This is a genomic window from Riemerella anatipestifer, assembly GCF_009663465.1.
GTDB lineage: Bacteria > Bacteroidota > Bacteroidia > Flavobacteriales > Weeksellaceae > Riemerella > Riemerella anatipestifer_C.
The window spans coordinates 211,690-300,197 of the sequence record NZ_QXHU01000001.1 but is presented as its reverse complement, the minus strand read 5'-3'; the positions used below and the strand labels follow the sequence as shown (position 1 = coordinate 300,197).

The window sequence follows — 88,508 nt, the reverse complement described above, 5'->3', positions numbered from 1 at the left end:
TGTGTGTGTGTGTGTGTGTGTGTGTGTGTGTGTGTGTGTTTACACAATTATTTGGAAGTACCAAATTTTTGTGTAAGTTTTTTTCACTTTTTTGTATGTAGCTGGTATTGCGTGTCATAAAACTGGGGCAAACATATCACCTTTTGCGGAAGTATGCAAGTTTTGGTATAATATTTTACTCGTTTTTATAAAAATACGGCTGAATCAAGAAGATTCAGCCGCTCTTTTTTAACCTTTATTTCTGCATAAAATACTTATACCTATTATTGGAAAAGAGATTCTTTACTCCCTAGTATTTTTTTAACTTTGCAGAAAAATAGATTTATGCTTATACTTTCTTCTCCAGCTAAGTTAATGAATATCTCATTAAAATCAGATATGCTAAAACCTACCGAACCTCAATTTATAGAAGATTCGGCGTTTATACAATCGTTTTTGAAAGAGAAAACACCACAATACCTTTCTGATTTAATGGAAATTTCTTCCAAATTGGCAGATGAAAACTGGGAAAGAAACCAAAATTGGAGTACCTCGCCTTCGGAAGAGGAGTCTAATGCAGCCCTCTATACTTTTACAGGTGAGGTTTATCGTGGGTTAGACGCTCCTACTCTAGATAAAAAAGCGGTAGATTACCTCCAAAAACATTACAGAATACTCTCGGGATTGTATGGACTGCTAAAACCTTCGGATAGGATTATGCTGTATCGTTTAGAAATGGGTCGTCCGTTCCAGTTTGATAAGTATAAAAATTTATATTCTTTTTGGAAGTCCAAAATTACAGCGGCTCTTAACGAAGAGTTAAAGGACGATGATATTCTCCTAAATCTTGCCAGTACAGAATACTTTAAATCAGTAGATACCAAAAAGCTAAAAGCGAAGGTTATAGATGTTAAATTCTACGAATACAAGAACGGCAAACTAAAAACTATCGTGGTTTATACCAAACACGCCAGAGGGCTTCTCATCCGTTTTTGTGCTGAAACCAATGCCAAAACTTTAGATGATATTAAAACCTTTAATTACGAAGGTTATCTTATAGACGAAGAACGCTCCAAAGATAACCAACTGGTATTTGTGAGGTAATGAAGTTGCTAGAATTACATTCTATTTTTAAGCAAGAGCTTTCGGAGCTTTATAATAGTTCCGAGATTTCTTGTTTGTGGGAAATTTTTGGAGAGCATTATCTAGGTTTAGACAAAATAGGACTGCGACAATCCGAAAACACCCAACTTCCCTCTCAACCGATAGTACAATATACCGAAGCCATCAGCCAACTAAAAAGCGGAAAGCCTTACCAACAAATTTTAGGCGAAGCCGAGTTTTTTGGTATGAAGTTCTGCGTGAACCAACACGTGCTTATTCCTCGCCCAGAAACAGAGGAACTGCTAGACTACGCCATCAAAACCATTTCAAAAGAGTTTTCCAAAACAGAAATTAAAATTTTAGATATAGGTACTGGCTCGGGAGTGATACCTATTGTGCTGAAAAAACATTTTCCGAATGCGAGAATAGCCTCCATAGATTTCTCTAAAGAAGCTCTAACCATCGCCAAAAAAAATGCAGAAAGACACCACACCGAGATTGAGTTTATACTCGATGATTACCTCAATTATACATTGCCAACTTACTATGATGTAATTATTTCTAATCCGCCATACATAGATATAGAAGAAGTTTCCGAAATTTCGGATACTGTAAAGAATTTTGAACCTCATTTGGCTCTTTTCTCTCCTTGTGCGGACCCTTTAGTATTTTACCGAAAAATAGCAACAGACGCCAAACAATATCTTAACAACGGAGGATTTTTATTTTTAGAAATAAACCAAAAACTAGGAGCAGAAACTTTAGCTTTGTATAAAGATTTCAGTGATGCTCAACTCATCAAAGATTTATCTAATAATGACAGAATGATTATAGCAAAAAAATGAAGCCAGAACTAACCAACAACCTAGAAGATTTAGAAAAGACATTTCAATATTTAGCTCAATTCTTGACTGAAGAACGCCTGCAAAAAATCAACCATTATGCGGAGGAAAGCTCGGATTTCATTTTACCTGTGATGGAAGATGTTTATCAATATCGCAATGCTGCTGCAATCGTAAGAAGTGTGGAAGCGTGTGCCTTCCATAAGGTAGTAGCTTTAGAAAAAGATAATATTTTTGACCCAAACCTCAGCGTTACCAAAGGAGCAGATACTTGGGTAGAAGTGGAAAAAATGCCTAGAAATAAGGCTTCCCTAGAGAAGATAAAAGAGCGAGGTTATAAAATAGTGGCTGTTTCGCCCGAAAATAATGCTACGATGCTCCCAGATTATAAGGTAGAAACGCCTATTGCTCTAGTTTTTGGCACCGAATGGGAAGGCGTTTCTGATGAATTACTAGACTTTGCAGACGAAACTTTAGCAATACCAATGTATGGTTTTACTAAGAGTTTTAATGTTTCTGTGGCTGCAGCAATATGTATGTACGAACTCAAACAAAAACTTCTTAATTCTACCATAGACTACAAACTTAGCCCCGATAAAAAATGGCATACCAAAATAAGATGGGCGGTAAATTCTATAAGAAGCGGAGAAGAAATTTACCACAAATTTTTACGAGAAAACTTTAACAATCCATAAGGCCAAAGCACTTATTCGGAAGAATGCTAAATTTTCCTTATTTTTGCCACTCAAAATAAAGCGATTATGTTCAATAGTTTACAAGATAAATTAGATAAGGCTCTTCATAATCTTTCGGGAAGAGGTAAAATTACGGAAATAAATGTAGCTGAAACGGTTAAAGAAATCCGCCGTGCTTTAGTAGATGCCGATGTAAATTATAAGGTAGCTAAAGACCTTACCAAACGAGTACAAGAGAAAGCCTTAGGACAAAATGTACTTACCAGCCTAACCCCAGGGCAACTAATGACCAAAATAGTACACGATGAGTTGGTGGAACTTATGGGTGGTTCTCAAGAAGGCATCAACCTTTCGGGGAAACCTACGGTTATTCTAATTGCAGGGCTTCAAGGGTCTGGTAAAACTACTTTCTCTGGGAAATTAGCTAACTATCTAAAGAAAAAAAGAGCTAAAAATCCGCTTTTGGTAGCGTGTGATGTTTATCGTCCTGCTGCGATAGACCAGTTAAAAGTACTAGGAAGTCAAACAGGAATTCCAGTATATACCGAAGAGGAAAATAAAAACCCTTCTACGATAGCAGAAAATGCCGTTAATTTTGCCAAAGCTAACAAGCACGATGTGGTTATTGTGGATACTGCAGGTCGTCTAGCGATAGATGAACAAATGATGAACGAAATAAAATCGGTACATTATTTCATCAAGCCTACGGAAACTTTGTTCGTTGTGGACTCTATGACGGGGCAAGATGCTGTAAATACAGCTAAAGCCTTTAATGATGCTTTAGACTTTGACGGTGTTGTCCTTACAAAATTAGATGGGGATACCCGAGGTGGTGCGGCTCTTACTATTCGTTCGGTGGTTAATAAGCCCATTAAGTTTATTTCCACAGGAGAAAAGATGGAGGCTTTAGACCTTTTCTATCCTGAAAGAATGGCAGACCGTATCTTAGGTATGGGTGATGTAGTGTCTTTAGTAGAAAGAGCTCAAGAACAATTTGATGAAGAGGAAGCTAAAAAACTACAAAAGAAAATCGCTAAAAACGAATTTGGTTTTGATGATTTCTTAAAGCAAATTCAGCAGATTAAAAAAATGGGTAATATGAAAGACCTTCTTGGTATGTTACCAGGGGTAGGCAAAGCCATTAAAGATGTGGATATAGACGACAACTCATTTAAACACATAGAGGCTATTATCCATTCTATGACACCAGAAGAAAGAAGAAGACCTAGCATTATAGATGTTAATAGAAAGAAGAGAATAGCCAAAGGAAGTGGTAGAAAGCTAGAAGAAGTCAACCAACTTATGAAGCAGTTTGACCAAATGGGTAAAATGATGAAAATGATGCAAGGACCTCAAGGCAAACAGCTTATGGCAATGATGGGCAAAATGGGAGGCGGTATGCCTGGTATGGGAGGTCTATTTGGAAGATAGCGGAACAAAATTGAAAATATAAGCCGAGAGAAATTTTCTCTCGGTTTTTTTATATGAAAATTGAATATCGTCTGTTTATTTAATATTCTGAAATACATACAACACTTCCGTGGCTATTTGTAAACTTCTTTCGGCGTAAACAAAAGTCTGTTTAGGCGTATTATCAAAAACTTTAGGGTCTTCATAAGTTATGGAAAATCGTTTTTCTGCACCTAGGACGGAAGGACAATTGTTATCCGCTTGAGAACAAGTCATAACAGCAGCAAAATTTACCTTGGGATTAAAAAGATGGTCTAATGTTTTAGAAAATCCAATAATAGGCATTTCGTTATCCGAGTATTTTATCGCATAGATAGGGTTGTTTTCCTCTTTTGATAATACCTTTATAGAGAATCCTACATTATGAAGAGTTTCCGCTATTTTAGGAAATAGAGCCGTAGATTCTGTTCCTGCGGAGTAACATTCTACATTATAAATTCCAAAGTAATAAGCCATAGTCTTTGCCCATATTTGACAAAGATGACTCCTGCGAGAGTTATGTGTGCAAATAAAATTAAGCCTAATAAATTCTCCCTTCCTTTGCTTTTCTGTAATGAAGTCTATGAGAGGTTGTAATATTTTTTTCCTCTCTTCCGAAATAGAATTGACTTCTAACTTCTCTATGAAATTCTGAATTTTAGATAATAAAGGCATAGTGTTCTATTTTTTTAAATTAACAACAGCCAGAGTTGGGGTCGCAACAATTAGTTTTATTCTGAAGTTCTGAAAGTTTTAATTTAGGTTTTTCGGTCGGGATTCCGCATTTATCAGGAGCTAGACAATCCGTCTGTTTAGTTGTAAGAACAAAGTGATTACCTTGGAAATCTAATCCAAATTTCTGAATGCTCTCCTCCTGATATTCTACTTCTATTTCTTCATCGGTAAGTTGTAATTGTTTTTCGGAAAGAGCAATAATATCCAATAGTTTTTCAGGTGTTAGTCTGTGGTCATAATCTGTTGCTGTCCATAGCTGAAAGTTTACCCACTTTTCTTTTCTTACTATTCCACCACAATCTATAAAATCTTTGGTAATTTGTCCTACCTCTGTAATATGAAAATGAGGTGGAATAAAATCGCCATTAGGTGTTTGAAAATCAATACGGCTTAATGTAGCTAGTACTTTTTTAAATTCTGATAATTTCATAATAATTTAATTTTAGTTAATCGTAAATAAACGATAGGTGTTTTATATTTTTTTATCAATCGCAACAAGAGGATTGAGTTTTTTTATCAAAAAAATTGAAAAATAAAGATTTGGCAAGATTCCATTTTTCTTCATCTATACAATATTTTATTTTTGGAGGATTAAGCTCTCCTTTTATAAGTCCTACCCTTTTCAATTCTTTAAGATGCTGAGAAATGGTAGATTGTGCCAAAGGAAATATATCCACCAAATCTCCTGTAAAACAAGAATTTTGTTGTTCTAGATAAGATAGGATAGCAATGCGAGTAGGATGCGCCAAGGCTTTTGCAAAGTCGGCTAGTAATTCTACATTTCTCGTATAATCAATAGATTCTAAATTTCTTTTCATAAGTTCATCGTAAATATACGATTAGTTTTCAAATAAACAAATATAAAATTATTCCTAGTTTTTCGTCAATTTCTTCTTTCTTATTCTCCTCTATGTAATATTTAATTACATCTATCCAATATACTTTATTACTTTTAGTTGTTATCATTTTTTGTACTAAAAAGAAAGGAATACCATAGAATACCAACTAGCACTCCTTTCTCAAGATTTTATTATAATTATTTATTGCTTCTGATACCAAGTTGAAAATACAGCATACCAATTACCACTAAAATTAGTAAAGGTTGCTTTATTACCTTCAATTGCGATATTACCAGTAAATGCATCGGGCTGTAATGCACTACTACCAGAACCAGAGCGATTTATAACAACGGCATTTATTGTATTTCCAGACAAAGTAAAAGTTCCTGTAATTCTAACTGTTCCTGATTCTAATTTCCAATTTTGTTTTTCAAATGTAAGTCTTGACCCACTTGGTATATTTTGCAATTTCCATACGCCCTCTAATGGAGTAGAATTTTGGTTTACAAATTCAATATCATCATCGTTATTTTTGCAGGAAAATAATGTTGTTAAACAAAGTAGTGATAGACCTAATACTAAATATTTCATAGATTTTGCTTTAAATAAAAATTACTGTATTTTGGTTAAGTAATAAGAATCATCATTGCCTGCGGGATTATTTACCCATTCTATTTTTGTAGAAGAAACTCTTCTAAACTGATATTCTCCTTCGGATACAGGTCCACTTCCTCCAGGATTTCCAATCTTTATTGTAAAATCATAATGACTATTAGAAATATCTTCATCTACTACTGCTGTTCCTCCAGCACTACGGGTTGATTCCAATAGCCCTTTATGACTTATTGAACTTGTAAAGAAATCATCATTAGTAAACTTGAATACTACTACATTACCATGTCCCCATTTTCCACGTATCCAACTTGGTGGATTGAAAAACTGCGATTTTTTTATTGGATTAGAAGTTTCGTTCTCTCTATCTCTGCTACAATTTTGTAACAAGGCTATTGCAACAAATAAAAATAGTATCTTTCTCATAGTTCTATTATTTTAATTGATATGAAATTCCTAATTGAAAAGTTCTATTCTTAAATTCATTGGATTTATCTAGATTTAGTAATCCTAAATTATATCTTGCTTCCGCACTGAACTTATCGTTAATAGCATAAGATGCTCCTGCAATTAGCCCCAAATCAAAAGTATTATTCTCTAGTGTTACTCCATTGGCATCAGAAGATAGTGTTAGTCCTAAATATCCTCCTCCGTGAACTGCAAACCTCTCGTTGGTCTTATACTTGTAATAAACTGGGATATTGAGTTGAGTGAAATTTACATTCGTTACCACAGTTTTATCATAGTTAGAACTTCCATATCCATAACTAGGTACAGAAATTTTTTGTGTTAGTGATAATCTCGCACCTTGAAAAGACAAAAGAGCTTCTGCATTTAAAGAGCTTTTTTCAGTATATTTCCTCTCAATATAAGCGCCTAAATAAACTCCTACCTTACTTCTACTATCAAGTTCTAATGAATAATATGAATTATACTCATTTCCGACATTTGTACTTAGCGATGATATGTTCAATCCCGCTTTCAATCCATAGCTATCCGTCTGTGCAGAATAAAAATTTGCCGTGATAGCTGCTGCTAACAATAATACTTTTTTCATAATTCCTATATTTTACACATTAAAAAACAAGCGGTTAATCTACAATACACCGCTTGTTAAATGGATTTGTCTATTTTTTTCTCTTATTCAAGTTGTTAATAGTTTCATCAGCTTTAGATGATTCCATAAATACAGATCCTATTTGTTTATAGACCATTCTTTTACCACATACATCCAGAGCATATGTCGCATTTCCAGTTGTTACAACCTTGTCTAAAACTTTGATGTTTTCTGTTGAGCACCCTTGTTCTACAGATACAGTTTGTATAAGTTTTTTCTCAGTTACTCCAAACATTGCTCTGTTCATTTCGCCACAACTCACTAACATTGTTGCTACATAAGCAACTAACACTAAATTTTTCATAAGATGAATTTTTAAATCCACCCAACCCTAGCAGAAGTTTAATAATGATTTTTAAATTAAGAAAGTGTGGGTTGATAGTCTTAGTTTACTGCCCTGTGGCTCTGGAATGCCAATACAACATAAACGAGACAAACCCACACCATATAGAGGTGTAAGGTCAGTCTGTTTATTTTGCGTTGTATTGTGAAATTTTCCAGATTTCAGGACAACAAAATAAAAGCTAACGCTTTCTTTTCCGATAATTAACTCCTGCAAAGATATAAAATTTGTGATTTATTTTTATACTTTTGTGGTAAATAAATTCACAAATAAATGGGAAAGTGAATGTTTCTACAATTACGAACTTATTAAGACAGATGATTGATTTTCAATTAAAACTTTACAAATTTGCTCAAAACTAATAGCTACATCTTTTGTGTTAACAATGTATTTGCTACTAAACTCATCACATCGTCGTGAAATTCTGTTAATGTTATATTTTCCATTTTATATGTTTTTATTTTGTTATCTCTTAAATTTACATTTTGGTGTAAAGATTTATATAGTTGCCAAACGGAAAAATATTTTAATCATTTAGAACTGACGAAAACTTCATTATAGAATTATAAATCGTGGTTAAATATAGACGAGGTAAACTTATTTAATATGCATTTTTTTCATTATCTTTGGGGAGTTATAACCCAATGTATATGCAAGAGACTTCTAGACAGTACGACGAGATTATAAACCTTTGTAAAGATTTATTTGAAAAGAAACTCCAAGACTACGGTGCAGCGTGGCGAGTGCTACGCCCAAGCTCTATCACTGACCAAATTTTTATTAAAATCAATAGAATAAGAACGCTTCAAATGACCGAAAAAAGAATGGTGGAAGAATCAGAGGAAGCAGAGTTTATAGCGATAGTTAATTACGCTGTTATAGGTCTTATTCAGTTAGAAAAAGGGTTATCAGAAAATTTAGATAGTGACACTGAAGAAATTTTAAACTTGTATCAACATTACACCAACGAAGCAAAAGCCTTAATGCAAAGGAAAAATCATGACTATGGCGAAGCGTGGAGAAGTATGAGGATTTCCTCTATTACAGATTTAATCTATCAAAAGGTGCTTCGTACCAAACAAATAGAAGATAATAATGGACACACCTTAGTGTCGGAAGGGCTAGATGCTAACTATTTTGATATGCTTAATTACGCTGTGTTTTGTCTCATAAAAATGAACGAAAAAAATGTTTAAACGCTTACTAAGAATTGTTGTTGCCCTTATTTTTATTGTCTCTGGTTTTGTTAAAGCGGTAGATGTTAAAGGCTTTTCATTTAAGCTAGAAGAGTATTTTTCGCCTCAAGTCTTTAATATTGAGATACTAGAGAGTTGGGCTCTTCCAATCGCTTTTTTTGTAGTGATTTTGGAACTTATTTTAGGAATTTTATTACTATTAAAAATTTCAGTAAGAAAAGTTCTATCAGCGTTGATTGGACTGTGTGTATTCTTTGCTTTTCTCACTTTCTATTCAGCTTATTTTAATGTAGTTACAGATTGTGGTTGCTTCGGAGATGCGGTTAAATTTACACCTTGGCAAAGCTTCTGGAAAGACATTTTACTACTAGTACTGCTCCTTCTACTCTACTTTGCATATAGAGATAAGACTTCTATTTCTTTCATGAGAACAAGAAGTTCTGTGTTGTTTTTAGGAACAATAGTTTCTCTATGGATAATGCTTCACGGGATTAAACATGAGCCTATTATTGATTTCAGAGATTATAAAATAGGAACAGATTTAAAGTCCGAAAAGAAAAAGATTGAAGAAAATCCGTCTGAGTACAAAACATTTTACACCCTTGAACATAAAAAAACTAAAGAGATTATAAAAGTTAATCAAGATGATTACATCAACCAAAACTATTGGCAAAATCCTGATTGGGTAATCCAAGAAGACAAAACCACTTCCGAGGTAGTTAAAGAAGGCTATGCGTCTGAAATTGTAAAATTTAAAATAGAAGACCTGCACGGTAATGATATTACAGATAGCCTTATACAAGCTCCAAAAACGGTTTTGGTATTTAGCTATAAGCCCGCCGAGGTAGATGCTAATCTCTTAGAAGCGGTAGAAAATAAAGTATCCAAACATCGCAAAACGGTAGTTTATGGAGTTTCTACGGCACAAAATACATTTAAAACACTACCAAATGCAATGATGGACGGCACAGCCATCAAGACCATAGCTAGGAGCAATCCTTTCGTACTCGTTTTAGAAAATGGGAAAATTACTGATAAAAAAAGTGCAAAAGATTATATCAACTAAACATTAAATTAACTATTCAATAAAAATAAAATGCAAAAATCAAACAAATCTATAGCAGGTTATCATTTGTTAATGATTCTTTCTGCAGTGGACTACGAAGTACAACCAGAAGAAGGTATCGTTATCCAAAAGTATCTTGCTGATGAGTTTCCGTTCAGAATCAATTTAGATAACGAGTTGGAAGTCATTGCAACACTACAACCAGAAGCGTGGAAAGACCATTTTGAGTTTCATGCTCGTTGTTTCTTAGATGATTCTACCGAAGCCGAAAGAAAGAATTTCGCAAAGTTTGCAAAAACACTCATTAAAGCAGATAATGAAGTTACAGAAAGAGAACACCAGTTCTACAAACTGATGAAAACTATTTGGAAATTAGACTAATCTTAAAGCATTGATATTATGAGAAAAAACATTGTAGCAGGAAACTGGAAAATGAATAAGAATTTTTCAGAAGCTAAAGAGCTTATGCAACAGCTATCCGATTATACTAGTACGCATACGCCTAACTGTAAGGTCATGATAGCTCCACCAGCTCTTTACCTTACCACAGCTAAAGATATTTTTAAAAATAAAGAGGTAGAAGTATATGCTCAGGATATTTCCGAACACGAATCTGGAGCTTACACAGGAGAAATCTCGGCTGCTATGATAGCTTCTGCAAATTTAGATGGGAGCATTATTGCTCACTCTGAACGCAGACAATACCACGGAGAAACTGATAGCCACGCTAATAGAAAAGTAAAAACTTTATTAGATAAAGGGCTTACACCTATCTATTGTAATGGCGAAAATTTGGCAGAAAGAAAGTCTAGTAAGTATTTAGAAGTAATTAAGAATCAAACACAAACGGCTTTGTTTACTCTAAGTGCCGAGGAAATAAAGAAAGTGGTTATAGCTTACGAGCCTGTATGGGCCATAGGTACTGGAGAAACTGCCACCGCAGAACAAGCGCAAGAGGTGCACGCTTTTATTAGAAATATGATAGCAGAAAAATATGGCAAGGAAGTGGCAGATGAAGTATCTATCCTTTATGGAGGTTCTGTAAAGCCAAGTAATGCTAAAGAAATTTTCTCTCAGCCTGACGTAGACGGTGGTCTTATAGGTGGTGCAGCTTTGAATATAGAAGACTTCTCAAAAATAATAGAGGCTTTCTAAAAGAAGCTAATATTTTTTGACTTAAAAAAAATAGAATACTGAGAGTTTTTATGGCTCTCAGTTTTTTTATAAATTTCCTTGTTAAAATAAAGAAAGAGAAAAATGATGAAATAGTTTCCAATTCTGAAATTTTGTTTAACTTAGTAGAATAAGAAGAATTTAATTATTGTCTCACTAAAATTGAATAAAAAATTATGAAAGTTTTTAAAAGCTCTAATTCTACCGAAGTAAATATCATAACAGGATTAACCTTAATTATTTTAAGTTTACTTATAGTTACCTTATTTTACAATAATATAAGTGAAGAAGTTAATATTTATTTTAAGTTCGGAATTTTGTTGATAACTTCATTAGTGGCTATGTACTTTTATGCAAATTCATTGAAGAAAGTTAAAATTACAGACAAGTACCTTATTTTACAAAAAAATATAGGTTATCAGATGATACCTCTTAATAGTATAAAGTCTGTTAATACAGCTGAATTCTCAAATCTTACAGCTACATTCAGTTCAAAAGGTTTTTTTGGTTTTAATGGAACCTTAATGGATGACACCGTAACTTTTGTTAATGATAGAAAGAATATGGTAAAAATTTCTACATCTGAGAAAAAATATTTACTGAGTGTAAATAGTCCCAATGAGTTTATAAGGGATATTATAAATAGAAATAATGATTAGGTTGTAGATTGCTATCCTAGCTCTATTAAGCTTAGTTTGGGAAACAATTCAAAAAACACCATCTTCCTTATGAGTAAAGGAACGGAAAAGGGAATGCCATAATAAAAATATAAAAGAGAGAAAATGTACATTATTGGTGCGATGTCTGGTACTTCATTAGACGGAATTGATTTTTGCTATTTTAAAATAGATGAAAGTACTTATGATTTTGAAATTATAAAGGCTCAAACCTATCCGTATCCTAAGGAATGGCAGATGAGGCTAAAGTTTGCTGCTCAACAAACAAAGCCAGAAGTAGCGTTACTAAATGTAGAATACTCAAACTATCTTAATCAAGAAATATTGAGGTTTATTAAAACTGAAAATATTGAAAATTTGGATTTAATTGCCAGCCACGGACATACGGTGTGGCACAATCCTAAAGATGATTTTACTTTGCAAATAGGCAATTTATCAGCTGTTTCAAAAGAGATAAATGTTCCGATAGTAGGCGATTTTAGAGTGCAAGATGTCCGTTTAGGTGGGCAAGGAGCACCGCTGGTACCTATGGGTGATGAGCTACTGTTTTCGGACTACGATTTCTGTCTTAATCTAGGAGGGTTTTCTAATATTTCGTACAAAAGGAATGGGGAAAGATTGGCTTTTGATATTTGCCCCGTGAATACCTTATTGAATTATTATTCCGAAAAATATTTTTCTCTTCATTATGATAAAAACGGAGAAATTGCTAGAAGTGGTAAGATATACCAAACTCTTGTTGATGAACTTAATGCCCTACCCTTTTATAAACAATCACATCCTAAATCTTTAGGAATTGAACAAGTGAATGAATGGTTTATCCCAATTATAGAAACATTTTCTTTAGAGCCTAAAGATTTATTAGCTAGTCTAGTAGAACATATAGCGATACAGATAGCCAATGTTTTGGATACGGATATCGGCAAAAGACTTTTGGTTACAGGAGGCGGAGCTTACAATCAATTTCTCATTGAAAGGTTAAGTTTTTTAGCTCCTCATATAGAAATAATTGTTCCGCCTTCAGAAGTTGTGGAATACAAAGAAGCTCTTATTTTTGGTTTGTTAGGGCTTTTGAAGTGGCAAGGTAAAACCAATGTTTTGGCATCTGTAACAGGGGCAAAACACAACCACAGCTCTGGAGTGTTGTTTCTAAATGGAGTGTTATTATAAACTTTAAAACCCTTGTTCTTCGGTTTCTTCCATCAGTTTGGTGTAGGTAGCGTAACGGCTTTCAAGAACATCACCGCTTTCTATAGCAGAAAGCACGGCACATTTTGGTTCGTTAAGGTGCAAACAGTTATGAAACTTACAGTCTTCTCTCGTTCTAAATATTTCAGGAAAATAATGTTGTATTTCTTCCTTTTCAACATCTATCATTGCAAACTCCCGAACGCCTGGCGTATCTATAACACTACCACCGAAGTCCCAAAAATGCATTTGAGCAAAAGTCGTGGTATGTTTACCCTTGAGGTGAACTTCTGACACTTCGCCAGTCCTTAAATTAAGCCCTGGTTGTAGAGCATTTACAAGTGTAGATTTGCCACTACCCGAATGCCCAAAGAATACTGAAATTTTATCTTTAAGAATAGCTTTAAGTTCCTCTAAATTCTGTTGAGTACGAGACGAAATCAAAAGACTATCGTAACCAATATGATGATAGATAGTCCTAAGAGCTTCTACATATTCTATATCGTCTTCATTCAGCATATCTGCCTTATTGAACAATATAAGTGGACGAATATTATAAGCCTCACAACAAGCCAAAAAACGGTCTAGAAAACCTAACGAAGTTTCGGGACTATTTAAAGTGTAAAGAAAACAAGCGACATCTATATTAGACGCTATAATATGAGCTTCTTTGGATAAATTAACCGATTTTCTGATGAGATAGTTTTTTCTTGACTCTATTTTAGTAATCCAAGCAACGCCATCGGTTTCTAGCTGAAATTCTACCCAATCTCCCACAGCGAGAGGATTGGTAAGCCTTGTCTTTTGGAGTTTAAATTTACCTCTCATTCTTGCCTCGTAAAACTGTTGGGTTTTCTGTTCTAAAACCTGATACCAGCTTCCTGTAGATTTAGTAATCAGTCCTTTAAATATTATAGTTTCATTACCGCTCATAAGAGGTATATTCTGTTATTTTTTATTAGTATTAGCACTATCTACTACTAATATGAAAATCTCTTCATTAGATTTTTTCATAAAATAGTTCTCTCTAGCAAACTTTTCTTTCTCTCCCCTATTAAACATTAGTTTTTTGTAGAAAGCATCATTCTTCTCATACTCTGTTTTGTAGTAATCTAGCTGTTCCTCGTACTTTTTAATTTCTGAATTCAAATCCCTTATCACCAGGAAAGAAGTATTATCAAAGAAAATCATCCAAACAAAAAAAGCCACAATAGTAATAACATACTTATTGAGGATATACTTCCTAAAAAAAAACATTTTAGGAGAAGTTTCTTTAGGCTCTTCTGTTGGGTTTATATCTTTAATGAGCTTTTTCATTCAGATTGTTTTTTTAGAGAATTGCTAATGACTGTGGTTAAAAAATCTATCGCTACAGGATTTTGTTTCATATTGGGAATAATGATATCCGCTTCGTTTTTAGATGGCTCTATAAACTCTTGGTGCATTGGTTTCAAAGTTGTCTGGTAGCGGTAAAGCACCTCTTCTAAATCCCTGCCTCTCTCTTGAGTATCTCTTTTAATACGGCGAATTAGGCGCTCGTCCGAATCGGCGTGTACAAAAATCTTTACATCAAATTCTTTAAGCAACTCTTTATCGGTAAGTACCAAGATACCTTCAACAAGCAAAACCTTTCTTGGCTCTACAGTGACATAATCTCCCGTGCGAGAATGGGTAACGAATGAATAAATAGGCTGCTTTATAGGCTCATTATTCTTAAGTGCCCTTACGTGCTCGCGTAGAAGTTCAAAATCTATCGACTTTGGGTGGTCATAATTAAGCCCTTCTCGTTCCGCCATACTAAGATTTTGGTTGTCGTGATAATAGTTATCTTGAGAAAGAACATTTACCCCTTCTACATTTAGTTTTTTCAAAATCTTATTAACCACCGTAGTCTTTCCCGAACCAGTACCCCCTGCTATTCCTATTACTAACATCTTATTTCAATCTATTTTTATTTCCGCAAAGATACATAATATAACAAAAAATAATGTAAGCTATTATCAAATTAGCTAGTGATAAAATTCACATTGCAGATTTTGGTTGAATTTGCTAACTTCACGTTATAAAAAATATAATCTAATGGAAAATCACATTTTAATCAACGAATTCCCTGAATTTTCAGAAAAAATTTCAGATTTAAAACAAACCGACAATCATTTCAAAAAACTTTTCAACGACTATGACGAGGTTAATGGTAAAATTAAACACTATGAAGCAGGAGAGCAAAACCATACTACAGATGAATTTTTAACGGAACTTAGAAAAATAAGACTACATCTAAAAGATGAAATCTATGAGTATCTAAAAACGCAACCGTAAAAGGATAGAATGAACCTACAAAAGGGAAAAACCTAATTGTAATTGGTAGAAATACAATTGCAGGAGGGGAAAATGCAAATGTAAAGGGTAAAAATAGAATTGCAGAAAGGAAATCCCTTATTGTAATTAGTAGAAATACAATTGCAGGAGGGGAAAATGTAAATGTAAAGGGTAAAAATAGAATTGCAGGAAGGAAATCCCTAATTGTAATTAGTAGAAATACAATCGCAAGAGGGGAAAATTCAAATGTAAAGGGTGAAAATAGAATTGCAGAAAGGAAATCTCTAATTGTAATTGGTAGAAATACAATCGCAGGAAGAAAAAGTCAATAAATTGAATTATTTATTTAGAGTAACGCAATGGAGTAAAGACATTGCGTTACATTATTATCTGCTAGAGACCTTCTAAAGTCCATTTTTTTTCCTATTTTTGCCGCGTAATTTTTTCTTTATGCAAAATATTAGAAACATCGCGATTATCGCCCATGTTGACCATGGAAAAACAACTTTAGTGGACAAAATTATCCACGCAACTAACATCTTTAGAGAAAACCAAGAAAGTGGTGAGCTTATTATGGATAATAATGACCTCGAGAGAGAACGAGGTATTACCATTCTTTCTAAAAATATCTCGGTAACCTATAAGGATACCAAAATAAATGTAATAGACACACCTGGACACGCCGATTTTGGTGGAGAGGTAGAGCGTGTGCTTAAAATGGCAGACGGCGTATTGTTACTTGTAGATGCCTTTGAAGGACCTATGCCACAGACTCGTTTCGTTTTGCATAAAGCATTAGAATTAGGATTGAAGCCTATTGTGGTTATCAATAAAGTGGACAAACCTAACTGTCGTCCAGATGAAGTTCACGACCAAGTTTTTGATTTGTTCTTTAACCTAGACGCTACCGAAGAACAGCTAGACTTCCCTACTTTCTATGGTTCGTCTAAAGAAGGTTGGTTTAATTCAAGCCTAGAAAAATCAGAAAATATTTTACCCCTCCTAGACGGTATCCTACAATATGTACCAGAACCAAAGGTAGAAGAAGGTAATCTACAAATGCAGGTAACCTCTTTAGACTACTCTTCTTTTTTAGGAAGAATTGCCGTAGGGAAAATCATCAGAGGTTCGGTTAAAGAATCTCAATGGATTGGCTTAGCTCAAGAAGACGGTAAAATCGTTAAAGGTAAAGTAAAGGAACTTTATATTTTTGAAGGATTAGGTAAGAAAAAAGTAAGCGAAGTATTTGCAGGAGATATTTGTGCTATCGTAGGTTTTGACAATTTCCAAATAGGAGATACTTTCGTAGATTTAGAAAATCCAGAACCTCTCCCAAGATTGTCTATAGATGAGCCTACTCTTAATATGACTTTCTCTATCAACAACTCTCCGTTCTTTGGTAAAGATGGTAAATATGTTACCTCTAACCATTTAAAGGAAAGATTAGAAAAAGAACTTGAAAAAAACTTAGCCTTAAGAGTACAACAAACAGAAGATGCAAACACTTTCTTAGTATTTGGTAGAGGGATATTGCACTTATCTGTACTTATAGAAACTATGCGTAGAGAAGGTTACGAGATGACTATCGGTCAGCCTCAAGTAATTCTTAAAGAAATAGATGGCGAACAGTGCGAACCTTATGAGTCTCTAGTGGTAGATGTTCCTGAAGAATATGCTTCTAGAGTGATAGACTTAGCTACTCAAAGAAAAGGAGATTTACACATTATGGAGACCAAAGGAGAAATGCAACACTTAGAGTTTGAAATTCCTTCCAGAGGACTTATCGGACTTCGTTCTCAAATGCTTACTGCAACAGCTGGGGAAGCAATTATGGCACATAGATTTGTAGATTATAAACCATTCAAAGGTCAGATACCAGGTAGAAGTAACGGCGTATTGATTTCCAAAAATCAAGGGTCATCTACCGCCTACTCTATCGAAAAGCTACAAGACAGAGGGCGTTTCTTTGTAGACCCAGGCGAAGAAATTTATGTAGGTATGATTGTAGGAGAACAGAACAAGCCTGGAGATTTGGTAGTGAATATTGTAGAAGGTAAGCAACTTAATAATATGCGTGCTGCGGGTAAAGATAAAGATGGTAGCATCGCACCTAAAGTTCTTATGACTTTAGAGGAGTGTATGGAATATATACAACAAGACGAATGTATAGAAGTAACGCCTAATTTTATCCGAATGAGAAAGAAGATTCTTTCTGAAGAGGATAGAAAAAGAGCCGAAAGAATGGCAAAAGCCTAAAATATCAAAATCCCACTATAAAATTATAGTGGGATTTTTTGTATCCTGCAATTTATGCTAATTTAGCTGTATTGATGAAATATAATAAGATGAAAGTAGTTGACTACACCAAACTTTTTGCAAAAAATTCATCTAAAAAAATCACAAATGAGGGAAGATTTAAATACAATTGTATTAACATTAAAAATTTAGATAAAAAAATTGGAGAATATCAATATTCATTAAGTAAAATTAAAGATTCAAAGTATGGAAAAAACCATAAGGATACCTTCGAAAAATTTGACGATAAATAGTGTTGTGGTTGTTATCTGTTTTTTTTATAATTTTTTATATGCACAAGAAAAAATAGTTGATTATTTTGATTCCGATAAAATTAAAGACACTCTTTACTATAAATGTATTTCGAGTACAGTTGAACCTAATTGTAATATTAGAATTGAAACTGGAAAAACACAAAAAAAACACGAATTTGATATTCCTTTTGTGGGCAATGTAATTATAACAAATTGTGGACAAGGTTGTATTTCTTTTTATGATGATGCAAAAGATACGGAATATACACAAGAATATAGATATTACCCCAAATATAACAATTGGATTTTGACATTGGATGAAACAATGTATAATTATGAAAACGGTAGAATTGAAAGTAATCTTCAAAAAAAATATTTAATAGGAATTGATGGAAAAAAAATAAAAATTAAATAGAAAAAGGCTTTGTACAACATTATTACAATAACAAGAGGACGCACACAAGAAAACATTATTACGGAAAAACACCTATGCAGACCTTTTTAGACAGCAAGCCTGGAATACGTAAATTCTAATAAAGAAAGATTACTGTCTAATGCACTACTTAATCTGACAGTTAGGAATTAAAAATAACATTACTACTTTGTTCTTCCTAAAAGCAAAATATCATTGGCTATAATTTCTGTAACATAGCGTTTTTTACCTTCTTTATCATCATAACTTCGATGGGTTAGCTTACCTTCAATAGCTACTTCTTTACCTTTGATAACATATTTTTCTATAATTTCCGCTAATCTTCCCCAAGCCACCACTTTATGCCACTCTGTTTGCTCTACCCTTTCTCCTTGTGCATTTTTATAAATTTCGTTCGTAGCTATTGAAAGATGAGCTACTTTAGTATTATTAATCTCTTTAATCTCTGGCGTGTTACCCACGTTACCAATAAGTTGGACTTTGTTTTTCATAATAGATTTATTTTTAAATTATATTTCAGTTTTTATGATTAAAAATCTTTTACATTCACAAAACAAAGATGAGCTATCGTCAGAATAATATTCGGTATAAAATTATTTACTTTCGACTAAAATCATTTATAATTGTTTGTAATCGGATAATAAGTTTTTGTTTATACATTATTTTATTTAAATTTCCACTCAAAATTAATGAGTCTAAATGAAGTAGTTGGCGGTAATTTTACAGACCAACCGCTGACGGGCAAAATATTGACAACTGATGCAAAAAATACTGACACTTATTTTATTGTCTTTTATGTTCATAAACTGTAATGGGCAAGTGGAACTGAATGGTAAAACTTATGCTGCAAAAATTGGAGAAACTTGTAAAGATGGAATTGGAATGATATATACTTCCAGAATTTTAAAATTTGACAAAAGCACCGTAACAAGCTCATATAAAGTTATTGCATCTGTTTCCCCCGAAAGTAAATATGGCTACGAACATATGTATGACAACTTGACCAAAACTTATAAATGGAGAATTGACAAAGGCAATTTAATAATTGAAAATGGTAAAGAGTTGGAAAAATTTAAAACACAAAACTAATTGGTCATGACAATAATTGGAATAAACAAATCGAATTTACAGAACAAACTAAATAGAACATTTGTATTGAAATTTATATTCACAATTTTCAGTACATTGACACATATTTTCTATTAAATTAAAAATAACACCTGTGACTTTTATTTTGAAAACTCAAAAAATAATTGGAATGAAAAGAGTATGATTTAGAAAAAAATGGAAACCTTGCTACTTTAAGAATAAGGTATTGGAGGGGCGACTGTTGCAGAGGTGTTCCAATGACTGAGCAAATTACAGCTAAAATTACTAACAATACTGTTTCTTACAACTTGAACATTAAACGAGAACCTAATTGTAGAACTGAAATTGGTCTTTGTGGAAACGCGGTTGATTTTGTTATTAACACAAAACAGTATCCGAATTATCAAAAATTGGTTTTTAAAGAAATTGGTAACAAAACAACAAAATAAAAAACTACCGCCAACAAGGGTTTTGCGTCAGGCGGGCTGAAGTGCAAAATTCAGGTTTTGTACTTCTATTAAAATTTGTATATTAGCTTGAACGTTTCGGCTTCGAAAGCCCGCCCGAAGAACGCAAAGCCCCTGACCGTAGGATGAATATAAAATTAGCAAGACTACTTTTATTTCTATAAATTTACTTAACTTAGGTTCTTAAAAGTATTTGTTTATAACTAAGATTCTCCTTTGCAAACAATCAGCACTATGAAACAATGTCTTGAATGTAACGAAACAATAGTAGGTAGAGAAGATAAAAAATTTTGCTCAGATAGTTGCCGAAATTCCTACAACAACCGTATGAATAAGGACTATACTAACCTTATGAGAAATACAAACAATCAACTAAGGAAAAATTACAGGATATTATCTGAACTAAATATAGAGGAAAAAACTAAAGTTCCTAAAATAAAACTCTATAACAAAGGATTTAATTTTGATTTAATCACCTCCATCATCAATACTCAAAACGGCAAAACCTACTTTTTTGTTTATGACCAAGGCTACCTGCCATTAGATGAAGAATGGCTTCTTTTGGTAAAAAAGAAACAATAATCATTACTTTAAACTATCCAATGGGCTTTTTATTGTCCGCTGATGTTCAGAAGTAACCTGCGTATAGATTTGAGTAGTCTTGATATTATTATGTCCCAAAAACTCTTGTATATATCTTATATCTGTCCCCATTTCCAAAAGATGAGTAGCATAGCTATGCCTTAAACCGTGTATGCCTACTGTCTTATTTATACCTGCCTTTCTCATCGCAGTCTTAAAAACTGACTGAACCGACCTTACCGAATACATACCACCATATTGTCCTTCAAATAGATACTTTTTAGGTTTATATTCCCGATAGTAGGCTCTAAGTTCAGGCAAAATACTTTCAGGTAAAGGCACCATACGGTCTTTTTTACCTTTAGCATTCTCAATCCGCACACGCATAGTTTCGCTACATATATCCTCTAGTTTTAAATTAACAATCTCACTCACTCTCAAACCCATACCATAACAAAGCTGTAACATACATCTATGTTTGAGGTTGGTGGTTACTTCAAATATTTTTAAAATTTGTTTTTTATTTAAACTCTTTGGTAGTTGTTTTTTTGTTTTAGGACGAGGAATATCAAAAAACATTTTTTTGCGATGTAAGACTTGCTCAAAGTAAAATTTAATCGCATTGATACGGCTGTTTATTTCCGCCTCCGAAAGTTTTAAATTCTCAAAACAATAGAGAAAATAAGACCTTAAGCGTTCTTCGGACAATTCATCTACTGGAAAATCTTTTAGAACATAAAGCAGTTGGGCAAACTCTACGGCATAAGTTCTAAGCGTATTTCGACTGTATCCTTTTAGTTTTAAATGCTCCTGAAAACGCTCAAAAGCAGGGCGATTAACCGCTTTTATTTTTGAAAATACCATCTTGCCAACCAATGGCTCTTCTGTAATACTAAAAAGGGTTCTATAATGTCTATTGTTAGGTACATACCAACTTTTTTGACTAGCCGACCAACGGGCAGTGGTATGTTCTTTAAGAAGGTCAATAAGCTCCTTCTGATACGGAAAAGAAATCCATATCACATTTTTCTCACGGTGTTCTCCAACTTTCGTTTGATATAAAGAGCTATTCCACTGCATATCTGATTTTATTTAGTTCAAATACAATGTTTTAAAATTTTTATTTTAGACGACCTTCCCTCCAAAAATAATACTGAAATTTAGAGTTTATATTGACTTTATTCCTTTTATTTATCCAAGTATATTTTAGAAAAACTTTAGTCGTAAGAAATTCGCTTAATTGCTTAGAGGCAATTTCAGAGTATTCATCATCAATACAATTCCAACAATCTGTTTCAACATTTTTAGCCAATTGTTTATAGTATTCAATCTCTTTTTTTGTCAAATTAGGAAATCTAGATTGTAGTCTTTCTGAAATATCTCCACCCCAATTTTCACCAAACTCCAATGTCAAACTTAGAGCGTAATTCTCAATCTTATTTTTACTTCTATAAAACCAATCAATCATATCTAATTACTTCCAATAAAACATATCACTCCAAAACTAATTAATTTGATTTTCAATCAACCAGCTCTTAACCTTATTCTTCTACCCTATCCAAAATTTCTCTTGCTCGGTCAGCCATACTTTCATCTACTACAAGGATATAGTTTTGGTTTACAGGCATTACAGCTACATTATTAACATACTCATTTTTGATATAGCTTTCTATACCTTCAGACGAAAGTTTAGACTTCATAATCTCTACTTCGTATAGAAACCCTGATTCAAATATTTTTACCATAACCAAATTTATTTTATTCAAATATAATAATTTTAACTATATTAGTAGCGTTTAAATCAACCTTATCACATTAGTATGAGTTATTATCCACTTAGTAGTATCCCAGACTATTATATGCTAGATAGCCTTCTTACCGAAGAGCATAAATTGGTTAGAGATTCTGTGAGACAATGGGTGCAAAGTTCTGTAATTCCTCAGATAGATAACGCCGTACAAACACACAAAGAAATCCCTAATCTAATGCAACAATTGGGCAATATAGGAGCACTAGGAGCCTATATTCCAAAGGAATATGGCGGTGCTGGGTTAGACCAAATTTCCTACGGAATCATTATGCAAGAGTTAGAAAGAGGAGATTCTGCGGTGCGTTCTGCGGCTTCGGTGCAATCATCATTGGTAATGTATCCTATTTTTGAATTCGGGACAGAAGAACAAAAAAGAAAATTCCTACCTTTACTCGGAGCGGGTGAAATTACAGGAGCTTTCGGACTTACCGAACCCAACCACGGCTCTAATCCGTCTGATATGGAAACTCACATTAAAGATATGGGCGATTATTTTCTGCTTAATGGAGCTAAAATGTGGATTACCAATGCTCCTACTTGCGACATCGCTATTGTTTGGGCTAAAGATGAAACCAATACTATTAGAGGGTTAATCGTAGAAAGAGGAATGGAAGGTTTCACTACTCCAGAAACACTCAATAAATGGAGTCTAAGAGCTTCTAGAACGGGAGAATTGGTGTTCCAAAATGTAAAAATCCCTAAAGAAAATCTCCTACCGAATGTAAAAGGAATTAAAGGTCCATTGTCCTGTCTTAACTCTGCTAGATATGGGATTTCTTGGGGCGTTATAGGTGCTGCTATAGATTGCTATTGCACCGCAGTACAATACGCCAAAGAGCGTACACAATTTGGAAAACCTATTGGTAGCTTCCAGCTTCAACAAAAGAAATTAGCCAAATTTCTTACAGAAATTACTAAAGCTCAACTTCTTTCATGGCGTTTAGGTTTGCTTAAAAATGAAAACAAAGCTACTCCAGCACAAATCTCTATGGCTAAAAGAAATAATGTAAAAATAGCATTAGACATTGCTAGAGAAAGTAGACAAATACTAGGTGCTATGGGGATTATGGGAGACTTCCCTATGATGCGACACGCCGCCAATCTAGAATCTGTAATTACTTACGAAGGCACTCACGATATTCATCTTTTAATAACAGGTATGGATATCACAGGCATTAGTGCTTTCTCATAAAAGAAACTATAAAAAACGAAATTTAAACAATGAACGAAAAAGACAAACGATTTATCGCTTTATGGCAAAACTTACGACAAAATAGGCTTAAGTTTTCAGTAAGACAAGGTGTAGTAATCGCCTTTATGTTTATACTTATCGCTGCTCCTATCAATTACTTCATTACTAAACCTGATGATTTCAAAGCCTTTTTAGGAAAAAATGGGATTATTTGGTTGGCAGCTTCGGCTATTCTTAGCCTGTACTACTACTTTGTGGGCTTTAATAAGTATGAAAAAAGATATAAAAGTTTAATTAACCAATAGAATTAAATCTGAACAATGATAAATAAAACAGTTAAAAATGTGCAGGAAGCCTGCGAAGGCATCAAAGACGGAATGACCATTATGCTTGGTGGATTTGGGCTATGTGGAATCCCAGAGAATAGCATTGCCGAGCTGGTAAGAAAAAATGTGAAAAACCTTACTTGTATTTCTAATAATGCAGGTGTGGATGATTTTGGACTAGGACTTTTACTTCAAAAGAAGCAAATTAAAAAAATGATTTCTTCCTATGTGGGAGAAAACGCCGAATTTGAAAGACAATTACTAAGCGGAGAGTTAGAAGTAGAGCTTATCCCACAAGGGACTTTGGCCACTAGATGCTTGGCTGCGGGGTATGGTATGCCTGCTTTTTTCACACCTGCTGGTATAGGGACAGAAGTCGCTGAGGGTAAGGAAGTCAGAAACTTTAATGGTAAAGATTATCTTTTAGAATATGCTTTTGATGCTGATTTTGCCATCGTTAAAGCTTGGAAAGGCGACACAGCAGGAAATTTAATCTATCGTTCTACCGCTAGAAATTTTAATCCACCAATGGCAATGGCTGGTAAAATTACGATTGCAGAGGTAGAAGAGCTCGTTCCTGCAGGAACATTAGACCCTGACCAAATACATACTCCTGGGATTTATGTGCACCGTATCTTCCAAGGAGAAAACTACGAAAAGAGAATAGAGCAAAGAACCGTAAGAAAAAATAATCAAGACTAAATTCAATTATGGCTTTAACAAAAGAACAAATAGCACAAAGAATTGCTAAAGAAATAAAAAACAACTCCTATGTTAATCTAGGTATAGGTATCCCTACCCTAGTTGCTAACTATATTCCAGAGGGCATAAATGTGGTACTACAATCCGAGAATGGATTATTAGGAATGGGACCCTTTCCAGAGGAAGGCAAAGAGGATGCAGATTTAATAAACGCAGGTAAGCAAACCATTACTACTTTACCAGGTTCAGTAGTTTTTGATTCAGCAATGAGTTTTGGTATGATTAGAGCTCAAAAAGTAGATTTAACTATACTAGGAGCAATGGAAGTTTCTGAAAATGGAGATATTGCCAACTGGAAAATCCCTGGTAAAATGGTAAAAGGAATGGGAGGTGCGATGGATTTAGTCGCTTCTGCAAAAAATATTATTGTAGCGATGCAACAAGTTAATAAACACGGAGAGTCTAAACTTCTCCAAAAATGTAGCTTGCCTCTTACTGGGGTTAAATGTATCAAAAAAGTGGTTACAGAGCTTGGTGTCTATGAAATAGTACCTGAAGGAGGCTTTAAATTATTAGAGAAAGCTCCCAATGTAAGTCTAGATGACATTAAAAAAGCAACGGCAGGAAAACTCATTATAGAAGGAGAAATCCCAGAAATAATTCTAAATTGAGATACCTTTTAGAATATCCTTTCTTATTAAAAAACAAAGCTACCTCAATTTTGAGATAGCTTTTTTAGTATTTAACCTTAGAAAAAGTTTTAAATTAAATTTCTGTATCTAAATCCCAATTCTCTAGATAATCGTGAACCGCTTTTAAGAACATTCCACCTAGAGAACCATCTACCACACGGTGATCATAAGAGTGGCTCATAAACATTTTTTGTCTAATCGCAATTACATCACCCTCTGGTGTTTCCAGTACCGCAGGTTTTTTAACAATAGCTCCTACTGCTAAAATAGCCACTTGAGGCAGAGGAATAATTGGCGTACCCATTAAATTACCAAAAGAACCAATATTAGAAATAGTATAAGTAGCACCTTGAGTATCTTCTGGTTTTAGTTTTTTGTTTCTCGCACGATGAGCCAAATCATTGATAGCTTTAGCTAAGCCACTTAACGATAATTGGTCTGCATTTTTAATTACAGGTACAATAAGATTTCCGTCTGGTAAAGCCGTTGCCATACCTATATTGATATTTTTCTTCTTAATGATTTTGTCCCCATCTACCGAAACATTAATCATTGGATAATCTTGAATAGCCTTCACTACCGCTCTTACAAAAATAGGCATAAAAGTCAGCTTTTCGCCTTCTCTTTGTTGGAAAACATTTTTATACTTATTTCTCCATTTTACAACATTAGTAACATCACTCTCAATAAACGAACTTACGTGAGGAGCCGTGTGTTTACTACGCACCATAGAATCAGCAATAATTTTTCTAACTCTATCCATTGGTATCACTTCGTCTCCTTCAGAAGTACCTACGGGTACAGAAGGTATCGCAGACGCACTACTAGGTACTACCACCTGAGGCACTTCCTGCTTCATAACAGATGACGAAGATTGACCTCTATTCTCCACATATTTTAATATGTCTTCTTTAGTAATTCTACCTTCTAGACCTGTTCCTTTTATGGTTTTTAATTCAGCTTCCGAAATATTTTCTTCCTGAGCAATAGATTTCACTAAAGGCGACAAATATAAATCTCCTGAAAACTCTACCTTCGACTCATTTAGAGGTGCTTCTATTGTTTTTATAACATCAGCACTAGGAACTTCTTCTACAGTTTCAACGACTTTTGGCGCTTCTTGTGTAGCATCTGATACTGCGCTTCCACCTTCTGTTTCTAATATCGCAATAGCCTCTCCTACTTGTGCTACTTCGTCTTTTTGTTTTAAAATTTTAACAATCTTCCCCGAAACAGGAGTAGGTACATCTGAATCTACTTTGTCTGTTGCTATTTCCACTACACTATCATCCTCGTTTACGAAGTCACCCTCGTCAAATAGCCAAGAAATAATAGTTGCTTCCATAACACCTTCTCCCATTGAAGGAAGTAATAATTTATATTCTGCCATTGTTTTATTGGTTTTTAGCAAAGATAATATTTTTTTAAACTCTCACACGAATTTCGTCATTCAATTTTTCAATGATAATATATTTAAACACAATCTGTATCTCCTAACATTGGAACAAACTTATACACTCCAAAAGTTTCCTTTTCTATTTCTGTTTCAGAAATTTTGGTAAATCTATAAAGTATCTGCTCTTCTAAAGCCCCTAGCGGAATGACCATTTTGCCACCTACTTTAAGCTGCTTTAATAATTCCACAGGCAAAGTTTCAGCTCCGCAGGTTACAATAATTTTATCAAACGGGGCAAAAGTAGGCAATCCTAAAAAACCATCTCCAAAACTTTGAAAATGTGGACGAAGCCCCAAAATTTTAAACATCTTTTTAGAAAAATCAAATAGTTTTTTCTGTCTTTCAATAGTGTAGACTTTCGCTCCCATCACCATAAGAACGGCCGCTTGATAGCCACTACCTGTACCTATTTCTAATATTTTTTCACTTTTTTCTACCTGTAATAATTCTGTTTGCTCAGCCACAGTAGAAGGGTGGGAAATCGTTTGATGTGCAGCAATAGGAAATGCTCTATCTTCGTAGGCATAATCCTCAAAAACACTTTCCAAAAAAAAATGACGAGGCAATGCTCCTATCGCAGATAGCACATTTTCATCACAAATACCTAATTTCTCTCTAAGGTATTCTACCAATATTTTTCGTTTTCCTTTATGTACAAATGTATCTTTCATTTTTACTGATAATACCTCTAAAAATTGGAAAATTATTCTATTTTAAAATCAACAACAGCATCTAATTTAGGATATTTTTTATCACTCACAAAGCGTTTACCTGCACAATCTATTTCCTTCCAACCTTTCTTTCTACTACAATCGCCCACCTCTACCACATAAGGCACAAAGCTAATTTCCTCATCTCCTTCATTATAAACTTCCTTATATTGTACTGCCACATCTAACACACAAGGGAAATTAGTATTTAGTTTTACATTCCTATAAATAATGTCATAATGAGTTTCTCTATTTTCTGGAATCTCAAAATACTTCTCGTATTCACTAGTTCTCCCTTTTAAATCAGCCATTGCCGTCAAAGCATAGTAAAGAGCTTTAGTGTAGTATTGTCTCGTATTTGCACGAGTATAATCATCAAAGAAATGCCCACCTTCAAACAAAACAGTAGGAATTCCTGCCTTCATAAAATTATCTCCCGTAGAAGTTGGGTAAAACTCATCTGAATAACGCCCTATTTGATTTGGAATTTCCAATGATAATTTGTTAAAAATTTTAGCAATTACTGCCATACTTCTCTTTCTATTCTCCGTAATCTCTCGCTCTACATTTTCAGATGGTGCTAAAAAAGATAAAGTCGCAGGATGAACCGCATCCGTTGTAAAAATAGTCCTTTGGTCGTGCAAATTAAGAGCATAGTGATAATCACCTCTCAAAACTATTTCTTTTAGAAGGCTCATTTCTAAAGAAGACTCTTTAATAAAATCTCTGTTAATATCTATATCTAAAGCGTTTCTTCTTGTCCAAACCGCTGAACCATCAGGATTAAGCATCCAAATAAAGTCTAATTTTATCTCTTGCCAAAGTTCTTCAGATAAAGATGGATTATATTCTAAAGATTCTAATAAATCCAACATAGCTAAAGTTGCAGTAGATTCATTACCGTGCATCTGACTCCAAGCGACTATATTGGTTCTCCCTTTTCCTATACTCATCATATAAATGGGTCTTCCCATAGGAGAAGTTCCTATTTGTTCTAAAACACTCCCATACTTCTCTTTTAGAAAAACAAACAATTTTTCGGGCGAAATATATCTATTTTTAAAGTTTACATCTTTAACATACGAAAACACATTTGTCATAACAAATATTTTTACTTCCACAAAGATAATACTAAAAAAGCAAAAACAATATTTTACTTTTGTAAATTATTTAAACACTCCTATATGACTAAATGTCTGTTGATAAAATTGTGGATTAAATACAATTCAATTAAAAATCATTAAACATTTAAAATCAGTGTTTTATAAATTTTATATAAAGTGGTTTTTTAAATTAACTTTAATTATAGATACGGCCATTTATCTTCATTTGTAGAAACTAACATTAAACGCTTACAAAAGTATATTTTACCGAAAACATACTTTTGTTTACATTTATAAATAGCTGGGATTTTTTATTTTCATATCTTTGCTTTATGACAAACGAAACTATATTTCTATTAGGATTTTTAATATTTATTGGAATTGTTATGGCTCTAGATCTAGGAGTTCTTAGCAAATCAAAAAATAAAAAAACGGAAGGTATTTCCTTTAAGAAAGCCTTACTGATGAGTATTTTTGTGGTCTGTCTATCTATGGTCTTCTACTCTATTCTGTTAGGATTTGGGCATCAATTACACGGCATTGATAGTGTTGAAAAACTAGAAACTATAGTTCAGAAGCATAGACATCCTATAAAAATAATCCCAAATGATTTAGAAACGAGTATCCAGATTTATAACCAAAATTTAGGACTAGAATATCTTACAGGTTATGTTGTGGAATATGCTCTATCAGTAGATAATATATTTGTAATTGTACTAATATTCACAGCTTTTGGTGTTGAGAAAAGAAACTATCATAGAGTGCTATTTTGGGGAATTCTAGGAGCTGTTGTTATGAGGTTTATGTTTATTTTCATAGGAGCGGCACTTATAGAAAGATTTGCATGGATAATGTATGTTTTTGGAGCGTTTCTAGTGTTTACAGGTATTAAAATGTTCCTTTCAAAAGAGGAAGAAGAAAGTATAGATACCGAGAAGCATCCTGTAGTAAAGTTTGCTAATAAATACTTTAAAGTTCATAATCAGTTTGTAGGAAATAAATTCTTTGTAAATATAGATGGGGGGAAAAAAATGACACCTCTATTTCTGGTACTCATCATTATAGAATTTACCGACTTAATCTTTGCCGTAGATAGTATTCCTGCTATCTTCTCTGTTACTAAAGACCCTTACATAGTGTTCTTTTCCAATATTTTTGCAATTATAGGTCTTAGGTCTATGTTCTTCCTATTGGCTGGAATTATAGATAAATTTAGATTCTTAAAAATAGGTCTAGCGGTATTGCTTACCTTCATAGGAGTGAAAATGCTTCTGCATCATCAGCTAGATGAGCTTGGCTTTACCACTACACACTCACTTATTATAATTGTGAGTATCTTAGCTGTAAGCATTCTTGCTTCTTTAATTCCGGCTAGAAAAACAGATTAAATTTTACGAATATTTACATATTTAAAATTAAATAAAGTGCTTATAATAAATTATTTATAAGCATTTTTTATTTTTGTAAATTTTAGATTTTATCTTTACTTTACAAATGTTTATTGTTAACTCATTTTTTTGCTTTACTTTTGTAAAGTTTAGTGATTAACAATTGTAATCTTTATTTTATGAGTTTAAATGAAAGGATATCCAAAGTTATAGCTTATTCGGAACTTACCGCCTCTGATTTTGCTGACGAAATAGAAGTACAGCGTTCTAGTATTTCTCATATCACATCAGGGAGAAACAAACCCTCTCTTGACTTTGTTATAAAAATAAAAGACCGATTTCCAGAAATTGAATGGGATTGGCTCATCAATGGAGAAGGCGAAATGCTAAAAACCGATAAGCCCTCCGAAAGTGATAATAAAGAACAGCCCGCTTCTCCCCTCCCCGATTTATTTAGTTTTGAGGATAATTTTATCAGTGAGGAAAAAAAACAAGTTTTCCCTAATCCACGAGAATCTCATAAAATGAAGTTAGATACAGAAGCGGAATCTATACAAGAATCTCAGCCATTAGAGAGAAAAGTAGAAAATTCAGACACCAAAAAGATTATTAACATTGAAAAAGAACCCAGCTCTCCAAAAGTTAAAAGAGTGGTTTTATTTTTTGATAATGGAAAGTTTGAGAGTTACGAGATGTAATACTAGTACTAGAAAAATAATCTCATTATAGTTTATTGATTTGAAATCAATTCCAATTACTATAAAAAGGATAAAAAAACTTTACGAAAGTGAGAATTTCATTCATCCTATATAAGCTTTATTATTCTATTTAAGCCCAAGTTTATCAATTCGGTTTCCTATTGTTATTTCTTTCATTTCTTCTTCTAAGCGTTTAAACTCTGACTTTTGGATTGTTTTAATCTGTTCTCCTTTTCTCAAAAGATGAATTTCGTCACAAGTATCGCTTAGAGTAGAAAAAATATGAGATGAAATAAGCACTACTTTATTAAGTTCTTTAAGTTTTAAAATTATCTCTGTCAAAATAATATTACTCTGGATATCTACACCATTAAAAGGTTCATCAAGAATAAAATATTCATTTTCTTGAAGGAGAATCGCAGTAATCGCTAATTTTTTCTTCATACCCGTTGAATAAGTTGAAGCGTACTGATTAAGAGGTAAATCAAATATATTCTTACTATCTAACTCTAAATTAGTCTTACCACGTGCATTACAAAGTAGCTTAATGTATTCTTTTCCTGTCATTTTTGAGAAAAAGAAAGAGTTTGCTAAAAGTAACCCCAAATGATTTTTTAAAGGTGTACTATCGGAAATTATTTCACCTTTGTAACTTTCTAAACCTGCAATACATCTAAATAATGTTGTTTTCCCTGCTCCATTTTCACCAACAATTCCATAAACTTTCCCTCTTGAAAACTCCATCGAAATATTTTTTAAAATTTCGTTTTTACCGTAATTTTTACTTAATTCACTAACTCTAATCATCTTAATAAATATCTTAGTTTCTTAACAGACTTTAAATAAAAAAAAGGAATGATAGCCAATAACAAAAAAGGAAAGTAAACACAGGTTGCGATTATAACTCCTTCGGATATGCTCATCTCATTTGGATACACTGAATATTTAGCTAAGATTACAGCATAAAGAAACAAAAGTCCAACCATGAAAAAGAGTAAAATTAATTCAAATTCGCTTGGATAAAATACCAAAAGAATAATTATGATTGGAGCTCCTATAAGAATAACATTTTTAGATGCATTAAAAATTTTATTTTTTAAAAAATATTGGGGTGTTTCAGCATGAACCCAAACATAATATTTTTGTTCGGGTTTATTATAATAACTTAAGGAGGTTAATAAAACTAATAAAAATGCAAAAATCCCCAAGTTTAGATTATTAACATATATAGCAATAATAGTCAAAGAATAAGCAATTATAAATATCAAAAAGGTTTTTCTAAAACCTGTTGAAAACTCAAAGGGTCTTTTAGAAAATGGCGTTGGGATTGTAAGATTAATATTGGTATGAAAAGAGACTAATGCGAGAATAATGGAACATAAAAATAAAATACCAGCTTCAAAGAAGAAACTTTTGTATAATAGAATAGCAACAAAAGGCACACAGAGGATAGAGTTCTCTAAAACCCTTATTGTCTTTTTTGCTTTATTCCCAAAGTTTGATAATAAAAAATCTGTTCTATTTCTTTCAGAAAGTTTAAATTGTAAACTAAGACAAGTTAATATAGCTAAGTATTTGGCAAAATCTGTCTTATAAAAGATGTATTCTGAAAGCAAAAAAAAGGCAGTTAAACCTAAAACATACCCTAAAAAAGGATTAAGTCCCGTTTCCTTAATTCTTCGGTTTATCATTATATATTGTAATTCAAAATAATCTTTCATCTTACTTTTATAATGGCTTATAGCAATTTAATATTCCTCAAGAGGAATCATTTTGGTTTCATCTACAATTTCGTATTTTAAGGCTTTAGCAAGGACAAATATTTCGTTAAGATTGGTCATAAGTTGCTTTTCTCCCTGTTTCTTTAAATCTTCTTGATTAACTCTTTTGTACGCCTCATCTTTAGCATTTTGAGTTATTTTTTTAATGTCCTTCTCATCAAAACGGTCAAAGAAAGAGTCATCTAGAGATTGTATTTCTACACTTGGTATAATCTTAACTTGTGGCTGTGGTAACTCTTTTATAATTAGTTTCTTATGAGTGCTATCTACCTCTATCTTCATTTTGGCTAAATCATAGGACACCTGTGCCATAGTCTTGGTAAAAGTGATAATTTTCTTCTCCGTAGATGGCAAGAGACTACTTCCTAAAAGCTCAGATTTAATAGTAGTTTTCTGCATACTAGAAAAGTTTTGCTCCATAACCACCATTTTATTCATTTTAGAAATTTGGTTGTTAATAAGGTAATAATCACTTACGATTTCATCTCCTTTTTTGGTTGTAAAACCTTTCCATGCAAAGAAAATAAGGAGCATTACTAAAACGCCCCCTACAAATCCTATAATAACTTTAATATTTTTCAATTTAGGCTATTTTTTCTTTACCAAATTATACAAATCTTGTTCCAAAAAGCCTGTAGATGGTGTTTCTACAATACGCCCAACCTCTCTCCCATAGCGTTCTACAACAATAGTTGGTACTTTCTTTACATGATAGGTTAATTCTTCGCTTTCTGGTGATTCCATACGTCTAGAAAGAGCTATTATTTTCATTTTAGACAACGGATAATCTACCTCTTTTAATATTTTAATTAGCCTAGGGAACTCTCTATGGCTATCCCCACACCAAGTGCCCACAAAAACGGTAAGACCGTATTTATTAAGTTCTTTGCTTTTTTTAAGTAGTGCTATAGTATTTTTATCTGTTTCGTAGTTTGCATATTCCTCATCATACCAAGTTTTAAACGGCTCCTGTTGAAACTGGCTCAATGTCTGCTTCCCTAATAAGACTTTTCCATACTGTTCAGAGTCTACTTGACGATTAACAACTGTTTTCTCAACCACTCCACAAGAAGCTATCCCCAATAACAATACGGTACTTAGAGCAATTTTTTTTATCATGATATTATTTTTTATTTTTCTATTATTGATTTTAAATCTGCTGGAGAATAATATTTATTTTTCAGTACTTTATCATCAGAAACTCTGTGTACGTTGTATTTTCCTCCCGACTTTTCATAATAAGCCTCTTCTCCTTTTGTTTCCTTATAGAAAATTACAGTTTCCTCGGCTTGTTGTTCGTTTTCACAAGCTTTAGACATATTAGACCTTTGCACTTCGTTAAATAATTCCACAAATTTTTCGCCTAACCCAAACTCTAATACAGCTCCACTCAACACATACTGCAAATCGCATAAGGCATCTGCTATTTCTACTATATTTTGGTCTTCTATCGCTTGTTTTAGTTCATTTAATTCTTCCTGTAAAAGGCTCACTCTTAACTCACACCTTTCCTTAGACGGAATTTGAGGTTGGTCTAATATAGGAGCATTAAAAGTTCTATGAAATTCTGCTACTTGATTAAGACTATCTATTTTTTCCATATTTAATTATCTTATAATTCTATTATTTCCTTTTGACTATAAAAATGATTTATCAAAAGAAAACGGCAATAAGTCTCTTATACACTTTGTTTTATAAATTTCGCCAGAAACAGAAGCAAAATAAATTTCTATCGGTTCTTCTTGGAGAGCCTCATACTCTAAAATACTCTGTCTGCAAGCCCCACACGGAGGAATTGCTACCGATGAAAAACTATCTTTAGGTGCTCCTATTACGAAGAGCTTCTTCATTTTAATACTAGGATAATTAGCCGATGCCCAATAGATAGTGGTTCGCTCCGCACACAATCCTGATGGATAAGCCGCATTTTCTTGGTTACTTCCCGTTACAATTTCCCCATTTTCTAAAAGGATAGCACAGCCCACTAAAAAATTAGAATAAGGAGCATAAGCCTTTTCTCTAACTGCCTTAGCTGCTTCGTATAGTTTTTTTTCTGTATCATTTAAAGACTCTATACTTTCAAAGACTTCAAATGAAATATGAAGTGATTTTTCCATTTTCATTAGGTAAAATAATGAGGGTAAAAGTACAAATTTTTATCAAAAAAAACAATTAAAGCCTTTATTCCTCCATATACCAAATCATTTTTTCTAAATACTCTGGTTTAGGTTTGATAAATTTTATGATTTTTTTATCATTGGGTGTGGTAAGTCTGTAAAAAATAATTTTATCTGCGTGATATTTAAAATAAGGATGTTTCTTAAGCCACTCTTCGGGAGCGTTAGATAAACTATATTTCTTTACTTTAGAAGCATCTAAATATGCCGTTTCTATCAACTTTTGAGTTAAATCAGGGTCTATATAGTAGGCTTCTAGAATTTGTTTTTTGTTAGCAAACCCACCGAGTAGCCCTCTAAACGAAATATAACTTTTAGCTGCCTTAGGTGTAAAACCAAATTCCACTAACTGCTCATAAGAAATCTCATTAAGGTCTACCGAAGCAAAATTAGTCTTTATCTGAGGTTTTATAGTTTCTACTACCGAAGGTTCCTCATTTTTAATTCTAATATAAGGGTTTAATGCTTGGAATTTCTCATCAGAAATCACAAAACATTTCTTAACATCGTCTGCTGTTTTAAATTTCCCTTTGAGTATCTTTTGCTTATAGTTTACAATAACAGCGGCTTGTTTCTCCGAGAAACCTAATTTTTGCCAACCTTCTAAATCCAAGTCATTAGGGTCAAAAGGTTGATATACAACACTTTCTTTCTTTTCTCTAATCTCATTGATTGTATTAGAGTTTACTTTATTTGGAAGGAGAACATACGGTGCTATAATAGCATAATTTTCAGGACTTAAGGTATAGCACTCCCTCAATTTTTCTTTACTGATGAAACTTCCGCCCAAATAATTTTTATATTTGATAAAAGATTGAGCCTGCTTTTCTGAAAAGCCGAGCTTCACCCAATCCGAAACGGAGTATAAGTCTGGATTAAAAGGCTTATTTACCGTAATTTTAGACTTATAAAACGATTGACGAGATGAACTATCATAAGACTTAGCCACTTTATCAGGAAGCATTATAAATTCTGACAATTCGCTAAATTTTTCTGCCGAGATTACATAGCATTTAGACAATTCTTCTTTAGACGAAAAAGAGCCTCCCAACAAATCTTTATACTTTAGTATTGTTTCGGATTGTCGTTCAGAAAACCCTAAATTTTGCCAATCTTGCAAACTTAGCTCGTTAGGATTAAATGGGGTAAGATTTAATTCTTCTCTATTTTGGTGTTCTACCGAGGTGGTAAAAGTTAGCTCAGGTAATGGCTGCTCTTCTTTTTGTTTTTTATAAAAGTAAAAAAATATCTGAATTCCCAAAAGCAACACCGCTATAACCGACCACCCTAGCACTTGCTTTTTTATCATACTGAACTCCAGTTTAGAGAATGGCTTTTTCATAGCATTTACTTTTAGTTAGATACCACCAAATTAAATAAAATTATGGAATTGAAAAATGGTTTCTAAATAAAATATTTGGCATTGTTAAATTATTACATTCAATTCATTATTTAGCAATTTTAAAGAATTTTCCAACATCGTTTTTGATTCAGAGTAACATTTCCTTTTTCTTTTAAATCTCTATAAAAATAGTACATTTTCAATTTAAAGCCTCTTTTATAGGTATAAAAATGTGGAATTTCTTTTTTTTATTGTATCTTTGTGATGTAGTTTGTATTCCGTGTCACAGGGGTCTAAATTTTTGTTTACTTTAAAAAGTTTAGGTAATTGTTACGAAAGAACTAAAATGGAAGTGACTTATACGCTTAACAGGATTGAATCTAAATTATATAAATAAAATGAAAAGTAATGAAGATGGAGTTTATAATATGGACTTTGCTATAAGTCAGAAACTTAGTTTGGAGAGGAAAGATTTTTATGTTTCTGTCTGATGTATAAACTAATAATATTTTAATTAGTTTATCTCTTCCATAGAATACTATTAACAATAAAGACAAATGCACTAAAAAATAAATAATAAAAGTAATAATGAACAAAACTGCTTTATTTAACAAACATGTTTCGCTAGGAGCAAAAATGGTTCCTTTCGCTGGGTTTGAAATGCCTGTACAATATTCTGGAGTAACAGAAGAACACTTTGCCGTAAGAGAAAAAGTAGGAATTTTTGATGTTTCTCATATGGGGCAATTCTTCATAGAAGGTGCTGGTGCTAAAGAACTTCTACAATATGTTACCTCTAATAATGTAGAGGCTTTAGAGAATGGCAAGGCACAATACTCTTGTCTTCCTAACGGAAAAGGTGGAATTGTAGACGACTTAATTGTTTACAAAATGGAAAACCAAAAGTATTTTGTAGTAGTAAATGCGTCTAACATAGATAAAGATTGGCAACATATCTCTAAGTACAACGAGAAATTTGGAGCTAAAATGACTAATGCTTCAGATGAAATTTCTCTTATTGCAATACAAGGTCCTAAAGCATTAGATACTTTACAGAAACTAACAAATACTCAACTTGCGGATATTCCTTACTATCATTTTACCGTAGGAAGTGTAGATGGTGTGGCTGATGTTATTATTTCTAATACAGGCTATACCGGAAGTGGTGGCTTTGAAATTTATTTCAAAAATGAGTACGCTGAGCAAATTTGGGACGCTCTGACTAAGGCAGGAGAAGAGTTTGGACTTATTCCTTGTGGGTTGGCGGCTAGAGATACCCTTCGTTTAGAAAAAGGATTCTGTCTATATGGAAACGATATAGATGATACTACTTCTCCGTTAGAAGCAGGACTAGGTTGGATTACTAAGCTGGACACGGAGTTTGTAGATAGAAATTTTCTTGCTCAACAAAAAGAACAAGGGGTTACGAGAAAATTAGTAGGTTTTGAGATGCAAGAGAAAGCCATTCCAAGACACGACTATCCTGTTGTAGATTCAGAAGGGAATATAATTGGTAAAGTAACATCGGGAACAATGAGTCCTATGAAAAAAATCGGTTTAGGATTGGCTTATGTTGACCAGCCTCATTTTAAATTAAATAGTGAGATTTTTATTCAGATTAGAAATAAAAATGTACCTGCAAAAGTGGTTAAAATACCTTTTGTTTAATTAGTATTTACCCTAAATAAAACTTCGCCTTGAATGAAATTTGAGGCGATTTTTTTTAGCTTTGATTTATCATCATCATTTATTAATACTTATAATTAAATATTTTAACCTAAAAAATGCTAACTTTTAAATTAAAAATCTATGATAAAACTGTACCATAATAACAGATGTTCTAAGTCGAGAGGAGCATTGGAACTGCTAAACTCCACTAATGAGAATGTAAAAATATTTGACCTCCTTAAAGATTCTTTAACTAAAGAACATTTAGAGGAAATACTTTCATTTTTAGAAATGAAGCCGTCTGAACTTATCCGAAAGAAAGACACATTCTTTAAAGAAAATTATGGAGATAAAAGCTATACAGAGGAAGAATACTTAGAAATAATGCTGAATAATCCTCGTCTGATAGAACGACCAATAGTGGTTAAGGATAAAAAAGCCATTATAGGCAGACCAACAGAACTCATCACTGATTTTTTGAAAAAATAAATAATTGAGGTTATCCCTAAAAAAGATAACCTCAGTTTGTTTTTAGAGGTTTTTAGGCTTCCACTCGTTGAAGAATGCCTTCACTTTATTTAGGCTGTAGCCTTTGTTTTCTTCTAATACGGCACTGTCTTGTATATGGATTACCTTGCCTGTTTGGTCTAAAACAATAAATACAGGATAACCATATTTCTCACCAGGATTGCCATATTTTTCAAATAGAGCTTTGTTCTCGTTTTCTTTTGAATAATTCAAATGATAGTAGAGGTAGTTTTGGTCTATAATTTCCTTTATTTCAGGCGTTTTGTTGATGTAATCATTAAATCTAAGACACCAAATGCACCAGTTACCACCTGCTTGCAGAATAATATTTTTATTCTCTTTTTGAGCTTGGGAAATTAAGGCTGCAATCTTCTCCTCAGCGTTATCTTCTGGGTGGTAGGGTTTTTCCAGCTTTTCCTTTTCTCGCTCGGCTAGTTTTTGTTTAATTTCTGTACTATCATTGGTATTGCTAGTTGAGTTCTCTGCATTTTTGTTACAAGATGAAATAGCGAGTGTGGCACTCATCAATCCTATAGTTAAATAACGGTATTTCATAATTTTTTGATTTTAATTTTAAATCCCAAAAATAAAGAATAATTCTGACATCTCATCTGTTTTGTAATTTGTAAATTTGCAGTCGTTAAGAAAAGTCAATGCTAAATAATATCCTTTTTAGAACCGTTTATATCATCTCTAAACTGCCTTTAAGGGTGCTTTATATTTTCTCTGATTTTATTTTTGTATTAAGCTATTATATATTAAGCTACCGAAAAAAAGTGGTCTTGGAGAATTTAAGAAAATCTTTTCCTGAGAAGTCCGAAACGGAAATCAATACAATTTGTAAAAAATTTTACCAAAACTTTGCAGACTATATTGTAGAAACATTAAAAACCTTTACTGTATCTAATGATGAGTTAAGGGTAAGGGTTCAGCATATCAATCAACATTTGTTTTCAGAGGCGTTAGAAGAACAGAAAAATATTATAATGCTTTCTGGACACATTTTTAATTGGGAATGGTTTAATGCTCTTGCCGAAGTAGTTCCACAAAAATACTGTTTTCCTGTATATAGAAAAATGCAAAATACTTTTTGGGAAGAGAAGATTAAACTCATTAGAGGGCGTTTTGGTAATACAGCACTAGAAGCTAAGCAAGTAGTGAGGCATATATTGAAGCGGCCTAACGATGGTAATTCGGTGTATATGTTTGTAGCAGACCAGTCGCCCTATGTGTTAGATGTAGATTATGGTTTGGAATTTTTAAATCAAAAAACCCCTGCTTTTATAGGGTACGATAAACTTTCTACCAAAATGGATTTAATCTTTATTTATTGTGAAATGAAAAAGGTTAAACGAGGGTTTTATCAAGTTAATTATTACAGAATTTACCCCGATGGAGAACGATTTCAGCCGTACGAAGTGGTTAATAAATTTCATAAAATGCTAGAAACCACTATTAAAAAACGACCAGATAATTGGCTTTGGAGTCATAGGCGATGGAAGTATCAAGATGCCATTAAAACTTTTGCCAAATAATAAAGTTATGAAATTAGCAATAGTAATACTTAATTGGAACGGAAAGCATTGGCTTAAAAGGTTTTTACCTAATGTGATTAAACATTCCCAAGGAGCAGATATTTGGGTAATAGATAATGCTTCCACAGATGATTCTGTTGTTTTTTTAGAGCAAAACTTTCCAGAGATTAAAGTGGTTAAAAACTTAAAAAATAACGGCTTTGCAGGTGGATATAATGAAGGTTTAAAGGCTATAAAGGCAGATATTTTTTGCTTGTTAAATTCTGATGTAGAGGTAAGTTCAGGTTGGTTAGAGCCTGTTTTAGAACTATTTAAATCAGATGAGAATATCGTAGCTATACAGCCTAAAATATTAGATTTTAATAACGAAAAGTATTTTGAATTTGCAGGAGCGGGTGGCGGAATGATAGACAACCTAGGTTATCCTTACTGTAGAGGTCGGGTTTTTGATACCTTGGAGAAAGATGAAGGGCAATACGATGATATATACGAGATACATTGGGCTTCGGGGTGCTGCTTGTTTATTAGGAGTGAAGATTTTTTCAGCATCGGTGGTTTTGACGAGCGTTTTTTTGCCCATCAAGAAGAGATAGACCTTTGTTGGCGATTGAGGAATTTAGGAAAGAAAATCTACTATACAGGACTTTCTAGAGTTTATCATGTGGGAGGTGGTACTCTTAATAAACAAAGTCCTTATAAAACTTATCTTAATATAAGGAATAATCTTTCTATGTTGCTCAAAAATCTACCTGTCTATCTGTTGTGGATTATTTTCGTTCGGTTGTGTTTAGATGGTGTGGCGGGGCTTTATTTTGGGGTTAAAAACGGTTTTCCTCATCTTTGGGCAGTGGTAAGGGCTCATTTTGGTTTCTATGCTCAAGCGTACGGAACTTGGCGTAGGAGAGATCAAAATCAACTTAGCAAATATTATCAGTCCAAGTGGTTAATATTCAAATATTTTTTGTTCAACCAGACTAAGGTTTAGAGATTATTTGTATTTTTGCTTTAACCCATTGTAATTGTGGTTCTAATTTGGTATAAATATGAAACTTAATCTTCCAGAAAAACTATATTATTCCATAGGCGAAGTCGCCAAAGCTTTTGATGTAAATACATCACTCATAAGGTATTGGGAAAAAGAATTTCCTGTAATAAAGCCTAAAAAAAATAAAAAAGGTAACCGATATTTCACGCCAAAAGATATTGATAACTTAAAGATGATTTATCACTTAGTAAAGGAAAAAGGCTATACTTTAGACGGTGCTAGAGTGGCGTTGGCTACCAACGAAAAAGTAAGCGAAACGGTAGAAATAATAGACCGACTAGAGTTCATAAAATCAGAACTTACCAAACTTAAAGATGCTTTGGTAGATAAGGAGTAAATGGGACTGGTTTTCGATATAGGTGTGGTATGGTAGAAAATAAAAGAAAACAATATTTAAAAAGATATTTTGGGATATTTTTAGGGGTACTTTATGGAGTAATGTTTAGGCTCTTAAGTATTGATATGGATATATATGATTTTAATGGAGTTACTTTTTTGGTGATAATTCCGATAATATTAAGTATACTTCCTATTACTTTTTCTTCCACTGAAATCTATAAGTCTAAGCTAAAGTTATTTTTTTATCCGTTTTTTACCCATATTCTTTTTTTTATTGTAACATTTGTTACTGGCTTGGAAGACCTTTTGTGTATTTTAATTTTAGGAATTCCTTATTTCGTAATTGTAGGGATAGTAGGGCTTTTAGCTGGTTTTCTTATTAGAGATATAAATAATTATAACCCTAATAAAAAAATATATTTTATCCTAATATTTCCGTTTATCACTAGTCCCATTGAACATATTTTTCCTAATAAATCAGAACGGTTTTTGGTGGAAGAAAATATTATAATCAATAAAAACTACAAAAAAGTCTGGGAGAATATTCTAGCTGTTCCAAAAATAAAAGAAGAGGAATATAAAAATGGGATTTTTCAATATATAGGTATTCCTAGACCTATTTGTTCTGTAGTGTATAATAATGATAAAGTAAAAAGGTATAGAGTGGGTTATTTTACAGGTGGTTTAGAGCTATATGAAGAAATAAAAAAAGAGGAGAAATATACATTTGTACAGTTTGAGATAGATATTAGTAAATCAAGGTTAAGAGATACTCCGACGGATAAGCATATTCTTAATAATGAGGAGCTGTTCAAATTCGAAACTATTTCATATCGATTAGAGCCTATCTCTGAAAATAGGACAAAACTCGTGCTAAATTGTGAATATCAACTTAATTCAAAAATGAATTTTTACGCTCAGTTTTGGGCAGATAAAATTATTCTGGATTTTGAAAAGAGGCTTTTAAGTGTTTTAAAACTCAAATTAGAAGAATAGATTTATTGTATCCTATTATAAGTCTTTTTAGGCATAAAAATTATGGATTTAAATATTGGTATTGTTAAATTAAAATGCCGTTTTTTTGTATAAATTATGTATTTCATCTAGCTCAACAATATTTCTATAGGTACCTCTCTCACTAGTAAATTTCCATCAAAATGAATGAATTCCAAAAAAGGCTTGAATTATTACTTCAAGCCTTTTGTTTTTAATAAATCTTTACTTTCGGTAAGCCTCGGTGTGTACCTTTGCTACGGCTCTTCCAGAAGGATCGTTCATATTTTTGAAAGATTCGTCCCAAGCCAATGCCGTAGGTGTACTACATGCCACAGATGGTACAGAAGGAACAGTAAGTGCTGCCGCTTCTGATGGAAAATGCTCTTCAAAAATACTTCTATAGTAATACTCTTCTTTAGAAGTAGGCGTTTGTACAGGAAAACGAAACTTAGCATTAGCTAATTGTTCATCTGTTACCTTTTCATTTACCAACTCTTTGAGTTTATCTATCCAGCTGTAGCCTACGCCATCAGAAAACTGCTCTTTCTGTCTCCACGCTACTGATTCTGGCAAAACATCTTCAAAAGCTTTTCTAAGTACCCACTTTTCCATTCGTTCTGGGGTAACCATTTTATCTTTCGGGTTAATGCGCATAGCTACATCCATAAATTCTTTATCTAAAAAAGGTACTCGTCCTTCTATTCCCCACGCCATAAGAGATTTATTAGCTCTTAAGCAATCGTATTGGTAAAGTTTATCTAGTTTTCTTACCGTTTCATTATGAAACTCTTCTGCATTCGGAGCTTTATGGAAATAAAGATAACCTCCAAAAAGTTCATCTGAACCTTCTCCCGAAAGCACCATTTTTATCCCCATAGATTTAATTACTCTTGCCATTAGATACATTGGCGTGGAAGCCCTTACAGTAGTAATATCGTAAGTTTCTAGGTAATAAATTACATCTCTTATGGCATCTAAGCCTTCTTGTATTGTAAATTTTATTTCATGATGAATGGTTCCTATATGTTTTGCCACATCTTTCGCTGCTTTAAGGTCTGGCGAACCTTCTAATCCTACCGCAAACGAATGAAGTTGAGGATACCACGCTTCAGATTGGTCATCTGTTTCTATTCTCTTAGCAGCGTATTTTTTAGCTATGGCAGAAGTAATGGAAGAGTCCAAGCCACCTGAAAGTAAAACACCATAAGGTACATCAGACATCAACTGACGATGAACGGCAGCTTCTAAAGCATCTCTAAGTTCAGATAGATTAGTGGTATTGTCTTTTACATTATCAAACTCTCTCCACTCTCTTTTGTACCACTGTTCAAATTTAGTTTCTTTGCTATGCCAATAGTGTCCTGGAGGAAATATTTCTATTTTAGAACAATAGCCTTCTAAAGCTTTAAGCTCCGAAGCTACATAAAAAGTTCCATTTTTATCCCAACCTATATACAAAGGAATAATCCCCATATGATCACGAGCAATAAAATATCCATCTTTTTCAGTATCATAAAGGGCAAATCCAAAAATACCATTAAGTTCATCTACAAAATCTTTACCTTTCTCTTGATAAAGAGCCAAAATAACTTCACAGTCTGATTCTGTTTGAAACTGATATTTCCCCTCAAATCTTTTACGAATTTCTCTATGATTATAAATTTCACCATTTACAGCTAAAACCAACTTTCCGTCAGGACTGAACAGTGGCTGTTTCCCAGAAGTAGGATCCACAATAGCTAGACGCTCGTGAGCGATAACCACTTTATCGTCACTATACACACCACTCCAATCTGGACCACGATGACGTATCTTTTTTGACATTTCTAATACCTGAGGTCTAAGACTCTCCGCCGATTGCTTTATATCAAAAGCACAAACAATTCCACACATATATATTCTCCTAAAATTATAAATCTACGACAAATTTATTATTTTATACGATACCAAACCTTCTTTAAATCAAAAAAAATAAAAAAAGTGAAAGAAAAATATTTTTTGAGGGCAATTCCGTATCTTTGCACAGATTGTAAAATAAACTATAATACTTAAAGAATATTATGTTCCGAACACATACCAATGGCGAACTTTCGCTAAAAAATCTTAATGAAAATGTAACACTTTCTGGCTGGGTACAGACGATAAGAGATAAAGGTTTCGTAGTCTGGATAGACCTTAGAGACCGCTATGGTATCACTCAACTTGTTTTAGATGAGGAAAGAACTACTAAAGAGCTACTAGAGAAAGCTAAAAAATTAGGAAGAGAATTTGTAATACAAGCCAAAGGAAAGGTTATTGAAAGAAGTAACAAAAATCCTAAAATCCCTACAGGAGAAATAGAAATATTGGTAGAAGAACTAAATATTTTAAATGAATCTCAACTTCCGCCTTTTACCATAGAGGATGAAACAGACGGCGGTGAAGAACTTAGAATGAAATATCGCTATTTGGATATTAGAAGAACACCTGTGAAAAATAAACTCGTTTTCCGCAGTCAAATGGCACAAGAGGTGAGAAACTATCTTTCTAACCAAGGTTTCATAGAGGTAGAAACCCCAGTACTCATTAAATCTACTCCAGAAGGAGCTAGAGATTTTGTGGTCCCTAGCCGTATGAATGAGGGACAGTTTTATGCTCTACCACAGTCTCCACAAACCTTTAAACAACTCCTAATGGTAGGTGGTATGGATAAATATTTCCAAATAGTAAAATGTTTTAGAGATGAGGATTTAAGAGCAGATAGACAGCCTGAATTCACCCAAATAGACTGTGAAATGGCGTTTGTAGAGCAAGAGGATATTATGAATGTGTTTGAAGGTATGACGACTCATCTCCTAAAGAAAGTTACAGGGAAAGATTTCGGAACTTTCCCTAGAATGTCCTTTGCTGAAGCTATGCAGAAGTATGGTAACGATAAACCAGACATCAGATTTGGAATGGTATTTACTGAACTAAATGAAATCGTTAAAGGAAAAGATTTTAAAATATTTGATGAAGCAGAATTGGTAGTTGGTATCAATGTAGAGGGCTGTGCAAACTATACTAGAAAGCAGATAGATGAACTTATAGATTGGGTAAAACGCCCACAGATAGGTGCTACTGGAATGGTTTGGGTAAAATATCAAGAGGACGGAACACTAACCTCTTCGGTTAATAAATTCTATACTGAAGAAGATTTAAAACTAATTGCTGGAAAATTCGGAGCGAAAGCAGGTGATTTAATGCTTATCATGAGTGGAACGGCTTCCACCGTAAGAACTCAACTTTCTGCTCTAAGAATGGAATTAGGTAACAGACTAGGTTTAAGAAAGTCCGATGAGTTTGCTCCTCTTTGGGTAATAGACTTCCCTCTTTTGGAATGGGACGAAGAAACTCAACGCTACCACGCAATGCATCACCCATTTACTTCTCCAAAAAAAGAAGATTTACACTTACTAGAAAATCAAGCTGATAAAGCGAGAGCCAATGCTTATGACTTAGTGCTTAATGGTAACGAAATTGGTGGTGGTTCTATTCGTATTTATGACCGAAATCTACAATCTAAAATGTTTAATTTGCTAGGTTTTACAGAAGAAGAAGCAGAGGCACAATTCGGATTTTTAATGAATGCCTTTAAATATGGAGCTCCACCTCATGGCGGACTTGCCTTTGGTTTTGACCGATTAGTGGCTATTCTAGATGGTAATGAAGTCATTAGAGATTACATTGCTTTCCCTAAAAATAACAGCGGTAGAGATGTAATGATAGATGCTCCAAGCAATATCGCAGAGGAACAATTAGAAGAACTACATTTAAAATTGAAAAATTAGAATTGATATAATTCATAAATCGGTTCTCGGTTCTATGAAATGTTATGAATATCAATCATAGAATAAAGTTAAAACTGGATTTACAAGAGACTTACAAACATATAAATGTAGAGATTGTGTTGCTATTTTAAGTAATTCTTTATAGCGATAGGAGGGGTGTTAAACTTTATCTATGAAACGATTTATTAAATGAGGTATAAAACCTTTATTTACCTAAATCTGAGGAGCCTATGGAAAAATTGTTGGGCTAGATGAAATACATAGTTATATACAAAACAAAAAAACTACTGCTAAATGTGTTGTCGATAGATTTGGAAAGCACTTCGTTGATTTTGTTTGTGAAAAAAGAAACACAGCAACGTTTGAAAGAAGATAATATTAATAGCTTTTGTAGTGATCACCGCAAAAGCTATTATGAATTATTTTTTTAAGAAAAGTATTGTGAGTCAATAACAGAAAACTTCATCGTTGAAAGTTACAATTCCAAAGTCAGATATTATTTAGCACGAGTTCAGATTAAGTTATTTATTTTCTTTGTTATGGTAGTTTACTACCTCCCTATTTTTCATTTTTAATAATATATCTAACAGTCAGAATTTTACACAAAACCCCACAAATCCGATAGATACCCCCTAATACACGATTATTATTTATAATCAATCTAAACAAAAGACATATTAAAATTCTTAGAAATGACCACACAAAAGGAAAGTTATACACTTTTTTTCATTATTTTTGTAGAAATTAACTCTGATAAACTAAAAAAAATAGAATAAATGTCAACAGCTAAAATTTACTACACTCTTACTGATGAGGCTCCTATGTTAGCCACACATTCGTTTTTGCCTATTGTAAAAGCATTTACAAAATCTGCAGATATACAGATAGAAGTTCCTGATATTTCTTTGTCCGGAAGAATATTAGCTAACTTTCCAGAAGTTCTTACCGAAGAACAAAGAATCCTTGATGCTTTAACTCAATTAGGAGAATTAGCTACAAAACCAGAAGCTAATATTATTAAGTTACCTAATATTTCAGCTTCTATACCTCAGCTTAATGAGGCTATAGAGGAACTACAGAAAAAAGGGTTCAATGTACCTAACTATCCTGCAGAACCAAAAACGGAAGAAGAAAAAGAAATTAAAGCTAAATATGCTAAAGTACTCGGTTCAGCTGTAAACCCCGTACTTAGAGAAGGTAATTCTGACAGAAGAGCTCCTAAGGCTGTTAAAAACTATGCAAAAGCTAATCCACACAAGATGGGAGAATGGTTAGCAAGTAGTAAAACAGATGTGGCTCATATGAACCAAGGAGATTTCTACGGTACTGAAACTTCTACGACTGTAGAGAAAGATGGTAAGTTTAAAATTGTATTCTTTGGAAATGACGGTTCAGAAAAAGTACTAAAAGATTACGCTTCTCTTCAAGCAGGAGAAATTATAGATTCATCTGTAATGAACATCAAAGCCTTAAAGGCTTTTGTAAAAGAGGCAATACAAGAAGCTAAAAGTAGAAATGTATTGCTTTCTGCTCATTTAAAGGCAACTATGATGAAGGTGTCTGACCCTATTATTTTCGGAGCTATTGTTGAAACATTCTTCCAAGAAGTATTTGAAAAGTATGCAGAAACATTCAAATCATTAGATGTTAATCCTAACGATGGACTAGCAAGTCTTTATGATAAAATTGCAGGAATTGCTCAAGAAGCTGATATAAAAGCTGATATAGAGCGTGTTCTAAACGAAAGTTCTAGAGTAGCAATGGTAAACTCGGATAAGGGAATTACTAACTTCCACGTTCCTAGTGATGTTATTGTAGATGCTTCTATGGCGGCATTAGTTCGTGGTGGCGGTAAAATGTGGAATAAAGATGGACAAGAGGAAGATACTTTAGCCATAATCCCAGACCGTTCTTATGCAGGTTTCTATCAAGCTGTAATAGATGATATGAAAGCTAATGGGAAGCTAGACCCTACTACTATGGGTAGTGTACCTAATGTGGGGCTAATGGCTAAAAAGGCAGAAGAGTACGGTTCTCACGATAAGACTTTCCAAATGGAAGCTGAAGGTACAGTAAAAGTTCTTAATGAAAATAACGAGGTTCTATTAGAACAGAAAGTAGAGGCTGGAGATATTTTCAGAATGTGCCAAACTAAAGATGCTCCTATACAAGATTGGGTTAAATTAGCGGTTAACCGTTCTCGTTTATCGGATACTCCAGCTATATTCTGGCTAGATAAAGGTAGAGCTCACGATAGAGAAGTTATCAAAAAAGTAGAACAATATCTTAAAAATCATAATACAGAAGGTCTTGATATTAGAATTTTAGATGTTAAAGACGCAATGTCTGAAACTCTTAAAAGAGCTAGAGAAGGTAAAGACACTATTTCTGTATCTGGTAATGTTCTTAGAGATTACCTTACGGATTTATTCCCTATCCTAGAGTTAGGAACCTCGGCTAAGATGTTGTCTATTGTACCTCTTATGAACGGTGGTGGGCTATTTGAAACAGGTGCAGGAGGCTCTGCTCCTAAGCATATAGAGCAGTTTATAGAAGAAGGCTATTTACGTTGGGATTCTTTAGGAGAATTTTTAGCACTACAGGCAAGTTTAGAACACTTAGCACAAACTCAAAATAACACGAAGGCTCAAGTATTGGCAGATGCACTAGATGAAGCTAATGCCAAGTTTTTAGCTAATGACAAATCTCCAGCTAGAAAAATAGGAAGCATAGATAATAGAGGTTCTCATTTTTATTTAGCGTTATATTGGGCAGAAGCTTTAGCAGCACAGACTCAAGATTCAGAGTTATCTACTCTGTTTCAACCTATTGCTAAAGAAATGCAAGAAAATGAGGCAAAAATCAATGAAGAGCTCATCACTTCTCAAGGTAAAGCTCAAGATATTGAAGGCTACTATCGTCCAAACGAAGATAAAACTTACGCTGCAATGCGTCCTTCGGTAACACTTAATCAAATTATTGATAGAATATAATTCCGTTATATTCAAAATATTTGATAACAAAATAGGAGGCTTAAAAACCTCCTATTTTTGTTTTATTAAAACTTATTTAATCCTTTTCCTATTATCTTCGGAAACTCTATCAATGAGTTTATTATAGGAATCCACTCCCACTTCGTAAGGTTTTTTATCTACAACAATCCTAATATGATTGTCTATCTCGTTAATGAAATATTTTTTGTTATAAATTTCATTTTCATACTGATGACCGTTCTTCTTGATAGGTTCTCCAAAAACACCTATTTCAATATAATCAGCCAGAGGTAACGATTTTACCTTACTTTTTCTAATTTGAGCTTCTAAGCCTTTGCCTTTAGCATCTTTATAAATAGCATCTCCTTTCGGATTCGTCTGATACTTAGATACTAAAAACCTAATATCTACTTGATATTTACCATTAGATAATGATGTAACCTTAACATCTTCTACCTTATTGTCATATAGTGTAATGGTTTCAAACATATCACGGATAAGGTACTGTAAATGAGGTGGTGTATTTGCTTTTAAATGTTCTACAAATTCTATAGAAGTAGTATAAGGAGCTTCTTGAAATGCTGTTTTTTCAACAAACGATTTCAGTATATTATTGAAGTTTTTCTCGCCTAAATAATCGCTCATAGCATAAAGTACCAAAGCCCCTTTATCATAGTGTATATACTGCTGATTTTCTACATACATTAAAGGATTTTCTTCCTTCCATTCAAAAGTTCTTCCTTGCAGGTATTTGTCCAAAGCCTCTTTCAAAAACTTTCTCATTTGGTATTTACCGTATTCTTTTTCTAGTACTTTTAAAGAACTGTACTCTGATAAAGATTCCGATAAAAGTGTTGAACCTTTAGTATTAGCTCCTATAACTTGATGAGCCCACCATTGATGCGCCATTTCGTGAGAAACCACAGAGAATGGATAGTCCACAGAATTAGGATTATCTAAATCTACCATTGCTATGAAACCTATACCTTCGGAGAAAGGCATCGTGTTGGCAAATGCCTGTGCAAAAGTACCTTCGGTTTTAGGAAACTCTATAATCCTCGCCTGTTTGTGCTGATAAGGACTAAAGTTTTCAGAATAGTATTTAATGGATTTTTTCATTGCTTCCATCATTCTATCAAGGTTGTATTCGTGCCCTTTATGATAGTAGATTTCGTAATTAATTCCGTTATACTTTTCCTTCTTAACTTCATATCTCCCCGAATTAAAGGCATAGAAATTGAGCATTTTTTGGTTCATTTTATAGTGGAAATAGCGTCTGCCATTTTCCGTCCATTCTTTTTGAAGATAGCCTGGAGCAATAGCAATTTGGTCTGCTGAAGTGCTTACCGTAGCTTCAAAGTTTATCCAATCCGAATCTGTTGCTATGTAGGTATTTTCTCTTGCTTTCAGATTTTTAGGGTCTGCCATAATTTCGGTATCAGGGAGCTGATATTTTTTTCTAATATCATTATCCTTTATCTCTGCACTAGCATTATAACCAAAACTAGGAAAAATAGAATTATTGATAAAAGTACCATTCTCCAATATAGGCGACCTGTCTTTGAACCAAGTGTTAGGCTTATTCTGAACCGTAAAATTAACTTTAATTGATTCTCCTGGTTGTAATGGCGTTTTAAGTCTATAAATATCAAAATATTGCACACTATCTTTGTGTACCAAATTAGCAGCAGTACTAAAATTAATTGCTTTAAGATTGTTATGATAGTTTACGAATAGGCTATCTATTGCTTTTTCAGTCTTATTAACCAAAGTATATTCTGCGGTGGCTTTGTAGTTTCTTTCTTTAGGAAAAATAGCCATATCTACTTTAACATCTACAATTCTTGGTTGTGGATAGTTTTCGTATTTTTTGTATTGTTTTTCATAATCTATCAGCATCTTTTCTTCTTCTTGCCTAGAATAATAAGGTTCTAGCTTTACGGCTTGATAATAAAAAGCATATCCTAGTCCCAAAAATGAAACCAAAAACAATACAAGGGGAATAGCTATATTGGTTTGCTTTACTCGTGAGAAGAATATTTTTATTCTCTCTTTAGCTCCAGAGAAAATACCTCGCCTCCAAAAGGCCAAAGTGAGCAGATATAGAACGCCACAAAACAGTAGCCAATACAACTTATAGTAAAGATAAGTTCTGTAAATTCCAAAACCATTCATATCAGAATAGCTATAACCGCCTCCCGAACTATTAAAATAATAAAATTTGTGTTCTAACCCTATTTTAGAAAATACAAGCGGATACATCATACTTAGGATAATTACAAAAAAGCCAACAAGATAGTTTTTGAAAAATCCTTGTATAAATACAGCATATAAGATGACAATAATGTAATACAATAGCTCTAAACCTAAGAAAGTTATAAGGTATTGACCTATTTCAAATTTAAAATAGCCATAATAAGACTGAATCAGCATTCCTGAAGTAATACTTACTAGCATAATAAGTATCACCATTTTTATAAGTCCTAAAACTTTAGACATCAAAAGCACCCAATTAGGAACAGGAGTACTATCTACCAAATGATTAATTCTAAAATTAGAAGCATTATTAAGACTAATTCCTGCGAATAAATAAATGATTAACAACAAAAATACTTCAAGAAGTCCTTTAGCCATACCTATAACTTTCCAAGTTACAGGATAAGTTCTGGTTCCAAATAACTCTTGCCCTAAGGTATAGCCCGAAAATACAATAAACAGCATAAGTATTGTAATGAAAATAAGAAAAATTCTGTTCTTCACAATGAGCTTAAACTCAAATTTAGATAAACTTATGGCTGTTTTAAAATTGTTCCAAAAATCATAATGATAGTTTACTTTAGGCAAATTGATTTTAATAATTCCTCCAAAATTATTCTTTGTAAATCTTTGTGCTTTCTTCTTTTTACCAAAAAAACTAGGCACTGTGTAGTTAAACGAGAATATAAAATAGGTAGCCACAAAAACCAAAATCCCTAGACCTACCCATACGAGTCTATTGTAAAGCAAGGCACTCTTGAAAGGGATAAGCAGTGTATTCTGTTCTTCAATCGTCCAGTATTCTGTAAGATATTCTAGTGATATAGCACCATAAGGGTCCAGCAAACTTACCCAAAATTTATCATCTACATCATTGGTCATATTATAAATAAACGACTGAAACAGTATCAGAATTATCACAAAAACAAAACCGATGTATTCATTTCTCGTTAAAGTTACCAACGCAAAAACAAAAGCTCCTATCACAAATATATTAGGAATAATAAACAAAAGATAAGGCTGTATATAGGCAAAAAAATCAATAGGAGCTAATAAATCTTTGTTTGCGAAAGGCAACACAGAAGCTAATAAAAACGCCGCACCTATTGATAAGGAAATTAGTACTGTTACAAGTATTCCACTTAAAAACTTACCTAAAATATAGCTAGATTTACTGAACGGATATACATAAAATATACTATGAAAGTTGTACTTATAATCTCGATATACCGTTGCACCTACTACTGCAGGGATAATAAAATTGATAAAAGTTCCTAGCTGTCCCAATAATCCGTTAAGGCTCAAAGCCGAATTTACAAACTTATTAGACGAAGTGGTGGCAGACAAATTATCAAAATAGCCCAACGCTATCGCAGATATTAAAAATCCTAAAGAAAAGAAAATGAGTAAATAAAGGTAAAATACCCAATTTTTCAGCCATCTTTTAAGTTCAAATATAAAAATCGTTTTCATAAGCCTATTGGTCGTTTTTTAGTGAAACAAAATAAACATCTTCTAACATAGGCTTCACTTCCTCAAAGGTTTCATTAGGTTGCTGTTCAGCATAAACCCTTATATTGAGTGTATTATCCTCATTAAATTTGGAGGAAAGCAAGTTGTATTTTTCATTAAAATCATCATAATCCTCTCGGTTGATAATACGGCTCCACACTTTTCCTTTCAGCATTTCTTCCCCTTGCTTAGGTGTTCCTCTAAAAAGTATCTTTCCACCGTTAAGCACGGCTAAATCATTACAAAGCTCTCTTACATCATCTACTATATGGGTAGAAAATATAACGGTATGCTTAGTACCGATTTCTCGCAAAACATTAAGGAAACGACTTCTTTCTGAAGGGTCTAGCCCTGCCGTAGGTTCATCTACTATAATCAGTTGAGGATTATTAAGTAATAATTGAGCAATACCAAATCTTTGTTTCATACCGCCAGAATATCCACTCACACTTTTATCTTTCACATCGTACAAATTGGTAATTTGTAGTACCTCTTTAATCATAGCTTCTCTTTCAGAAGCATTGGTAATTCCTTTTAAACGAGCAAAATAATCTAATAAACTTTGAGCCGACATATTAGGATAAACTCCAAACTCTTGCGGAAGATAGCCCAGCACCTTTCTCAGGGCCATTTTGTCCTCTAAAACATTGATGTCTCCAAAATAAATTTCGCCTTCATCAGGCATTTGTAAGGTAGCAATAGTCCTCATTAAAGATGATTTACCAGCGCCATTAGGTCCTAATAGCCCAAACATTCCGCTCCCTATTTCTAAATTAACTCCATTAAGGGCTTTTACTCCATTGCTATAAGCTTTAGTTAAATTTGAAATTTTCAAGTTCATAATAATTTTTTCTTGTATAAGTATCTTTATTATCAAAAATGTTACAGGTTTTAGTAGAATTTAATGATAAAAACTCTATCTAAGTATTTTACACAAACATCTAATTTTATAAGTAGCCTCTAATAACCTATAAAAAATTGTATCTTTGCAAAACATAATTAGTTACAAATATGAGCAGAGAACGCAAAAATTTTTCAGGTAAATCAAGGACGAATCAAAAAAGAGGGAATACTGAGAACTCTCGTGGCTCAAAATTAGACGGTAGAAATTTTGATTCTAGAGATAAATATATAAAAGGAGACCGTAGAGGTGGAAGAAGATTTGATGATAAAGAAACTGATAGAGCCAGAGCTTTTGTACAAAAAAGAAGAATAAATAAACTTGTACAACAGCCTAAAGATACCATCAGACTTAATAAATATATTGCTAATTCAGGGATTTGTAGCAGACGAGAAGCTGATGAATTGATACAGCAAGGTTTAGTTGAAATCAATGGTAAAGTAGTAACCGAACTAGGTTATCAAGTACAAAAAACAGATAAAGTGGTTTTCGATGGACAGAGCATTACACCTGAAAAGCCCGTGTATGTACTTCTCAACAAACCTAAAGGCTACATCTCGACCACGAAAGATGAGAAAGCTAGAAAAACAGTAATGGATTTAACAGCAAATGCTTCTCCATATAGAATTTTCCCTGTGGGGCGTTTAGATAGACAAACAACGGGCATTATCCTACTTACTAACGATGGGCATCTTACCAAGAAACTTACTCATCCATCTTTTAATATCAAGAAAATTTACCATGTTACCTTAGACAGAAAGCTTACAGGCGAAGATATGGCGACTATAGCTAAAGGAGTTAGATTGGAAGAAGGTGTTGCAGAGGTAGATAGCATTTCTTATATAGACGGTAAACCTAAAAATGAGATTGGGATAGAAATTCATATCGGTTGGAATAGAGTGATTAGGAGGATATTCCAAAGGTTAGGCTACGAAGTTGAGGCGTTAGATAGAGTGATGTTTGCAGGGCTTACCAAGAAAAATATCAAAAGAGGACATTGGCGTATCCTTACTGAACTTGAGGTAAATAATCTGAAGATGTTGTAAACTAATATTAGTTTGATATAAATATAATTAACAACAAAAGTGGGAGTAGGACTTTTAATTTTTTGCTTGCTAATTGGGCTATTTTTCGTTACGCTTCCGTTTTTGTGTTATGTTTTTGAAAGAAATATATTGTAAGATTTACTAATACTGATGATTTGTTTTTTTATGTCTTTCTGTAATTTACCTATCAATAAAAGCTCTAAATAAAGTTTAACTCTTTTTTAATGAATAAATTATCAATAGTGTTTTATAAAAATAACAAAAAAGGAAAAGTCTTTTCTGATTTTTCTTTTTTTATTCTTCATAAAAAAGACAGTTCTTTTTTTTCCATATCAACATAAATAAAAAAGCTGAGAAGTTTCCCTCTCAGCTTTCTTTTTGATAAAATATTTCTTAAAATTTAACTCCTAAACCTACTTGGAAAGTATTGTTTTTGTTAGTTGCATTATTTGATACAGAAATTGTTCCGTTTTTATTAATGTCTGTAAAACCAGCTACATACCTAGCATTAATACCTATATTTGGCGTAATATTAAACCCTAGACCTAACCCCATACCAAAATTAAATCCATTATAATTATCCTTATTAAGTTCTGCAGGGATTTTCCCCGACCCAAGAGGCGTTTCGTAAGAAGTTTTAGTATTTGCTCCCACTAAATCCAGCTTCTAAATAAAACTCTGGTGTTGCCTTATACTGGAACATTACAGGAACCGAGATATAGTCTAAGTTTAATTTCGTTTCTGCTTTTCCTAATATAGGAACATTCATTGTAGTTTTAGAACCCAAATTATTATAAAGCACCTCAGGCTGAATACTAAAACTCTCTGATATAGGAGCGTTTAGAAATACCCCAGCGTAATAGCCTACTTTAGCTTTAGTATCACCATAGCCTCCCTTAGAGATAGAAGATACATTTAAACCTGCTTTTGCTCCAAATTGTTGTCCAAATGCAAATGAACCAGCTACTACCGCTAATCCTAAAAATAATTTTTTCATAATTCCAATTTTTTAATTTTATAAAATTTGTTTTTTACAATAACTTTGTAATCAAAAGGCTTGCCAAAGTTAAACAATTGATTAAATTTTAGTAGAACGACAGAGTGCTAAACTTATTATCTCACCATCCCATTTCCAATAAAACCCTTTGTATATTGAGGAATAAACAAAGCCTACTCTCCTTAAATATAAAAGATAATACTTGAAAAATATACATTTATAACTATATTTGTAGCTCATTAAGATTTTAATACCTAAGTATATGCTTAACAATAAAAAATTAGCCATAGATTTTGATGGCACTATCGTAGAAGACGCTTACCCAAAAATAGGGAAACCTAAAGTTTTTGCATTTGAAACTCTAAAAAAACTTCAAATGGAAGGCTATAGACTAATACTATGGACTTACCGTAGCGGAAAAACTCTAGACGAAGCCGTAGAATTTTGTAGAAAAAATGGACTAGAATTTTATGCTATCAACTCTAGTTTTGAAGGGGAAGTTTTTGATAGTGCTACACAAAGTAGAAAACTTGATGCAGATTTATTTATTGATGATAGAAACCTTGGGGGGTTTCCAGGTTGGGGCGAAGTCTATAATATCATTAAAGATAAAATAGAATTCAGAGTAGAAGGAAAAGAAGTTTTGGCATATTCTAAACTAAAAAAAGAAAAGAAAAAAGGGCTTTTTTGGTAAAAAAGTTCATAAAAATAATCATTTATGATACAACTTAAGACGATTGAGGAGCTAAGATTGATGAAGGAGAGTGCCCAATTAGTTTCCAAAACTTTGGGTATGTTAGCAAAGGAAATAAAACCAGGTGTTACCACCAATCATTTGGATACTCTAGCCGCGGAATACATAAAAGACCACGGTGGAGAACCTGCTTTTCTAGGAATGTATGGCTTTCCTAAAAATCTTTGTATTTCGCCAAATTCAGAAGTGGTACACGGTATTCCTAATGATACTCCTCTTAAAGAGGGCGATATACTTTCTGTAGATTGTGGTGTCTATATGAATGGCTTTTATGGCGACCACGCTTACTCTTTTGAAGTAGGAGAAGTAGCTCCAGAAACCAAAGAATTACTAAAAGTAACCAAAGAATCTTTATACAAAGGGATAGAACAATGCGTAAGAGGAAAACGCGTTGGTGATATTTCTCACGCTATACAAAGCCACTGCGAAGCTCATGGCTATGGCGTAGTAAAAGAACTTGTAGGGCATGGTTTAGGCAGAAAAATGCACGAAGACCCACAAGTACCTAACTACGGTAGAAAAGGAAGTGGAAAGGTACTAAAAGACGGTATTGCTCTAGCCATAGAACCTATGATTAACATGGGAACTCACGAGGTGGTTTTCCATAGTGATGGCTGGACGGTAACTACTAAAGATAACCTTCCTTCAGCACACTTTGAGCATAATGTATGTATCATCGGTGGAAGACCTGTTTTACTCTCTACCTTTAAATATATCTACGAAGCACTAGGCATTAGTAGTACAGAAGAAGAACCTTTTAATATAGATTTTTAAATAAATTTTAAAGCGGTTTGATTTTTTGTCAAACCGTTTTTTATTTTTGTTATCAATTTTTTCCTAGCCTTCTAAAAGATACTCGTTATAATCGCCTAGAAATTTAACCTTAACTCCTATAGACTCTAATTCTTCCAATGCATTTTGATAAAGGATATTTCCCCAATCTCCTACAACATTGATGAAAAAAAAATAATTACCAAGTCCTGTTTTTAGAGTTCGGCTTTCTATTTTAGATAAATTCATCTTACGCCACGCAAATACCGATAGAATTTGATGCAACCCTCCAGCATAGTCTGTTGGTAAAGTAACCAATAGACTTGATTTTTGAGCTAAAGACTGACAAGGTAGTTCTAACTTATTTCCTCCTTTCTTTGAAACCACCACAAATCGAGTATGATTTTGTTCAAAATCCTGTATGTTAGAATGTAGAATTTTAAGGTTGTAAAGTTTCGCTGCATAAGTATTAGCAACTGCTGCCCAAGGTTTATCTGGATTTTCCGAAACGAATTTTGCTGCCGCTGCCGTAGAAGTATAATCTGTGGTCAAAACTTCTTTGAAATGATTCCTTCTAAAATGAAAAGTTTGGGCTAATGCCTGTGGGTGAGAAATAATATTCTCTACCAAAGTATTATTGGGATGCACCATTAAATGATGAGAAATAGGCATCACTACCTCTGTATTGATAGTAATATCTTTAAAATCATATAAATAATCCAGAGTTACTGAAACGGTGCCCTCTATGGAGTTTTCTAAAGGCACTACAATTTTATCTACTTTACCCTTATCTAAAGCTATAAAACAGTCTAATATACTGGTTTGAGGTAATAGCTCCTCATTCAAAAAAATCTGAGAAGCTGCCAACTGTGTAAAAGAAGCCTGTGGCCCTAAAAATGCTATTTTATTCATTTCAAAAAAATCAAACAAAAAAAGCCTCCTTTCTTTCAGTATAAAAAGGAGGCTTTGTATCTTAATAATAATTTTTATTTCAATTCATCCTTTTTCTTTCCTTTCAAGAAATCGTAAGCAATTGCGGAAGCAATAAATATAGACGAATAAGTACCAAAACCTATACCTAATAATAAGGCGAACATAAATCCTCTTAAACTTTCACCTCCGAATATAAATATCGCCAAAATTACCATCAATACTGTAAACGAAGTATTAAAAGTTCTACCTAAAGTACTGCTAATAGAATCATTAAACAAACCAGATAATGTAGCTGATTTCTTTTCTCTAAGGTACTCACGGATACGGTCAAATACAATTACGGTGTCATTGATAGAGTACCCCAATACTGTAAGGATAGCTGCGATAAAGTCCTGATTAATTTCCATATTAAACGGTGCTACTTTATAGAATAAAGAATAAGCCCCGAGAATAATTATAGAGTCATGGAATAATGCCGCTACTGCTCCCAAAGAAAACTGCCATCTTCTAAAACGGAACAATATATAAATGAATATTCCCACCAAAGAAGCCAACACTGCAAAAGTACCTCCTGTCTTAATATCATCTGCCACAGATGGTCCTACCTTAGTAGAAGAAACTATACCCAAATCATCTCCTTCCGCACTCTTAAATTTCTCTAATGTGTAACCTGAAGGATACTTAGATTTCAATCCTTCAAATAATTTAGCTTCAATCTCTTGGTCTGCAGCTAAAGATTCATCATTAATTTTATAATCAGTCGTAATTTTTAGCTGGTTAGAAGTTCCAAATGTCTTCACATCAACAGAGTTATTTTTACCGCTCTCTGTTTGAAATAGTTTAGATAAAGTAGCTTCAGCCTCTGCAGCATCTACCGTTTTATCAAACTTAACTACATAGTTTCTTCCTCCTTCAAAATCTACACCTAGCTTAAAGCCATTTACCACTATAGAAGCTAAACATACCACAGTAAGAATACCCGAAATAATATAAGCAAATTTTCTCTTTTCTATAAAAGCTATCCATACATTTCTGAATATATTTTTAGTAGCAGAAGTCCATACAGAAAGCCCTTTACCTTTATTAAGCCTACTAAATATCATTACTCTAGAAAGTAACACAGATGTAAAGAAAGTCATAATAAGACCTATAATAAGCGTAACGGCAAAACCTTGTATAGGCCCTGTACCAAAGATGTAAAGCACCACCGCCGTAAGCAAAGTAGTTAAATGCCCATCTACAATCGCTGAAAGTGCATGTTTAAAACCATCTTGATAAGCCTCTCTAATGTTTTTACCAGCAAAAAGCTCTTCTTTAGTTCTTTCATAGATAATTACATTGGTATCTACCGCCATCGCCATCGTTAGAACTATACCCGCAATACCTGGTAAAGTAAGCGTAGCGTCCATAGAGTCCATAATACCAAAGATATAGAACAAGTTAATAATCATAGCTATTACAGCATAAACACCTGCACCTCCGTAGTAGAATATGATATAAACTACAATAAAGATAAATGCTATAATAAACGACCACATACCAGCGTCAATAGAAGCCTGACCTAAAGATGGCCCTACAACATCCGCTTGTACAATTTTAGCACTTGCTGGTAATTTACCTGTATTTAAAACATTTACTAAGTCTTGAGCTTCGTCCTGAGTAAAGTTACCCGAAATTTGTGTACGCCCGTTAGGTATCGCATTTACAACATTAGGAGCTGTATATACTCTATCATCTAAAGTAACCGCCACAGGCTTACCTACATTCTTCTCTGTTAAAATCTTCCAATCTTTAGTCCCTTCATTATCCATCTGCATATCTACCACTACTCTACCTATTTGGTCGTAATTGATATTAGCTTTATCCACCGCACCATCTACTGGAGCTTTACCTGTGATATTAGAACGGATAGCATATAACACCAAGTGGTCTGGGGCTGTAGATTCTGGCTTATAAGCCCACAGAAACTTAGTATATTTTATATTACTTGGTCTTGCATCTAAAGCTACTGAGCTATTAAGAATTTTGTTAATCGTAGCCGTATCGCTTAACTTAATGTTACCAACACCATTACTTCTAAGTGTATTTAGGTTGAGCAACGCTGGGAAATTGGTTGTTTTAGCAACTCCCATAGAATCTCCTTTAGCCAATACTAATTTGGAAAGTTGTTCAAAATAAGGAGCAACTTCTGGTACTTGCTGAACTTCCCAAAACTGAAGTTTAGCAGAAGTCTGAAGCATTTTCTTTACTCTGTCAATATCTTTAATACCTGGCATCTCCACCAATATTCTACCTGTACCAGGTACTCTCTGAACATTAGGTTGAGTAACTCCCATTTTGTCTATACGAGTTCTAATAACTTCGTAAGCAGAACCTACCGCAGCATCTATTTTCTTTCTGATGATAGACTTAACCTCGTCATCAGTAGTATTAAATTTGATTTCACTACTTAATTTTTGAGTTCCAAATATTTCTGGACTCGCTAACTTTAAGTTTGCTCCTTTGCTTTTGTTCACATTATCAAACTGAACAAAGAAGTCCTCTATATAAGATTTAGTAGAGTTTCTCTGAGCTACATCTGTTTTATCTAGTGCTTCTATGAGGATTGGGTTAGATGAATAGTTAGTTAAATCCATCACCAAATCTCTCTGATTGATTTCCAAAAGCACATTGATACCACCTTTTAAGTCTAGACCTAACTTCATTTCACGCTCTTTAGCTGCTGTGTAATAAAGTTTAGTAAACCATAAATTAAGCGTATCTTTAGACAGACGATCTATCTCTTTTTGATACTTTGCCTGATTGTCTCCTGCTATTGCTCTAGCTTCTTTCTCTACCTTGCTCGCATAAAAAGTAGGGAGCATTTCGTTAAGACAAATAAGCCCTAGAACAATCGCAACAACTGTAATAAGTCCTTTTCCTTGCATTTTCAGTAATTTACAACATTAAAAATTATAGTCGGCAAATATAATGTTTTTCAGTATAATTATAAACTTTATTTGCCATTGTTTTCATTTTAAACAAATGAGAAATATCAATACTCTTCTAAACAGTCATAGAAAAAATTCTAGTTTCTGGAGCTTTTCTTAACATTCTCAAATCAAAAGTCATTGCTACATTTCGTGTGAATGCCTTACCAGCTTCTGTAATTCTGATTTTATTTTCTGATATTTCCACAAGACCGTCCGCTTCCATTTCTTTAAGTTTTTCTATGGTAGTTTCTAACTCTGGAAAAGCCGTTGCTTCCGTCCAAGAAGTCTCTAGCTGACACATAATATTGAGTATATGACGACGGATTTTCAAATCTTCATCGGTTAGGATATGCCCTCTAAACACAGGAATTTCTCCTTTCTCTACTCGCTGCTGATAGGCTTCTACCGTTTTTTCATTTTGAGCGAAAGCATACCAAGAGTCAGAAATGGCACTCATACCCAGACCTACCATAAGTTGAGTTTTCCCTGAAGTATAACCCATAAAATTCCTATGGATTTTCTTGTTAAGCATAGATTGGTAAAGGTCATCGTGCTCTAGTGAAAAATGGTCCATTCCTATCTCCTTGTAACCCAACTCTTCCAAAAGTTGCTTTCCATTCTCGTAGAGTTTTCTTTTTTCTTCGCCTGACGGAAGGTCATTCTCATCAAAACCTCTCTGCCCTACTCCTTTAATCCAAGGTACGTGAGCGTAAGAATAAAACGCCAGTCTATCAGGTTTCAAAGTCATTGTTTTTCTTATGGTATATTCCATTTTTTCCCAAGTATGGAACGGAAGTCCAAAAACCAAATCGTGAGAAACACTTTCGTAACCTATTTTTCTAGCCCATTGGGTTACTTTTTCTACATTCTCAAAAGGCTGAACTCTATTGATGGCTTTCTGTACTTTCTCATCATAATCTTGTACTCCAAAACTCACCCTTCTAAACCCTAAATCGTAAAGTACTTGCAAATGCTCTCTAGTGGTATTGTTAGGGTGTCCTTCAAAAGAGAACTCGGGTTTCTCTGCTATTGTTCCACCTGAAAGAATTTCCTCTATCAATATTTTCAAATTTTCAGGCGAGAAAAAAGTAGGCGTTCCTCCACCTAAATGTAATTCCTTGATTTTAGGTTTTTCGTCAAAAAGAGCCAAGTACAGCTGCCACTCTTTAATCACCGATTGTAAATAAGGGGTTTCTACAGAGTGCTGCTTTGTAATCCTTTTATGACAGGCACAAAAGGTACATAATTGCTCACAAAATGGCAAATGTATGTAGATAGAAATTCCTTCGTCTTTAGACTCCTTAAATGATTTTATTACCGTCTGTTCCCAAGATTGATGTGTAAAACTCTCCTCTTCCCAATAAGGTACTGTAGGATATGAAGTATATCTAGGACCTGGTATATTATATTTATCTATTAGTGAATTCATTTTGCAAAAATAACGTTTTTTAAACTCATTGTAAAAATTATACTTAGGTATTTATTTCTCTTACGGCAACATCTCATCTCTTGTTTTTTTGGAAATTTCTAAAGCCTCTATTTTTTTACCCCACAAGAAAAAGTTATCTTTGCGATGTTTATAGAAAAATGATTTTCGTATGTCGCCAATTCTCTTACTAGGAATTATTATTGCCTATTTTGGCATTCTACTATGGGTAGCTTATAGAACAGGTAAAGGAAGCAATAATGATAGTTTTTTTATAGGCAATAGGAGTAGTAATTGGATTTTGGTAGCGTTCGGTATGATAGGGACTTCTCTCTCTGGAGTTACCTTTGTAAGTGTACCTGGACAGGTGGGAAAAGACAGTTTCCATTACCTACAAATTACCATAGGATACCTCATAGGATACATTGTAATTGCATATGTCTTATTACCTCTTTATTACAGACTAAAACTAACCTCTATTTATGGGTACCTTCAACAAAGAATGGGAGCTTTATCTTATAAATCAGGTGCTTCTATTTTTATTGTATCTCGTTTGGTAGGTGCTACGGCGAGGCTTTATTTAGTGGTTAATATTTTACAAATGACTATTTTGGATAGCCTTGGCGTTCCTTTCATTGTAACTACTCTCATTATTTTAGTAATGATTATCCTCTACACCTACGAAGGCGGCGTAAAAACCATCGTATGGACAGACACTCTACAAACTACAGGAATGCTATTAGGACTTATTGTGTGTACCTTCTATATGCTTAATCATTTAGGACTGAATATCGCAGATAGTTTCACCGCAATGAGTGAACAAGGTTATACTAAAGTGTTTGACACCAATGTTAATGATAAAGGGTTCTTCATTAAACAAATCCTAGCGGGAGCATTCATTACCATTACAATGACTGGAATTGACCAAGAAATGATGCAAAAGTCTATCTCGGTAACCAACCTAAAAGACAGTCAGAAAAATATGGTAACTCTAGGATTTATATTGCTGGGTGTTATTTCATTATTCCTTTATATGGGTGGACTGTTACACCTTTACGGCATACAAGAGAATATTTCTAGCACAGGAGACCAGCTATTCCCAAATGTAGCTCTTAACCATATGCCGCCATTTATTTCTATTATTTTTATCATTGCTCTTATTTCTGCCCTATTCCCTAGTGCTGATGGAGCTATGACGGCACTTACTTCATCTCTTTGTATTGATATATTTGGGCTGAAAGAAAAAAATATCTCCGCTTCAGAAAAAGAAAAATTTAGAAAGAGAGTACACCTTTGGGTGGCAGTATTATTTTTAATAATGGTACTCATTTTTAAATGGATTAACGATAATTCTATGATAGGTCTTATCCTTAAATTAGCAGGCTTTACCTATGGACCTCTACTTGGGCTTTTCGCTTTTGGGATTTTCACTAAAAGAACGGTTAAAGATAAGCTAGTGCCTTACATCTGTATCGCCGCTCCTATCATCTCGTTTTTAATAGATAAATATCAAAGTCTTGTTTTTGGCGATTTCCAAATCGGGTTAGAATTACTTATCATCAACGGATTGCTTACCTTTGTAGGGCTTTGGTTCATCAGTAGTAAAAAACAATCATTTCAATAAAATTAAACCTATATTATAATGGCAAAATCAGTAGAAGAATTAAAACATCTCACCACACAAATCAGAAGAGATATTTTGAGAATGGTACACGCAGTAAACTCTGGACACCCAGGTGGCTCTTTGGGTTGTGTAGAATACTTTACAGCTCTTTACGGAAAGGGAATGAACTACTCGCTACCATTTAAAATGGAAGGCAAAAACGAAGATTTATTCTTCCTTTCTAATGGGCATATTTCTCCTGTGTATTACAGTACACTTGCTAGGTTCAACTTCTTTCCAGTAGAAGAATTGGCTACTTTCAGAAAACTAGACACTAGACTACAAGGACACCCTACCACACACGAAGGTTTACCTGGAGTGAGAATTGCTTCTGGTTCTCTAGGACAAGGGCTTTCTGTAGCTGTGGGTGCAGCTCTAGGTAAAAAGCTAGATGGTGATAAAGGTATTGTATTCTCCCTACACGGCGATGGAGAATTACAAGAAGGGCAAATTTGGGAAGCTCTTATGTACGCTAGCCATAATAAAGTAGATAACCTAATTGCAACTATAGACTACAACAACCGACAAATAGACGGTGATGTATCTGATGTACTTTCTTTAGGGAACTTAAAAGCTAAACTAGAAGCCTTTGATTGGCAAGTATTGGAAGTTAAAGAAGGTAACAACCTAGAAGCTGTAATTGCGGTGCTAGAAGAAGCTAAAGCACAAACAGGAAAAGGAAAACCTATCGCTATCATTATGCATACCGAAATGGGTAACGGGGTAGATTTTATGATGGGAACTCACGCTTGGCACGGTAAGGCTCCTAATGATGAGCAACTAGAAAAAGCCCTCGCTCAACTTTCTACAGATAATTTAGCTGATTATTAAACCTCAAAAAAAGAAATAATGAAATATACTTATACCGAAAAAAAAGATACAAGAAGTGGCTTTGGTGCTGGACTAGCAGAACTCGCTGACAAAAACCCTAATGTAGTAGCACTTTGTGCCGACCTTATCGGCTCTCTAAAAATGGAAAAGTTTATAGAGAAAGCTCCAGAAAGATTTTTCCAAGTGGGCATCGCCGAAGCGAATATGATAGGCATCGCTGCAGGGCTTAGCATCAATGGTAAAATACCTTTTACGGGTACTTTTGCTAACTTTTCTACTTCTAGAGTTTACGACCAAATTCGCCAATCTGTAGCCTACTCTGGTAAGAATGTTAAGATATGTGCATCTCACGCAGGGCTTACCTTAGGAGAAGACGGTGCAACCCACCAAGTGCTAGAAGATATTGGTATGATGAAAATGTTGCCAGGTATGGTAGTTATCAACCCGTGCGACTATAACCAAACCAAAGCGGCTACCATTGCCATTGCAGACTACGATGGTCCTGTCTATTTAAGATTCGGTAGACCTGCTGTACCTGTATTTATGCCAGAAGATATGCCTTTTGAAATTGGTAAAGGGATTTTGTTACAAGAAGGTAAAGATGTAACCATTGTAGCAACAGGACATTTGGTTTGGGAGTCTCTAGTAGCTGCAGAAGAACTAGAAAAAGAAGGTATCTCTTGTGAGGTTATAAATATCCACACAATTAAACCTTTGGACGAGGAAATTATTTTAAACTCTGTAAAGAAAACAGGAAAGATTGTAACGGCAGAAGAACACAACTACCTTGGAGGACTTGGCGAGTCTGTAGCAGGACTACTTGCAAGAAAGCACCCTACAAGACAAGAATTTGTTGCCGTAAATGATACTTTCGGTGAGTCTGCTACACCAGCCGAGCTGATGAAAAAATACGGAATAGATGCAGAAGCAGTGAAAAAGGCAGTAAAAAAGCTAATGCAGTAAACTACCCTCTTTTACTAGATTTACCTTATTGAAAATAGACTGCCCCAAAAGGCAGTCTATTTTTAGTTTCTATACCAAACCAAAGACCACCTTATTTTTGAGGTGGTCTTTTAGAATTAAAGCTAAAAAACTGAGTTCGATTAATAATTTTGAGTAAAAAAAGAGAAATAGTTATATAATATATTTAAATTATTTGCATTCAAATATTTAATAACTATTTCTCATGATTAACTTTGATAAAATCACAGATATTTTTTGTACTGTTGATGAATTTTGTTCTGAACCTAATCAATTAAGAAAACAACTAATTGGTATTGTTTTATTAATTGAACTTAGGTTTTCATGGTTTGATAACGACAGAAGACCATGTAGAAATTATGAGTTTCTGATGAAAAACTCAGAAAATAGGGGCCAAATTATCTGCCATAAACTTTTTACTCAATAAAATTTAAACAGGGTCTAATATAGTAAACGGGTTAAGAAAGAATCACATTACCTGTCATTGCTCTAGGCTTCTCTATATTCATCACTTTTAAGATACTTGGGGCAATATCTCCCAATTTACCTGAAGTTAATTTCCATACCTTGTTTTTATCCATAACAATAAAAGGAACTAAGTTTGTAGAATGTTGTGTGTTAGGACTACCGTCAGGATTTATCATAACATCAGAGTTTCCGTGGTCAGCTAGTATAAATACGGTATAACCATTTTCGTAAGCCGTAGTAGCTACTTTTTCTATACATTTATCTACGGTTTCGGCTGCTTTTACCGCTGCTTCAAAAACTCCTGTGTGCCCTACCATATCAGTATTAGCAAAGTTAAGACAAACGAAATCCGCCGTTTTATTCTCTAGTTCAGGTACAATTTTGTTGGTAATATCATAAGCAGACATTTCTGGTTTAAGGTCGTAGGTAGCCACCTCTTTAGGGCTCGGGCATAAGATTCTTTTTTCATCATTAAATTCCTTCTCTCTACCGCCTGAAAAAAAGAAAGTTACATGAGGATACTTCTCTGTTTCTGCTACTCTTATCTGTGATTTTCCGCTTCGCTCTAAGACTTCTCCTAGAGTATCGCTTAAAACCTCTTCATCAAAAACCACCTTTACCTCTTTAAAATCTTTATCATAATTGGTAAGTGTGATGTAATGGAGTTTTAGTGGTGTCATACCAAAATCAGGAAATGCTTTCTGAGAAAGAACTTCGGTAATTTCTCTACCTCTATCGGTTCTAAAATTAAAGCAGAACACTACATCATCATTTTCTATCTTTGCAATCGGATTTCCGAGTTCATCTACACAAAGAATAGGCTTCAAAAATTCATCAGAAACGCCTTCTTGATAAAATTTTTCTATGCTTTCTATTGCATTTTTGCTAGGTTCTCCTATTGCATTCACCATCACATCATAAGCCAATTTCACCCTTTCCCATCTGCGGTCTCTATCCATTGCATAGTATCTCCCCACAACACTAGCGAGTTTTCCTGTCGTACTTTGCATATGCTCTATAAGCTCTTTTATAAAACCTTTTCCTGAATGTGGATCGCAATCCCTACCGTCTGTAAAGGCGTGTACAAAAACATTATCTTTTAATCCAAAATCACTCGCAGCAGACAATAATCCTTTTAAATGGTTGATATGAGAGTGAACCCCACCATTAGATACTAAACCAATAAAATGTACTTTTTTACCGTTTTCTTTAGCATAATTAAAAGCCTCTAAAATAGCCTTTTCTTGACCTAAGGTTTTATTTTCCACCGCCATATTGAGCTTTACCAAATTCTGATAAACCACCCTTCCTGCTCCTAAATTCATATGACCTACTTCAGAGTTTCCCATTTGTCCGTCTGGTAGTCCCACGGCTAAGCCGCTAGCTTCTAATGTGGTATTGGGAAATTTACTGTAACAGCTATCCATAAATGGTGTATGTGCTTGGGCAATTGCAGAAACTTTATCATCTGTACCTAATCCCCAACCGTCTAATATCGCTAAGAGTACTTTTTTTGACATAATATTGTATTTTCCTACAAAATTACAAATTAAAACTTTTATGATAAGATATGTTTAATTAAAAAAAGTATTTGCTATTATTGTACCAAAAATTCCACATACGTATATGAAACGTTTTTCATTAATTTTAACCTTACTATTATTAACTTCTTGTTCTGTAACACAAAAGCAAAAAGAAAATCTTAAAAATGAACTATCTCTAATTTTAAAGTCCGACCAAGAATTAAGAGAACTTTTTACACCTGATTTGAAACCTGAAAGGAAAAGTGAAATCCTAAAATCCTATAATATTTCTGAAGATAAATTTCAAAAATTAGGTTGGAATTTAACCACAAAAAATGATAGCGTAAATTTAATCAAAGTTGAAAAAATAATAAAGAAATACGGCTATCCAGGAAAAAAACTTGTAGGAGAAAAATTAAATACTGCGGCTTGGTATGTAATTCAACACTCAAAACTACCTGTAATTGAGAAATATTATCCATTAATGATAAAAGCAAGTGAAAATGGAGATTTAGGAAAACAACATATTGCGATGATGAAAGACAGAATGCTAATGTATCAAGGAAAAGAACAAATTTACGGAACTCAAGGTGCAGGAAGACTGTTTATAAATCCTGAGACTAAAAAAGAAGAGTGGGTAAATTTTATTTGGCCAATTAAAAATCCTGAAAATGTTAATGAATTAAGAAAATCAATGAATATAAAAACATCTATAGAAGATTACGCTAAATCTATGGGAATAGATTATTCTAAAAAATATACATTAGATGAAATAGAAAAACTCACAAAAAAATAAAGGTGTAACAACTAATATAGTTTTGTAAAAGATAGCCATATTTTATTCCGAAAAAATATTTCACTTCCACTAATTGGTTTGTTTACTTGTTATGTGTAATTTTATCCCAACATTTTAAAGATGCAACTAATTAAGAAAGTAAAAATTAAAAAATCGGAAAAATTACATTACAAAATATTACTCATAATAATCTATCCTTTTCTGTTAATTTTAGGTTTAATTGTAATGTTATTTGCTGGACTAATTTCTTTATTTCAAAAAAAATCAATAGAAGAAAATTCAACTAAAAATAGTTCCGAAGAGTGGCTTTTTTTTGCGGAGTATAAAAATGTGAGAATATTAAAAAAATATCTCAATGAAATTCGATTTGGACCTGAATATTTTGAACTAAAATCTGAGCCTAAAAATATAGATTTTAAAAATAAAATTTTTGGAGATTGGTTCTATAAAAATAAAAATATGATTTTTTTGCAACAATGGAACTCTACTGATAAACCGAATACAAATTTATTGGTATTTGATGCTGAAAAAAATGTATTAAAAATAGTTAAAGAAAATATTGATTCTGTATTATGGGAGGCTAAAAATGAAAATGAAGAAAATTTTAATTTAGTTTGCAATACAGGATATGAAATAAATACATATCGAGAAAAGAAAAACTATACATAATATTTGTATTTACAAAACTAATTCGTTTAATTTGGCATTATTAAACTCTAACAAAATGATTTGGTAGAACTAAAAAGCTCCCCATAAATATCCAATTAAAATATGAAAAAGATAAAATTTGTAGTATTTACATTATGGTCTGTGGTAATTTCTGCCCAATTTACAGACTATGATATAGTAAAAGAAGTTAAAACTCATAATAAAAGTGTGGTGGTTTCGGCTCACCCTCTTGCCAGTGAAGCAGGTGCTTTAGTATTAAGAAAAGGCGGTAATGCCTTTGATGCTGCTATTGCTACACAGTATGCTTTGGCTGTGGTTTATCCTCAGGCAGGTAACATAGGTGGTGGTGGTTTTTTAGTAGCGGTAAAATCTAACGGAGAAAAAATAGCCATAGACTTTAGAGAAACCGCACCAGCCAAGGCACATAGAGATATGTACTTGGATAAAAAAGAGGTTGCCAGTACAGATTTATCACAAAACGGACGATTGGCGGTAGGAATACCAGGCTCGGTAGCAGGGTTCTATGAAACTCTAAAATACGCTTCTCTCCCAATGGAGGTGCTGATACAACCTGCCATAGATTTAGCGGAAAAAGGCTTTGCTATCACGGAAAAAGAAGCCAATCTACTTAATGAATGTCAAAAAGATTTTGTAAAACATAATAAAAACTCCATTGTTTTCGTAAAAGAGCAACCTTGGAAGGCAGGAGATGTATTGGTACAAAAAGACCTAGCAGAAACACTTAAGAGAATACAAAAATTTGGTAAAAAAGGCTTCTACGAAGGTAAAACAGCTCAACTGATAGTTGAAGAAATGAAGAGAGGTAACGGTATTATTAGTTTAGAAGATTTAAAAAATTATCAAGTTAAAAATCGTAAACCTTTAACTTTTGATTACAAAGGACACCAAGTAGTTTCTATGCCCTTACCGTCAAGTGGTGGGATATTGTTAGCTCAGATGTTGAAAATGTCGGCTTATGAAAATCTTGCTCAATATCAATATGCCTCTCCAGAAGCAGTTCAGATTATGGTAGAAGCAGAACGCCGTGCCTATGCAGACAGAGCAGAATATATGGGCGACCCAGATTTTATTGAGGATAAAACGGAAATGCTACTTTCAGATGCCTATCTTAAGAAACGCTGGGCGTCGTTTAATATGTCTAAAGCAACGCCTAGTGCAGAGGTTGGTAAGATAGTTAATCCTAATCAAGAAAGTACCCAAACGACCCATATTTCTATTTTAGATAAAGAAGGAAATGCGGTTTCTGTAACTACGACGCTTAATGGATACTATGGTAGCAAAGTGGTAGTTTCTGGTGCTGGTTTCTTTTTAAATAACGAGATGGACGATTTCTCCATTAAACCTGGTGTTCCTAACTTATTTGGAGCAGTAGGTGGAGAAGCTAACGCTATTAAAGCTGGTAAAAGAATGTTGTCTTCTATGACGCCAAGTATTTTATTAAAAGATAATAAGCCTGTAATGGTGGTGGGAACGCCTGGTGGAACTACGATACCGACTTCTATATTTCAAGCCATTGTAAATGTTGTAGATTTTAAATTAAGTCCAAACTTAGCGATTAACTTGCCGAAGTTCCATCATCAATGGCTACCAGAAAATATCGCAATTGAAAAGAATTTCTCTAAAGCTACAATAAAATCTTTAGAACAAAAAGGCTATACCTTTAAAGAACGGGGAAGTATTGGTAAAACAGAAATTATTCTGAAGGATGAAAATGGTAATATCACTGCCGTAGCCGATAGCAGAGGTGACGATGCCGTAGCTGTGGAGTAAATTATAATTATACTTTAGCTTATACAACGACTGTCTTATTAAGGCAGTCGTTTTCTTATTATAAATTTAGACTGATAACTGTATAGGTAGATTTAATCTTTTTTTAAAATATATTTCATATTCTGTTTAAAAGTAAATGCTTACTTGCACCCGTAAAATTAAAATAAATAAACATGAAAAAAATTAAATTACTATTAGGTTTATTAACTTTATGTATAGCTTCTGATGAAGCCTACTCTCAAATAGACAAGTATTCAATACCTTCTGTAACAGAGTATTTTTTATCTTTTGGAGACGACAGAGTGTTAAGACCAAATACAACACCTTTTAGCATCAATATGGTACTCAATGGAGACCCAAAAACAAGATTAGGATTTTGTTGGTTTACAAATGATATTGCGGAGAATGAAAATAGCGTTGTACAAATTATCGCAAAATCTAATGCTAAAGAAGAAGATTTTGTAAATCCAATTGAATTTAATGCTTTAGGAGAAAAGGTTAGTTTAAACTATCTTAATGCTAAAAAAAATGAAATGGTATCTGATTATCTAAATTTTGCATTTCCGAAGTATGTTGGCGTTCCAAATCCTGAAACAAGGGAATATATCTCTCATAAAGCTTTGGCGGAAAATCTTGCTCCAGATACAGAATATTCTTTCAGAGTAGGTAAGCCTGGAGCTTGGAGTAGTATAGGTTCTTTCCGAACAGCTCCTAATACTTCCTCTTTTACATTTAATTATACTACAGATACTCAAGCTAACACCCCTATGATGTTTGATGTATCTCAATATACTGTGACTAAAGCTATGGAAATGTTTCCTAATGCAAGGTTTAATCTAAATACAGGTGATTTTATAGAGACTTCGTCCACCTCTACTACAAAATCTTCTTCTTCTGAGTGGGAATGGGAAAGATGGTTTGCCACTATGCAAAATCATTGGATGAAAATACCTATAGTTCCTGTGTTGGGAAATCATGATGTAAGTATAGTAGATAAAAACTTTTTTCGCCACTTTAATACTGATGATTCTTACAATAAAGAAAATCCTAGTTTTGCAACAAAGATAGATGGTACTAATTACTCTTTTGTTTATGGAAATGCTTTGTTCATTATTCTTAATTACGAAGAATATAGAACGCCAAGCTACCTAGACCACCTGGGCAATTGGATTAGTGAACAAGTTGCTAAATATCCAAATGTAAAATGGCGTTTTTTAGCATCGCACAGAAATATATACACAGGTGCTAGTCATCACGACAAGGCAGATTTGAAAACCATTAGAGAGGCAATGATTTCTTACATAGATAAAAATGATATTGATTTCTATTTTCAAGGGCACGGCCATGTTTATGAAGTTATAGGTCCTGTTTATGATAAGAAGTTAGTACCTAATGCGGTTACTGATATTAAAGAAGTTTCTGGAGGTACAAGGGCTAATATGACAGGGAAAGAAGGCGGCACCTATAATGTTCAAAAAGGTACTGTATATATGGTAAATAATTCTGCGGGAGTAAAAAAATATTCACCTAAAACAGAAGCCGAAATGAAATCTTTTGAGAGTGTAACAGGGGTACCAGATTATTTCAGCTTGTTTACGGGTAGATTGGGACAAACTGATGAACCTACTTTTAGCAATGTAGTGGTAACAGACGAAAGTATGAAAATTACCACCTATGCCGTAAATGAAAAAGGAGAAGCCTATCTTTTTGATGAAATAAAAGTTATAAAACAAGATGATACCTTAGGAACAGACACTGTTTCAAAATCAGGCAAATCAGATATTTCGGTATATCCTGTACCTGTTACCGATGTTTTAAATATCAATGCAGAAAATGTGCATCAAGCTGATGTTTATGGCTTAGATGGTAAGCTAATATTGAGTACGAATACCAATAAAATAGATGTTAGAAACCTGAACAGAGGAGTGTATGTAGTTAGAGTGATACAGACCAATGGAGCAACCTCAAACCATAAGATAATTGTGAAATAAAAATAATCTATTTCTAACAAATGAAAAAAAGCAGAGTTGCATTTACTACAACTCTACTTTTTACTTTAAGAACGGCATTAAGTTTTAGGCATTTAGATGCTTTTAGTTTCCACTAGTTTTATAAATACCATAAGCTAAACATACTTGAGCTATAATGTAAGTTACCATTACCGCAAGACCTTTGTACACATTATATTCAAAGAAAATAGAATGAGCGAGAATAGTATCGGATATTACAAAAAACAAAGCTCCTAACTTAATATATTTACTATTGATATATAGAGCAAAATAAAACATCACCGATATAGCAGAAGCATACACAATTACAGGAGTTTTCATATCACCTAAATGACTCCAAAACAAGCTAATAAACGAAACTAGATAAACAGCTATCGGTAATAATTTCACTAAAGAAAATCTAGGTGGGATTATTCTATAAAAGCAAATAATATAGAAAATATGGGCTAATAAAAAACTAGCTAGCCCATACAAAAAACCCGAATCTTTCAGTAAGAAAATATCACCTAAAAAACTAAAAAACAGTCCTGTTAAAAAAAGTTTATTATTTCTTAACGATTCCAATTTATTAAGCTGATAATAAATTAAAGCGATTGTGGGAATTAGTAATGGTTTACTATATATTCTTATCCCTATTTTATCAAAATAGATTCCTAATAAATCCATAATGAAAACAATACTCAATAGTATGATATAGACTGTTTTTTTCATTTTTTAATTATTAGCTAAGTCCTGTAATTACGCCATTATCATCTATATCCATTCCTTCGGCAGCAGGAATACTAGGCAACCCTGGCATACGCATAGTAGTCCCAAGCAACGGAATTACAAATCCTGCTCCAGCAGCAAATTCAAACTCTCTTACTGTAACTTCAAAATTTTCGGGTCTGCCAATTTTAGAATCAGTGTCACTAAGAGATTTCGGTGTTTTTACCATACAAACAGGAAGCCCTGAAAGTCCTAAAGATTCTATCTTTTTCAATTGAGTTTTAGCTTTGGAAGTATAGGCAACAGATGATGCACCATAGATTTCTGTGGCTATTTTCTCTATTTTTTCTGGTATGGTTTCTGTGTAAGCATAAAGCGGCTTGAAATGACAACTATTACTTTCTGCTAGTTCAGCAACCACTTTAGCTAATTCTTTCGTACCTTCTCCACCTTGTATAAATCCATAGGAAACCACGGCTTCTATGCCCTTCTCTTTACATTTTTCTTTAATAAAATTTATTTCCTCCTCGCTATCTGTATCAAAATGATTGATAGCTACCACAGGTTTCAATCCAAATTTCATTACATTCTCCAAATGTTTTTCTAAATTACCTATCCCTTTTTTCACAAAATCTAGATTAGGTGTACCATACTCTTCCTTTTTAGCTCCTCCGTGGTGCCTCAAAGCCCTTATCGTAGCTACTACCACTACCGCATCAGGTTTTAGCCCCGCAGAAACACATTTAATATTAAGAAATTTTTCCGCTCCTAAATCTGCTCCAAAACCGGCTTCAGTCACGGTATAATCTGCTAAAGAAAGCCCCATTTTAGTTGCTAAAACAGAATTAGTACCTTGTGCTATACTCGCAAACGGACCACCGTGTAAAATAGCAGGATTGCCTTCTAGAGTTTGCACTAGATTAGGTTTTATAGCATCTTTTAGAAGGATAGCCATTGCCCCTACAATATTTAAATCTCTAGCATAGATTGGTCTTTTATCATAAGTACTTCCTACATAGATGTTTCCTAAACGCTTTTTGAGATCCGAGAAATTTTCAGCTAAACAAAGAATAGCCATAACTTCAGAAGCAGGCGTTATATTGAAGCCATCTTCTCTAGGAATACCATTTGCAGAGCCTCCAAGTCCAATTACTATTTGTCTTAAAGCTCTATCGTTCATATCCATTACTCTTTTCCAAACCACCATTCTAGGGTCTATATTAAGCGAGCGAGATGCGTTTTGAATATTATTATCAATAGCTGCTGCCAATAGATTATTTGCTTTTTCTATGGCAGAAAAATCACCTGTAAAATGTAGGTTAATGTCCTCCATTGGAATCACTTGGGAATAACCACCACCTGTAGCTCCACCTTTAATTCCAAAAACAGGACCTAAAGACGGCTCTCTTAATACTGCTATAGTTTTTTTTCCAATTTTATTAAGTCCCTCGGTAAGTCCTATACTTACGGTAGTTTTACCTTCTCCTGCTGGTGTAGGTGTAATTGCAGTCACAAGAATAAGTTTAGATGTTCCTATTTTACTTTCGTCAATTAAAGATAACGGAAGTTTAGCTTTATACTTTCCGTATAGTTCTAAATCATCTTCTGGAATGTTAACCTTTGCAGCAATTTCTTTTATCGGTAATATTTTTGCACCTTGTGCTATTTCTAAATCTGATGGAAAGCTCATAATACCTAGTTTTTAACAATTTAACTAAACCCAAATTTACTAAAACCTAAAGCAATTGGAAAATTATTAAAACTATATTTTATCATTGTTTTGTAAATTTTCAAATACTTTCTATTAAATTTACCATTGACTCCACGATAATTTTTTCTCATAAAAATTAGGTTGATTAAAAAAAATATTTTAATTTTGCCGACTGTTAATCAACCTCTGACGAGAGCCGTGTATGTTGTTTGGCATAAACTTATTTTATTTATTAAAAATGGATTTAATTAAGTACGTACAAGACAAGTACATTACAAAGAAAGAATTCCCTGAATTCAAAGCAGGTGATACCATCACTGTTTACTACGAAATTAAAGAAGGTCAAAAAACAAGAACTCAGTTCTTTAAAGGAGTTGTTATCCAACTAAGAGGAACTGGAGCTACTAAGACTTTCACTATCAGAAAAATGAGTGGTGATGTGGGGGTAGAAAGAGTTTTCCCTATCAATATGCCTGCTCTACAAAAAATCACAGTAGACAGAAGAGGTAGCGTAAGAAGAGCTAGAATCTACTACTTCCGTGACCTTAGAGGTAAGAAAGCTAGAATTAAAGATAAGCCTTATATTGCTAAATAATTTAGGCTTTACTAGAAGATTTAAACCTAAATCCCTCTTAATTATTAGAGGGATTTTTTTATTTATACACCATTTCATAACTTTGTAGAATATATATCGGAGTTGGTAAAGCCATCACTATCTAATGAAAAATCAGAAGTACTTTACTTTATATTATTATTGGTCTTCTTCTAACGGAAAAAGCATCTGCTACTAAATATTCCTGCTTTTCAATTTAACACCTCTACCTCTCTCCGCCTTTTGCAAATGCTATGCTAGCAGACGTTCCTATTTTTCATACAAGATTAAATCAATTTTATTTTTGTTAATTTCAATAATTCCTATTTTTTCAGGATATGTGAAAATTATTTTTTGTCTCTTAGAACTCTCTTTTTCAATCAAGGGATTTGATTTTAAAACAATCTTTTTTGTCAAATCTAAAATGGTAATAAACTTACCATTTTGAATTTTTGAAATTGTAGTTTTTTCTTCTTTAGAACTTGTGATAATAGAATAAAGTTCATTATTACTGATAAAACTTGATATAATTGATATTCCTATAGAATCTACAAGTTTTTTTGTTCCTTGGTTTGATCTACATTCATATTCTCTTGTTACAACTCCCGAATTGTATTCAGATTTAGGAATTGTTTTTAATTCCGTCATTTCTTTTGGATTTTTTATTTCAATAATATCAGAATAACCAATCATATGATTAAGATTATTAGAAATATAATAAATGTTATCTATCTTGTCTACGGAAACAGGACAGGTGGAAATAGCACCATAAATTTTCTTTGTTTTTTTATCTTGGAAGTAAATACTCCCTCCCCATTCTCCTGCACAACTTCTCCAAACTTCAAACTTTTCATCTTCATAAATTTTACCTGAATTTTTAGTTCCAATTTTCAGTTCTTCGGTTGGATTTGTATTAACTTTTTTCACGTTTAGAATCAATTCACTTTGCTTTTCACAACCTAAAATTGTAAAAATCATTAACAGTTGTATTAAGTGTGATTTTTTCATAAAATAGAGCCTTATTTTTTTGACATTTTATTTTATTAAAATTGGATTTTCGGTCTCCTGATTATAAAAAAGAAACTTATCAGTTTTTTCACTTTTGTTGATATGAAAAAATCCTCATAATTACTTCTAATACTTCTAGGATTTTATTTCTATCCTAAAATAGTAACACCATTTTCTAGCATTTCGTAGATGGCATCTCTTCCGTTTTCGGGTTTTACATTTACAGCACGTGTGCCGTTAAAATGGAGGCAGGTTAAAAAACCTTCTCTCACAGCATCTAGACAAGTATACTTAACACAATAATCCAATGCTAAGCCTGCAATTTCTACTAATTGTATATCGTGTTTCTTGAGATAGTCGGCTAAACCTGTTTTCATAAAGTGATTATTGTCTTGGAACGCACTATAACTATCTATTTCGGAGTTTTTACCTTTCTTTACAATATAATCTACTTTGCTAGTATCTAGGTCTTTATGGAATTCTGAACCAAAAGAATTTTCAATACAATGATCTGGCCACATAAATTGTGGTACACCGTTTAGTGATATAGTTTCTCCAACTTTTTTACCATTATTAGAGGCAAATGACTTGTGATTTGCAGGATGCCAGTCTTGTGTGAAAATTATTTTATCGTACTGATTTTCTTCAATTAAAAGGTTGATGTAAGGGATAATTTCATTAGCGTTTGGTACAGCTAAAGCTCCTCCTTCGCAGAAATCATTCTGAACATCTACTACAATAAGTGCTTTTTTCATCTTTTAAATTTTTTATAATTTCATTACGAAACAAATTTTTCGCCAAATTAAAATTACTGACAAATAGACAGGTTTATAACTTTTGTATTTGGTATTAAATATTTCAATATTGCAGACAACTTATTTTTCCGTACTTTTGTTGTGTTAAAATAAAAAGTTTATGAAACCCAGTTTAGCAAAGGGAACAAGAGATTTTTCGGCATTAGAAGTTTATCGTAGAAGATATATTATTAGTGTTTTACAAAAGAATTTCGAATTATTTGGTTTTTCTCCATTAGAAACGCCTAGTTTTGAAAATCTGTCAACTCTTACAGGGAAATATGGAGAGGAAGGAGATAGGCTTATTTTTAAAATTTTGAATTCTGGAGATTATTTAGATAAAATATCAGAACAAGATTTAATGGAAAAAGACCATAAAAAACTTACTCCTAGAGTGTCTGATAAAGCATTAAGGTATGACCTTACTGTTCCTTTTGCGAGATTTGTGGCTATGAATCACGGTCAGCTTGTATTTCCGTATAAGCGATACCAAATTCAACCTGTATGGCGTGCTGATAGACCACAGAAAGGACGTTTTAGAGAATTTTATCAGTGCGATGCTGATGTGGTGGGTAGTGAAAGTCTTTGGCAAGAGGTAGAGTTGGTTCAGCTTTATTTAAAAGCTTTTACGGAACTTAATTTAGATGTAAAAATCCATATCAATAATAGAAAAATACTTTCAGGATTAGCCATTTACGCAGGGATAGCAGAACAACTGGTAGATTTTACTGTAACTTTGGACAAGCTAGATAAAATAGGGAAAGAAGGTGTTGTTGAGGAGCTTAAAAGTAAAGATATACCTAATGAAGCGATAGAAAAATTAGAGTTTCTATTCAACCCATTGGAAGATAATTTAGAATACCTATTAGCTCTTAAGGAGCGTTTTTCTGATATAGAAATAGGGTTGAAAGGTGTTGAAGAAGTGGAGTTTGTGATTAAACAATGCCTTGCTTTGGGTGTTTCTCCAAAGGTACTTCAATTTGATATTACTCTAGCAAGAGGGCTAGATTATTATACAGGAGCTATCTTTGAAGTTAAATCTAATGAGGTACAATTGGGCTCCATTGGTGGTGGTGGTAGATATGATAACCTAACAGAAGTTTTTGGAGTTAAAAATATTCCTGGAATAGGGATTTCTTTTGGTTTAGATAGAATTTATTTAGTTTTAGAAGAGCTAAATCGTTTTCCACAAGAGGTATCTCGAAATGTACAATATCTTTTTGCTAATTATGGCGAGCAGGAGGCTTTTCAAGCTATAGATATTATACAGAAATTGAGAGCTAAAGGTATTTCCTCAGAACTTTATCCAGAAGCTGCCAAGTTGAAAAAACAATTTACTTATGCGGAGAAAAAAGGGATTCCATATATTGCATTTGTAGGGGAAGAAGAAATTAAAAATAAAGAGATTTCTATTAAAAATCTAGCGACAGGAGAGCAAAATAAAGTAACTCTAGAGGATTTTTTATCATAAAACAAATAGGTTAAAATTAACATATGCACAAAGCAGGATTCGTAAATATCGTAGGAAAACCCAATGCAGGTAAATCCACTCTTCTTAATCAATTGATGGGAGAGAAACTAGCGATAGTAACTAAAAAAGCTCAAACCACAAGACATAGAATATTCGGGATTTATAATGAGCCTGATTTGCAAATTGTTTTTTCCGATACTCCAGGAGTGTTAGACCCAAAATATGGACTTCAGGAAAAGATGATGGATTTTGTGAAAGATTCTCTACAAGATGCAGATGTCTTTCTTTTTATAATAGATGTAACAGACAAAGAGGCTCCTTCAGAATTTCTTGTAGAAAAGTTGAATAAAATTCCTGTTCCTGTACTTATCCTTATCAATAAGATAGACCAAACCAATCAAGAGGAATTAGAGAAATCAATGCATTTTTGGCACGAACAAATACCTAAGGCGGAAATACTGCCTATATCTGCACTAGAAGGATTTAATACAGATATTATTTTACCGAAACTGAAATCTTTACTTCCTGAAAATCCACCATATTACGATAAGGAACAATTTACGGATAAATCTGAACGTTTTTTTGTAAATGAAGCCATTAGAGAAAAAATCTTGCTCAATTATGAAAAAGAAATTCCTTACTCTGTAGAGGTGGTTACAGAAATGTTTAAAGAAAAAGAAGGCATTATTTTTATAGACTCTATCATCTATGTGGAAAGAGATAGCCAAAAAGGTATTTTAATAGGACACAAAGGCGAAGCTATAAAAAAGGTAGGCACACAGGCAAGACTTGATTTAGAAAAGTTTTTTGATAAAAAAATCCACCTTAATCTTTTTGTAAAAGTTAGAAAAGATTGGCGTAAAAATGAAAGAGATTTAAAGAGTTTTGGTTATAGATAAATTTAAATTTAAAAGCCGCTTCAGAAATTGAGACGGCTTTTATTTTTTATGAAGTTCTAGTTTCTATTGCTTTGTCTTTTTTTCTTCCTCATTATAAGCAGAAATTATCTTTTTAACTACAGGGTGCCTTACTACGTCAGCTTCATTGAGATATACAAAACCTATTTCCTTAATATTTTCTAGGATATGCATAGCCTCTTTCAATCCCGATTTTTGCTTGTATGGTAAATCTACTTGTGTAGGGTCACCTGTGATTATAAATTTAGCATTCATTCCCATTCTTGTTAAAAACATTTTCATTTGGGCATGAGTTGTATTTTGTGCTTCGTCTAAAATTACAAAAGCATCGTCCAAAGTTCGCCCTCTCATAAAAGCTAATGGAGCTACTTCTATCACTTTTTTTTCAATAAATCCTTCTAGCTTTTCGTGTGGTATCATATCTCGCAAAGCATCATAAAGCGGTTGTAGATATGGGTCTAGCTTCTCCTTTAAATCTCCAGGTAGAAAACCAAGACTCTCCCCTGCTTCCACCGCAGGGCGTGTGAGGATAATTCGTCTTACTTGTTTTTCCTTTAAAGCTCTTACCGCTAAAGCTACGCTGGTATAAGTTTTTCCTGTTCCCGCAGGACCTATGGCAAATACCATATCTTTTGTTTCGGTTTCCTTTACAAGTTTTTTGAGGTTAGTGGTTTTAGCTTTAATGATTTTCCCTTGAACTCCTTTCACGATAATATCTTGATCAAAGACCAGTTGTTTTTCTTTTTCATCTTTTATCATCAAAATACTTTCTACATCTTTAATGGTAATAGTATTATGTTTAGTGATAAATTTTACAATATCGTCCAATTTTTCTTTTAAAACCTCCAAAGTTTCGGGATTTCCCATAGCAAATATAAAATGGTCTCTCCCTGTTATTTTAAGGGTAGGAAATGAAGATTTTATCAGATTAAAAAACTGATTTTGAACTCCGTAAAAGGTTTTAATTTCTATTCCTGAAATTTCGTAAGTTAATTCCATATATACTAAGTGATAGATTTATTGTCTGTTAAATATTTTTTGTAGAGGATTTCTCAACTTTCTGATGAATTTAATTTCTTCCTGAGTTAATTGTAAGGGCTCATTTTGGGATAGAAAACTCTTCATCGTTATAAAAAATTCTGAAAAAGAACGATTTTTAAAAGACGACTTCGCAGATGATATTATTGCTAAAGGCAAATTAAGTCCGATATTGTAAAAATATTCTCCCAACTTTTCAGCTTTTTGAGATTTGTACTTATAAGCTGTGGGTCTTAAGTGTTTTACCCAAATATTTTTAATAGTAGCTACTTCATAGCCATTCATTTGAGTTAGCATTACATCTATATTATCCCAACCCAATACAGAGCGAAGTCCATTCATTGCGAGAAAACAGTCCTTTCGGTAAGATTTTATAGGACCTCTGATGTGATTTCTTGAGGATAAATTTTCATAAACCCATTCTCCCTTATCGTTTTGAATGTACACCAGCCCAGAGACCATACCTGCTTTAGGATTTTCTGTATAGATTTTATTGATGTTTTCTAAATACTGCGGCGGAAAAATAACATCAGCATCAAATTTACAAATAACATCAAAATCAGCTAAAGAAACTTCCTCTAAACCTTGATAAAAAGTTTGGACGACCTTTGCTCCAGGTTGATGAAAAGAAGCGTCTAAATTTTTGAGTTTAAAAGAAGTATTTTTTTTAATAAAATTTTCTACTAATTCTTTTGTTTTATCCGTAGAGCCATCATTTACAACAATGCAGTCAAAATTTTGATAAGCCTGTTTTGCTAAAGAGTTTAGACATAGCAAAATACTATCTTCTTCATTATGTGCTGGTATGATGATAAGGAATCTCAAATTGGTTTAACTATAAAAATTCTTAGCAAATATAAAGATTCCTCTAAAAATAAACACCTCCTCCTATTTGAATTATAGATTGATTAAAGTTTAAAGAATTATTAAATGTATTTATGGAAGCTACTTTATGTAGTCCAAAGTGATAACTCATATCTATAAAATAGTTTTTGGATACATTAACCGTTATTCCTGTTTGAGCCTTTATATTGAATAAATTGATATTATTCTTTATTTCATTAGTTTTAATATCCTTACCTTCTTCAGATGGTTTTCCTTCAATAGATTTTAGATAGTTCTCTTTATATCTTCCAAATATAATCAATGACGGTTGCAACCCTCCATAAATCCTAACACGATTAGTCTGTATTCCTATATTGGTTTCTATTGCAATTTGGTAAACAGCAATTTTGAGTAATGCATTGCGGTATTTTTCTAAATCATTAGGAAATTTAGTTTTAATAAAATAAGTAGAATTTTTTACTGTACCTCCTGTTTCAGAAAATTTGATTCTAGCGTCTAAAAAATATTTGTCAGATATATTGTAGTTTTTGGTAAATCCAATAAAATATCCCAACTTTCTTCCTGAAATTAATTTTAAAGAGGTTGCACCATCAAAATTAACAGATATATTAGAAAGACTAACTCCTGCAACAAGATTTCTGTTTTGTTCCGAAATTTGGGTATTGAGTGTACAACTAAACAATAAAATAATAAGCAATCTCATTACAGAACTTATAAAGAGTAAAAAGGTTGCCTCAGTAAAAAGGCAACCCTAAAACTATTTAGATATAACTACAAAATTAGAACTTATATCCTAAGCCAATTTGGAAGTATCTTTGTCTAAGTTTCGCAAAATCTGTATAGTTTTTATTAAGCGAAGATACACCACAGTTATATCTTGCATCTATAAACACATTCTTGGTAAACATATATTCGGCCCCCAAATGTAACCCAAAGTTTGTAGCTGCTAACTCTGATTTTATTGTATCGTCTAATTTGATTTCGCTATCAGCCTCAATAGTCTTTTTAACATCTGCTCCGTCAGCTTCAATTTTAGTACTTACTCCAGCATTGAAATTAACTGAAAAACCTCCTAATACAGAAAATTTATCAAATGAATATTTTAAAGAAACAGGCACTGCTATCTGATTCATTGAAATTGTAGCCGAAGCTTTCTTCACTTTTGCTATGTCTGCACTAGAAAAGTCAGCATCTAAAAGTTCCCCTACTTGAGCCGTTTTAATTTTATTAATATCAACCGTTAATTTAGCACCTACATTGCTATAAAGAACTTCACCTTGTAAACTAAGGTTCTTTCCAAAACCATATTCCACAAAACCACCTGCATTAAATCCAGACTTATTACCTAGAAGTATTTTAACACTAGTTGCTGGAGTGCTTAGACTTACATTAGATAAGTTGTAACCAGCCTTCAAACCGTATTTAACTTGAGCATTTAACCCTCCGAAAAGTGCAATCGCACCAGCTAATAAAACTTTTTTCATTTTCACTAAAATTTAATTATTTATATCGTGCAAAGATAATTTTAATTTCTTATTAAGCAAATAATTTTTATCAGTTCGTATCAATGCGCTTCTAGCCAATTATCTCCTACCCCAACCTCTGTAAGTAATGGTACTTTGGTGGAATAAGCTGTTTCCATTTCTTGTTTTATTAAAGTAGTTGCAACCTCTATCTCTTCATTGGGGACCTCAAATACCAATTCATCGTGTACCTGCAAAAGCATTTTGGTTTTTAATCCTTGGGCTTTTATTTCAGAATCTATTTTTATCATTGCCAATTTTATAATATCGGCTGCACTACCTTGTATTGGGGCGTTTACGGCATTTCTTTCTGCGTGTCCTCTCACTACAAAATTGTTAGAGTTTATATCTTTAAGGTGTCTTTTTCTTCCCATTATAGTTTCCACATAGCCTTTCTTTCTAGCCATTTGAACTTGCTCTATCATAAAGGCTTTTAGCTTTGGATAAGTTTCGTAGTAGGAATCTATAAGCTGTTTGGCATCAGTTCTAGAAAGACCTGTTTGGTCTGCTAAAGCGAAAGCGCTTTGCCCATAAATAATACCAAAATTAACCGTTTTAGCTTGGCTTCTTTGAATCTTAGACACTTCATTCAAAGGAACATCGAATAATTTGGAAGCCGTAGAAGCGTGAATATCTTGTCCTTCCTGAAATGCCTTTATCATTGTTTCCTCTCCAGAAATTTCTGCAATAAGACGAAGCTCTATTTGAGAATAGTCGGCTGAAACAATTTTAGACCCTTTGGAAGCTACAAAAGCACCTCTCACCTGTTGTCCTCGTTCCGTTCTTATAGGGATATTCTGTAAATTAGGATTATTACTAGCCAGTCTTCCTGTAGCGGCTACCGTTTGGGCAAAGCTGGTATGTACCCTGCCATCTATTGGACTGATTTGATTTGGCAAAGCATCTATATAAGTAGATTTTAGCTTTTGTAATTGGCGATATTCCAAAATTAACTTGATAATCTCGTGTTTATGAGAAAGTTTTTGTAAAACATCTTCCGAAGTGGAATACTGTCCTGTTTTCGTCTTCTTAGCTTTAGGGTCTAATTTTAATTTTTCAAATAGTATATCCCCTAACTGTTTAGGAGAGTTAATATTAAACTCTTCTCCCGCCTGTTCAAATATTTGTCCTTCTAAAATCTTTAAATCTTGCTCCAAGCTAATACTTTCATCTTTTAGCCATTCTTTATCCAAAGCTACACCAGCAAGTTCCATTTTAGCTAAGACCTTGACTAAAGGCATTTCTATCTTATAAAACACCTCTTCTACCTCTTCTTTTTTTAGTTGAGGCGAAAAAATTTCGTACAACTGAAAGGTAATATCTGCATCTTCTGCGGCGTATTGTGTTTGTGTTGGCAGGTCAATTTCTCGTAATGTTTTTTGCCCTTTTCCTTTTTTGCCAATTAAAGTTTCTAATGCTATAGGCTTATAGTTAAGGTACATTTCCGAAAGGTAGTCCATACCGTGTCTGCCATCGGGATTGAGCAGGTAGTGAGCAATCATTGTGTCAAATAAATTGCCTTTAACCTCTATGTCGTAGTTTAGGAGAACTTTGTAGTCGTATTTTAAATTATGAGCAATTTTTAAGATGCTTTCTTTTTCAAAAAACGGACGAAAACGCTCTACAATAACTTGTGCCTCCGCTCTATTTTCAGGGATTGGAACATAATAAGCCAAGCCTTTTTTATAACTAAAACTAATGCCTATAAGTTCTGCTTCCATCTCATCTAAAGAGGTGGTTTCTGTATCAAAACAAACCGCTTTTTGTTTCAATAGATTTTGTAAGAGCAAAAGCTGACCTTTCTCTGTATTTATATATTGGTAGAGGTGCTCTCGGTCTTCTATAGTATGTTTGGTAGTTGTAGCCTGTTCTAACGCTTCAAAATCTGAAAATAAATCTAACTGTACTGGCGACTGAACAGAATCTTTATCCGATTTTTTTTCCTCTACTGATTTTTCAGTAGAGAAGGCTTTGTAAAGATTTTCGTACAATCTTCGGAATTCTATCTCTTCAAAAATTTGTTTTACCTCTTCAAAGTTAGGTGTTTCTAAATCGTATTCCTCTTGATGAAACTCTATGGGAGCATCACAAAGTATGGTGGCTAGTTTTTTTGACATTAGACCACGCTCTGCAGAGGCTTCCACCTTTTCTTTTAATTTACCTTTAAGCTGATGAGTATTGGCTAGAAGATTTTCCATAGAGCCATACTCCTTGATGAATTTTTTTGCAGTCTTCTCTCCCACTCCTTCAAGCCCAGGGATATTATCCACCGAATCACCCATCATTCCTAGATAATCTATAATCTGCTTAGGGTTTTCTATTTCGTATTTTTCTAAAACTTCCTTTACACCTAAGATTTCAACATCGCCACCTTTTAATCCTGGTTTATAGATTTTTATATGCTCTGTAACGAGTTGTGCAAAATCTTTATCTGGCGTTACCATAAACACCTCGTAACCTTGCTTCTCTGCCTTGCCTGCAATAGTACCTATAACATCATCTGCCTCGTAGCCCTCTACTCCTAAAATTGGGATATGCATTGCCTTTAAAATACGATGAATGTAAGGCACCGCAATTTTTATAGCCTCTGGAGTTTCGGCTCTGTTGGCTTTATAGTCAGAAAAATCTTCGTGTCTTACATTTTGCCTTCCCACATCAAAAACGACTGCCAAATGCGTAGGGCGTTCCTTTTTAATTAACTCAATAAGAAAGTTCGTAAAACCATAGATAGCGGAAGTGTCTAATCCACCAGTGGTAAGTCTAGGATTTCTGATAAAGGCATAGTAGCCTCTAAAAATCATTGCGTAGGCATCTACAAGATACAGTTTTTTATCGGTGTTCTCAGTCATAGAGCAAAGATAAACAAAATCTTTTTTCTAATAGTTGAGATTTCCTACTAAATCTTAGAGCTTCTCTAGTCTAGCAAACTTTAAAATCAAGTTTTTTTCGCCTTCGTGTTCAAAGCGAACTTTTGCTTTAATGTTGGTAGCATCAGTTCCATCAATAAAAATAACTTCTCCCATACCAAACCTGTCGTGTCTTACTCTATCGCCTACTTGTATATCTTGCGTTGTTCCACCAACAGGATTGTTAATTTTAGCTGATGCTAACGGTTTTAGTTTTTTAGGTTCTTTGGGCTGAAAACTCGTTTCTGTACGATTGATGGTTTTCTTAGGTTCTTTCTTTTTAAAAGTGATTGGAGCTGATGGGGTATCATCAAAAATATTAGATTTAATCCCTGAATGATTTACAAAACGCCTTTCCATACTTGCATTAAGGAAGTCTAAATATTGAGCATCTATTTCGCTAAGAAATCTGCTCGGCTCCGAGTCTGTAATTTTTCCCCATTGGAAACGAGAAACCGCATAAGAAAGATAGGCTTGTTTTTCGGCACGAGTTAAAGCTACATAGAAGAGTCTTCGCTCCTCCTCCAATTCTTCTCGGGAGCTACTGCTCATAAAACTCGGGAACAGGTTTTCCTCTAACCCCACGAGGTGTACCACAGGAAACTCTAGCCCTTTGGAAAGGTGTATCGTCATCAGAGAAACCATATCCTCACTGCCGTCTGGCTTGTCTTGAGTATCCGCCGAAAGGGCAATGTTTTCTAAAAAGTTAGAAAGACTAGCATCACCTTCTTCAAGTTGTTGCTGCTCCTCAATGAACCCTTGCATTGAGTTCATCAATTCTTGTATGTTTTCTAACCTAGAAATTCCTTCTGGAGTTTGGTCGTCTTTTAGGTTTTTGATGAGCCCACTTCTTTTAGCTACCTCCATTGCAACGGTATAAGCATTTTCGGTTTTAAGCATCACTTGGAATGCCTTTATCATTTGCCAAAAATCATTTAGCTTATTGAGAGCCGAATTATTAAGCCCTAATCTAGGTGTGTGAAATGGTAAATCTGATAGAACTTGAGCTAAAGATAACCCTTGCCCATCTGCGTAAACAATAAGTTTATTTTGTGTGGTTTCGCCTATGCCTCTCACGGGATAGTTGATGATTCTTGTGAGTGCCTCGGCATCGTTTTCGTTTACCAAAAGTCTTAGATAGGCTAGTAAGTCTTTAACCTCTTTCCTTTGATAAAAGGACAATCCGCCATAGACACGGTATGGAATATTTTTTCGTCTTAAAGCATCTTCAAAAGCTCTGGTTTGAGAGTTTGTTCTATATAAAATAGCAAACTCATTGAACATTCTTTGTTGAGAGTTGTGCAGTTCCCAAATGTTGGCGGCAACAAAGTTGGCTTCGTCGGCATCTGAAAGTGAACGGTAAACTTTAAGTTTTTCGCCTTCTTCATTGGCACTAAATACATTCTTTTTGAACTGTTGCTGGTTTTTAGCAATCACCACATTAGCAGCATTTACAATATTCTGTGTAGAACGGTAGTTTTGCTCTAGTGAAACCGTTACGGCATCTGGATAATCTTTTTTAAAGTTCAGAATGTTATGAATATTAGCTCCTCTAAAAGAGTAAATAGATTGGGCATCATCTCCCACGACACAGATATTCTCAAATTTGGAGGCTAACGCCTTTACAATAAGATATTGAGAATGGTTGGTATCTTGATACTCATCTACTAAAATGTATCTAAATCTGTTTTGATATTTTGCAAGAACTTCGGGGAAACGCGTGAGAAGTTCGTTGGTTCTCAAAAGCAAGTCATCAAAATCCATCGCTCCGTTTTTAAAACAAACTTCCACATATTTCTGATAAATTTGCCCAATGAGTTTCATATTTGCTCGGGCATCGTTTTCCATAAGTTCAGGATTGTTATAGTAAGCCCTTACGGTGATGAGATTGTTTTTGTATTGAGAGATTCTGGCTTGTACTTTTTTAGGCTTGTATAAATCTGAATCTATA

The 88,508-nt window shown here is 33.5% G+C and carries 85 protein-coding genes and 1 pseudogene; 43 read left to right on the top strand and 43 right to left on the bottom strand.

Annotated features, from left to right (window positions below; translation table 11 throughout):
• Positions 1–324 precede the first annotated feature (324 nt).
• The 4 genes from yaaA to ffh all read left to right on the top strand — a co-directional run bounded on the left by yaaA (position 325) and on the right by ffh (position 4,051).
• Entirely contained in the window at positions 325–1,083 is a 759-nt protein-coding gene (gene yaaA / locus D1003_RS01325) for a peroxide stress protein YaaA (protein WP_153935413.1), read from the top strand.
• A complete protein-coding gene (gene prmC / locus D1003_RS01320) occupies positions 1,083–1,928 on the top strand; it encodes a peptide chain release factor N(5)-glutamine methyltransferase (RefSeq protein ID WP_153935412.1) in 846 nt (281 codons plus the stop codon). Before yaaA ends, prmC begins: the two co-directional genes overlap by 1 nt.
• Positions 1,925–2,620 carry an RNA methyltransferase gene (locus D1003_RS01315; RefSeq protein ID WP_153935411.1) on the top strand — a complete coding sequence of 232 codons (696 nt, stop codon included), beginning with the start codon at positions 1,925–1,927 and terminating at the stop codon, positions 2,618–2,620. The genes prmC and D1003_RS01315 overlap by 4 nt, the downstream gene beginning before the upstream one ends.
• Before the next feature lie 66 nt (positions 2,621–2,686).
• Positions 2,687–4,051 (top strand): signal recognition particle protein, encoded by a 1,365-nt coding sequence (gene ffh / locus D1003_RS01310; RefSeq protein WP_153935410.1) that lies wholly within the window; start codon positions 2,687–2,689, stop codon positions 4,049–4,051.
• Positions 4,052–4,126: 75 nt separating this feature from the next.
• On the opposite strand, the gene D1003_RS01305 is transcribed toward ffh, so the two are convergent.
• From D1003_RS01305 to D1003_RS01275, 7 genes are all read right to left on the bottom strand, one after another.
• Complete coding sequence (locus D1003_RS01305; protein ID WP_153935409.1) at positions 4,127–4,744, bottom strand: protein-tyrosine-phosphatase; 618 nt, start codon at positions 4,742–4,744, stop codon at positions 4,127–4,129.
• Between the two features lie 19 nt (positions 4,745–4,763).
• The gene (locus tag D1003_RS01300) at positions 4,764–5,234 is read right to left on the bottom strand and encodes a DUF6428 family protein (protein WP_014938672.1); all 471 of its coding nucleotides are present in this window, start codon (positions 5,232–5,234) and stop codon (positions 4,764–4,766) included.
• A gap of 55 nt (positions 5,235–5,289) precedes the next feature.
• Positions 5,290–5,622 carry a helix-turn-helix transcriptional regulator gene (locus D1003_RS01295; RefSeq protein ID WP_153935408.1) on the bottom strand — a complete coding sequence of 111 codons (333 nt, stop codon included), beginning with the start codon at positions 5,620–5,622 and terminating at the stop codon, positions 5,290–5,292.
• Between the two features lie 222 nt (positions 5,623–5,844).
• Positions 5,845–6,234, bottom strand: a complete 390-nt coding sequence (locus D1003_RS01290) for a hypothetical protein (protein WP_014938675.1) — start codon at positions 6,232–6,234, stop codon at positions 5,845–5,847.
• A gap of 21 nt (positions 6,235–6,255) precedes the next feature.
• Positions 6,256–6,681 (bottom strand): hypothetical protein, encoded by a 426-nt coding sequence (locus D1003_RS01285; RefSeq protein WP_014938676.1) that lies wholly within the window; start codon positions 6,679–6,681, stop codon positions 6,256–6,258.
• Between the two features lie 7 nt (positions 6,682–6,688).
• The gene (locus D1003_RS01280; protein ID WP_153935407.1) at positions 6,689–7,312 is read right to left on the bottom strand and encodes a porin family protein; all 624 of its coding nucleotides are present in this window, start codon (positions 7,310–7,312) and stop codon (positions 6,689–6,691) included.
• A 70-nt stretch (positions 7,313–7,382) separates the two neighbouring features.
• A complete protein-coding gene (locus D1003_RS01275; RefSeq protein ID WP_038693060.1) occupies positions 7,383–7,676 on the bottom strand; it encodes a hypothetical protein in 294 nt (97 codons plus the stop codon).
• 689 nt (positions 7,677–8,365) lie between these two features.
• On the opposite strand from D1003_RS01275, the gene D1003_RS01270 reads away from it, so the two are divergent.
• The 6 genes from D1003_RS01270 to D1003_RS01245 all read left to right on the top strand — a co-directional run bounded on the left by D1003_RS01270 (position 8,366) and on the right by D1003_RS01245 (position 12,997).
• Positions 8,366–8,911 carry a DUF1599 domain-containing protein gene (locus tag D1003_RS01270; RefSeq protein ID WP_014938679.1) on the top strand — a complete coding sequence of 182 codons (546 nt, stop codon included), beginning with the start codon at positions 8,366–8,368 and terminating at the stop codon, positions 8,909–8,911.
• Entirely contained in the window at positions 8,904–9,977 is a 1,074-nt protein-coding gene (locus D1003_RS01265; RefSeq protein WP_153935406.1) for a BT_3928 family protein, read from the top strand. The genes D1003_RS01270 and D1003_RS01265 overlap by 8 nt, the downstream gene beginning before the upstream one ends.
• Positions 9,978–10,007: 30 nt before the next feature.
• Positions 10,008–10,358 carry a hypothetical protein gene (locus D1003_RS01260; RefSeq protein WP_014938681.1) on the top strand — a complete coding sequence of 117 codons (351 nt, stop codon included), beginning with the start codon at positions 10,008–10,010 and terminating at the stop codon, positions 10,356–10,358.
• A gap of 18 nt (positions 10,359–10,376) precedes the next feature.
• Positions 10,377–11,132 (top strand): triose-phosphate isomerase, encoded by a 756-nt coding sequence (gene tpiA / locus D1003_RS01255; RefSeq protein ID WP_153935405.1) that lies wholly within the window; start codon positions 10,377–10,379, stop codon positions 11,130–11,132.
• A 194-nt stretch (positions 11,133–11,326) separates the two neighbouring features.
• On the top strand, positions 11,327–11,809 hold the full coding sequence (locus tag D1003_RS01250) for a PH domain-containing protein (protein ID WP_153935404.1): 483 nt from the start codon (positions 11,327–11,329) through the stop codon (positions 11,807–11,809).
• 123 nt (positions 11,810–11,932) lie between these two features.
• A complete protein-coding gene (locus tag D1003_RS01245) occupies positions 11,933–12,997 on the top strand; it encodes an anhydro-N-acetylmuramic acid kinase (protein WP_153935403.1) in 1,065 nt (354 codons plus the stop codon).
• 3 nt (positions 12,998–13,000) lie between these two features.
• Here the strand turns inward: D1003_RS01245 and rsgA are convergent, their stop codons facing one another.
• The 3 genes from rsgA to udk are packed head-to-tail and all read right to left on the bottom strand — an operon-like array spanning position 13,001 to position 14,949.
• Entirely contained in the window at positions 13,001–13,948 is a 948-nt protein-coding gene (gene rsgA / locus D1003_RS01240) for a ribosome small subunit-dependent GTPase A (RefSeq protein ID WP_014938685.1), read from the bottom strand.
• Positions 13,949–13,963: 15 nt separating this feature from the next.
• Positions 13,964–14,332 carry a septum formation initiator family protein gene (locus D1003_RS01235; protein WP_153935402.1) on the bottom strand — a complete coding sequence of 123 codons (369 nt, stop codon included), beginning with the start codon at positions 14,330–14,332 and terminating at the stop codon, positions 13,964–13,966.
• Positions 14,329–14,949 (bottom strand): uridine kinase, encoded by a 621-nt coding sequence (gene udk, locus D1003_RS01230; RefSeq protein ID WP_004918954.1) that lies wholly within the window; start codon positions 14,947–14,949, stop codon positions 14,329–14,331. Before udk ends, D1003_RS01235 begins: the two co-directional genes overlap by 4 nt.
• A gap of 145 nt (positions 14,950–15,094) precedes the next feature.
• On the opposite strand from udk, the gene D1003_RS01225 reads away from it, so the two are divergent.
• From D1003_RS01225 to D1003_RS01215, 4 genes are all read left to right on the top strand, one after another.
• Entirely contained in the window at positions 15,095–15,334 is a 240-nt protein-coding gene (locus tag D1003_RS01225) for a YdcH family protein (RefSeq protein WP_004918955.1), read from the top strand.
• A 450-nt stretch (positions 15,335–15,784) separates the two neighbouring features.
• Entirely contained in the window at positions 15,785–17,590 is a 1,806-nt protein-coding gene (gene typA / locus D1003_RS01220) for a translational GTPase TypA (RefSeq protein ID WP_052911040.1), read from the top strand.
• 89 nt (positions 17,591–17,679) lie between these two features.
• On the top strand, positions 17,680–17,883 hold the full coding sequence (locus D1003_RS11010) for a hypothetical protein (protein ID WP_185148320.1): 204 nt from the start codon (positions 17,680–17,682) through the stop codon (positions 17,881–17,883).
• Entirely contained in the window at positions 17,837–18,298 is a 462-nt protein-coding gene (locus D1003_RS01215) for a hypothetical protein (protein WP_153935401.1), read from the top strand. The genes D1003_RS11010 and D1003_RS01215 overlap by 47 nt, the downstream gene beginning before the upstream one ends.
• Before the next feature lie 182 nt (positions 18,299–18,480).
• On the opposite strand, the gene D1003_RS01210 is transcribed toward D1003_RS01215, so the two are convergent.
• The gene (locus D1003_RS01210; RefSeq protein ID WP_153935400.1) at positions 18,481–18,807 is read right to left on the bottom strand and encodes a single-stranded DNA-binding protein; all 327 of its coding nucleotides are present in this window, start codon (positions 18,805–18,807) and stop codon (positions 18,481–18,483) included.
• Between the two features lie 268 nt (positions 18,808–19,075).
• Between D1003_RS01210 and D1003_RS01205 the strand changes: the two genes are divergently transcribed.
• On the top strand, positions 19,076–19,405 hold the full coding sequence (locus tag D1003_RS01205) for a hypothetical protein (RefSeq protein ID WP_153935399.1): 330 nt from the start codon (positions 19,076–19,078) through the stop codon (positions 19,403–19,405).
• 701 nt (positions 19,406–20,106) lie between these two features.
• The gene (locus D1003_RS01200) at positions 20,107–20,454 is read left to right on the top strand and encodes a hypothetical protein (RefSeq protein ID WP_064970705.1); all 348 of its coding nucleotides are present in this window, start codon (positions 20,107–20,109) and stop codon (positions 20,452–20,454) included.
• Positions 20,455–20,457: 3 nt separating this feature from the next.
• On the opposite strand, the gene D1003_RS01195 is transcribed toward D1003_RS01200, so the two are convergent.
• The 3 genes from D1003_RS01195 to D1003_RS01185 form a co-directional block, all read right to left on the bottom strand.
• The gene (locus D1003_RS01195; protein ID WP_153935398.1) at positions 20,458–21,534 is read right to left on the bottom strand and encodes a tyrosine-type recombinase/integrase; all 1,077 of its coding nucleotides are present in this window, start codon (positions 21,532–21,534) and stop codon (positions 20,458–20,460) included.
• 40 nt (positions 21,535–21,574) lie between these two features.
• A complete protein-coding gene (locus tag D1003_RS01190) occupies positions 21,575–21,922 on the bottom strand; it encodes a hypothetical protein (protein ID WP_153935397.1) in 348 nt (115 codons plus the stop codon).
• Positions 21,923–21,995: 73 nt separating this feature from the next.
• On the bottom strand, positions 21,996–22,199 hold the full coding sequence (locus tag D1003_RS01185; protein ID WP_014938619.1) for a putative signal transducing protein: 204 nt from the start codon (positions 22,197–22,199) through the stop codon (positions 21,996–21,998).
• A gap of 75 nt (positions 22,200–22,274) precedes the next feature.
• Between D1003_RS01185 and D1003_RS01180 the strand changes: the two genes are divergently transcribed.
• From D1003_RS01180 to D1003_RS01165, 4 genes are read left to right on the top strand one after another with little or no spacing between them, the layout of a single operon-like run.
• Complete coding sequence (locus D1003_RS01180) at positions 22,275–23,456, top strand: acyl-CoA dehydrogenase family protein (RefSeq protein WP_153935396.1); 1,182 nt, start codon at positions 22,275–22,277, stop codon at positions 23,454–23,456.
• 29 nt (positions 23,457–23,485) lie between these two features.
• Entirely contained in the window at positions 23,486–23,761 is a 276-nt protein-coding gene (locus D1003_RS01175) for a hypothetical protein (protein ID WP_153935395.1), read from the top strand.
• Between the two features lie 15 nt (positions 23,762–23,776).
• Positions 23,777–24,484, top strand: a complete 708-nt coding sequence (locus D1003_RS01170; RefSeq protein ID WP_153935394.1) for a CoA transferase subunit A — start codon at positions 23,777–23,779, stop codon at positions 24,482–24,484.
• Between the two features lie 8 nt (positions 24,485–24,492).
• The gene (locus D1003_RS01165; RefSeq protein ID WP_153935393.1) at positions 24,493–25,155 is read left to right on the top strand and encodes a 3-oxoacid CoA-transferase subunit B; all 663 of its coding nucleotides are present in this window, start codon (positions 24,493–24,495) and stop codon (positions 25,153–25,155) included.
• 94 nt (positions 25,156–25,249) lie between these two features.
• On the opposite strand, the gene D1003_RS01160 is transcribed toward D1003_RS01165, so the two are convergent.
• From D1003_RS01160 to D1003_RS01150, 3 genes are all read right to left on the bottom strand, one after another.
• Positions 25,250–26,566, bottom strand: coding sequence for a dihydrolipoamide acetyltransferase family protein (locus tag D1003_RS01160; RefSeq protein WP_153935392.1), 1,317 nt, complete (start codon positions 26,564–26,566; stop codon positions 25,250–25,252).
• Between the two features lie 83 nt (positions 26,567–26,649).
• Complete coding sequence (locus D1003_RS01155; protein WP_052910831.1) at positions 26,650–27,303, bottom strand: protein-L-isoaspartate(D-aspartate) O-methyltransferase; 654 nt, start codon at positions 27,301–27,303, stop codon at positions 26,650–26,652.
• 32 nt (positions 27,304–27,335) lie between these two features.
• Entirely contained in the window at positions 27,336–28,442 is a 1,107-nt protein-coding gene (locus tag D1003_RS01150) for a M14 family zinc carboxypeptidase (protein ID WP_153935391.1), read from the bottom strand.
• A 335-nt stretch (positions 28,443–28,777) separates the two neighbouring features.
• Here D1003_RS01150 and D1003_RS01145 point away from each other — a divergent pair, with 335 nt between their 5' ends.
• Both D1003_RS01145 and D1003_RS01140 read left to right on the top strand, forming a co-directional pair.
• The gene (locus tag D1003_RS01145) at positions 28,778–29,833 is read left to right on the top strand and encodes a TerC/Alx family metal homeostasis membrane protein (protein ID WP_153935390.1); all 1,056 of its coding nucleotides are present in this window, start codon (positions 28,778–28,780) and stop codon (positions 29,831–29,833) included.
• Positions 29,834–30,012: 179 nt separating this feature from the next.
• Positions 30,013–30,531: a helix-turn-helix domain-containing protein gene (locus D1003_RS01140; RefSeq protein WP_153935389.1), complete on the top strand. Its 519-nt coding sequence runs from the start codon at positions 30,013–30,015 to the stop codon at positions 30,529–30,531.
• Positions 30,532–30,657: 126 nt separating this feature from the next.
• On the opposite strand, the gene D1003_RS01135 is transcribed toward D1003_RS01140, so the two are convergent.
• From D1003_RS01135 to D1003_RS01105, 7 genes are read right to left on the bottom strand one after another with little or no spacing between them, the layout of a single operon-like run.
• Positions 30,658–31,338: an ATP-binding cassette domain-containing protein gene (locus D1003_RS01135; RefSeq protein WP_153935388.1), complete on the bottom strand. Its 681-nt coding sequence runs from the start codon at positions 31,336–31,338 to the stop codon at positions 30,658–30,660.
• Positions 31,335–32,252, bottom strand: a complete 918-nt coding sequence (locus D1003_RS01130; protein WP_153935387.1) for an ABC transporter permease — start codon at positions 32,250–32,252, stop codon at positions 31,335–31,337. Before D1003_RS01130 ends, D1003_RS01135 begins: the two co-directional genes overlap by 4 nt.
• A gap of 27 nt (positions 32,253–32,279) precedes the next feature.
• On the bottom strand, positions 32,280–32,894 hold the full coding sequence (locus D1003_RS01125) for a DUF4230 domain-containing protein (protein ID WP_153935386.1): 615 nt from the start codon (positions 32,892–32,894) through the stop codon (positions 32,280–32,282).
• A gap of 6 nt (positions 32,895–32,900) precedes the next feature.
• Positions 32,901–33,431 carry a thioredoxin gene (locus D1003_RS01120; RefSeq protein ID WP_153935385.1) on the bottom strand — a complete coding sequence of 177 codons (531 nt, stop codon included), beginning with the start codon at positions 33,429–33,431 and terminating at the stop codon, positions 32,901–32,903.
• Positions 33,432–33,442: 11 nt separating this feature from the next.
• Entirely contained in the window at positions 33,443–33,913 is a 471-nt protein-coding gene (locus tag D1003_RS01115) for a nucleoside triphosphate pyrophosphohydrolase family protein (RefSeq protein WP_079207937.1), read from the bottom strand.
• A gap of 36 nt (positions 33,914–33,949) precedes the next feature.
• Positions 33,950–34,435 carry a cytidine deaminase gene (cdd, locus tag D1003_RS01110; protein ID WP_153935384.1) on the bottom strand — a complete coding sequence of 162 codons (486 nt, stop codon included), beginning with the start codon at positions 34,433–34,435 and terminating at the stop codon, positions 33,950–33,952.
• A gap of 58 nt (positions 34,436–34,493) precedes the next feature.
• Positions 34,494–35,831, bottom strand: coding sequence for a helix-hairpin-helix domain-containing protein (locus D1003_RS01105; protein ID WP_153935383.1), 1,338 nt, complete (start codon positions 35,829–35,831; stop codon positions 34,494–34,496).
• Positions 35,832–36,419: 588 nt separating this feature from the next.
• Between D1003_RS01105 and gcvT the strand changes: the two genes are divergently transcribed.
• Positions 36,420–37,499 carry a glycine cleavage system aminomethyltransferase GcvT gene (gcvT, locus tag D1003_RS01100; protein WP_153935382.1) on the top strand — a complete coding sequence of 360 codons (1,080 nt, stop codon included), beginning with the start codon at positions 36,420–36,422 and terminating at the stop codon, positions 37,497–37,499.
• Between the two features lie 141 nt (positions 37,500–37,640).
• On the top strand, positions 37,641–37,988 hold the full coding sequence (gene arsC, locus D1003_RS01095) for an arsenate reductase (glutaredoxin) (protein ID WP_153935381.1): 348 nt from the start codon (positions 37,641–37,643) through the stop codon (positions 37,986–37,988).
• Between the two features lie 42 nt (positions 37,989–38,030).
• Here the strand turns inward: arsC and D1003_RS01090 are convergent, their stop codons facing one another.
• Entirely contained in the window at positions 38,031–38,582 is a 552-nt protein-coding gene (locus D1003_RS01090; RefSeq protein WP_153935380.1) for a thioredoxin family protein, read from the bottom strand.
• Between the two features lie 98 nt (positions 38,583–38,680).
• On the opposite strand from D1003_RS01090, the gene D1003_RS01085 reads away from it, so the two are divergent.
• Genes D1003_RS01085 through D1003_RS01070 form a run of 4 tightly spaced genes read left to right on the top strand, consistent with a single transcriptional unit; the run spans position 38,681 to position 41,942 of the window.
• The gene (locus D1003_RS01085) at positions 38,681–39,562 is read left to right on the top strand and encodes a lysophospholipid acyltransferase family protein (RefSeq protein ID WP_153935379.1); all 882 of its coding nucleotides are present in this window, start codon (positions 38,681–38,683) and stop codon (positions 39,560–39,562) included.
• A 7-nt stretch (positions 39,563–39,569) separates the two neighbouring features.
• Positions 39,570–40,547, top strand: a complete 978-nt coding sequence (locus D1003_RS01080; RefSeq protein WP_153935378.1) for a glycosyltransferase family 2 protein — start codon at positions 39,570–39,572, stop codon at positions 40,545–40,547.
• Positions 40,548–40,605: 58 nt separating this feature from the next.
• Complete coding sequence (locus D1003_RS01075) at positions 40,606–40,944, top strand: MerR family transcriptional regulator (RefSeq protein WP_004918800.1); 339 nt, start codon at positions 40,606–40,608, stop codon at positions 40,942–40,944.
• 29 nt (positions 40,945–40,973) lie between these two features.
• Entirely contained in the window at positions 40,974–41,942 is a 969-nt protein-coding gene (locus D1003_RS01070; RefSeq protein WP_153935377.1) for a hypothetical protein, read from the top strand.
• Between the two features lie 222 nt (positions 41,943–42,164).
• Here D1003_RS01070 and asnB read toward each other — a convergent pair whose 3' ends face one another.
• The gene (asnB, locus tag D1003_RS01065) at positions 42,165–43,835 is read right to left on the bottom strand and encodes an asparagine synthase B (protein WP_153935376.1); all 1,671 of its coding nucleotides are present in this window, start codon (positions 43,833–43,835) and stop codon (positions 42,165–42,167) included.
• A gap of 167 nt (positions 43,836–44,002) precedes the next feature.
• On the opposite strand from asnB, the gene aspS reads away from it, so the two are divergent.
• Both aspS and D1003_RS01055 read left to right on the top strand, forming a co-directional pair.
• Entirely contained in the window at positions 44,003–45,751 is a 1,749-nt protein-coding gene (aspS, locus tag D1003_RS01060) for an aspartate--tRNA ligase (RefSeq protein ID WP_153935375.1), read from the top strand.
• 776 nt (positions 45,752–46,527) lie between these two features.
• Positions 46,528–48,744 carry an NADP-dependent isocitrate dehydrogenase gene (locus D1003_RS01055; RefSeq protein ID WP_153935374.1) on the top strand — a complete coding sequence of 739 codons (2,217 nt, stop codon included), beginning with the start codon at positions 46,528–46,530 and terminating at the stop codon, positions 48,742–48,744.
• A 72-nt stretch (positions 48,745–48,816) separates the two neighbouring features.
• On the opposite strand, the gene D1003_RS01050 is transcribed toward D1003_RS01055, so the two are convergent.
• Together D1003_RS01050 and D1003_RS01045 are read right to left on the bottom strand one after the other, a co-directional pair.
• Complete coding sequence (locus tag D1003_RS01050) at positions 48,817–52,473, bottom strand: M1 family aminopeptidase (RefSeq protein WP_153935373.1); 3,657 nt, start codon at positions 52,471–52,473, stop codon at positions 48,817–48,819.
• Positions 52,474–52,477: 4 nt separating this feature from the next.
• The gene (locus D1003_RS01045) at positions 52,478–53,353 is read right to left on the bottom strand and encodes an ABC transporter ATP-binding protein (RefSeq protein ID WP_153935372.1); all 876 of its coding nucleotides are present in this window, start codon (positions 53,351–53,353) and stop codon (positions 52,478–52,480) included.
• A gap of 170 nt (positions 53,354–53,523) precedes the next feature.
• On the opposite strand from D1003_RS01045, the gene D1003_RS01040 reads away from it, so the two are divergent.
• Positions 53,524–54,459, top strand: coding sequence for a pseudouridine synthase (locus D1003_RS01040; RefSeq protein WP_153935371.1), 936 nt, complete (start codon positions 53,524–53,526; stop codon positions 54,457–54,459).
• Positions 54,460–54,852: 393 nt separating this feature from the next.
• Here D1003_RS01040 and D1003_RS01035 read toward each other — a convergent pair.
• Positions 54,853–55,456 (bottom strand): annotated as a pseudogene (locus D1003_RS01035) (porin family protein).
• A gap of 262 nt (positions 55,457–55,718) precedes the next feature.
• Between D1003_RS01035 and D1003_RS01030 the strand changes: the two are divergent.
• Both D1003_RS01030 and map read left to right on the top strand, forming a co-directional pair.
• The gene (locus tag D1003_RS01030; RefSeq protein ID WP_153935370.1) at positions 55,719–56,150 is read left to right on the top strand and encodes a BT0820 family HAD-type phosphatase; all 432 of its coding nucleotides are present in this window, start codon (positions 55,719–55,721) and stop codon (positions 56,148–56,150) included.
• Positions 56,151–56,174: 24 nt separating this feature from the next.
• Positions 56,175–56,984 (top strand): type I methionyl aminopeptidase, encoded by an 810-nt coding sequence (gene map / locus D1003_RS01025; protein ID WP_153935369.1) that lies wholly within the window; start codon positions 56,175–56,177, stop codon positions 56,982–56,984.
• 63 nt (positions 56,985–57,047) lie between these two features.
• On the opposite strand, the gene pheA is transcribed toward map, so the two are convergent.
• From pheA to hemN, 3 genes are all read right to left on the bottom strand, one after another.
• Complete coding sequence (gene pheA, locus D1003_RS01020) at positions 57,048–57,893, bottom strand: prephenate dehydratase (protein ID WP_153935368.1); 846 nt, start codon at positions 57,891–57,893, stop codon at positions 57,048–57,050.
• Between the two features lie 74 nt (positions 57,894–57,967).
• On the bottom strand, positions 57,968–60,841 hold the full coding sequence (gene secD / locus D1003_RS01015; protein WP_153935367.1) for a protein translocase subunit SecD: 2,874 nt from the start codon (positions 60,839–60,841) through the stop codon (positions 57,968–57,970).
• Positions 60,842–60,959: 118 nt separating this feature from the next.
• A complete protein-coding gene (gene hemN, locus D1003_RS01010) occupies positions 60,960–62,315 on the bottom strand; it encodes an oxygen-independent coproporphyrinogen III oxidase (RefSeq protein ID WP_153935366.1) in 1,356 nt (451 codons plus the stop codon).
• 169 nt (positions 62,316–62,484) lie between these two features.
• Here hemN and D1003_RS01005 point away from each other — a divergent pair, with 169 nt between their 5' ends.
• From D1003_RS01005 to D1003_RS00995, 3 genes are read left to right on the top strand one after another with little or no spacing between them, the layout of a single operon-like run.
• Positions 62,485–63,936 carry a sodium:solute symporter gene (locus tag D1003_RS01005; RefSeq protein WP_153935365.1) on the top strand — a complete coding sequence of 484 codons (1,452 nt, stop codon included), beginning with the start codon at positions 62,485–62,487 and terminating at the stop codon, positions 63,934–63,936.
• Positions 63,937–63,954: 18 nt separating this feature from the next.
• Positions 63,955–64,806: a transketolase gene (locus tag D1003_RS01000; protein ID WP_153935364.1), complete on the top strand. Its 852-nt coding sequence runs from the start codon at positions 63,955–63,957 to the stop codon at positions 64,804–64,806.
• Positions 64,807–64,824: 18 nt separating this feature from the next.
• Positions 64,825–65,769, top strand: coding sequence for a transketolase family protein (locus D1003_RS00995; protein ID WP_153935363.1), 945 nt, complete (start codon positions 64,825–64,827; stop codon positions 65,767–65,769).
• A gap of 476 nt (positions 65,770–66,245) precedes the next feature.
• Here D1003_RS00995 and gpmI read toward each other — a convergent pair whose 3' ends face one another.
• A complete protein-coding gene (gene gpmI / locus D1003_RS00990) occupies positions 66,246–67,775 on the bottom strand; it encodes a 2,3-bisphosphoglycerate-independent phosphoglycerate mutase (protein WP_153935362.1) in 1,530 nt (509 codons plus the stop codon).
• Between the two features lie 106 nt (positions 67,776–67,881).
• Between gpmI and D1003_RS00985 the strand changes: the two genes are divergently transcribed.
• The 4 genes from D1003_RS00985 to D1003_RS00970 all read left to right on the top strand — a co-directional run bounded on the left by D1003_RS00985 (position 67,882) and on the right by D1003_RS00970 (position 73,025).
• On the top strand, positions 67,882–68,574 hold the full coding sequence (locus D1003_RS00985; RefSeq protein ID WP_153935361.1) for a DUF6624 domain-containing protein: 693 nt from the start codon (positions 67,882–67,884) through the stop codon (positions 68,572–68,574).
• A gap of 120 nt (positions 68,575–68,694) precedes the next feature.
• A complete protein-coding gene (locus D1003_RS00980; RefSeq protein WP_153935360.1) occupies positions 68,695–69,243 on the top strand; it encodes a hypothetical protein in 549 nt (182 codons plus the stop codon).
• A 102-nt stretch (positions 69,244–69,345) separates the two neighbouring features.
• Positions 69,346–71,034, top strand: a complete 1,689-nt coding sequence (gene ggt, locus D1003_RS00975) for a gamma-glutamyltransferase (protein WP_153935359.1) — start codon at positions 69,346–69,348, stop codon at positions 71,032–71,034.
• A 173-nt stretch (positions 71,035–71,207) separates the two neighbouring features.
• On the top strand, positions 71,208–73,025 hold the full coding sequence (locus tag D1003_RS00970) for a metallophosphoesterase (RefSeq protein WP_153935358.1): 1,818 nt from the start codon (positions 71,208–71,210) through the stop codon (positions 73,023–73,025).
• Positions 73,026–73,127: 102 nt separating this feature from the next.
• On the opposite strand, the gene D1003_RS00965 is transcribed toward D1003_RS00970, so the two are convergent.
• Both D1003_RS00965 and D1003_RS00960 read right to left on the bottom strand, forming a co-directional pair.
• Positions 73,128–73,754: a lysoplasmalogenase gene (locus D1003_RS00965; RefSeq protein ID WP_153935357.1), complete on the bottom strand. Its 627-nt coding sequence runs from the start codon at positions 73,752–73,754 to the stop codon at positions 73,128–73,130.
• Between the two features lie 10 nt (positions 73,755–73,764).
• Positions 73,765–75,441 (bottom strand): formate--tetrahydrofolate ligase, encoded by a 1,677-nt coding sequence (locus tag D1003_RS00960; protein WP_153935356.1) that lies wholly within the window; start codon positions 75,439–75,441, stop codon positions 73,765–73,767.
• 259 nt (positions 75,442–75,700) lie between these two features.
• Here D1003_RS00960 and rplS point away from each other — a divergent pair, with 259 nt between their 5' ends.
• Positions 75,701–76,057, top strand: a complete 357-nt coding sequence (rplS, locus tag D1003_RS00955; RefSeq protein WP_004919056.1) for a 50S ribosomal protein L19 — start codon at positions 75,701–75,703, stop codon at positions 76,055–76,057.
• A gap of 267 nt (positions 76,058–76,324) precedes the next feature.
• Here the strand turns inward: rplS and D1003_RS00950 are convergent, their stop codons facing one another.
• Together D1003_RS00950 and pncA are read right to left on the bottom strand one after the other, a co-directional pair.
• The gene (locus D1003_RS00950; protein WP_153935355.1) at positions 76,325–77,062 is read right to left on the bottom strand and encodes a hypothetical protein; all 738 of its coding nucleotides are present in this window, start codon (positions 77,060–77,062) and stop codon (positions 76,325–76,327) included.
• Positions 77,063–77,211: 149 nt separating this feature from the next.
• Entirely contained in the window at positions 77,212–77,817 is a 606-nt protein-coding gene (gene pncA, locus D1003_RS00945) for a bifunctional nicotinamidase/pyrazinamidase (RefSeq protein WP_153935354.1), read from the bottom strand.
• Between the two features lie 160 nt (positions 77,818–77,977).
• Here pncA and hisS point away from each other — a divergent pair, with 160 nt between their 5' ends.
• On the top strand, positions 77,978–79,327 hold the full coding sequence (gene hisS / locus D1003_RS00940) for a histidine--tRNA ligase (RefSeq protein WP_153935353.1): 1,350 nt from the start codon (positions 77,978–77,980) through the stop codon (positions 79,325–79,327).
• A gap of 23 nt (positions 79,328–79,350) precedes the next feature.
• On the top strand, positions 79,351–80,226 hold the full coding sequence (gene era / locus D1003_RS00935; RefSeq protein ID WP_153935352.1) for a GTPase Era: 876 nt from the start codon (positions 79,351–79,353) through the stop codon (positions 80,224–80,226).
• A gap of 63 nt (positions 80,227–80,289) precedes the next feature.
• Here the strand turns inward: era and D1003_RS00930 are convergent, their stop codons facing one another.
• The 6 genes from D1003_RS00930 to D1003_RS00905 form a co-directional block, all read right to left on the bottom strand.
• Positions 80,290–81,243: a PhoH family protein gene (locus D1003_RS00930; RefSeq protein ID WP_153935351.1), complete on the bottom strand. Its 954-nt coding sequence runs from the start codon at positions 81,241–81,243 to the stop codon at positions 80,290–80,292.
• Positions 81,244–81,261: 18 nt separating this feature from the next.
• The gene (locus tag D1003_RS00925) at positions 81,262–82,107 is read right to left on the bottom strand and encodes a glycosyltransferase family 2 protein (protein WP_153935350.1); all 846 of its coding nucleotides are present in this window, start codon (positions 82,105–82,107) and stop codon (positions 81,262–81,264) included.
• Between the two features lie 43 nt (positions 82,108–82,150).
• A complete protein-coding gene (locus D1003_RS00920; RefSeq protein ID WP_153935349.1) occupies positions 82,151–82,831 on the bottom strand; it encodes an outer membrane beta-barrel protein in 681 nt (226 codons plus the stop codon).
• Between the two features lie 76 nt (positions 82,832–82,907).
• A complete protein-coding gene (locus tag D1003_RS00915; protein WP_153935348.1) occupies positions 82,908–83,612 on the bottom strand; it encodes a porin family protein in 705 nt (234 codons plus the stop codon).
• A gap of 80 nt (positions 83,613–83,692) precedes the next feature.
• Positions 83,693–86,500: a DNA polymerase I gene (gene polA, locus D1003_RS00910; protein WP_153935347.1), complete on the bottom strand. Its 2,808-nt coding sequence runs from the start codon at positions 86,498–86,500 to the stop codon at positions 83,693–83,695.
• A gap of 54 nt (positions 86,501–86,554) precedes the next feature.
• On the bottom strand, positions 86,555–88,508 hold a 1,954-nt coding region (locus tag D1003_RS00905; protein WP_260393265.1), incomplete at its 5' end, for an ATP-dependent helicase.

Bases quoted from the DNA above. Each gene is read 5' to 3' on its own strand.
- era (WP_153935352.1), top strand. From the start codon at position 79,351: ATGCACAAAGCAGGATTCGTAAATATCGTAGGAAAACCCAATGCAGGT.
- cdd (WP_153935384.1), bottom strand. From the start codon at position 34,435: ATGAAAATGGAAAAATCACTTCATATTTCATTTGAAGTCTTTGAAAGT.
- D1003_RS01235 (WP_153935402.1), bottom strand. From the start codon at position 14,332: ATGAAAAAGCTCATTAAAGATATAAACCCAACAGAAGAGCCTAAAGAA.
- D1003_RS01075 (WP_004918800.1), top strand. From the start codon at position 40,606: ATGAAACTTAATCTTCCAGAAAAACTATATTATTCCATAGGCGAAGTC.
- D1003_RS01270 (WP_014938679.1), top strand. From the start codon at position 8,366: ATGCAAGAGACTTCTAGACAGTACGACGAGATTATAAACCTTTGTAAA.
- aspS (WP_153935375.1), top strand. From the start codon at position 44,003: ATGTTCCGAACACATACCAATGGCGAACTTTCGCTAAAAAATCTTAAT.
- D1003_RS01115 (WP_079207937.1), bottom strand. From the start codon at position 33,913: ATGGAAAAAATAGATAGTCTTAATCAAGTAGCAGAATTTCATAGAACT.
- hisS (WP_153935353.1), top strand. From the start codon at position 77,978: ATGAAACCCAGTTTAGCAAAGGGAACAAGAGATTTTTCGGCATTAGAA.
- D1003_RS01185 (WP_014938619.1), bottom strand. From the start codon at position 22,199: ATGGTAAAAATATTTGAATCAGGGTTTCTATACGAAGTAGAGATTATG.
- D1003_RS01130 (WP_153935387.1), bottom strand. From the start codon at position 32,252: ATGAAAGATTATTTTGAATTACAATATATAATGATAAACCGAAGAATT.
- D1003_RS00980 (WP_153935360.1), top strand. From the start codon at position 68,695: ATGCAACTAATTAAGAAAGTAAAAATTAAAAAATCGGAAAAATTACAT.
- D1003_RS01080 (WP_153935378.1), top strand. From the start codon at position 39,570: ATGAAATTAGCAATAGTAATACTTAATTGGAACGGAAAGCATTGGCTT.
- gcvT (WP_153935382.1), top strand. From the start codon at position 36,420: ATGAACAAAACTGCTTTATTTAACAAACATGTTTCGCTAGGAGCAAAA.
- D1003_RS01210 (WP_153935400.1), bottom strand. From the start codon at position 18,807: ATGAAAAACAAAGTCCAACTTATTGGTAACGTGGGTAACACGCCAGAG.
- rplS (WP_004919056.1), top strand. From the start codon at position 75,701: ATGGATTTAATTAAGTACGTACAAGACAAGTACATTACAAAGAAAGAA.
- asnB (WP_153935376.1), bottom strand. From the start codon at position 43,835: ATGTGTGGAATTGTTTGTGCTTTTGATATAAAGCAATCGGCGGAGAGT.
- D1003_RS01200 (WP_064970705.1), top strand. From the start codon at position 20,107: ATGAAACAATGTCTTGAATGTAACGAAACAATAGTAGGTAGAGAAGAT.
- D1003_RS01140 (WP_153935389.1), top strand. From the start codon at position 30,013: ATGAGTTTAAATGAAAGGATATCCAAAGTTATAGCTTATTCGGAACTT.
- D1003_RS01265 (WP_153935406.1), top strand. From the start codon at position 8,904: ATGTTTAAACGCTTACTAAGAATTGTTGTTGCCCTTATTTTTATTGTC.
- D1003_RS01135 (WP_153935388.1), bottom strand. From the start codon at position 31,338: ATGATTAGAGTTAGTGAATTAAGTAAAAATTACGGTAAAAACGAAATT.
- D1003_RS01295 (WP_153935408.1), bottom strand. From the start codon at position 5,622: ATGAAAAGAAATTTAGAATCTATTGATTATACGAGAAATGTAGAATTA.
- D1003_RS01225 (WP_004918955.1), top strand. From the start codon at position 15,095: ATGGAAAATCACATTTTAATCAACGAATTCCCTGAATTTTCAGAAAAA.
- D1003_RS01285 (WP_014938676.1), bottom strand. From the start codon at position 6,681: ATGAGAAAGATACTATTTTTATTTGTTGCAATAGCCTTGTTACAAAAT.
- yaaA (WP_153935413.1), top strand. From the start codon at position 325: ATGCTTATACTTTCTTCTCCAGCTAAGTTAATGAATATCTCATTAAAA.
- D1003_RS01000 (WP_153935364.1), top strand. From the start codon at position 63,955: ATGGCAAAATCAGTAGAAGAATTAAAACATCTCACCACACAAATCAGA.
- D1003_RS01055 (WP_153935374.1), top strand. From the start codon at position 46,528: ATGTCAACAGCTAAAATTTACTACACTCTTACTGATGAGGCTCCTATG.
- D1003_RS00960 (WP_153935356.1), bottom strand. From the start codon at position 75,441: ATGAGCTTTCCATCAGATTTAGAAATAGCACAAGGTGCAAAAATATTA.
- D1003_RS01260 (WP_014938681.1), top strand. From the start codon at position 10,008: ATGCAAAAATCAAACAAATCTATAGCAGGTTATCATTTGTTAATGATT.
- typA (WP_052911040.1), top strand. From the start codon at position 15,785: ATGCAAAATATTAGAAACATCGCGATTATCGCCCATGTTGACCATGGA.
- D1003_RS01045 (WP_153935372.1), bottom strand. From the start codon at position 53,353: ATGAACTTGAAAATTTCAAATTTAACTAAAGCTTATAGCAATGGAGTA.
- prmC (WP_153935412.1), top strand. From the start codon at position 1,083: ATGAAGTTGCTAGAATTACATTCTATTTTTAAGCAAGAGCTTTCGGAG.
- D1003_RS01170 (WP_153935394.1), top strand. From the start codon at position 23,777: ATGATAAATAAAACAGTTAAAAATGTGCAGGAAGCCTGCGAAGGCATC.
- D1003_RS01105 (WP_153935383.1), bottom strand. From the start codon at position 35,831: ATGAAAAAGCCATTCTCTAAACTGGAGTTCAGTATGATAAAAAAGCAA.
- D1003_RS01305 (WP_153935409.1), bottom strand. From the start codon at position 4,744: ATGCCTTTATTATCTAAAATTCAGAATTTCATAGAGAAGTTAGAAGTC.
- D1003_RS00985 (WP_153935361.1), top strand. From the start codon at position 67,882: ATGAAACGTTTTTCATTAATTTTAACCTTACTATTATTAACTTCTTGT.
- D1003_RS01315 (WP_153935411.1), top strand. From the start codon at position 1,925: ATGAAGCCAGAACTAACCAACAACCTAGAAGATTTAGAAAAGACATTT.
- secD (WP_153935367.1), bottom strand. From the start codon at position 60,841: ATGCAAGGAAAAGGACTTATTACAGTTGTTGCGATTGTTCTAGGGCTT.
- D1003_RS01280 (WP_153935407.1), bottom strand. From the start codon at position 7,312: ATGAAAAAAGTATTATTGTTAGCAGCAGCTATCACGGCAAATTTTTAT.
- pheA (WP_153935368.1), bottom strand. From the start codon at position 57,893: ATGAATAAAATAGCATTTTTAGGGCCACAGGCTTCTTTTACACAGTTG.
- D1003_RS01090 (WP_153935380.1), bottom strand. From the start codon at position 38,582: ATGAAATACCGTTATTTAACTATAGGATTGATGAGTGCCACACTCGCT.
- D1003_RS01040 (WP_153935371.1), top strand. From the start codon at position 53,524: ATGAGCAGAGAACGCAAAAATTTTTCAGGTAAATCAAGGACGAATCAA.
- D1003_RS01165 (WP_153935393.1), top strand. From the start codon at position 24,493: ATGGCTTTAACAAAAGAACAAATAGCACAAAGAATTGCTAAAGAAATA.
- gpmI (WP_153935362.1), bottom strand. From the start codon at position 67,775: ATGTCAAAAAAAGTACTCTTAGCGATATTAGACGGTTGGGGATTAGGT.
- D1003_RS00970 (WP_153935358.1), top strand. From the start codon at position 71,208: ATGAAAAAAATTAAATTACTATTAGGTTTATTAACTTTATGTATAGCT.
- D1003_RS01175 (WP_153935395.1), top strand. From the start codon at position 23,486: ATGAACGAAAAAGACAAACGATTTATCGCTTTATGGCAAAACTTACGA.
- D1003_RS01300 (WP_014938672.1), bottom strand. From the start codon at position 5,234: ATGAAATTATCAGAATTTAAAAAAGTACTAGCTACATTAAGCCGTATT.
- rsgA (WP_014938685.1), bottom strand. From the start codon at position 13,948: ATGAGCGGTAATGAAACTATAATATTTAAAGGACTGATTACTAAATCT.
- D1003_RS00995 (WP_153935363.1), top strand. From the start codon at position 64,825: ATGAAATATACTTATACCGAAAAAAAAGATACAAGAAGTGGCTTTGGT.
- D1003_RS01290 (WP_014938675.1), bottom strand. From the start codon at position 6,234: ATGAAATATTTAGTATTAGGTCTATCACTACTTTGTTTAACAACATTA.
- D1003_RS01145 (WP_153935390.1), top strand. From the start codon at position 28,778: ATGACAAACGAAACTATATTTCTATTAGGATTTTTAATATTTATTGGA.
- D1003_RS01085 (WP_153935379.1), top strand. From the start codon at position 38,681: ATGCTAAATAATATCCTTTTTAGAACCGTTTATATCATCTCTAAACTG.
- hemN (WP_153935366.1), bottom strand. From the start codon at position 62,315: ATGAATTCACTAATAGATAAATATAATATACCAGGTCCTAGATATACT.
- D1003_RS01005 (WP_153935365.1), top strand. From the start codon at position 62,485: ATGTCGCCAATTCTCTTACTAGGAATTATTATTGCCTATTTTGGCATT.
- D1003_RS01030 (WP_153935370.1), top strand. From the start codon at position 55,719: ATGCTTAACAATAAAAAATTAGCCATAGATTTTGATGGCACTATCGTA.
- D1003_RS01070 (WP_153935377.1), top strand. From the start codon at position 40,974: ATGGTAGAAAATAAAAGAAAACAATATTTAAAAAGATATTTTGGGATA.
- D1003_RS01275 (WP_038693060.1), bottom strand. From the start codon at position 7,676: ATGAAAAATTTAGTGTTAGTTGCTTATGTAGCAACAATGTTAGTGAGT.
- D1003_RS01250 (WP_153935404.1), top strand. From the start codon at position 11,327: ATGAAAGTTTTTAAAAGCTCTAATTCTACCGAAGTAAATATCATAACA.
- D1003_RS01150 (WP_153935391.1), bottom strand. From the start codon at position 28,442: ATGACAAATGTGTTTTCGTATGTTAAAGATGTAAACTTTAAAAATAGA.
- D1003_RS01215 (WP_153935401.1), top strand. From the start codon at position 17,837: ATGGAAAAAACCATAAGGATACCTTCGAAAAATTTGACGATAAATAGT.
- polA (WP_153935347.1), bottom strand. From the start codon at position 86,500: ATGACTGAGAACACCGATAAAAAACTGTATCTTGTAGATGCCTACGCA.
- D1003_RS00965 (WP_153935357.1), bottom strand. From the start codon at position 73,754: ATGAAAAAAACAGTCTATATCATACTATTGAGTATTGTTTTCATTATG.
- map (WP_153935369.1), top strand. From the start codon at position 56,175: ATGATACAACTTAAGACGATTGAGGAGCTAAGATTGATGAAGGAGAGT.
- tpiA (WP_153935405.1), top strand. From the start codon at position 10,377: ATGAGAAAAAACATTGTAGCAGGAAACTGGAAAATGAATAAGAATTTT.
- D1003_RS01155 (WP_052910831.1), bottom strand. From the start codon at position 27,303: ATGAAAGATACATTTGTACATAAAGGAAAACGAAAAATATTGGTAGAA.
- D1003_RS00950 (WP_153935355.1), bottom strand. From the start codon at position 77,062: ATGAAAAAATCACACTTAATACAACTGTTAATGATTTTTACAATTTTA.
- D1003_RS00915 (WP_153935348.1), bottom strand. From the start codon at position 83,612: ATGAAAAAAGTTTTATTAGCTGGTGCGATTGCACTTTTCGGAGGGTTA.
- ffh (WP_153935410.1), top strand. From the start codon at position 2,687: ATGTTCAATAGTTTACAAGATAAATTAGATAAGGCTCTTCATAATCTT.
- D1003_RS11010 (WP_185148320.1), top strand. From the start codon at position 17,680: ATGAAAGTAGTTGACTACACCAAACTTTTTGCAAAAAATTCATCTAAA.
- D1003_RS01245 (WP_153935403.1), top strand. From the start codon at position 11,933: ATGTACATTATTGGTGCGATGTCTGGTACTTCATTAGACGGAATTGAT.
- D1003_RS01160 (WP_153935392.1), bottom strand. From the start codon at position 26,566: ATGGCAGAATATAAATTATTACTTCCTTCAATGGGAGAAGGTGTTATG.
- D1003_RS00920 (WP_153935349.1), bottom strand. From the start codon at position 82,831: ATGAGATTGCTTATTATTTTATTGTTTAGTTGTACACTCAATACCCAA.
- arsC (WP_153935381.1), top strand. From the start codon at position 37,641: ATGATAAAACTGTACCATAATAACAGATGTTCTAAGTCGAGAGGAGCA.
- pncA (WP_153935354.1), bottom strand. From the start codon at position 77,817: ATGAAAAAAGCACTTATTGTAGTAGATGTTCAGAATGATTTCTGCGAA.
- udk (WP_004918954.1), bottom strand. From the start codon at position 14,949: ATGTTAGTAATAGGAATAGCAGGGGGTACTGGTTCGGGAAAGACTACG.
- D1003_RS00930 (WP_153935351.1), bottom strand. From the start codon at position 81,243: ATGGAATTAACTTACGAAATTTCAGGAATAGAAATTAAAACCTTTTAC.
- D1003_RS01205 (WP_153935399.1), top strand. From the start codon at position 19,076: ATGCAAAAAATACTGACACTTATTTTATTGTCTTTTATGTTCATAAAC.
- ggt (WP_153935359.1), top strand. From the start codon at position 69,346: ATGAAAAAGATAAAATTTGTAGTATTTACATTATGGTCTGTGGTAATT.
- D1003_RS01195 (WP_153935398.1), bottom strand. From the start codon at position 21,534: ATGCAGTGGAATAGCTCTTTATATCAAACGAAAGTTGGAGAACACCGT.
- D1003_RS01120 (WP_153935385.1), bottom strand. From the start codon at position 33,431: ATGATAAAAAAAATTGCTCTAAGTACCGTATTGTTATTGGGGATAGCT.
- D1003_RS01180 (WP_153935396.1), top strand. From the start codon at position 22,275: ATGAGTTATTATCCACTTAGTAGTATCCCAGACTATTATATGCTAGAT.
- D1003_RS01190 (WP_153935397.1), bottom strand. From the start codon at position 21,922: ATGATTGATTGGTTTTATAGAAGTAAAAATAAGATTGAGAATTACGCT.
- D1003_RS01050 (WP_153935373.1), bottom strand. From the start codon at position 52,473: ATGAAAACGATTTTTATATTTGAACTTAAAAGATGGCTGAAAAATTGG.